Genomic DNA, 113950 nt, shown 5'->3' with positions numbered 1-113950 from the left:
GGTCTTCCCCGTCCCGCGCCTCCTCCACCTGCTCAGCCAGGTCATCCCCCTCGAGCCGGGCGACGTCGTCGCGACCGGCTCGGCCGCCAAGACCGCCGACGCCTCGGCCTCGCACGTGCCGCTGGCCGACGGTGACGCGGTGACGATCACCGCGACCGGCCTCGGCTCGCTCACCACCCGCTTCGTCGCCCCTTCACCCCTCGGAGAGAACGCATGACCCCCGACTCCTTCCGCCTCGACCCCAAGGCCGCGGACTGGGCCCGGCTCGGCGCCGAGACGATGCTCGGCCGCGAGCCAAGCATCAGCCCCGCACGGAAGTGGCGCTACGAGGATGGGCTCGTGCTCGACGGCGTCCGCGAGATCGCCGCTGTCACGGGCGAGCAGCGCTACCTCGACTACGTCAAGGAGAACATCGACGCGTTCGTCGGCCCGGACGGCGAGATTCACGGGTACGTGCGCGAAGAGTGGAACCTCGACCACGTGAACAACGGCAAGGCCGTCCTCTCCCTCTGGGAGGAGACGGGCGACGAGCGCTACCGCACGGCCGCGCTCACCCTGCTCGACCAGCTCGAGCACCAGCCGCGCCTCGACAACGGGAGCTTCTGGCACAAGCAGATCTACCCCCGGCAGATGTGGCTCGACGGCCTCTACATGGGCTCGGTGTTCTACGCGCGCGCAGCGGGTGCCTTCGATCGTCCCGAGCTCTACGCGGACGTCGTCCACCAGTTCCTCGCCGCGTACGACGCAAGCCTCGACCCCAGCTCCAGCCTGTGCGTGCACGCGTACGACGAGACCCGTTCGATGTACTGGGCCGACCCCGCCACGGGGCACTCCCCCCACGTGTGGCTGCGCGCGCTCGGCTGGTTCGCGATGGCGATGGTCGACGTGCTCGAGCACCTGCCCGCGGACGTCGCGGGCCGGGACCGGGTCGAGGCGAACCTCGTCGCGCTCCTCGAGGCCGTCCAGCGGCACGCGGACCCCGCGACGAACCTCTGGTTCCAGATCCCTGACCAGCCGGACCGCCCGCTCAACTACCTCGAGTCCTCGGGCTCGCTCATGATCCTCACCGCGATAGCCACGTCCCTACGGACGGGCCGGCTCACGGGCGACGCGTGGGAACGCGCGCTCGAGACCGGATGGGCCAGTGCGACCGAGTCCTTCCTGTCTGTCACAGCCGAGGGCTGGGTCAACGTCCACCGCATGTGCGAGGTCGCCGGGCTCGGTGGGGCAACCCGCCGCGACGGGTCCTACGCGTACTACATGAGCGAACCGATCGTCACCAACGACCACAAGGGCGTCGGGCCGTTCCTCCTACTCGCCGCCGAGATGCGTCGTCGGCAGTCCTGAACCACACGCGCCACCTGGAGCCCTTGATGACCTCACCGTCGTCCCTCGCGGACACCTCGCTCTCCCTTCACCCCGACCGCGCCCTTCCGGCCGACCCGCAGGTGCGGGCCCTCGCACGCGAGATCTACGCGACCACCACGGATCTGCCGATCGTCTCGATGCACGGGCACGTCCCGGTCGAGTGGTTCGCCGCCGACAACGCCTTCACCGACCCCGCCCACCTGCTCGTCGTGCCCGACCACTACGTCGTCCGGATGCTCGTCTCGCAAGGCGCACGGCCCGAGGACCTCGGCGTCACGCCGATCGGCTCGGCACACACTTCGTCTGCAGAATCGGAGCCGCGCACCATCTGGCGTCGCTTCTGCGCGGGGTGGAAGCACTTCCGCGGCACGCCGTCACGCTTCTGGCTCGAGCACGAGCTCGTCGAGATCTTCGGCGTGACGCAGCAGCCGAGCGAGGCGAACGCCGACGCGATCTACGACCAGATCGAGTCCGTGCTGCGCGAGCCAACCTTCCGCCCGCGCGCGCTCCTCGACCGCTTCTCGATCGAGACGATCGCGACGACCGACAACGCGTGGTCGACGCTCAGCGACCACGCTCGTCTCGCGGCCGACGGGTACGGTGCGCGCGTCCTGCCCACGTTCCGGCCCGATGCCGTCTGTCACCTCGACCGTCCGTCGTGGACGACCGACGTCGACGCGCTGGGTGCGGCCGCAGGTCTCGACGTCGGCACGTATGCCAGGTTCCTCGAGGCGCTGCGCTCCCAGCGCGCGCGCTTCGTCGCGGCCGGTGCTCTCGCGACGGACCACGGGCACCTCGGGGTCGACACGCACCCGCTCGAGGAGGCAGAGGCGTCACGTCTGTACGCCGCGGCACGCGCGGGCCAGGTGACGCCCGAGCAGGCGCGCGTGTTCGCGGGCCACATGCTCTTCCAGATGGCTGCGATGAGCGCCGAGGACGGCCTCGTCATGCAGATCCACCCGGGAGTGCTGCGCGACTACGACTCTGCTGTCGCACGCCGGATCGGGCCTGACACGGGCTACGACATCCCGCTCGCCGTCGACTATGCGCGCGGCGTGCGGCCCATGCTGGAGGCCTTCGGGCACAACCCCCGGTTCCGCACGGTCCTCTTCACGATTGACGAGACCGTGTACTCGCGCGAGCTCGCACCCCTCGCGGGAGTGTTCCCCTCGGTGAGGCTCGGTGCCCCGTGGTGGTTCCTCGACGCCCCGGACGCGATGCGTCGCTTCCGCGAGGCAGTGACGGAGACCGCGGGGTTCTCGAACATGTCGGGATTCGTCGACGACACCCGTGCGTTCTGCTCGATCCCCGCGCGTCACGACCTTGCCCGCCGCGTCGACGCAGGCTACCTCGCACGGCTCGTCGCGGAGCACCGGCTCACGCTCGACGAGGCAGCCGACACGGCGGTCGACCTTGCCTACACCCTGCCTCGTCGCGCGTACCGCTCCGGAGGTGCCCTGTGACGACCGTGTCCCTTCCCCGCCTCTCGGCGTCGGCCGTGGGCCGGACGTCGCGTCCCGTGACCGTCCTGCAGTTCGGTGGCGGCAACTTCCTGCGCGCGTTCGTCGACCAGATGATCCACGCCGCGAACGAGGCCGGCGTGATGAACGCGGGCGTCGCCGTCGTCCACGCGACCCCGGGCCCGGACCGCGCGCTCGAGCTGCTCGAGGAGCAGGACGGGCTCTACCACGTGCTGCTCGAGGGCGTCCGCGCGGGTGAACCGGTGCGGGAGTTCACGCGCATCGACGTCATCGAGCGCATCGTGCGAGCGCACGAGCAGTTTGCGGAGTACCGCGAGCTCTACCTCTCCCGCGACCTCAAGGTCATCGTCTCGAACACGACCGAGGCCGGGATCGCCTGGGTCGAGGATGATGACCTCGCCGCACAGCCACCCGCGTCGTTCCCGGCGAAGGTCGCGGCGCTGCTCCACGACCGCTACCTCACATTCGAGGGCGCCCCCGACGCAGGCGTGCGGATCGTGTGCTGCGAGCTCATCGAGGACAACGCGACGACCCTGCGCGAGTACGTGCTGCGCCACGCACGTGCAGCCGAGTGGGGCGCAGAGTTCGAGCAGTGGGTGCTCACGGCGAACTCGTTCCACGACACGCTCGTCGACCGCATCGTTCCCGGCTTCCCTCGGGACGAGATCGGCGAGATCCAGGCGGAGCTGGGCTTCGCGGACGACGTCGTCGTCAAGGGCGAGTACTTCGGCGTGTGGGCGATCGGCGGCGACCCGGTCGTCCGTGAGGTGCTGCCCCTCGACCGCGCGGGGCAGCCCGTGAAGTTCATGGACGACATCAGGCCCTTCCGCGCAAAGAAGGTCAAGATCCTCAACGGCTTGCACACCGCCATGGCAGCCGTCGGGCTCCAGCTGGGCTGCGAGACGGTGCGTGAGGCGTTCGAGCGTCCCGACGTGCGCGCCTACCTCGACGCGCTGCTCGAGGACGAGATTCTTCCCTCGATCGCGGAGCCTCGCGAGGAGCTGCGGACCTTTGCCGCGACGATCGTCGAACGCTTCGGCAACCCCTACCTGCACCATCGCCTCGCAGACATCGCGCTCAACTCGGTCTCGAAGTGGGGTGCGCGCAACCTGCCCGTGCTCCTGTCGGCGTTCAAGGACGGGCGCGACGCACCCCGCACGGGCTTCGCCGCCGCCGCGCTGCTCACGCTGTACGTGCGCGGGCCAGAAGGCTTCGAGCCGCGCGACGACGCCGACGTGATCGCAGCCGTGCGCGACGCGTTCGACCCGGCCGACGTGCCCGCATGGGTGCGGACATCGGTCGCAGCAGCGGGGTACGTCATGGACTGCGACGGCTGCCGCGACAGGCTCGTCGACGAGGTCGCCGCGCATGCTGCGCGCATCCTCGACGTCGGCGTGGGAACTTCCCTCGGGGAGCTGCCCGCGCGCTAAGGACGACCGGCGGTCTCGCTGCAGACGACGGTGCACACGAACGCGGGACGCCGCGGTCGCCGAGGGCCAGGCAGGGGTGCCCCGGCCTCGGAGTCGCAACCCCGCACGCCACCTCCACGGCGTGCGGGGTTTCGGCTGTGCCGGCCGGACGCCCGCTACGATCGTCCTCGGCCAGCCCGATCCGCGGCTAGGAAGGCCCGACGACGGGTCCGCCCGTCCACGCTCATGCCTCCGGAGCCTTCATGCGCACGACTCTCGTCGGCCTCGCCCTGCTCGGGGCCGGGGCGCTCCTCGTCGCGATCGGTGTGCTCGCGCCCGCAGACGTCGCGCACCTCGCGGCCCGGGTCGGCCCCGTCCTGGCGTTCGTCGTCGGCATGACCGTCGTCACCGATCTGGCCGCCCGCGCTGGCCTCTTCGACGCGGTCGCCGCGCGCGTCGCCCGTTGGGGTCGCGGCAGCACGTTCGCGCTGTGGGGGCTCGTCGTCCTCGCGGGAGCCGTCTCGACGGCGTTCCTCTCACTCGACACGACGGCCGTCCTCCTCACTCCCGTCGTCGTCGTGCTCGCTCGGCACATCGACGTCGCTCCCCTGCCGTTCGCGCTCACGACCGTGTGGCTCGCGAACGCCGGCTCGCTGTGGCTCCCGTCGTCGAACCTCACGAACCTGCTCGCGCTCGACGTGCTCGGGAACCAGAGCCCGCTCGAGTTTGCGCGCCTCGCATGGGCGCCCGCACTCGTCGCGACCCTCGTCCCCATGCTCGTCGTGCTCGTGCTGTTCCGGCGGGCGCTCACGGGCCGCCACCACCGCGACGGGTCGCCGCCCTCGCCGCGGGACGCCACGCTGCTGCGCATCTCGGGGCTCACCGTCGCACTGCTCGTGCCCGCGCTCGTCTCAGGCGTGCCGGTCTGGATCCCGTCCGTCACCGCAGCCGCCGTCCTCGTCGTCGCGTTCGCGGTCCGCGAGCGCGACTCGTTGCGGTGGACGCTCGTGCCGTGGCCGACGCTCGTGCTCGTGAGCGGGCTCTTCGTCGTGTTCGAGGCCGCTCACGGCGCGGGTCTCAGCGCGTGGCTCGCGCGCATCGCGGGCGACGGGGACGGCACTCTCGACCTGTTGCGCGTCGCCGCGACGGGCATGCTCGGCGCGAACCTCGTCGACAACCTGCCCGCCTACCTCGCGCTCGAGCCTGTCGCCGGGTCCCCCCTGCGGCTCATGGCGCTGCTCGTCGGCGTCAACGCGGGTCCGCTCATCACGCCGTGGGCGTCGCTTGCGACGCTCCTGTGGCACGAGCGGCTCAGTCAGTTCGGTGTGAGCGTGCGCTGGGGCGGCTACATGGCGCTCGGCCTCGTGGTGGCGCCGCTCACGGTCGCGCTCGCGACGCTCACGCTCGCCGCGACCAGCTAAGGCCTCGGGCGTCAGCGCACGACGTCGTAGATCGCCATCTGGATACCGTTGCCATACGTCTCGTGCTCGACGAGGTCGAGCTTCGTGAGGTCTTTGTCCGCGCCCGAGAACAACCGACGGCCAGCGCCGAGCAGCAGCGGGAAGACGAGCAGGTGGTAGCGGTCGACGAGCCCCGCGTCCGCGAGCGACCGGCCGAGCGTCGCCGAGCCATGGACGAGAAGCGGGCCACCGTCCGACTCGCGCAGTCGCGCGACGTCGTCGACCGACCGCAGGACGGTGGCGGGCCAGCGCTCGTCGTCGTGGTCGAGCGTCGTCGAGACGACCCAGCGCGGCAGCGTGTTGTACCGCGCGAAGTCGTCCATCTGCGGCCACACGGGCGCGAACGCCTCGTAGCTGCGACGGCCGAGCAGCAGCCCGCCGGCCTGCTCCTCCTCGCGACCCTTGAGCTCGTACGCGGCCGCGTCGAACTCGACGCCCGTGAACGTCCACCCCGAGTTGCGGTACCCCGCCTCGCCGCCGGGCGCCTCCATGACGCCATCGAGCGACATGAACGCGGTGACGATGATCTGACGCACGGCAACCTCCGTCGGTCGACGGCCACTGGCGCGGCCTACCAATGATCCTGCCACGCGATCGTCAGCACGGAGCGACCGCAGTCGATCCGGTCTGCGTGAACCGCTCGCGCAGGTACTGCGCGTACCCGTGCGGCGCCCGGCCCTCCGTCCGGCCTGACGTGAGGACGTCGACGACGTCCGACGCGACGATCCTCACCGGCAGCGCACGCAGCCGCGCGACGAGGCCGACGTCCTCGTGCGCAGCGACAGGGTCGAAGCCACCCGCGCGACCCGGGTGCCACCATCGACCCGCCCAGATGCGCACCGCCGAGGCGCGGCGCACGATGGAGAAACGGGCCAAGAAGGCCACCGGACACGACGGAAGGACGAACCCATGGGTTCGAAGATGACGTTCCTCGCGGGTGCTGCAGTCGGGTACGTGCTCGGAAGCCGGGCAGGCCGCGCCCGCTACGAGGAGATCAAGGCCAAGGCACGCTCCGTGCTCGCCGACGACCGTGTCCAGGAGGTCGTCGACTCCGCGAAGGAGCGTGCTGCCGAAGCCGCGGGCGCCGCGAGCACCGCCGTCCGCGCCAAGGTCGGCGAGGTTGCGGGCGAGGCCGGTTCGGCGCTCAAGGACAAGGTCACTCACGCGTTCCACCGCGACGACGAGGGCCACACGCCCCCACCGACGATGAGCACGCCTCCGGTGCCGCCGACCAGCGGACAGTGATGGCGTAGAAGACCCTTGAGGGGAACCCGAGAGAAGGAGGCACCATGTCACATCTCACCGGCAAGAAGATCGCGTTCGTCGCCACGAACGGCTTCGAGGACTCCGAGCTCATGAGCCCCTGGGAGGCGGTCACCGGCCACGGCGCGACCGCCCACCTCATCGCCCCCGAGACGGGCACGCTCACCGGCAAGAACGGCCACGAGCACACCGTCGACCGGACGACGGGCGAGGCCTCGGCCGACGAGTACGACGCCCTCGTCCTGCCCGGTGGTGTCGTCAACGCCGACCACCTGCGTCTCGACGGCGCGGCCGTCGAGCTCGCCCGCGCGTTCTTCGCGGCCGGCAAGCCCGTCGGCGTCATCTGCCACGGTGCCTGGCTTCTCGTCGAGGCCGACGTCGTCCGCGGCCGCACCCTGACGTCCTACCCGAGCCTGCGCACCGACCTGCGCAACGCGGGCGCGGAATGGGTCGACGAGGAGGTCGTCGTCGACCAGGGTCTCGTCTCGAGCCGCACGCCCGATGACCTGCCGGCGTTCAACGACAAGCTCGTCGAGGAGATCGGCGAGGGCGTCCACGCCGGACAGCACGCCTGACGCGCGAGCGAGTGCGGGCCCGGGACCACGTGGTCCCGGGCCCGCACTTGTCCGCGACCCGTCTCAGAACACCGGCTTGCCGCCCGTGACGCCCAGGACGGTCCCGGAGACATAGCTCGCCTCGCGCGGAGCCGCGAGGAAGACGAACGCGGGAGCGCACTCGGCGGGCTCCCCGGCTCGCCCGAGCGGAGTGTCGGACCCGAACTTCTCGATCTTCTCGGGTGGCTGCGTCGCGGGCTGCAGGGGGGTCCAGATGGGACCCGGCGCGACCGCGTTGACCCGTATGCCGCGCGGTCCGAGCTCGGCCGCAAGGTTGACCGTGAGGTTGTTGATCGCGGCTTTGGTCGACGCGTAGTCGAGGAGCGTCGTCGAGGGCTGGTAGGCCTGGATGGACGAGACGTTGATGATGCTCGACCCGCTGCTCAGGTGCGCCAGCGCCGCCTTGACGAGCCAGACGAGGGCGTAGAGGTTCGTCTTCATCACGCGGTCGAGGTCGTCGGTCGTCACATCGAGGACGGAGTCCCGACGTGCCATCTGGTAGCCCGCGTTGTTGACGAGGACATCGAGGCCGCCCAGGCCGTCGGCAGCAGCGGCGACGACGCCCTGGCACACCTCTTCGTCGCGCAGGTCGCCCGGCAGCAGAACGCACGTCCGGCCCGCCTCGCGGACCCAGCGCGCGGTCTCCTCAGCGTCGGCCTGCTCCTCGGCAAGGTAGGAGATCGCGACGTCCGCGCCTTCGCGCGCGTAGGCGATGGCCACGGCGCGCCCGATGCCGGAGTCACCGCCTGTGATGAGCGCGCGTAGTCCTCGGAGCCGGTCGTGGCCCACGTAGCTCGTCTCGCCGTGGTCGGGCTGGGGATCCATGGGTGCGGTGAGGCCGGGCGGCTCTTGCTGCTGCGGCGGGAATGGCTGGGAGTGGGACATGGTGCGCTCCTCTGCGTGAGGGGAGCCCGCGCCGGACGGCGCAGACCGTCACCAGCAACGCTAGGTCGCGTTCTCAGGGCGTGCACCTCGGCTCCGCTGGCGTGCAGGGCAGTGTGTGGCCACGATGGAAGCACGCCAGACATGGAGGTCGACATGCCCCGCACGACGACACCTCAGCTCAAGGATCCCGAGCTCTACGAGACGCTGCGGCACGACGGCGCGTCCAAGGAGAAGGCGGCCCGCATCTCGAACGCGGCCGCGGCCCAGGGCCGTTCCACGGTCGGTCGACGCGGCGGAGCTGCCGACGACTACTCGGAGCGGACGGTGCGCGAGCTACGCTCTCGCGCGAAGGAGCTGGGCCTCACGGGCTACTCGCATCTGCGCAAGGCCGAGCTCGTCCGGCTGCTGCGCTCGCACTGACATGGTCCGTCTGGTCCGCGCCCACCTGGACGCGCGCGGCTGGGGTCGACGTGGTGCAGGCACGGGCTTCACGTACGTCGACGAGCAGGGTGCGCGCATCCGCGATGAGGACGTCGTCGAGCGGCTGCGAGCCCTCGCCGTGCCACCTGCGTGGCGCGACGTGTGGTTCTCCCCGAACCCCCGCAGCCACATCCTCGCGACGGGGACCGATGGCGCGGGCAGGAGGCAGTACATCTATCACCCGGCGTGGATCGAGGCGCAGGGCGCTGCGAAGTTCGCGCGCCTGCCCGGCCTGGCCACGGCTCTCCCGCAAGCGCGGGCCCGGGTCAGACGCGACCTTCGGTCCGACCCGGGCAGCCGTGGGCGCGCTCTCGCGGCCGGCTTCCGCCTCGTCGACACGGTGGGGATCCGGGTCGGCGACGCTCGGCACACCGCCGTCACGGGACACCGTGGTCTGACGACGCTTGCCGTCAGTCACGCCACGGTCGCCGCCGAGACCGTCACCCTCGACTTCCCCGGCAAGAGCGGCCTGCACTGGCACGTCTCGACGACGGACCATGACCTTGCTGTGGCGGTCCGGTCACTGACCCGCGGGCGTTCGGCGCGCGCACGGCTGCTCGCGCACCGCGACGGGAGGCGGTGGATCCCGGTCCGGGCGGCTGAGCTCAACGCGTACGTGCGCGACGTCACCGGCACGGACGCCACGACCAAGGACTTGCGGACGTTGCTCGGCTCGGCGACCGCTGCGCGTGAGCTCGCACGGGCGGGGGCTCTCGACGACCCGCGCGAGCAGGAGCGTGCCATCCGTGCGGCCATCGTTGCCACGGCCGACGTCCTCGGGAACACGCCCGCGGTCGCCCGTGCGTCCTACGTCGACCCGCGGGTCCTCGAGCTCTTCCGCCGTGGCAGGGTCGCTGACGCAGGCCGGGAACCCGCGGCTGCGTACCTCGATCTCGTCGAGGAGGCCTGACCTCTTGGCCTAGGACCATCGTCTCTCGAACCGTCGACTCTTTAATGACACGGTGTAAGAACAGGGTCCGGCGCAGCGCGCTCCACACGGCTCGTCGGCCCCACCGATGGAACCAGGAGGGCACCATGACCACGAGGCTCGAAGGCAGAACCGCACTCGTCACCGGCGGCGGCCAGGGAATCGGCGCGGCGATCGCACGCAAGCTCGCATCCGAGGGCGCACGCGTCATCGTCGCCGATCTGAGCGGCAAGGAATCTCAGGTAGCGGCCGAGATCGGCGGCGGCGCCGTGGGCTACTCGCTCGACGTCGACGACGACGACGCGATCGACGCGCTCGAGACCTACCTGCGCGACGAGATCGGCGGCATCGATATCCTCGCGAACAACGTCGGCATCAACGGCCCGGCCGTGCGGTCGCACGAGTACCCGATCGAGGACTTCGACCGCGTCATCCGGATCAACGTGCGTCAGGCGTTCCGCGTCCAGCAGGTCGCGCTGCGGCTCATGCTCGCCAAGGGAGGCGGCTCGATCGTCAACACCGCCTCGATCGGCGGTCTCTTCGCGACGCCCACCGCGGCGGCCTACATCACGTCGAAGGGTGCGATCGTCATGATGACGAAGACCGCAGCCCTCGAGTACGCGGGCGACAACATTCGCGTCAACGCGATCGGTCCCGGCGTCACGCGTACCCCGTGGCTCGACAAGCTCGACCCCGAGCTGCTCGAGGGCCTCGCCGCACAGGTGCCTCAGGGCCGTGTCGGGGAGCCCGAGGAGATGGCGAACGTCGCCGCGTTCCTCGCGAGCGACGAGGCCTCGCACGTGACCGGCCAGGTGTGGGTCATCGACGGTGGTCGCAGCGCCGGCTGACGCGCCCGCGCGTCACAGCGGCGCGCACGATCGAGTGCCCGGGAGCCGTCCCGCCCGACGGTTCCCGGGCACGTCCGTGTCACACGACCGTCGCGTTCCCCGATAGCGTGTGCGCATGAACGCACCTCTCACTCACGTCCGCTGGGGCATCATCGGCGTCGGCGATGTCACCGAACACAAGTCGGGCCCTGGTTTCCAGAAGGCCGAGCGGTCCTCCCTCGTCGCCGTCATGCGCCGCGACGGCGCGAAGGCCGCCGACTACGCGGCCCGTCACGGCGTGCCCCGCTGGTACGACGACGCTGACGCGCTCATCAACGACCCCGAGGTCGACGCGGTGTACATCGCGACGCCTCCCGGCTCGCACGCGGACTACGCGATCCGGGTCGCTGCCGCGGGCAAGCCGGTCTACGTCGAGAAGCCGATGGCGCGCACGGGCGAGGAGTGCCGCGCGATGATCGAGGCGTGCGACGCCGCGGGCGTCCCGCTCTTCGTCGCGTACTACCGCCGCGCCATGCCTCGCTTCAGGGTCGTGGAGGACCTCGTGCGTTCGGGCGAGATCGGCGAGGTGCGCACGGTGTCGGTGCGGAACGTCGGCCCTCGCGCGCGGGTCGAGCCGGGCAGCGAGGCGCCGTGGCGCTTGCAGCCGGAGCTCTCGGGCGGCGGCCTGTTCGTCGACCTCGGTTCGCACGCGCTCGACTGGCTCGACCACCTGCTCGGCCCGGTCGAGGAGGTGCACGGCATCGCGACGAACGTCACGGGCGACTCCGCTGCCGAGGACCACGTCGTGGCGACGTTCCGGTGGGCGTCGGGCGCCGTGGGAACGGGCACGTGGGCGTACGACGCCGACGAGCACGCCGACGAGATCGCGATCCACGGGACGCGCGGCTCGGTGCGCTTCCCGTGCTTCGGCGAGGCTCCGATCCGCGTCCGCGTCGACGGCGCGGACCGCGAGATCCAGGCGTCCTACCCCGAGCACGTGCAGCAGCCGCTCATCCAGCTGATCGTCGACGAGCTCACGGGTCAGGGTGAGTCCCCGAGCACGGGCCGGTCCGCACTGCGCACGTCCGCCGTCATCGACGAGGTGCTTGCCGGGTACCGCGCGGCTCACGCGTAACCCACGCCGACGGGCCTGCACGCTGGATGCGTGCAGGCCCGTCGGTGTGCGGGGGTCCCGCACCCGTGAGCTGATCGTCCCCTCAGCCCACAAACCTCACCTCACGCGGTGGACTCGCTCCCCGCCTCGACCGCGGCGCGGGCCGCCTCGAGGCGCGCGACGGGCACACGGAACGGTGAGCACGAGACGTAGTCGAGCCCGGCCGACTGGAAGAACCGGATCGACTCCGGGTCCCCGCCGTGCTCGCCACACACGCCGATCTTGAGGTCCGGCTTCGTCGACCGACCACCCTCGACCCCGACTCTCACGAGTGCACCGACGCCGACGGCATCGATCGTCTCGAACGGGGAGATCGTGAGGACACCGTTGTCGAGGTAGTCGTGGAAGAACGCGCCCTCCACGTCGTCGCGCGAGAGCCCCCACGTCGTCTGCGTGAGGTCGTTCGTCCCGAACGAGAAGAAGTCCGCCTCCTCGGCGATGCGATGCGCGGTGAGCGCTGCCCGTGGCAGCTCGATCATGCACCCGACGGGTAGGTCGAGCAGCTGTCCCGCCGCACGCCCGACCTCCGTGAGGATCCCGAGCGCCTCGTCGCGCACGAGCTGGAGCTCCCGCACCGAGCCAACGAGCGGCACCATGATCTCGGGCCGCGGGTCGCGGCCCCGCTCGCGCAGCTCGACGGTCGCCTCAGCCACCGCTCGGATCTGCAGCGCGAACAGCCCCGGGATCTTCAGGCCGAGGCGCACGCCCCGCAGGCCGAGCATCGGGTTCTGCTCGTGCATCCGGCTCACGGCCGCAAGGAGCTTGACGTCGTGGGGGTCGGCGCCGCCGTCGCGCTCCGCGAGCGCGACCCGCACCGAGAGCTCGGTGAGGTCGGGCAAGAACTCGTGCAGCGGCGGATCGATGAGGCGGATCGTCGTGGGCAGCCCGTCCATCGCCTCGAGCAGCCCGACGAAGTCGCCGCGCTGCATGGGCAGGAGCTCGGTGAGCGCGGCTTCACGCTCGGCATCCGTCTCCGCGAGGACGACCGCTTCGACGAAGTGCCGACGTTCACCGAGGAACTGGTGCTCGGTGCGGCACAGGCCGATCCCTTCCGCGCCGCGGGCGCGGGCACGCAGCGCGTCGTCGGCCGAGTCGGCATTCGCGCGCACCCCCATGGTGCGCACGGCGTCAGCGTGATCGAGGACGCGATCGACAGCCGTCACAAGCTCGCGGGTCGCGTCGTCGGGCGCTGCCTCGAGGCCCGCCTCGAGACCGTCGGAGAGGTAGCGCATGACGGGCGAGTCCATGACGGGCACATCGCCGAGGAAGACCTCGCCCGTGGACCCGTCGATCGCGATGACGTCCCCGGGCCGCAGGATGCGGTCGTCGACCCGGACCTCCTGCCGGGCGACGTCGACGTCGAGCTTCTCGGCGCCCACGACCGCGCAGATGCCCATGCCGCGGGCGACGACGGCGGCGTGGGACGTCTTGCCGCCGCGCGCCGTGAGGATGCCTGCCGCGGCGATCATGCCCGGCAGGTCGTCGGGGTTGGTCTCGCGGCGGACGAGGATCACCGAGACGCCCTCGGCCGCACGGGCCTCGGCCTGCGCGTTGTCGAGGACGATCTCACCGACGGCGGCGCCCGGTGAGGCGGCCATGGCGTGCGTGAGGAGCGTCGTTGCCCCCGACCGGTCGAACTGCGGGAACATCAGCTGTGTCAGCTGCTCCCCCGTCGTACGGGAGATCGCCTCGTCCATCGTGATGAGGTGCTCGTCGACGAGCTGGGTCGCGACCCGGAACGCGGCGGCCGCCGTGCGCTTGCCGACACGGGTCTGCAGGAGCCAGAGCTTGCCGCGCTCGATCGTGAACTCGATGTCGCACAGGTCGCGGTAGTGCGTCTCGAGCTTGCGCATCGCGGCGAGGAGCTCGCGGTAGGACACGGGGTCGATCTCTTCCAGGCGGGCGAGAGGGTAGGTGTTGCGGATCCCCGCGACGACGTCCTCGCCTTGCGCGTTGGGAAGGTAGTCGCCGTAGACGCCGCTGTGCCCGGTGGCGGGGTCGCGCGTGAAGCACACGCCGGTCCCGGAGTCGTCGCCGAGGTTGCCGAAGACCATGGTGCAGACGTTGACGGCCGTGCCGAGGTCGTCCGGGATGCGCTCGCGACGACGGTAGAGGCGCGCACGTTCGGTGTTCCACGAGTTGAGGACCGCTTCGATCGCGAGGTCGAGCTGCTCCCTGGGGTGCTGGGGGAACTCGCGGCCCGTGCGGTCGAGGACGATCGCCTTGTACGTGGCGACGAGCCGCCTGAGGTCGTCGGCCGTGAGATCGACGTCGCTCGCCGCACCGCGCTCCTCCTTGAGCGCGTCGAGAGCGTCGGCGAAGAGGTCGCCGTCGAGGCCGAGAACGGTGCGGCCGAACATCTGGATGAGCCTGCGGTAGGAGTCCCACGCGAAGCGTTCGTCCCCCGCGAGCTGTGCGAGCCCGCGCACGGACGCGTCGTTGAGCCCGACGTTGAGCACCGTCTCCATCATTCCGGGCATCGAGAACTTCGCGCCAGATCTCACGGAGACGAGCAGCGGATCGCGGACGTCACCGAGCTGGCGTCCGAGCGCGTCCTCGATCTCTCGGATTCCCATGGTCACCTCGACCCGCAGCTCGGGTGGGACGACGCCGTCGCGCATATAGGCGCGGCACGCCTCGGTCGTGATGGTGAATCCGGGCGGGACGGGTAGGCCGATCTTCACCATCTCGGCGAGGTTCGCGCCCTTGCCGCCGAGCAGGTCTTTGTCGTCCTTGCCGCCCTCGGCGAACCGGTGTACGTACGTGGCCATGCCAACCTCCCACGTCGGGGGGCGCGCCCTTGCGCCCCGCACGGACGGCGTCGGTGTGCGATGACCGGAGTCAGGTGCGAGCGGTGCCGTCCATCTTCCTAGGGTTCATGCATATCGGCATGTCAGGCCGGGAACGTAGTCCCTTGGTCCCGTCCGGCAGCGCCGTGCAGCTCCGGGGGCCTCACCTGGTGCGTCGTCGCGTCCCGCGGCGCGACGGCACGCGGGAGGGGACGGCTCGCGGGACGCGACCTCCGGTCACCCGGCGGCCGCGAGCTGCTCGTCCGTCACTCGACCGCCCGACTGCGGTGTGCGGATCCAGGGGCCGAGGTCGAAGCCCTGCTCCTCGGCAGTCGCACGATAGGCCGCTTCGATGGCGCCATCGATGTGCGGTGCGCGTGCGAGCAGCCACAGGTACGCGTGGTCGGGGGTTCCGACGAGCGCCGTCGTGTAGGCGTCATCGATGCGCAGGACCCAGTAGTCGGCGCTCGTCCACGGGATCCAGCGCAGGCCCGTCGGCAGGAACGTCACCTCAAGCTGGCCGGGTCGAGCGTCGTCCGGGGTCGCCTGTCCGAGGGCCTGCGTGGGGTCGCCCTGTGCGTCGAGGCACCTGTTGTCGACCCGCACGTGACCGTCAGGCTCGAGCGAGTACTCCGCGGTGACGTCGCGGGACGCGTCGTCCTCATGCTTCATGGGCAACCGACCGATCTCGTACCACAGGCCGAGGTAACGCTCGAGGTCGAGAGTCGTCACGGGCGTGACATCCATGGTGTGCTCCGTTCGTCGGTGGACCTCCAACGTCGCACGGACGCATGGTGCGCGCATGTGCGAGGACGGTCCGGCCTCCCCGTCGGAGGATCCGGGCGGCTCGGCGGGGTGAGATCGCGGTCGCAGGGCGTCGAACGTCGGTGGCTGGCGCTACCGTCTGAGGCACGACGGATCAGGCCGTCGTGGCACCGCGCCAGGCAGGCCGTGGCACACGGCTGCGGCTCGTCGCCGACGTGAGAGCTCAGGGGGACACACATGAGGAACAGCGGGATGGTGGGGCGGCTTGTGTCTCCCTCGGGGGCAGAGTTCGGGCTGGTTCCCGTCCCGGATCCGCGCCGGCTGTCTGCGGGCCCTGACGGGATGCTTCTCGTCGACATCGAGGTGCTCACGTCGCACAAGCTCGTCTGCTACCTCGGCCGCAAGGTCCCCTCGCGCGCGGTGGCACGGCTCGCGGACGCGTACCTCCTCGCGTCCCAGACCTTCGAGGCTGGTTCACCCGTTCCGTCCGTCGAGATCCCCGAGGCCGGCGTGACGATCACGCTCACCGTGACGCCTGAGGGCACGGTTGTGCTCGAGTCCGCGGTCGTGACAGTTCTCGGTGACGGCGTCCCCGAGACCGATCGGCTCGTCTGCGAGGTGACGCGCCCCAGCCTCGTCTCGACGGCCGGCCAGCTGCGCGCGTTCCTGGACTCGCTCACCGTGCCCACCTCCGCGGGGGAACGCCCGGCGCGGTAGCGGTCCGCTCCCGGACGGGCCGCGTCAGGGTGACGTCGTGCGCGCAAGCAGGGCGAACGGACCGATGCGTACCGTGGTCGACATGCCGATGTCGAAGCCGGCGTCAGGCTCTCCCGGTGCCCCGTCGGGGGCGATGACGATCGCGACGGGCGTGGTCTCGGCAGCCATCTGCACGACCGCGAGGGCCAAGCGCTCCGACGCGGCTCCTGCGAGCTCGCCCGTCCACTCGAGGTTGGCGACCGCGTGCTCGCCCGGGGCGAGGCGCACGGGGTCCTGCGTCGCGTCAGGGTTCACCGGGTCGCGCTGCTCGAGCGCCCACTGGAACGTCGAGCCCCAGGCGCCGCGTCCTCCGAGTCCCGGGTACCCGACGAGCTCGCAGGGCCCGCCACCGGTGTTCTCGACGGTGAGCACGCCGAAGCGGTGCCCGAGCGCTGCGTCGACGAACCTCAGGTGGGCGTCGACCTCCGTGCATGTCGCCGCGGTCGTGGCTCCGGTCGCGGGCAGCCGCACGAGGGCGAGCAGCTGCTCGGGCGAGAGCGCATCGGCGGGCACCGGCGCGGGTCCGTCACCGGGCTCGTCCCACCCCGGCGGCAGGTCCTCCTCGGAGGGGCCCGACGTGCTGCCCGGCGCCGCGGGCGCAGACACCGTGGCCGGGGCGGTCTCGGGGGACGACGCGTCGGCGTCGATCGGCGCGCATGCCGTGACCGCGGCCGTGGCTGCGCCCGCGATCACGACGAGCATGACGAGGGTGGTCGCGGGCGTGGCGGAGATGCGCGCAGGGGTGATTCTCACGCGCCGAGCCTACGCGCAGGGGCGGGCGAGAGGAGTCGGCGTCGGCGTCGGGCGGTGGGTGCGGCTTGACGCCCACGACACCGTGGGCGAGACTGCCCACGACGCTTGGAAGCGCTCCCACACCGGCCGTGGAGGACATCGTGGTCACCACCTCGCGCGCAGCGCGCGCCGTCGCCGCAGCACTCGGGCTCACGCTCGCGCTCGCCGCGTGCAGCCCCGCCGACGACACCCCAGCCCCGACCGCCGTCGCGACGCACGAGCCGAGCCCCTCGGCGAGCACCGCGACACAGGTCGCGGAGGCCCGGACAGGCCCCGAGCTCCTCCCCCACCCATCGTTCGCCGACGGCCTCGGCCCGTGGACGCTCTACGGGACGGACGCCGCACCCACGCAGCGCGACGGCGCGACATGCATCGACCTGCCGGGCGGCGCGGCCAACCCGTGGGACGTCGGCCTGACGTTCAACGGCCTCGCGGTCGAGGCGGGCACGGCCTACCGGCTCGCACTCACCGCGAGCGCCGAGCCCGCGACGACCGTGCGCGTCGTCGTCGGCGAAGCGACGGGCGCCTACCGGACCGCGACCGAGTCCTTCGAGGCGCTCACGCCCGAGGCGACGCGCAGCGAACACGACTTCGCGGCCGCGCTCGCCCTCTCCGCCACCGACGGCGACGTCGGCCAGGTCGCGCTCCAGCTCGGCACATCCGCACCGTTCACCTTCTGCATCTCGGAGGCATCCTTGTCCACGTACGACGGCTCCACCGGCACGCCCGACGAGACGACGCGGGTTCGCGTCAACCAGGTCGGCTACCCGACGTTCGCGGACAAGGTCGCCACGCTCGTGACCGACGCGACCGAGGCCGTGCCGTGGACCCTGGACCGTGACGGTGCGGTCGTCGCCGAGGGCACGTCGGTGCCGCGCGGAACCGACGCGTCGGCGGGCCTCGCGGTCCACACGATCGACTTCTCGGGCACGACGGCGGCCGGGGCCGGCTACACGCTCACGGCGGACGGCGCGACGAGCGACCCGTTCGCGATCGGTGCCGACCTCTACGACGCGCTGCGCGTCGACTCCCTCAGCTTCTTCTACCCCCAGCGCTCGGGCACGCCGATCGACGGCGCTGTCGCCGGCGAGGCCTACGCCCGCAAGGCTGGGCACACAGGCGAGAGCCCCAACCGCGGCGACACGGACGTCGCGTGCCTGCCCGCGGGGACGCTCGAGCTCGACGGCCGCGACATGTACGACGGCTGGACGTGCGAGCGGAGGGTCGACGTGTCGGGCGGCTGGTACGACGCCGGTGACCACGGCAAGTACGTCGTCAACGGCGGCATCTCCGTCGGGCAGCTCATGAGCACGTACGAGCGCGCGTTGCACGCGCCCACGGGTGACGCGGACGCGCTCGGGGACGGGACGCTGCGCGTGCCGGAGCACGGTGACGGCGTGCCCGACGTCCTCTCGGAGGCGCGCTGGGAGCTCGAGTGGATGCTCAGGATGCAGGTGCCGGCCGGCGAGGACCTCGCGGGCATGGTCCACCACAAGCTGCACGACGACGCATGGACGGGCATCCCGCTCATGCCGGCCGACGACGACCGCATGCGCTACCTCCACCGGCCCTCGACCGCGGCAACCCTCAACCTCGCGGCCGTGGCCGCGCAGGGCGCGCGCCTCTTCAAGCCCTTCGACGCGGCGTTCGCCGCTCGCCTCCTCGACGCAGCGACGACGGCGTGGCAGGCCGCACAGCGCACCCCGGACCTCTTCGCACCCAACACAAACCTCCACCCTGCCCCGGGCGGCGGCCCCTACGACGACACCGAGCTCGACGACGAGCGCTACTGGGCCGCGGTCGAGCTCTTCCTCACGACCGGTGACGACTCCTACGCGACGGCGCTGCGCGCCAACCCCTTCCACGTGGGCGGGGGCGCCGAGGCGTTCGGGACGGCGGCCTTCGACTGGGGCCACGTCGGCGCCTATGCGCGGATCCAGCTCGCCACCGTGCCCAACGATCTGCCGGGCCTCGCCGCGGTGCGTGAGTCCGTCGTCACGGCCGCCGACGCGACCCTCGCGCGACAGGCGACGCAGCCGTTCGGCACCGCGTACGTGCCCGAGTCTGGACGCTACGACTGGGGCTCGAACGGGCTTCTGCTCAACAACCTCGCGGTGCTCGCTGCGGCCTTCGACCTCACGGGCGAGGCGCGGTTCCGCCAGGGAGTCTTCACGGGCCTCGACCACCTCCTGGGGCGCAACGCCATGGGCCTGTCCTACGTCACGGGGCACGGGACACGCACGGCGCAGAACCAGCACTCGCGCTGGTACGCGGCGCAGGCCGACCCCTCGCTCCCCCACCCGCCTGCGGGAACCGTCTCGGGCGGCCCCAACTCGGACGTCCCCGACCCCGTCTCAGCGTCGCTCGCGGGCTGCGCTCCCCAGCAGTGCTACATCGACGACATCGGCGCGTGGGGCGTCAACGAGCTGACGATCAACTGGAACTCGGCGCTCGCCTACGTCGCGTCGTTCGCGGCCGACCAGGGCGACGCGCAGGCCCGCTGAGGCAACCGCTCGGCCACCGCCCAGCGGGAACGTCGAAGGCCCGGACCGTATGGTCCGGGCCTTCGTCCGGTGGAGCTGAGGGGATTCGAACCCCTGACCCCCTGCATGCCATGCAGGTGCGCTACCAGCTGCGCCACAGCCCCGTGAAAGTCACCTTCCGCGTGACCCACCGTGGTGGGCCTCGGTAAGTCTACGCAGAGCCTTGCCGAGAAATCCAATCGGGCCCCGAGGTCCATTCGTCACGCGAGAAGGAGGCTCCGACGTCGTACCGCACGAGCCGCCACGCGGGTGTCGCGCCGGCTCCTCCGGCGCGCAGCTCCGCCCAGTGCACGTTCGTGAGGCCGACGATCCCACGCCACGCGTCGACGTCGAGGCCGAGCAGCGCGGTCGTTCCCGTCGAGATCGCGGCGCCGTGTGAGACGACGCACAGCACGTCGTCACGCGTGAGTCCTGCCGCGTGCTCGTCGACCGCCTCGACGAAACGGTCGGCGACGGCACGACGTGGCTCGGCGCCGTCGACGGGCTCGCCGCCGTGACGCCACGCCGTGTATTCGTCGGGCCATCCCTCACGCATCTCGGCGGCCGTCAGCCCCTCCCAGGGGCCGAATCCGCGCTCGCGCACGCGCGCGTCGAGCGTCACGGGCACGCCCGCCGCCTCGCCGAGCACCGCTGCGGTGTCTGCGGCCCGGACGAGGTCGGACGCGACGATGCGCGTCACGCGGTGCGTGGCGGCGAGTGCGGCCGCGCCCTGTCCGGCCTGCCACCGGCCGACGTCGTCGAGCGGGATGTCGACCTGCCCCTGCAGCCGACCTTCAGCGTTGTACGCCGTCCGGCCGTGCCGCAGCAGCAGGATCGTTCCGGCTCTCATGCCTGCGGGGCGTCCTGCTCCGCGGAGTCACCGGCGGGAGCACCGTGGAGGTCGGCGGGCAGCTCGACGACCGGGCAGTCCTTCCAGAGCCGCTCGAGCGAGTAGTACACGCGGTCCTCAGCGTGCTGCACGTGAGCGATGACCTCGCCGAAGTCGAGGAGGATCCACCGGGCTTCGGTGCGGCCCTCGCGGCGGACGAGCTTCGAGCCGGCCTTGTGCATGGCCTCCTCGATCGCGTCGCTGATCGCGGTGACCTGGCGTTCGTTGCTCGCGGAAGCGATGAGGAAGACGTCGGTGAGCACGAGCTGCTCGGAGACGTCGAGGGCGATGATCTCTTCGGCCTTGAGGTCGCCAGCCGCGCGGGCGGCGACGACGGCAAGGTCAAGGGCACGCTGGGTGGCGGGCACGGTTCTCCTCGTGAGAGTGGTCGGTTGACACACCAGTATGACGGTCAGAGCATCCCGGGTGCGCGCGAATACACCGTGACGGCGGCGACAGGACCGCTCGCCTCCGGGGTCGTCTCCTGTGCGCGAGCCTCCAGGAGGAGCCACACAAGGACACCGAGCAGCAGGCCGACCGCGACGAGAATGATGATCTGCGGCCAGGACAACCCGAAGAGGGCGTCCGGCTCGGGCGCGGAGGCGTCGTCGGTGGGGTCCTCGACCGTGCTGGGCTGAGGTGCCTCGGCGAGGACCTGACCCCACGCGGGCCTGAGCGGAGCCTCGGGTCCCCCTGCTCCCGCAGCTCCCGCTGCTCCCGCCTCGACGGGGCGCGCACCGAGGGGGCCGGCCCCGCTCGGGGGGAACGCCGGGGGCACGTCAGGGGTCGCGACCGGAATCGATCCGGCTCCCGTGACCGGGCCCCACGGAGTCGACCGTCCGTCGGGCGCGTGGTCGGGCGCCAGCGCGGGAATCTGCGCGGGTATCTGCGCAGGCGTACCGGCCGGAGCGACGGTCGGCGCCGGAGCAGCGATCCGCTGGCGCGTCGCGTCCTCGCCCGGTGCCCATGCGCTCGGCGCCGACGGCGCGCTTGCGAGCGACGTCCGCTGCGGCTGGGCCGGGGCTGCCGACTGCGGCGTCACGCCGCCCGACGGGTTGACCGGGCTCGTCACCCCTGCCGAGGCCCGTGCGGCCGCAACCCGCACACCGAGCCGCGCGGGCGCGGCGCCCTGAGCGGCACCCGGAGCAGCGCCCGCAGCTTCACGACGACGGACCTCCGGCGCGTGGGGCCTCTCAGCCCGGGCTGCCGCGGGGTGGGCCGTCGGCGGCGGGGTCGCGGGTGCGGCGGCCACCGTGCGGTCTGCCTGGACGACGCGGCCCGTCTGCTCCATCCGGCCGGCCTGCTGCCCGCGGTCCGTGTGGTCGACCGGTCGGACGGGGGTGATCCGCCCGGTGGGGTCGACGGTGCGCACAGCCCCCGTCACCGAGGGGGGAACGACCATGGGAGCCTGCCGGGCCCGCGGCGCAGGCTCGACGTCAGGGACGTGCTGGACCGAACGTCGCGTCGGCGCTGGCTCTGCGACCGGAACGCGAGGAGCGGGGGCGCGCTGCGGCAGCTGGGGCTCGGAGGTACGGGCCCACGTCGGTGTCGCAGCGGCGCCCGCCTGTCGCGCAGGCTGCTGCGCGGGCTGCTGCGCGGGCTGCTGCGTCTCGGCCTGGCGCAGCGGAGGCCGTTCGCCAGCCTGCTCGGCACGTGCCCGTGCCTCGGCCTGCAGCGCGCGTTCGCGCGCCTCACGATCGGCGATCTCACGCATCTGACGACGCGTGAGGGGCGCTCCGGCTGACATGGGCTGCTCCGGGGTAGTCATGACTGATCCACGTAGAGACGGTGCTTCTGAATGTGTTGGACGACGCCGTCGGGCACGAGGTACCAGACGGGCCGTCCTTCGCGGGCGCGCTCACGGCAGTCCGTCGACGAGATCGCGAGCGCGGGGATCTCGACCGCGCTCACACGCGAGGCGTCGAGGCCCTCGAGCTCGAGCACGTGACCCGGGCGCGTGACAGCGACGAAGTGCGCGAGCTCGAAGAGCTCGTCGACGTCCTTCCACGACGTGATCTGCGCGATCGCGTCGGCTCCCGAGATGAAGAAGAGGTCAGCATCGGGTCGCTGAGCGTGCAGGTCGCGCAGCGTGTCGATCGTGTAGGTGAGGCCGGGCCGGTCGATGTCGACGCGGCTCACCGTGAAACGCGGGTTCGAGGCAGTGGCGACGACCGTCATGAGGTACCGGTGCTCGGGCTCGGTCACGCGGACGTCCTGCTTGAACGTCGGGCGACCCGTCGGGACGAAGACGACTTCGTCGAGCTCGAAACGCGAGGCGACCTCGCTCGCGGCAACGAGGTGTCCGTTGTGCACGGGGTCAAAGGTGCCACCCATGACCCCGAGCCGAACCCGCCGTGCCGTCATCGTCTGCGCTCTCCCCGTGTCGCTTCGCTCTCAGATCAGTGGCGGGTGCCCGAGCTCTTGAAAGCGAAGGTCACGAGGAGCAGTGCGAGCAGCGCAGCCAGAGTGAGCAGCCCATAGGCGATCGGAGGGATCGGCAGCTCGGTGACGACTGTCGACTCCGAAGCGCGGAGCACGGACGCGATCATGGAAGGACCTCCTGGTCGGATGCGGTCGTCAGGCGCTCCTCGAAGGAGCCGCCACGAGTGGTAAGTCTCTCACGGGGACGGTGCCGGGTGAACCCGCCTCGGGCGTGTCGCGGGCCCTGTCCCCAGGACCTCCACGACCCCCTCAGCCTTCTCTCAGGGACGGGTCTGACCCTCGCCCTCGACGACCCATTTCGTGGTCGTCAGCTCGGCCAGTCCCATCGGTCCGCGCGCGTGAAGCTTCTGCGTCGAGATCCCTAGCTCGGCACCCAGGCCGAACTGCCCGCCGTCGGTGAACCGCGTCGAGGCGTTGACGTTGACGACCGCAGAGTCCACCTCGGCGACGAAGCGCTCCGAGTGGCGCAGGTCGTTCGTGAGAATCGCCTCGGTGTGGCCGCTCGACCACGTCTGGACGTGTGCGATCGCGGCGTCGATGTCGGGAACGACGCGCACAGCGAGCTCGGGCGCGAGGTACTCGGTCGCCCAGTCCTCGTCGGTCGCCGCGATGACCTCGACGCCCTGAGGCGCGAGCGCCTGCGTCGCATCGTCGCCGTGCAGGACGCAGCCGGCCGACGCGAGCGCGTCGAGAGCGCGCGGCAGGAACGCCTGCGCAGCACCCTCGTGGACGAGAAGCGTCTCGACCGCGTTGCACACGCCCACGCGCTGCAGCTTGGAGTTGAGGAGGATCGCGAGCGCGTCGTCGAGGTCTGCGCTCTCGTCGACGACGAGGTGACAGTTGCCGACACCCGTCTCGATGACGGGAACGACCGACTCCGCGACGACCGTGCGGATGAGGTTCGCTCCCCCGCGCGGCACGAGCACGTCCACGAGCCCGCGCGCCCGCATGAGGGCGACGCCGCCCGGGCGACCGTAGCGATCGATCGACTGCACGAGGTCGCGCGGCAGGCCCGCGGACTCGAGCGCGCGTCCCAGGACGTCAACGATGACCTCGTTCGAGGAGGCTGCCGCCGAGCCGCCGCGGAGGATGACGGCATTGCCGCTCTTGAGCGCGAGACCAGCTGCGTCAACGGTGACGTTGGGACGCGCCTCGTAGATCATGCCGACGACGCCCATGGGCACGCGCAGCTGCCGCAGGCGCAGACCGTTGGGCAGGGTCCAGCCGCGCACGAGCTCCCCTACCGGGTCGGGCAGGGCCGCGAGCTCGCGCAGCGCGTCCGCGATCGCGGCGATCCGCGCGGGGTCGAGGGCGAGTCGGTCGAGGAGCCCGGGCTCCATGCCGGCGGCCCGGCCACGCTCGAGGTCGTCCGCGTTCGCGGTGACGATCTCAGCGGCCGCGGTGACGAGGGCGTCGGCCATCGTGTGGAGCGCCGCGTCCTTGACAGCGCGCGTCGCGTTCGCGAGGACGCGCGAGGCGACCTTCGCCCGGCGCGCTGCATCCTGGACGGCGTTCGTCACGTCGTCAGCGGTCGGGGCCTGCACGTCGGTCGTCATGCGGCCTGAGGGTAGTCCTCGCACGACGCGAGGTCACCCCGGGTCCGGGGTGCGGACGGCGCAGGTCCGGCGTCGTCGACGCTGCGCGCGTCAGACCGCGCGAACGGGCCGACGGCGCACGAGCACGAGGTCGTCGCGGTGGATGACCGTGCGGTCGTAGCCCACACCGAACTTCTCTCGGAGCTCGACCGTCGTCCGGCCGAGGAGCGAGGGCAGCTCCCCCGAGTCGAAGCTCACGATGCCGCGCGCCAGCACCTTCGAGTCAGAGGCGACGACGTCGACGACGTCACCCGCCGAGAAGTCGCCCTCGACGGCCGTGATGCCCGCCGCGAGCAGAGATGCCTTGCCTCCGAGGACCGCGCGCGCCGCGCCGTCGTCGAGCACGAGCCGACCGTGCGTGCGAGCCGCGTGCGCAAGCCACAGGCTGCGCGCCGTGCCCCGTTCGCCGAACGCCGAGAACCACGTCCCCGTGTCCTGGCCCGTGAGCGCGCCCTCGGCGTGGGCCGCGCTCGTGAGCACGACGGGAACCCCCGCGCTCGTCGCCGTGCGCACCGAGTCGAGCTTGGTGAGCATCCCGCCCGTGCCCACAGAGCTGCCACGCCCCGTCACCTCGATGCCCGCGAGGTCCTCGGCCGAGTGCACCTCGGCGATCCGGCGAGCGCCCGGCCGTGAGGGCGGCGCGTCGTAGAGTCCGTCGACGTCCGTGAGCAGGACCATCGCGTCGGCCCGCACGAGGTGCGAGACGAGCGCGGCGAGACGGTCGTTGTCGCCGAACCGCAGCTCGTCGGTCGTGAGCGCGTCGTTCTCGTTGATGATGGGCACGACGCCGAGGTCGAGCAGTCGCTCGAGCGCGCGCTGGGCGTTGCGGTAGCGCGCCCGACGGATGGTGTCGTCAGCCGTGAGCAACAGCTGGCCGACGCGCAGGCCGTGGGCTGCGAACGCCTCGGTGTAGCGCGCGACGAGCAGGCCCTGGCCGACGGATGCCGCAGCCTGAGCCGTTGCCACGTCCCTCGGCCGGGCCGTGAGCCCGAGCGGGGCGAGCCCCGCGGCCACGGCACCCGAGGTGACGAGCACGATCTCGACCCCGGCCCGACGGCGACGCGCCACCACCTCGACGAGCTGCTGCAGCGCATCGACCGAGAGATGACCGTCCGCACGCGTGAGCGAGGACGAACCGATCTTCACGACGACGCGACGTGCCGTGGCAATCGCGGAGCGCCCCTCGGCGCCCTCAACAGGGTGGTTCACGTCCACATCATCCCTTGGCCTCGCACGCGAACGTCGCTGCGTCCACGGTGCGGCGTCGCGTCAGTTCTCCTCGGGCGCGCCACTCGAGTCGTCGTCAACCGTCCAGTGCCCGGCCTCACGCTCGGTCCACAGCTCTGCGCGGGCCTCGGCCTTCGCATCCATGCGGTCCTTGTACTGCTCGCGCTTCTGCGCGCGCGTCGAGCGTGCCGTCTCCTCAAGACGCAGGTCCGTCCCGCGCGGGCCGGTGAGCAGCTCGGCGCCCGCCATGAGGGTGGGCTCCCAGTCGAAGACGACCGCGCGGTCCCCCTCACCGATGACGACCTCGGCACCTGCCACGGCGCCGGCCTTGAAGAGCTTGTTCTCGACACCCAGCTTCGCGAGCCGGTCGGCGAGGAAGCCGACGGCCTCGTCGTTCGTGAAGTCCGTCTGGCGCACCCAGCGCTCGGGCTTGGAGCCTCGCACCTGGAAGTACTCGGTCGGGCCCGAGCCGTGGCGCGTCACCGTGAAGCCGTCCTCGTCGACGCCCTTGGGGCGCAGGACGGTGCGGGCGGGCGCGGCGGCGGGCTCGGCGGCCCGCGCCTCGGCGACGAGCTCTGCGAGCGCGAACGTCAGCGGACGCAGGCCCTCGTGGCTCGCGGTCGAGATCTCGAGCACCTTGAGACCGCGGGCCTCGAGGTCGGACTTGACGAAGTCCGCGAGCTCGCGGGCCTCGGGCACGTCGATCTTGTTGAGGACGACGATGCGGGGGCGCTCGTTGAGCGGGAGGCGGAAGCCGTCGATGCCGAGGTCTCCCGCGTACGCGTCGAGCTCTGCCTCGATCGTCTCGAAGTCGCTGATGGGGTCGCGCCCGGGCTCGAGGGTCGCGCAGTCGAGCACGTGCACGAGGACCGCGCAGCGCTCGACGTGCCGCAGAAACTCCAGGCCGAGGCCCTTGCCCTCGCTCGCCCCGGGGATGAGCCCAGGAACGTCAGCGACCGTGAAGCGTGCGTCGCCCGCCTGGACGACGCCGAGGTTGGGGACGAGCGTCGTGAACGGGTAGTCCGCGATCTTGGGCCGCGCGGCCGAGATGGCTGCGACGAGCGAGGACTTGCCTGCGCTCGGGAACCCGACGAGCGCGACGTCGGCGATCGACTTGAGCTCGAGCACGACCGACGTCTCGTCGCCCGGCTCCCCGAGGAGCGCGAAGCCCGGCGCCTTGCGCTTGGCCGAGGCGAGCTTGAAGTTGCCGAGGCCACCCTTGCCGCCCTCGGCGACCGTGTACTCGGCGCCTGCGCCTACGAGGTCCGCGAGGATCTCGCCGTCGGACGTCTTGACGACGGTGCCGTCCGGCACGCGCAGGACGAGGTCCTCGCCGTTGGCGCCCCACCGGTAGTCACCCATGCCCATCGTGCCCTTGTCGGCACGACGGTGCGGCGAGTGATGGTACTCGAGGAGAGTCGTCACCTGCGGGTCGACGACGAGACGCACCGAGCCGCCGTCCCCGCCGTTGCCGCCGTCGGGGCCGGCGAGCGGCTTGAACTTCTCGCGGCGGATCGACGCGCAGCCGTTGCCGCCGTCACCGCCGAAGGCATGGAGCACGACACGGTCGACGAAGCTGGCCATGGTGGGGTTCCTCTCGGGTGGGCGGTGACGGATGGGGACGCCGCGGCGCGGAGGCCGAAGGCGGGTCCGACGCCACGGCCCCAGGGCCGGTCGTCGGGAACGCCGAGAGGGGCGCACCACATGGTGCGCCCCTCTCGGTCATGAGCGTGGAGGCTCAGGCAGCCTCGACGATGTCGATGACCTTGCGGCCACGACGCGTGCCGAACTGCACCGCGCCGGCCTCGAGGGCGAAGAGGGTGTCGTCCTTGCCACGACCGACGTTGACGCCGGGGTGGAAGTGGGTGCCGCGCTGGCGCACGATGATCTCGCCGGCCTTGACGACCTGGCCACCGAAGCGCTTGACACCGAGACGCTGAGCGTTGGAGTCACGACCGTTGCGCGAGGAGCTCGCGCCCTTCTTATGTGCCATGACGGCAACCTACCTATCTGATGGAGAACGGAGTGTCTTCACACCTGACGGGCTCGCGCCCGCCGAGGCGACGTCACTTGATGCCGGTGACCTTGAGGCGCGTGAGGGCCTGGCGGTGGCCGATGCGCTTGCGGTAGCCGGTCTTGTTCTTGTACTTGAGGATGTTGATCTTCGGGCCCTTCTCGTCCCGAACGATCTCTGCCGTAACGGTCACCTTGGCCAGAGCCTCAGAGTCCGTCGTCACCGTCTCACCGTCCACAAGAAGGAGGACGGGCAGCTGAACGGTCTCGCCGGCGTTACCAGCAAGACGGTCGACGACGACGACGTCGCCCACAGAAACCTTCTCCTGGCGGCCACCGGCCTTGACGATCGCGTACACCACGTTGCTGCTCATCTCTCTTAGGTCTTCTCGGCGTGCTCGTGAACCGGAGAGATCCGGGAGCACACGGGGAACGGCGCGACTCGATACGCACCGACGTTCAAAGATACGGATTCCCAGGCTGCTGGTCAAATGCCACAGCCCCGGTGGGCGCACGTCACACCGCGCACCAGCCTCCGCGTGCGGCCCTGCTCGATGCCGCCTTTCCAGGGGCAACGTCCTAGCAGGACCACGATCATGCTGTCCGACGGCGTGGCGCGCTGTCTGCACGCCACGCCGCCGCACGGGCATCGTGTTGATCGTCACACGACGATCAGCATCACTGTCAGCTGAGATCCTCGCGACGCACCTGGGCGAGCTCGGCGAGCACATCGAGACGCGGACGCGCCTCCTGCTCCGCCGGGGCCTCGTCCGCAGGCGCGGCCGTCTCACGGTCCGCTGCGCGGCCGCTCGCCGTCGCCCGGCGCGAGCCACGGCCGCGAGCGGCACGGGGCTTCGTCGCGGGCTCAGGCAGGTCGAGAACGATCTCGTCGGCAGGCGCGGGGGCAGGGGCCACCGCGTCCGCGTCGACCGTGGAGTCGGCGACGTCGGCCTGGGCAGGCTTCGTCGACGACTTCGCGGACGACCTCGATCCCGACCTCGCCGAGCTCCGTGCAGGAGCCTTCGCCGGGGCGTCAGCGTCACTGTCGGACTCGCCTGCGACCACGGGGTCGCCGACCGTCGGGGCGTCATCCGTGGGGCTCTCGCCCTTCGAAGCCTCGCCCTTCGGAGCCTCGTCCGCGGTCGGTGCGTCGTCGCCGTGCGCGTGCGCCGCGGCTGCGGCGATCGCTGCGAGCGTCGCCGTCACCTCGGCACGCGCGGCCGGGAGGACAGGAACCGCAGGTGTTGTCGACGTTCCGTTGGCCTCAGCAGCCGCGGGGGCCGCCTCGTCCTTGGAGGCGCCGCCACGCTTGCGTCGCGAGCGCTTCGACTCGCCCTGTCCCTGCTCCGCCGACTGCTGCGAGCCCTGGCCACCGTTGTTGCCCGAGCCCTTCTCGATCGGGTCGGCGTGAACGATGAAGCCGCGGCCGTGGCAGTGCTCGCACGTCGTCGAGAACGCCTCGACGAGGCCCTGCCCGACGCGCTTGCGGGTCATCTGGACGAGCCCGAGCGACGTGACCTCGGCGACCTGGTGCTTCGTGCGGTCGCGGCCGAGGCACTCGACCAGACGACGCAGCACGAGGTCACGGTTGGACTCGAGCACCATGTCGATGAAGTCGATGACGATGATGCCGCCGATGTCCCGCAGCCGGAGCTGGCGGACGATCTCTTCGGCTGCCTCGAGGTTGTTGCGCGTCACGGTCTCTTCGAGCGTGCCGCCCGAGCCCGTGAACTTGCCCGTGTTGACGTCGACCACGGTCATGGCCTCGGTGCGGTCGATGACGAGCGACCCGCCCGAGGGCAGCCAGACCTTGCGGTCCATGCCCTTGGCGAGCTGCTCGTCGATGCGGTGGCTCGCGAAGACGTCGCGCTCCTGCGTCCAACGGGTCACGCGCTCGGCGAGGTCGGGTGCGAGGTCGCCCACGTAGGTCGAGATCGCGTCCCAGGCGCCCGATCCCTGCACGACGAGCGAGGAGAAGTCGTCGTTGAAGATGTCGCGCACGACACGGATCGCCATGTCCGGCTCACCCTGGAGCAGGACGGGGGCATTGCCGCTCTTCGACTTCTTCTCGATCTTCTCCCACTGCTCCTGCAAGCGGGCGATGTCGGCGCGGAGCTCGTCCTCGCTCGCGCCCTCCGCAGCCGTGCGGACGATGACGCCCGCAGAGTCCGGGACGAGCTCGCGCAGGAGCTTCTTGAGGCGTGCGCGCTCGGTGTCGGGAAGCTTGCGAGAGATACCCGTCATGCCGCCGCCGGGGACGTAGACGAGGTACCGGCCCGCGAGGGTGATCTGCGACGTGAGGCGCGCACCCTTGTGGCCGATCGGGTCCTTCGTCACCTGGACGAGCACCGGGTCGCCCGACTTGAGCGCCTGTTCGATACGACGCGGCTGGCCCTCGAGGCCCGCGGCGTCCCAGTTGACCTCGCCCGCGTACAGCACGGCGTTGCGGCCCTTGCCGACGTCGATGAAGGCGGCCTCCATGCTCGGCAGCACGTTCTGGACGCGGCCGAGGTAGACGTTGCCGACCATCGAGGCCTGCTCGGCCTGCGAGACGTAGTGCTCGACGAGCACGCCGTCCTCGAGGACCGCGATCTGCGTACGACCGTCCTTCTCGCGGACGATCATCGAACGCTCGACGGCCTCGCGACGCGCAAGGAACTCGGCCTCGGTGATGATCTGGCGGCGACGACCCGCATCGCGGCCCTCGCGGCGACGCTGGCGCTTGGCCTCGAGCCGCGTCGAACCCTTGAGAGCAGTGACCTCGTCGGACGAGGTCGAGGCGCGACGCTGGCGCGGCTCGCTCTCGCCGCTGTCACCCGAGCGACGACGACGGCGACGGCGACGGCTCGAGGTGCCCTCGTCCCCGGCGTCGGAGTCGTCGGCGGAGTCCTGTGCGGCCTCGTCCGACTGCTCCGAGGAGTCGTCGTCAGCCGACGCGGACTCCTCGGACTCGTCCGAGTGCTCGGAGTCGTTGCCCTGGCCCGAGCCAGAGCCCGAACGACGGCGGCCACGGCCGCCGCGGCGACGGCGACGGCGCGGGGCGCCGTTGTCGTCCGCGGAGTCGTCGTTCGAGTCCTCGTCCGACTCGTCGTCCTCCGCGACCTCGACCTCGGTCGTCTCATCGGTCTCGGCGTCGAGCTCGAGAACGTCGGCCTGCAGCTCATCGGCCTCGTCGGCGTCCTCGTCCGCGGGCGTCTCGTCGACGACGGATGCGGCGGCGGGAGCCTGCGCACGACGACGGCGCGACGTCGCCTTCGACGCGTCGGGCGCCTGGAACAGGAGAGCCGTCATCGGCAGACGCGTCGCCGGAGCAGCCGTCTCGACCTCGTCGGAGGTCTCCGTGCTGGACGCAGCGTCGTCAGTCGTCGGGGCGGGCGCAGCAGCGGTCGAACGGGTCGAGCGGCGCGAGCGCGAACGCGGCGCGGCCGGAGCCTCGTCCGCAGCCGCGGCTGCGGGCTCGGCGGCCTTCTCGGCGGTCTGGGCCTCAGCGGCCTGTGCCTCGGCGGCCTGAGCCTCCGTGGCGCGAGCCTCGGCGGCCAAGGCTGCCGCGGAGGGAGCGCCCGCGGGTCGTCCGGCGGCACGGCGGGTCCGACGCGCGGGAGCGGTCCCGGAGGGCGTCTCGGCGGCAGGAGCTGCGTCGGCGGACGGTGCCGCCTCGGCTGCGGAGTCGGGAGCGACGGTCGCGGAGGTGACCGTCTCAGCGGCAGGCGACTCGGCCACGGGAGCCGAGGCCTTCGGCGCGCGCGTGCTCTTCGAGCGGCCGCGCCCTGCAGGCTTGTCAGCAGGGGCCTCGGCGGGTGCCTCGCCCTGCGGTGCAGCAGCCTCGGCCTGCGGTGCAGCGGCCTCGGGAGCGGCTGTCGCACGGGTCGTGCGACGACGCGCCGTGCGCGCCGGAGCCTTCGTCGCCTCGGCGTCGGCCGCCGGAGCGTCGGAGGACCCGTTCGTGGCGCCGGCCTCGGCCATCGCAGCGTCAAGCGTCTGAGCGACGCCGTCAGCCGGACCGGAGGCGCGCCCGGCACGGCGGCGCGTCGTGGCGGCGGGTGTGCTTGAGGCGTCGGGCGCGCTCGAGGCGTCGGCGACCAGTGCCTCGGCGGCGGGAGCCTCGTCCGAGGCGGTCTTCTTCGTGGCGCGCGAGCGTGAGGAGGCGGCGCGGCGCGGCGCGGGAGCCTCGTCGGCGTTCGCCGCGGCGGGCGTTGCCGCCTTCGCCGGAGCGGCCTGCGGCGCTCCCGTGTCGGTCACGACCGTCACGTTCGGGTCTGCTGCGCCAGGAGCCGCAGTCGTGCGGGTCGCACGGCGGCGCGTCCGCGGCGCAGGAGCCGATGAGGATCCGGTCGTCGCGTCGTTGTCGAGAGTCATGGGTACTCCACACCCCGGGCCCCGTCCGCACCCACGGCCCCGTGGCAGTCGGCCGTCGCTCGGCGGGAAGAACCCGACCGGCGACGGAAGTCGTCGATGACGGCGCGGCGCACGCCCCGCGGCGCGCCGCCCAAGAACTGGACGGCTGCGGACCGCGCTTCCGGACCCGGTGGGCTACGCGCCGCCGGCATGGATGCCAGGGCGTCGGTTCCGCAGGACCGGAGCGGCTGCTGCGCGCTCGTCGCGACGCCCCGGTGCGCGGGACGTCACTGGCCCAAGTATCACACAGAGATAACGACAACGACGGTCGACCCGCCCGATCTCCACCCACCCGGGACGTAGGTCCCGTGACACGGATCTGGCGGCCTCTAGGTTCGTCTTGACACGACACGGCGTCATGTCGGGCGCGTCAAACCCTCCCCTGCACCTCGACCGTGGAGCCCCCGGTGGAAGCCCTTGACCTCGCACGATGGCAGTTCGGTGTCATCACCGTCTACCACTTCATCTTCGTCCCGCTGACGATCGGGCTCGCCCCCATCGTCGCGGGACTGCAGACCGCCTGGGTCCGCACGGGCAACGAGAAGTGGCTGCGTCTCACCAAGTTCTTCGGCAAGCTCCTCCTCATCAACTTCGCCCTCGGCGTCGTCACGGGGATCGTGCAGGAGTTCCAGTTCGGCATGAACTGGTCGGAGTACTCGCGCTTCGTCGGCGACGTCTTTGGCGCCCCGCTCGCGATGGAGGCCCTCGCAGCCTTCTTCGTCGAGTCGACATTCCTCGGCCTCTGGATCTTCGGCTGGGGACGGCTCTCGAAGAAGCTCCACCTCGCGTGCATCTGGGCCGTCGCGATCGCGACGAACCTGTCCGCCTACTTCATCCTCGCGGCCAACTCCTGGATGCAGCACCCCGTCGGCACGATCTACAACCCTGAGACGGGACGAGCTGAGCTCGTCGACATCTGGGCCGTGCTCACCAACTCCACCGTGCTCGCGGCATTCCCGCACACGATCACCGCCGCATTCCTCACCGCGGGCACCTTCGTCGTCGGCATCTGCGCCTGGTGGATGGTGCGGCTCGTCCGGTCAAAGAAGCCCGACAACGTCGCGCTCGCCCGCTCGACCTACCGCTCCGGCCTCCGCATCGGCGCGTGGGTCATGCTCGTGGCCGGGATCGGCGTCGCGCTCTCGGGACACACGCAGGCCCAGCTGATGTTCGAGCAGCAGCCCGCCAAGATGGCCGCCGCCGAGGGCCTGTGCGAGACCGAGGAAGGCGCCGGGTTCTCGATCCTCACGATCGGCAACCTCGAAGGCGACTGCTCGTCGGTCACGCACGTCCTCCAGCTGCCCGGCCTCACGTCGTTCCTCGCGACCAACACGTTCGACGCGACGATCAAGGGAACCGAGGACCTCCAGAAGGAGATGGCCGCACGCCACGGCGCAACACGGGGCGAGCATGCCAAGCTCAACGGCCTGCCTGTCCCGACCGACGGCACGGCCGACGAGCCGCTCAACTACATCCCCAACCTCGCGATCACCTACTGGTCCTTCCGTCTCATGATCGGCTTCGGCGCGTTCTCCGCCGCGCTGGCGATCGGGGCCCTGTGGTGGACCCGCAAGGGCGCAGTGACCGACAACGTCTGGTTCTCGCGCCTCGGGCTCGTCGCGCTGCCGGCGCCGTTCCTCGCGTCAGCCTTCGGCTGGATCTTCACCGAGATGGGCCGCCAGCCCTGGGCCGTCTACCCGAACCCCACCCCGTCGGGCGTCGACGGCGTGTGGATGATGACGTGGCGCGGTGTCTCCACCGTCGCGGGCCCCGGCACGGTTCTCACCTCGCTCGTCGCGCTCACGGTCGTCTACGGCGTGCTCGCCGTCATCTGGTTCGTGCTCATGCGCCGCTACGCGGTCGAAGGCGTCCCCCTCGTCGTGCACGACGAGTCCCCCGAAGCCCGCACGGACGACGACGCGGACGCACCGCTGTCGTTCGCCTACTGAGACTCGACCTCGCCAAGGAGAGACCGCCATGCTTCCCGAGCTCTGGTTCGCGCTCATCGCCGTCCTGTGGGCCGGCTACCTCATCCTCGAGGGCTTCGACTTCGGCGTCGGCATGCTCCTGCCCGTCCTCGGCAGGAACGACAAGGAGCGCCGCGTCATCATCAACACGATCGGCCCCGTCTGGGACGGCAACGAGGTATGGCTGCTCACCGCAGGAGGCGCAACCTTCGCCGCCTTCCCCGAGTGGTACGCGACGCTCTTCAGCGGCTTCTACCTGCCGCTGCTGCTCATCCTCCTCGCCCTCATCGTCCGCGGGGTCGCGTTCGAGTACCGCGGCAAGATCGCCGACGCACGCTGGGCCGCATGGGCCGACCGCGGCATCATCACCGGCTCGTGGGTGCCCTCGATCCTCTGGGGCGTCGCCTTCGCAAACCTCGTCGCAGGCGTCGAGCTCGACTCGCGCCACGAGCTCGTCGGCGGGCTCTTCTCCCTGCTCACGCCGTTCACGCTGCTCGGCGGTCTCGTGACGCTCAGCCTCTTCCTCCTGCACGGCGCGGTCTTCCTCGCGCTCAAGACCGACGGCGACCTGCGCGTCCGAGCCGGCGCGCTCGCCCGCCGGCTCTCGCTCGCGGCGACCGTCATCGCGGGCGGCTGGGCCGTGTGGGCGCAGCTCGCGTACTCGGTCACGTGGACGTGGGCGGCCGTCGCACTCGCGGCCGCGAGCCTCGTCGGCACGACCGTCGCAACCCGCAAAGACCGTGAGGGCTGGGCCTTCCTGCTCTCGACCCTCACGCTGCTCGCGGCCGTCGTCCTCATCTTCGGATCGATGTTCCCCGACGTCATGCCCGCACTCGACCCGGCCAACTCGCTCACGATCCACAACGCGAGCTCGACGGACTACACGCTCACCGTCATGACGTGGGTCGCGGCCTTCCTCGTGCCCGTCGTCCTGCTCTACCAAGGCTGGACGTACTGGGTCTTCAAGAAGCGCCTCACGGTCGAGCACATCCCCGAACCCATCGGGCTCACGCTCACCAAGACCGACGACATGACGCTCGGCTGACGCGAGGCCGTGAAGCCCCTCGACCCGCGACTTCTCGCTCACGCGCGCGACGCCCGCGGTCACGTCCTCGTCACGGCAGCCGCGGGCATCGCCACCGCAGGGCTCGTCGTCGCACAGGCCCTGCTCCTCGCCGCGATCCTCGCTCCCGCGATCACGCACGCGCGCCCGTTGGGCGACGCACGTCGCGAGCTCGGCTGGCTCGCCAGCGTCATCGTCGTACGCATGCTCGTCGTCGGCCTGCAGGAGCGGTATGCCCACCGTGCCGCGACCCGCGTCATCGCCGACCTCCGCGGGCAGGTTGTCGACGCGGCGCTCGCGCGCGGCCCGCGCTGGCTCGCGGGCGGCGACGGCCCCGCGGTCGCGACGCTCGCGACGCGCGGGCTCGAGGACCTCGCGCCCTACTTCGTGCGATACCTGCCCCAGCTCCTGCTCGCTGCGACGCTCACCCCCGCAACGCTCGCAGTCGTGTGGTGGCACGAGTGGGTCTCGGGGGCGATCATCCTCGCGACCATCCCGCTCGTTCCCGTCTTCATGTGGCTCGTCGGCGTCATGACCCAGACGGTCGCGTCACGCCGGCTCGCGACCATGCAACGGCTCGGATCTCAGACGCTCGACCTCCTCTCGGGTCTCGGGACCCTGCGCGCCCTCGGCCGCGAGCGCGGTCCCGCAGCGCGCGTGCGGGCCCTCGGCGACGTGCACAGGCGCGCGACGATGGGGACGTTGCGCGTCGCGTTCCTCTCGGGGATGGTCCTCGAGCTGCTCACGACGCTGTGCGTCGCCCTCGTCGCGGTGACGGTCGGCATGCGCCTCGTCCACGGGTCGCTCGACCTGCAGACCGGGCTCGCGGTGCTCATCCTCGCTCCCGAGGTCTTCGGGCCACTGCGCCAGGTGGGCCTGCACTTCCACGCGTCGACCGACGGTCTGGCCGCGGCCGAGGCTGCGTTCGCGGTCATCGAGCACCCGGGGGCGCGACCGCGACCGCGCGGCAACGTCGCTCTGCCCGCCGCGTCGGCGGGCAAGCTGGCGCAGGTCGAGGTGCGCTGCGAGGGTCTCGGTGTCATCGCTCCCGGGCGCGGCCGCGTCGCACCCTCGGGCCTGACGTTCGCGGCCCGGCCGGGCGAGGTCACCGCGCTCGTCGGGGCGAACGGCTCGGGCAAGTCGACCGCGGTCCTTGCGCTGCTGGGCCTCACGCAGCCGAGCGCGGGCCACGTGAGCATCGTCGTCGACGGCACCTCCTGCGACCTCGCGGACATCGACCTCGCGACGTGGCACGCCCTCGTGTCGTGGGTGCCGCAGCGCGCCACGCTCACCCCGGGGACCATCCTCGCGGCCGTGCGCGGCGTGCGGACGACGCACGGCTCCCCCACGCCCGACGAGCTCGATGCAGCGCACGCGACGGGGCTCGATGCCGTCGTGGCGACCCTGCCGGGCGGGTGGGACGCACCCGTCGGGCAAGGTGGCACGGGGCTGAGCCTCGGCCAACGTCAGCGCGTGCACCTCACCCGCGCGCTCGTCCTGCCGCGTCCGGTCGTCATCCTCGACGAGCCCACCGCACATCTCGACGCCGTGAGCGAGGAGCACGTGCTGGCCGCGGTCGCCGAGCTGCGCGCTCAGGGCCGCACCGTCCTCGTCGTCGCGCACCGCGCGACGCTCGTCGCGGCCGCTGACTCGGTCGTCGAGGTCACGGCCGCCGACGTCACGGCCGCCGAGGTCACGGCCGCCGACGTCACGGCCCGGGAGGAGACCTGATGACTGCCACCCACCAGGCCCACGCGCCCACGTCGCCATCCGAGCCTCGTGCGCGGCGCCGCGCGCACGACCCGCGGCGCCGTGCGCACGACCCGCGGCGCCGCGCGCACGACCCGCGGCGTCGTGCGCACGATCCACTGCGCCGGGTGCTGCCGCTCCTCGAGGTCGCACCCTGGCGCGTGCTGGCCGCGGTCGGGCTCGGCTCGCTCGCCCTCGGCTCGGCGCTCGCGCTCGCCGCCGTCTCGGCGTGGCTCATCGCGCGCGCCTCGCAGATGCCACCGGTGCTCACGCTCTCGATCGCGACCGTCGGTGTCCGGGCGTTCGGGATCGGACGCGGCGTGTTCCGCTACCTCGAACGCCTGGCGTCCCACGAGGTCGCGCTGCGCGGCGTGGCCTCGCTGCGCACGAACCTCTACCGCGTCCTCGCAGCGGGCAGGCTCGACGCCGTGGCAGGCCTGAGGCGCGGCGACGTGCTGGCGCGGACGGGGCAGGATGCGGATGCGGTCGGCGACGCGGTCGTGCGGGCGCTCATCCCGGCGGGCGTCGCCGGGACGCTGAGCGTCGGTGCGGTCGTCCTCGTCGCGGCGTTCCTGCCGTCGGCCGCGCTCGTGCTCGCTGCGTGCCTGCTCGTTGCGGGCGTCGTGAGCCCGTGGCTCACGGCGCGTGCCACGCGCACGTCAGAGAGCACGACGGTCGAGGCCCACGCGCGCGTGACGGACGCAGCCCTCACCCTGCTCGACGACTCCGCGCTCCTGCGGGTCTCGGGCGCGCTCGAGGGCGAGCGCGCCCGTCTGCGCGCCGCCGACGCCGAGCTCGCCGTCGCGCGCGACCGTTCGGCCGCGCCGCTCGCCGTGGCCGCAGCGCTCGCCGACCTGGCCGTGGGCGTCGCGCTGCTCGCCGCCCTCGTCCTCGGCATTCCCGCAGTCGGTGCGGGCTCCCTCGCCGCGGTCGAGCTCGCCGTCGTCGCGCTCGTCCCTCTGGCGGCGTTCGAGGCGACGTCGCTCCTGCCCGCCGCGGCCGTGCAGCTGCACCGTTCGCGCGCAGCCGCGACGCGCATCGCCGCGCTGCTCGACGCCTGTGACCCCGACGGCGCAGTGACGGCGCACGTCCTCGGGACATCTGCCGAGTCGGATGCGACGCACGCCTCCGCCGACGACACCGTGGCGACGGCTGTCACCACCGCCTCGCCCCGCATCGTCGCGACGGACCTCTCGTGCGCGTGGCCCGGCCGCTCCCCCGTCGTCGAGGGTCTCAGCCTCGACGTGTCACCGGGCCGGACCATCGCGCTCGTCGGGCCGAGCGGGACCGGCAAGACGACCACCCTCCTCACGCTCGGCGGACTCCTCACCCCCGCGGCGGGAACCCTCGTCCACCCGGCCAGGTCGAGCGTCGTCACGGCCGAGGACGCGCACATCTTCGCGACGAGCATCCTCGAGAACCTCCGCGTCGGCCGCGGCACGGTCACCGACGACGAGGCGACCGACGCCCTCCGCCTGCTCGGCCTCAGCGACTGGCTCGATGCTCTTCCCGACGGGCTCGCCACGAGGCTCGGACCGGCCGGCGCAACCGTCTCGGGAGGCGAACGGCGCCGGCTCCTGCTCGCCCGTGCGGTTCTCTCCCCCGCCCCGCTCCTGCTCGTCGACGAACCCGCCGAGCACGTCGACCCGGCGTCAGCCGACGCGCTGGTCACCGGTGTGCTGCCCAGGCTCGCGGCGGCAGGCCGCGGAATCGTCATCGCCACCCACCGCCTCGCGCCGCTCGCAGCAGTCGACGAGGTCGTCGTCCTCGCTCACGACGACGACGCCGGGGCGACGGACCTCACGTCTGCGGGCGTCGCGACCGCGCCCAGCACGACGGACGGCCAGCGACGCCCCGCCCGCGTCGTCGCGCGTGGCACGCACGCGTTTCTCCTCGACCACCTGCCCGCGTACCGTACGGCGTGGGCCCTCGAACGCAGGCAAGGCTCATGAGACCGATCGATGGGGAGGCGCACATGGCCGTCCACAGGCCGCACGACATCGACGACGAGGTCCTCGGAGCAGTTCTGGGACTGGCCGCCGACCTCGAGCTTCCCGTCGTCCTGCAGAACTTTGTCGAGACGTGCGCACGGCTCACCGACTCCCCGTACGCGGCGATCAACTCCTTCGCACCCACGGGCTCATCGATGCTGTTCGTCCAGGTCGGGGTCGACGAGCGCACGGCCGAGAACCTGCCCCACCCTCCCGGCAACCACGGGGTGCTCCGGAACATCCCCGATCGCGGCACGCTCGTCCTGTTCGACCTCATGAAGGACCCGGCCTTCGAGGGCTTCCCGCCCGGGCACCCGCCCATGCATCAGTTCCTCGGCACGACGATCCGTGTGCGCGACAAGGTCTTCGGCCACCTCTACCTCGCCGAGAAGCCCGGCGGCTTCAACCGGCGCGACGCCTACATCGTCGAGGCGCTCGCCGCCGCCGCCGGGGTCGCGATCCAGAACGCCCAGCTCTACGAGCTTGCGGCCCGGCGCGAACGCTGGCTACGCGCGGGGCAGGAGCTGACGACCCTCTTGCTCTCGGGAGAGAAGGACGAAGAGGAGATCCTCCAGGAGATCGTCTCGACCTCCCGCTACATCGCCGATGCCGACACGGCCGCGCTCATCCTGCCGGGCGTCGGGCGCCGGTTGTTCATCGAGTTCGCTGAAGGGTGGTCGGACGAGGACATCCTCGGCGTCGAGGTGCCGCCCGACGGCGTCGCGGGGACCGCGCTCGCCTCGGGGTGGGGCGTCCTGCTCGACCTGGCGACCGCGCCCGGCATCCGCGTTCCCGAGATGCGGCGGTTCGGCCCCGCGCTGTACGCACCGATGGGTACGCCCGACGACCCCGTCGGCGTGCTCGTCCTGCTGCGCAAGCCCGGGCGGGAGCCGTTCGACGAGACGGACCTCGCGACGGCCGAGACCTTCGCGGGCCAGGCCGCGATCGCCATGATCCTTGCCGCAGCCCGCCAGTCCCAGGCCGCCGCTGAGCTCGCGGGCGAACGCGACCGCATCGCACGCGACCTCCATGATCTGGCGATCCAGCAGCTCTTCGCGACGGGCATGCAGCTCGAGACCGTGCGTCGCAGGGCAGCCCGAGGCGTCGATGCGACCGAGCTCGTGAGCATCGTCGAGGAGGCGCTCGACAACGTCGACTCGACCGTCAAGCAGATCCGCGCGATCGTGCACGCCCTCCGCGACCCCGACGCCGCGACGGGCCTCGTCGAGCGCCTGCGTCGCGAGGCGAGCCTCGCGCGCACCGGCCTGTCCTTCGCGCCCTCCCTCGTCATCACGATCGACGGGCACGTGCTCGGCTCAGAGTCCCGCGGCGAGCAGTCGCTCGCCGACGACGAGACGGTCGTCGACGACTTCGTGGCCGACGGCCTCGCCGACGACGTCGTCGCAGTCGTGCGCGAGGGGCTTGCGAACGCAGCCCGGCACGCACATGCATCGTCGGTCCAGGTCACTGTCGCCATCAGCTCGGTCTCGGCCGATATGCTGCCGGGCATCGCGGGCGGCGGCGAGGTCCTCGTCGAGGTGCGCGACGACGGGGTCGGGCTCGACCAGGTCTCGGGACGCCGCTCCGGGACGGGGAATCTTGCGTCGCGTGCCAGGCAGCACGGAGGCGACTTCACGCTCACGCCCAACCCTGAGGGTCAGGGCACGCTCGTGCGTTGGTCGGTTCCGCTCACGTAGCCGTTCGGCCGGGGCTCAGAACGAGAACTGCTCGAGCCTCGACTTCAGGTCGGTCGCGAGGCGCGCGAGCTCGACGGTGGATGTGCCCATCCCGGTGACGGTGCTGCTCGACTCCGCTGCCGCCCCGGCGACTGCCGTGATGCTGCTCGCGATCTCGGTCACGCCCGCCGCAGCCTCGGCGACCGAGCGGCTCATCTCACTCGTCGTCGCGGTCTGCTCCTCGACGGCCGAGGCGATGGTCGCCTGGAAGTCGTTGATGCTGCCCACGATCTCGACGATCTGGGTGATGGCCGCGACCGCGTCGTCCGTGTCGGACTGGATCGCCTCGACGCGGTGAACGATGTCCTCCGTCGCACGCGCGGTCTCCTGCGCGAGCTCCTTCACCTCACCGGCGACGACCGCGAAGCCCTTGCCCGCCTCACCGGCCCGGGCGGCCTCGATCGTGGCGTTGAGCGCGAGGAGGTTGGTCTGCTCGGCGATCGAGGTGATCGAGCGCACGACCGTGCTGATCTCGCGGCTCGACGCGCCGAGCCTGGTGACGGTCTCCCGGGTCGCGCCGGCGACCTCGGTCGCCTGCGCCGCAACCGACGCAGCCTGCGCGGCGTTGCGCGCAATCTCGCGGATGGACGCGCCCATCTCGTCGGCTCCGGCAGCCGTCGTCGCGACGTTGGCCGACACCTGCTCGGCAGCAGCGGCCACGGATGCGGCCTGCGTCGACATGTCGTCGGCTCCGCGCACGACGTGGGTCCCCGCGGTGCCGAGCTCGTTCGCGGCGATCGCCACCGTGCCCGTCGTGGCGTTGACGCCGGAGAGGATGTCGATGAGGGAGGTCCGTGCGACGTTGAGGTGCGTGGAGGTCGCGCCGAGCTCGTCGTCGGAGACGACCTCGGCCGCAACCGTGAGGTCGCCCTCAGCCATGGCGTCGATCGATCGCTGGAGGGCTGCGACGGCCCGCAGGATCTTGCGGACGATGGCGCCTGTCAGGACGAGCAGGAGGAGCACGACGCCGCCGACGATGCCGGCCACAGCCCACGTCGTGGTCATCGCCAGCCTGTCGGCCTTCGCCGCCGTCTCGGCCATGCCGCCGTTGACGTCCTCCCAGACGACGTCGAGCGCGTCGAGGTAGGCGTTGAGGAGAGGCTCGAACGTCCCGGAACGGACGGTGGTGTACTCGCTTGACCCAATCTCGAGCGCGGCGGGCAGGACGACGCCGTCGCGGGCGTCGACGAATGCCGCACGGGCGTCGACGACGGCATCCCACGACCCGCCTCCTGCTGCGACGTAGGCGTCACCGAAGCGTTGGGTGACGTCAGCGACCTCGACCTCGTTCGCGACGAGCTCGGCATGCCACCGCTCCTTCTCCGTCACGGTTGAGGCAGCAGCAGTCTCAGCGAGAAACACTCTGCTCTCGTACTGCTCGTCGTAGAGCTCCTCGAGTGGCTGGCTCAGGGTGACGTTGTCGGAGTTGATCGCACTCGCCGCGGCCGCGAGCTGGGACATGAGCACGATCGCGAGACCGCCCACGATGATGGCGCCTGCGGCGCCGAGCCAGGCGATCCCGAAGAGCCGAGCCCGCACGGTCGCACGTCGTCGCGCGCGACCTCGCGCCTCGCGGGACGAAGCCGCCGGGGACGCGGACGGGGAGGAGGCCTGGGTGGGAAGGACGGTGGCTGCCATGCAGGTTCGTGCTCCTCGGGGCGAAACGGGTGTCCGGCGAACACCGGCACGTCCGTCACGATCGTCGGAGCTGGGGCGCGTATGAGAGTCGTCACACGTGACTCCCGCCACGGCGAGCGGAGCCGCTGCGCCGGACGCCCGCCCGTCGGCGTCAGGCTGTCAGACGGAGGAGGAAGAGCGCTTCGCCGAGGGCGAGCGCCTCGATCTCAGCGGGGTCGACCGACTCGTTGGGCGCATGGATGAGGCTTGCGGGCTCTTCGCAGCCCATGAGCACGATCTCTGCGCCAGGGTTGACCTGCTGGAGCACCGTGCACAACGGAATCGAACCGCCCTGCCCGCTCGTCACGGTCGCCTCGGTCCCGTAGGCGTCGGCAAGCGCCTGCGAGAGGACGGCAAAGCCGTGCCCGTCGGTGCGCGCGAGGAAAGGCGCCCCGGGCACGTCGCGGACGACGCTCAGGTGCGCCCCCCACGGCACGTGCCGCTCGAGGTGTGCGACGAGAAGATCCTGGACGGTGGCCGGGTCCATGCCCGGGGGCACCCGCAGGTTGAGGCGCGCACGCGCCGAGGCCTGGACCGCGTTGACCGCGTTCGCGACGCTGGGTACGTCGATGCCTGTGATCGTGAGCGCGGGGCGCGCCCACAGGGCATCGGCCACCGTCCCTGTTCCGGTGATCTCGACGCCGTCGAGGATCGCGGCGTCGGACCGGAAGGTTGCGGTGTCGTAGGGCGCACCGTCCCACGTGCCCGACGCGTCCAGGCCGTCGACCGTGACGACACCGTCGCCGTCGCGCAGGGTCGCGAGAAGCGCGACGAGCGCCGCGACGGGATCGGGTGCGGCCCCGCCGTAAGCGCCTGAGTGGAGGGGCCCGGCGAGCGTGCGGATCTCGACCTCGACGTCCGCCGTGCCGCGCAACGACACCGTGAGGGTCGGCTGGCCGGCGGCGACGTTGCCGGCGTCGGCGACGAGGATGACGTCGGCCGGGTGGTCGCCAGGGTGGGCTAGGAGGTAGTGCTCGAGGCCGCCCGTGCCCTGCTCCTCGGAGCCTTCGACGACGACGCGGATGCCGACGGGGAGCGGGCGACCCGTGCTCGCCGACCAGTCGCGCAGTGCGCGCAGGGCCGTGAGGTGGGCGACGATGTTGCCCTTGCAGTCGGCCGAGCCGCGACCGTACAGGCGGCCGTCGCGCTCCGTGAGCTCGAACGGCGGGGTCGTCCATGCGGCGTCGTCGAGCGGAGGCTGAACGTCGTAGTGGGCGTAGAGCAGAACCGTGGGCGCGCCCTCAGGGCCGGGAAGATGCCCGATCACCGCGTCGGTCCCGTCGGGCGTCGCAACGAGCGTGCAGGGCACGCCCGCCTCGGTGAAGAGGTCGCGCGTGAGCTCGGCAGCCTCGACGAGACGCTCGTGCGGGACGAGCGCGGAGTCAGCGACGGACGGGATGGCGACGAGCTCTGCGAGCTCGGCGAGAGCGCGGGGCATGAGCTCCGCAACGGTTGAGCGAAGCCCGGCGACGTCGATCATTAGTGCTTGTCCGTCGCCGCCCACTCGCGGTTCTTGCGACCAGCCGCCCAGGCGGCGACCTGCGTGCGACGCTGCAGGCTCATCTTCGCGAGGAGCGACGTGATGTGGTTCTTCACCGTCTTCTCGGCAACCGAGAGCCGCTCGGCGATCTCGCGGTTCGAGAGACCCTCACCGATGAGGTCGACGACGCGCAGCTCGGACGGCGTGAGGTCCGCGGTCGGGTCCTCGTGCTCGGCGCGACGGCGGGTCACGGTGCGCTCGTCGAGGAGCACGCGCCCGGCGGCCACGGCGTGGATGACGTCGGAGATCTCCGCGCCGCGCACGCTCTTGAGCAGGTAGGCGGCTGCGCCGGCCTCGAGGGCCTCAGCGAGCGCGCGGTCGTCGTCGAACGACGTGAGGATGATCGCGCGCGCCTCGGAACCGCTCGCGCGCAGCTTCGTGATGAGGTCGATGCCCGTGCCATCGGGAAGCTGCAGGTCGACGAGGATCACCTGGGGGCGCACGAGAGCCGCGCGGCGCTCGCCCTCAGCGACCGACCCGGCCTCGGCGACGACGCTCAGGCCGTCAGACCTGTCGACGACCTCGGCGATGCCGCGGCGGACGACCTCGTGGTCGTCGACGATCATGACGGTGATGGGCTCACCGGAGCCGTCAGTGGAGTTCGTCGCTCGCATAGGACCATCGTACCCAGCGACCCAGCGTGTTCACGACGTATCCCGCGCGCGCCTGGGCTGCGCGCTGCTCGGGGAACGCCTGCGCTGGCAACGAGGGCAGAAGAACGAGGACCGGTTGGTGAAGGCCTCCCGTCGTAACGGCGTGCCACACCGTGCGCACGGCTCCCCCTCCCGTCCGTACGCGGCCAGGCCGCGCGCGAAGTACCCCGACTCGCCGTTGACGTTGACGTAGAGCGCGTCGAAGCTCGTGCCACCCACCGCGAGCGCTTCGGTCATGACGTCGCGCGCCGCGGTGAACAGGTCGACGAGCCGCGCCTCGCTCACGGCGGACGCTGGCGAGGCGTAGTGGACGCGCGCACGCCACAGAGCCTCGTCGGCGTAGATGTTGCCGACGCCTGAGACGAAGGCCTGGTCGAGCAGCAGCCGCTTGATCGCCGTGCGGCGCACGCGCGCGGCCCGCGCGAGGCCGCGCACATCGACGGCTGGGTCGAGCAGGTCACGTGCGACGTGCGCGACGGGTGCGGGGACGAGCGGAGCAGGCGATCCCCGACCGCCGGGGAGGCCGTCGGGCGTCGGGACGAGCTCGGTCACGGCGAGGTAGCCGAACATCCGTTGGTCGACGAAGTCGAGCACACGCTCGGTGTCGCCCGCGCGCAGGGTGAGCCGGGCGCGCAGGTGCCGGCGCTCGGGGGGCTCGTCGGCGACGAGCAGCTGACCCGACATGCCCAGGTGGGCGAGGAGCGCCTCACCCGTCGGGCCGTGCGCGTCGGACAGCGGGAGCCACAGGAACTTGCCCCGCCTCACCGCAGCCGCAAGGCTCAGGCCCGCGAGCCGCCCGACGAGGTCGAGGCCGCCGCCGTCGTGGCGGCGCACGCTCTGGTGCGCGAACACCTCCGCGCGGGCGACCGCGAAGCCGACGACGTGACGGTCAAGACCGTCACGGACCGTCTCGACCTCGGGGAGCTCAGGCACCCGCGACGGGCTCAGGCGCGTCGTCGGGGCGCTGCGACTCGATCCAGCGGTAGGCCTCTTCGGCAGCGATCTGCTCGGCGTGCTTCTTCGCGGTGCCCCGGCCCGAACCACGCACGACGCCAGCAAGGACGACACGCGAGGTGAACACGCGTGCATGGTCGGGACCCTCGAACTCCGACTCGTAGCGGGGCGCTCCCAGGCCCGCCTCGGCCGAGGCCTCCTGAAGGCTGGTCTTCCAGTCGAGGCCCGCGCCCAGCCCGGCGGCCGCGTCGAGGAGCGGGTCGACGAGCGAATGGACGAAGCGCCTCGTGCGCTCGAGACCGTGCGTGAGGTAGACCGCGCCGATGATCGCCTCGACCGTGTCGGAGAGGATCGAGTCCTTCTCGCGGCCACCCGTGCGCCGCTCACCCTTGCCGAGCAGGATGTACCCGCCGAGGTCGAGGGCGCGCGCAACCTCAGCGAGCGCGCGCTGCGACACGGTCGCCGACCGCATCTTCGCGAGCTCGCCCTCGGGCTGCGTGCTGTGACGCCGGAAGAGCGACTCGGTGACGACGAGGCCGAGCACGGAGTCGCCGAGGAACTCGAGCCGCTCGTTCGTCGGAATGCCGCCCGCCTCGTGAGCGAAGCTGCGGTGGGTGAGCGCGAGGACGAGCAGCTCGGGATCCACGTCGACCCCGAGCCTGTCGAGAAGCTCAGCGGGCACGACGGCGATCTCCGCGGCGCTCATCGCGAGCCTCCGTCTGCGGCGGCGTCGGCATCACCGCCGGAGAGGGAGGTGAGGGCCTTCCACCGGGGGTCGAGGATCTCGTGGGCGTGCTCAGCGTTCTCGGGCTCGTTGAGGTCCGCACCGCACTCCGAGCACAGGCCCTTGCAGCCCGGCCGGCACAGGGGCGAGAAGGGCAGCGACATGACGATGGCGTCGCGCAGCGGCGGCTCAAGGTCGATGAGCTCGTCGACAACGAGGTAGACCTCGTCGGGGCTCTCCTCCTCGTCCTGCTCCTCGGCGGCCGCGGCCGCACGCTCGGGGTAGACGAAGAGCTCGGCGACGTCGACGTCGACGTCGATCTCGAGCTCGGTGAGGCACCGTGCGCACTCGCCGATCGCGTCTGCCGTGACGAGTCCGGAGACGTAGACGCCTTCCATGACCGACTCGAGGCGCAGGTCGAGGTGGACGGACGACCCCTGGGGCACCGTGACGATGTCGGTTCCGAACCCTGCCGGAGCTTCGAGCGTCGACTCGAACGTCCGCATCGAGCCCGGCGAACGACCCAGATCGTTCACGTCAAGGACAAACGGGTCGCGAGGGTCGGGAGTGCGGTGGTCCACGGTCGGTGCCTGCTGTTCTCCGTGCCACGCGCTGGATCGGCGCGGCGGTCCTCCGATGTTAGTCGCTCGTGGACGACGCACCGTCATCAAGACGGTCAGCCAGCTTCGCCCGGCCCGCCTGAACCTGCTGGACGAGCTTGCCGAGGTCGATCTCGAACTCTGCCAGACGCCGGTCGCAGTAGTCGTCAGCGTCACGTCGCAACGCGTCTGCCTGCGCGTGCGCATCCTCGACGATCCGTGCGGCCTCCGCACGCGCCTGCACGACGACCTGCTCCTCGGCGACGAGCTGCGCCGCCCGCGTCCGCGCCGTCGCGATGACGCGTTCGGACTGCTCCTCGGCCTCTGCGAGCACCCGGTCGGCGTCCGAGAGGACCTCGTCGGCCCGGTCCAGCTGCGCAGGCATGGCCGCACGCAGGTCGTCGACGAGCGCGAGCGCGTCGGCCCGGTTGACGAGAACCGATGCTGACATCGGCATGGCGCGCGCGTGCGTGACGAGCGCGTCGAGCTCGTCGACGAGGGCGGGCAGGGTCGGCGGCTCGGCGTCGATGGGGTTGTGGTGCTCGGTCATCGAGGCTCCTCGGCTGGGCGGTCAGGACGGGGTGGGGCGGCCGGCGCAGCCGCGCGTGCATGGCGTGCGAGCGCCTCACGGACGATGTCGCCGACGCCCGGCGGAACCAGGTCGTCGATCTGCCCGCCGTAGCGCGCGACGTCCTTGACGAGCGACGACGCGACGTGCGCGAGCGCCCCGTCGCCCACGACGAAGACGGTCTCGACGCCCGCGAGGTGACGGTTCATGAGCGCCATGGGGACCTCGGCGTCGTAGTCCGCTCCGCCGCGCAGCCCCTTGATGACAGCGGTCGCGCCGTGCTCACGGCAGAAGTCGACGAGCAGGCCGGGCACGGCCTCGACCCGAACGCCGTCGAGGCCGGAAACCGCCGCGCGTGCGACCTCGAGGCGTTCGTCGAGCGTGAGGAGCGTCGCCTTCGAGGAGTTGCGGGCAACGCCGACGATGACCTCGGGGACGAGGCGTCGAGCGCGGCGGACGACGTCGAGGTGTCCGAGCGTGAAGGGGTCGAACGAACCCGGGCAGACTGCGATGGTCACGTCTCCACGCTAGTCCATGCGTACGAAGATCAGGCGGGTGCGTCCTCGGCGTCAGGGCCGCCGTACCAGACGCTCGTCTCGCCGTAGTCCTTGTGCGCGATCTCGCTCCACCCCGCGGGCCACGTCGGCGGGGAGGTACGGCGCGACCGCTCGACGACGACGACGGCCCCGGCCGCGAGCGCTCCGTCGAGCGCGAGCGCCTCGAGCACCGCGTCGACGGTTGCGTCGGGCACGTCGTAGGGCGGGTCCATGAAGACGAGGTCCCACGGGTGCACGGGAAGGTTCGCGACGACGCGCTCGGCGCGGTCGACGACGACCGTGACGCGGTCGGCCAGACCAGTGGCCGCCGCGTTGGCGCGGCAGATCTCGGCGGCCTGGCGCGCGGCGTCGACGAGGACGACGGCAACCGCGCCGCGGCTCGCTGCCTCGAGCCCGAGCGCGCCCGAGCCCGCGAAGAGGTCGAGCACGCGTGCGCCGTCGACGACGCCGTAGTGCTCGAGGCGCGAGAACATCGCCTCGCGCACGCGGTCGCTCGTGGGACGGGTCCCCTTGGGCGGGACCTTGAGGCTGCGTCCACCGGCGCGTCCGGCCACGATTCTCGTCACCGCACCAGCGTAGCGACGTGGTGCGGCCCAGCCGGTCCACCGAGACTGGGCGGGCGACGGACGACGGTCGTGGGCGACGACGCCACCGCGCGTGCCGACGCGACCCCCTCGTGCTCAGCCGCGGTCGAGGAACGCCGTCTCGATGCCGCGCAGCCGCGCTTCGACGGCGGCGGCGAGCGCGGGGTAGGCCGAGAGCGTCGGGTCGGACGCGACGAGCTCCGTCGCCTCGGTGCGAGCCTCGGCGATGAGGTCGGCGTCCTTGACGACGCGCAGGAGGCGGAGCGAGCTGGCGCCGCCCGACTGCGCCGCACCGAGCACGTCACCCTCGCGGCGCACCGAGAGGTCGAGCAGGGCGAGCTCGAAGCCGTCGGTCGTTCCGGCGAGGTGCGTGAGTCGTTCGGCAGCGTCCGAACCGTCGGCTGCGTGCGTGACGAGGAAGCAGGTCCCGGGCAGGACGCCACGGCCGACGCGGCCGCGGAGCTGGTGAAGCTGGGAGATCCCGAAGACGTCGGCATCGAGGATGACGATGACGGTCGCGAGTGGGACGTCGACCCCGACCTCGATGACGGTCGTCGAGACGAGGATCTGCGTGCGGCCCTCGAGGAACGCGGCCATGGCGCGGTCGCGGTCCTCGGAGGCCATGCGACCGTGCAGCGAGCCGATCGCGGCGCCGCCGAGCTCGGGCATGGACTCGAGCTCGCGCACGACGTCCTCGACCGCGCGGCGCGCGGGCGGCGCGGTCGTCCCGGGAGCACGGGCGCCGGGGCCAGCGCCACCTGCTCCTGCCTCGGCGTCGAGCTGCGCGGCAAGGTCGTCGAAGAGGTCGGCACCGTCGGCCGACGCGTCGTCGCCCGTGATCCGGGGGCACACGACGAAGACGCGCTCACCGGCATCCACGTGTTCGCGGACGCGCTGCCACACGCGCTGCACCCACGCGGGGCGATCGGCCCAGACGACGTGCGTCGAGACACCGGCGCGCCCGACGGGCATGTCCGTGAGGGTCGAGACCTCGAGGTCGCCGAAGACGGTCATCGCGACGGTGCGCGGGATGGGGGTCGCGGTCATGACGAGCATGTGCGGGACGTCGTCGCCGCGCGTGCGCAGCGCGTCACGCTGCTCGACACCGAAGCGATGTTGCTCGTCGACGACGACGAGGCCGAGATCGGCGAACTGCACGCGGTCGGAGAGCAGGGCGTGGGTCCCGACGATGATGCCTGCGCGACCGCTCGCCGCGTCGAGCAGGGCGCCACGGGTCGCGGCGGCGCCGAGCGATCCCGTGAGGAGCGCGACGCGCGTCGCTCGCTCGTCACCGCCGAGCAGCACGGGCTCGGCGAGCGGGCCGAGCAGCGCCGTGAGGGTGCGGTGGTGCTGCTGCGCGAGCACCTCCGTCGGCGCGAGGAGCACGGCCTGCCCGCCTGCGTCGACGACCTGGAGCATGGCGCGCAGCGCGACGAGGGTCTTTCCGGACCCGACGTCGCCCTGCAGGAGCCGTTGCATCGGGTGGGCGCGGGCGAGGTCCGCCGCGATCTCTTCGCCGACCGCCGCCTGGCCCGCGGTGAGGTCGAACGGCAGTCGCGTGTCGAGGTCAGCGAGAAGCGAGGGACCCTCGGTGCGGGGCCGTGGCACAGCGGACTGCACGAGCGCCGCGTGACGGCGCCGGGCGAGCTCGGTCTGCAGGACGAGCGCTTCCTCGAAACGAAGCGTGCGGTGCGCCCGGTAGGCGTCGGCGACGGTTGCGGGCGTGTGGACCGCTCGGATCGCGTCGGGCAGCGACATGAGCCCCCTGCGTGCGCGCATCTCGAGAGGCGCGGGCTCGGGCAGATCATCGTCGAGCGCGGGCAGGACCGCGCGCACCGCACGTGAGGTCTTCCACGACGGCATCTGTGCGGTCGCCGGGTAGATCGGGGTCGGCGGCATGGTGTCGAGGCCCTCGGGGTCGTCGATCACCTCGTAGTCCGGGTGGGTGAGCTGCAGGGTGCCGCGGTACTCGCTCACGGTTCCGGAGAACTGCGCGAGCCGGCCCGGCACGAGCCGCGCCTCGTGCGTGCGCAGCGCGCCCGCGTGCCGCGCGAAGAACGACAGGTCGAGGCGGTCGGTGCCGTCGGTGACGACGACGTTGAGGATCGCGCCCGACCTCGCCCGCATGGTGCGGACCGTGGCCCGCTCCACCTGGGCGACGACCGTGACGTGCGCACCGACCTCGAGGTCGCCGATCTCTGTGCGCTCCCCTGGCTCGACGTAGCGACGCGGGTAGTGCCGCAGCAGGTCGCCGACGGTTGCGAGGCCGAGCGTCGCGAGGCCCTTGGCTGTCGGTGCGCCCAGCACTCGTTCGAGGGGCGCGTCGAGGCCTGATGCGTCGGCGGGAACTGCGAGGTCGCTCACAGGAGCCCCACTCGGAGCACGGCGTCGTCGCGTCCCGAGGGGAGCTCGACGACCTCGCAGCCGAACGCGTCGTCGAGCAGGCTCCGGCACTCGGCGAGGGCTGCAGCAGGAACGGCGCCGCCCGCGAGCACCATGGCGAGCCCGGCCCCGTCCGGGGTCCCCAGGCTCGCGAGAGCGTCGGGAACCGACTCCGTGCGGACGTCGAGGCTGCACCAGCGCAGCGCCGCGATGGCCGCGCGCATGGCCTCGAGCGCACGAGCCTCGTCACCGTTGCGCCCGAGAGACTCCTCGCGCGCCGTGAGGGCCGCGACGACGTGAAGGTCGTCGGGCACGACGATCGCCTCGACCGTGACCGACGGCATGCGGTGGAGCGTCCGGCGCAGCGTCGCGACCGAGTCCGACCGGAGGACGGTGACGACGTGGGCGCGCCCCGTGTCCTCAAGGACGCGGACGAGCTCCGACGGCGTCCACGGCCGGTCGGTGCGGGCGAGGACGACGGCACCCGTGCTCGCCGCGTCGGCGAGCAGCCCGGGGCTGCGCACACCTGCGACGACGCCGACGGGGCCGGGGGGCACGACGAGCGAGCGCACGCACACCTGACGCAGGCCTGCGCCGTCGGCCGCGGCGAGCGCCTCGGCGGGAGCGTCGGTGTGGACGTGTGCCTGCCAGACGCCCTCGCCTCCGACGACGACGACGGACTCGCCGACGGCCCGCAGCCGTGCGCGCAGGCCGTCGGCGATGTCGCCTCCGTCCGCGTCGGCCTCGACGACGTACATGACCTCGAACGCGCCGTCGGGCTCCCCCGCGGCTACGCCGTGTCCGGGGTGCGGCTCGCTGTGCCGCCGCGCCCCTCCGGACGCGGCCAGGTCGACGGGAAGGTCGACGGGGAACGCGTGGGTCGAGCACTCCGTGGCCGGGCCGGTCATGGCGGCGAGCGGCGACGGGGCGTCGGGCACGGTCAGAGCGTCGTGCAGGGCCGCGAGCACGAGCGTGAACCCGAAGGCCCCCGCGTCGAGGACGCCGTGGCGGGCGAGGATGTCGAGCTCGTCGGGAGAGCCGAGGACCGCCAGCCGCGCGCCCGCGACGGCCGCGTGCATGACCTCGACGACGTCCGCACCCGCGCGGGCCGTGCCCGCGGCGGCCTCGGCTGCGGCATCAGCGGCCGTGAGGATCGTTCCGGGAGCCGGTCGCGCCACCGCGGCACGCGCCGCGTGCGCTCCCGCCCCCAGCGCAGCCGCGAGCACCGAGCCCTCGTCGTCCCGGCGACCAGCCGCACCGGGCTGCGCCGGCCTGGACCGCCGTTCGTCGACGCCGACCGCAAGCCCGCGGAGGAACTCCGAGAGGATGATCCCGGAGTTGCCGCGCGCCGCGAGGAGCGCCCCGCGCGCGAGGTCGGCGAGGGCACCCGCCGTGTCCTCCTCGCCGTCGTCGATCGCACGACGCGCAGCGACGAGGGTGAGGAGCATGTTCGTTCCCGTGTCCGAGTCCGCCACGGGAAAGACGTTCGCGGCGTCGATCTGCTCGCGCGCGCGCTCGAGGGCACCGACCGCACGTTCAGCCCAGCCCCGGACCACCTCGGCGGTGAAGCGTGGATCCACGGGGCGTTCTCCTCGGTGCTCGGGGCGGGCGGCGTCACGTGCCACGATGCTCACGTGACCTTCGGTGCGGCGGGTGCGTCGGTCAGGTCGCGTCCACGGTACGCGGCGGCACCGACAACCGGCGAGACGCACGCCACAGGACGTGTCGGCGTTCGTGTTTGGGCCTGACGCCAGCGATCAGGTACGCTGTTCAGGTTGCCCGGGACGACCCGGGCTCGGTGGTGTGATCGACACCGGCCCACGCACCTCACGTCTGTGAGGGGGTCATGTCCTGGTCCACCTCGACTTCAGACTCGGCCGCGTTCGCGCGGCACGCACGATCGACTATTTCAGGAGAGACAGTGGCCGCCAACTGCGACGTCTGCGCCAAGGGTCCGAGCTTCGGGCACTCCATCTCGCACTCGCACGTGCGCACCAAGCGCCGCTGGAACCCGAACATCCAGCGTATCCGTGCGATCGTCAACGGCACGCCCAAGCGCGTGAACGTGTGCACCTCATGCCTCAAGGCCGGCAAGGTTCAGCGCCCCGCCTGATCCTCGGCACCTAGAGAGCCCGCATCCCTCACGGATGCGGGCTCTTGTGCGTGTGCGCACAGACGGATGACGTCGAAGTTTGACGGACAACGCACCACCGCGTGGTGAACGGGGCGTCGACTTTGCCGCCGTGCGGTAGACCCATGACTGTTCCAGTGGCAGTCTTGACACATGGTGGAGGAGACGAACGCACTGACGATCCGAACCGCGACCCTCGACGACGCGCCAGCGGTGGCGCACGTCCATGTCGCGTCGTGGCGCGGCGCCTACGCGGGCATCGTCCCGGACGAGGTCCTCGCCACCCTCGATATCGACGCTCGCGAACAAGGCTGGCAGTCGCACCTCACCAACCCCGAGGTCCACACATGGGTCGCCGAGGCCGCAGGACGTGCGATCGGCTTCGCCACGCTGGGCCCGTCCCGCGACGAGGACGCCGAGGACGGTGACCGCGAGCTCTACGCGATCTACCTCTCCCCCGAGTCCTGGGGCACGGGCGCTGCGCGCGAGCTCATGCGTACCCTCCTCGCCGAAGTCCCCGCGGGTGTCAGACTCTCGCTGTGGGTCTTCGCCGACAACGAGCGTGCACGCCACTTCTACCGCCGTCACGGCCTCGCACCCGACGGCGTCGAGCGGCTCGAGGACTTCGGTGGAACCCACCTCACCGAGGTGCGCTACGTCCGCGCTGGCAGCTGACGTCGCTGTCACCGGTGCGCGTGAACGTCCGAGGCACCGACGAGGCGTCGGCTCAGTCGCGCCCGGGTGCGAAGTGATCCCATCCGCCACCGGCTGAGACCGTGCGGCCCGCGACCGTCACCGCCGCGCTGCTGCTCGTCCGGCCGTTCTGCCGAACATCGGCGCCCGCCGAGTCGACCTCACGGGCTTCGACCCGACCGATCACCCTGAAGCCTTCCGGCAGGTCGACGTCGGGCGGGAACGTCGCAAGCATCCCGTGGTCCTCCCCTCCCGTGAGCACCCAGGTCGCGGCCTCCACGTCGAGCGCCCGCGCGATCGGCGCGAGCAGGGCGAGCTCGTCGGCAAACACGTCAACCGGGTCCTCGAGCGCGAGCCGCACTCCACTCGCTTCTGCGAGGCGCCCCGCGTCGCGCACGAGCCCGTCCGAGACGTCGAGCATGGCCGTCGCCCCCGCGATCGCAGCGGCACGCCCCGCCGCGACCGGCGGGCTGGGTGCGCGGAAGGCCGCGAGAACCGTTGCACCGACCGGCCCGGGATCCTCCGCGACGGCTCCCCCCTGCGCGCCTTGGCGCGAGAGCAGCGCAAGGCCCGCCGCGGACCGTCCGCGTACGCCCGCGTGCGCGACGACGTCCCCCGGCCGCGCCCCCGAGCGCAGCACGGGCGCACGCCCCTCAAGATCACCCAGGACAGTGACCGCGATGACGACCTGAGCCCCGCTCGCCAGGTCCCCGCCGACGACGCCCGCGCCCCACTCTCGGCACCCGTCGTCGAGCCCGCGGGCCAGGTCCTCGACCCACGCCACGGGGAGCGCCCGTGGGAGGACGAGCGAGACGACCAGGCCCGTGGGCACAGCGCCGATCGCGGCGGCGTCGGCCAGGTTCTGGGCCGCCGCACGCCTTCCGACGTCCTGCGCGCTCGACCACTCACGGCGGAAGTGGACGTCCTCGACAAGGACGTCCGTGCTCACGACGACGCGCGCGTCCGGAGCCGCAAGAACCGCGCAGTCGTCCCCCGGCCCCACGAGCATCGCGGCGGGAGCTGTGAGGAGCGGGACGAAGCGAGCGAGGAGCGCGGACTCGGAGAGGTCCCCGACAAGCTCCGGGGTGTCGGGCAGCGGCGAGGGCACCATCTGAGAAGTCACGCGCCCAACCTAACCGTGCGGGACGGGTAGCGTGGTGCCGTGCCCCTCGTCGTCCCCTTCGCGTCCCACCCCTCGGCTGCGGGCGCCTCCCGTGCGCGCCGTGCCCGCACGCTGCGCGCTGTCGTCGCCGCGGGGGCGCTCGCCCTTCCGCTCGCAGCCTGCACACCGGCGATCTCGCTCACGGCCGGCCCGCACGCGACGGATCCCGTGTGCGCGTCGATCGTGCTCGCGGTGCCCGACACGCTCGGCGCGCTCCCGAAGATCACGGCGTCCGCCCAGGCCGCCGCGGCGTGGGGCACGACCGCGTCGGCCGTGACGTTGCGGTGCGGTGTGGAGCCTCCCGGGCCGACGACCACGCAGTGCCAGGCGATCGTCGACGCGACGGGTGCGAGCGTCGACTGGATCGTCGTCGAGGAGCCCGTGACGGGCGACTGGGTCTTCACGACGTACGGCCGCGTCCCAGCGGTCGAGGTGCGCATCCCCGCGGGGACGTCGGGCGCTGCTGTCGTCGACCTCAACCGTGCGGTCTCCGCCGCACCGCAGACGCGTCACTGCTACTGAACGGGCGCCGCACGCGCGACGCACGCCCGGGCGCGAGATCGCTCAGCGCAGACCCGTGGGCCTCTCGAGCGCGAGCGTGAGCAGCTCGTCGATGAGCTCGGCGTAAGCGAGCCCCGACTCCTGCCACATGCGCGGGTACATCGAGATCGGCGTGAAGCCGGGCATCGTGTTGATCTCGTTGACGATGACACGCTCATCAGGCGTGACGAAGACGTCGACGCGCGAGAGCCCTTCCCCCGAGAGCGCCTCGAACGTCCGCACCGCGACGTCCTGAACGGCCGCGATGACCGACGCAGGGAGGTTCGCCGGGCACACGAGATCGACGTCGCCCTCACCGAGGTACTTCGACTCGAAGTCGTAGAAGGTGCGGTCGCTCTCGTTGACGACGACCTCGCCGGGGAGCGAGGCGCGCGGGCGCGCGCTCCCGCGACCGCCGAGGACCGCGCACTCGATCTCGCGGCCGACGATGCCCTGCTCGACGAGCACCTTGGGATCGTGCTCGCGTGCGACCGCGATCGCCGCGTCCAGGTCGTCAAGGTTGTCGATCCGCGAGATCCCGAGGCTCGAACCGGCACGCGCCGGCTTGACGAACAGCGGCAGGCCCAGCTCGTCGATGCGCTCGAGCAACGCCGCACGATCGCGTTCCCACGCCCCGGGGCGGACGACCACGTAGGGCGCGACCGCAAGCCCCTCGGACTCGAGGACGACCTTCATGTAGTGCTTGTCCATGCCGATCGCCGACGCGAGGACCCCCGCGCCGACGTAGCGGACGTCGGACATCTCAAGCATGCCCTGAAGGGTGCCGTCCTCGCCGAACGGGCCGTGGATGAGCGGCATGACGACGTCGACGTCACCGAGCGCCGTCGGGACCTCGCCGGGGGCGAGGACCTGGACCTCGCGGACGTGCGTCGCCATGGGCAGGACGACGTCCGCGTGCGAGGCCTCGACCTCGGGCAGGTGACCGTCCGTGATCTCCCACGCCGCGGGGTCGTCGGCCGCGACGACCCACTGGCCCGCGCGCGTGATGCCGACGGGGACGGGCTCCCAGCGGCGGCGGTCGATCGCACGCAGCACGCCCGCGGCGGTCGCGCACGAGATGGAGTGCTCACCCGAGCGGCCTCCGAAGAGCACCATGACGCGGGGGCGGTCACCGGGGACTGAGGTTGTACGCTGCGTGTCCATCGCGGACAAGCCTACCGTCGCGCACCCTGCTGGTACGGCCGCGGACCCGAGTCCCGCGCGCGGGACGACGGGCGTACCCTGCCGACATGACGACGCCTGCAACGCCCTCGTCCAGCGCCCCCTCGACACCTCGTGGCGCCGACCACGGCAGCGCCCTGTCCCCCGCGACCGTCGCGGTCGTCGCGGGCAGGCCCGCGCCCGTCCCGGGCGCCCCCGTCAACCCGCCGATCGTCCTGTCCTCGACGTACGTCTCGCAGGGCGTACCCGCGCCGGGAGCACCGCTGTACACGCGCATGGGCACCGAGACGTGGGAGCCATTCGAAGAAGCCGTCGCGGCCCTCGAGGGCGGACGGCACGGGGCGACGGTCTACGGCTCGGGCATGGCTGCGATCGCCGCCGTGCTGGCGCTCGTCCCGCTCGGCGGGACGATCGTCGTCCCCCGGCACGCCTACCAGGCGACGCTCGGGCTGCTCGACCAGCTGACGATCGACCGTGGGATCGAGGTGCGTCGCGTCGACATCGCGGAGACCGACGCGGTCGCCGCCGCGCTCCCGGGCGCCGACCTGCTGTGGATCGAGTCACCGACGAACCCCATGCTCGAGGTCGCAGACATCCCCGCGCTCGTCGAGGCCGCGCACGCGGCCCACGTGCTCGTCGCGGTTGACTCGACGTTCGCGACGCCGCTCGTGCAGCGTCCCTTCGAGCACGGTGCCGACATCGTCGTGCACTCAGCAACGAAGTACCTCGCGGGGCACTCCGACGTCGTCCTGGGCGTGGCGCTCGCAGCGAGCGAGCACCTCACCGACCACCTGCGCGCCTACCGGACGTCGCACGGCGCGATTGCGGGCCCGTTCGAGGTGTGGCTCGCGCTGCGCGGGCTGCGCACCCTTGCCCTGCGCGTCGAACGGGCCCAAGCCAACGCGGCGGTGCTCGCTGCGCGGCTCGCGGAGCACCCGGGCGTCCTCGAGGTCCGGCACCCGAGCCTCCCCCAGGACCCGGGCCACGACCGCGCAGCGCGGCTCATGGACGGCTTCGGGGCGATCCTCGGAGTCCGCCCGCGCGGCGGTGCGGACGCTGCGGATGCGGTCGTCGCGCGGGTCGCCCTGTGGACTCCCGCGACGAGCCTCGGCGGGGTCGAGTCGACGCTCGAGCGTCGCCGACGGTTCCCGACCGAGTCGCTCACCGTGCCCGAGGACCTGCTGCGCCTGAGCGTCGGCATCGAGAGCGTCGAGGACCTCTGGGCAGACCTCGACCACGCGCTTCGGTCCGTAGCACGCTGAGCGAGGGGCGCCTCAGCCTCAGCTGGTCGTCCGTCCGGTCGGCACGGTCCTACAGGCCCTCCGCCTTCTGCGGGCGCGCGAGCAAGGCCCGCGCCATGTCGTCGACCGCGAGCCCTTCGTAGAGGACGGCTGCGACGGCCTGCGTGATCGGCATGTCGACGCCGAGCGCGCGCGCGAGCTCGAGCACCGAGCGGGAGGACTTCACGCCCTCCGCCGTGCCGCCGGTCGCCGCGATCGCCTCCTCGAGCGTGAGGCCCTCGCCGATGTGCTTGCCGAGCGTGTGGTTGCGTGAGAGCGGCGAGGCGCACGTTGCCATGAGGTCGCCCATGCCCGCGAGGCCGGGGAAGGTCTCGGCGTTCGCACCGAGGGCGAGGCCCAGGCGCGTGATCTCGACGAGGCCGCGCGTGATGACGGTGGCCGTCGTGTTGAGGCCGAAGCCCCTGCCCTGGGCGATTCCGACGGCGATCGCGATGACGTTCTTCACGGCGCCGCAGAGCTCGACGCCGACGACGTCGGCGTTCGTGTAGGGCCGGAAGTAGGCGTTCGTGCACGCGCGCGCCACGAGGGCGGTCGCATCCGCGTCCGTCCCCGCGACGACGGTTGCCGTCGGCTGCTTCTCGGCGATCTCCCGTGCGAGGTTCGGGCCCGAGACGACGACGACCCGTCGTGCCGACATGCCCAGTGCCTCGGCGACGACCTCGCTCATCCGACGGTCGGTGTCGAGCTCGACGCCCTTCATGAGGGACACCGCGACCGCGTCAGCGGGCACGTGCGACCGCAAGGCCTCGAGCGTTGCGCGAGCCGACTGCGACGGGATCGCGACGACGACGAGGTCGGCGTGGTCGAGCGCCTCCGCCGCGTCGGTCGTTGCCGTGATCTGGGGCGGAAGTGACACACCCGGGAGGTTGCGCGAGTTGCGGTGGTCGGTCGTGATCTGCGTGCAGACCTCGGCCGAGCGGCCCCACATGCGGACCTCGCAGCCGGCGTCGGCCATGACGATCGCGAAGGTCGTCCCCCAGGCACCCGTCCCGAGGACCGTTGCGCGCAAGGGCCGCTGCTCGGTCGGCGTCGACATCAGGCGTCGTCCCCTGCCTCGGGAGCGGCCTCGGGAGCGGCTTCGGGAGCGGCCCCGGACGCGCCATCGGCGCTGTCCTGCGCGCGTCGTACCGACCTCATGTCGTAGCGCACCGCAGGAGGCTCCTGCCCACGGATCTCGGCGAGGAGCCCTGTGATCGCGTCCATGACGCGCTCGGTCGCCTCACGCAGCGTCGCGGAGTCGAGCGGGCGGTCGTAGAGGTCGTCGAGCGCGACGGGCGGGCCCGCGTGAACCGAGACGTGCTTGCGGGGGAACGGTCGAAAGCGCCGCGAGTAGCGCGGCAGGATGTCCTGCATCCCCCACTGCGCGACCGGGATGACGGGTACCTTGGCCTCGAGGGCCAGACGCGCGACGCCAGTCTTCGCGGTCATCGGCCACAGGTCCGGGTCCCGCGTGAGCGTGCCCTCGGGGAAGACCGCGACGCAGCGACCGTCCCGCAGCGCGTCGATGCCCGGGGCGAGCGCGTTGACCGCGAGCGTCGAGTTGCGCTGCACCGGGATCTGCTCGGTCGCGCGCAGGACCGCGCCCAGGAGCGGAACCTTGAACAGTGACGCCTTCGCCAGGACCCGCGGCGCGTAGCCGGCGTCGTAGACGTAGTGAGCGAACGTCAACGGGTCGATGTTCGTCATGTGGTTGCCCGCGATGACGAAGCCTCCCTCGGCAGGCAGATGCTCCATCCCCTGCCAGTCGCGGATGGTCATCGACCGCAAGAGGGGGCGGATGATCCGCGCGATGCTGCGGTAGGCGCGATTGGCGCTGGCTGGATGCTTCGACACGGAACGACATCTTACCGGCGCCTGACGTGATCGACCCCGGCCGGGCAGGTGCCACGACCGGGGTCGACGTCGCACGCTCGCACGGACGCGTGGCGCGTGGCGCGTGCGGCGTAGCGCGTGCGGCGTAGCGCGCTCAGGGACGGACGAAGTTCGCGCCCAGAGCCGTGAGCTTCTCGGCGAAGTTCTCGTAGCCGCGGTCGATGAGACCGATGCCGTGCACCGTCGATGTGCCCGTGGCGGTCAGCGCCGCGATGAGGTGGGAGAACCCACCGCGAAGGTCGGGAACCGTGATCTCGGCGGCCTCGAGCGGCGTCGGGCCCGAGATGACGGCCGAGTGGTGGAAGTTGCGCTGGCCGAAGCGGCACTCGAGGCCGCCCAGGCACTCCCGGTACACCTGGATAGTCGCTCCCATACCACGCAGCGCCTCGGTGAAGCCGAAGCGGTTCTCGTAGACCGTCTCGTGGACGATCGAGATGCCCGTGGCCTGCGTGAGCGCGACGACGAGCGGCTGCTGCCAGTCCGTCATGAAGCCCGGGTGCACGTCGGTCTCGAGGACGATCGACCTGAGCTCACCACCGGGGTGGTAGAAGCGGATGCCGTTGTCCTCGACCTCGAACTCGCCGCCGACCTTACGGAAGGTGTTGAGGAACGCGATCATCTCCGGCTGCGTCGCACCTTCGACGAAGATGTCGCCGCGCGTTGCGAGCGCGGCGGATGCCCACGACGCCGCCTCGATGCGGTCGCCGAGCGCGGTGTGCCGGAAGCCGCCGAGGCGCTTGACGCCCTCGATGCGGATCACGCGGTCGGTGTCGACCGAGATGATCGCGCCCATCTTCTGCAGGACGTTGATGAGGTCCATGATCTCAGGCTCGATGGCCGCGTTCGCGAGCTCGGTGACGCCCTCGGCGCGCACGGCCGTGAGCAGCAGCTGCTCAGTGGCGCCGACCGACGGGTACGGGAGCGCGATCTTCGTGCCGCGCAGGCCGTTGGGTGCCGTGAGGTGGATGCCCTGAGGCCGCTTGTCCACGACCGCGCCGAACTGGCGCAGGATGTCGAGGTGGTAGTTGATCGGGCGGTCACCGATGTGGCAGCCGCCGAGGTCGGGAATGAAGGCCTCGCCGAGGCGGTGCAGGAGCGGGCCGCACAGGAGGATCGGGATGCGGCTCGACCCTGCGTGCGCGTCGATGTCGGCGACGTGCGCCGAGTCGACGGCCGTCGAGTCCATGCGCAGCACGCCACCCTCGCGGTCGTGGTCGACGACGACACCGTGAAGCTCGAGCAGACCCTTGACGATCTCGACGTCGCGGATGAGCGGGACGTTGCGCAGCTCGCTCGGTCCGTCCCCGAGAAGCGAGGCGACCATCGCCTTGGAGACGAAGTTCTTGGCGCCCCGCACCTTGATCGTTCCGTTGAGCGGGGTTCCGCCAGTGACGTGGATGAGATCGGTCATGGGTCTATCGTCGCCTATCGCTGAGAGCCGGTGGGCCGAAAGAGTCGGGCACGGTGTGAGGACTTCGTGGGGGCACCCCACGGGCGCACGACGCCCTGGGTCGAACGACGTGCAGGGCACGCGGTATTCCCACGACGACGCCGGGGGTGCCGCTCGTGCGGCACCCCCGGCGTCGCGGGGCACTGTGACTCAGGCGCTCGGGCGCGCGGCGACGATCTCCTGCTTGGGAAGGTGCTTCGCCGGGAGCGTGCGCGGGCGCCAGCCCTCGCGACGCGCTTCGAACGCGGTGATCTCGTCCTCGTGCTGGAGGGTCAGGCCGATGTCGTCGAGGCCCTCGATGAGGCGCCAGCGCGTGTAGTCGTCGACGTGGATCTGCACGGTGACGTCCCCGGCCGACGCGGTGCGACCGACGAGGTCGACCGTCACCTCGGTGCCGGGCTCGTTCTCGAGGATCTTCCACAGCAGCTCGATGTCTTCCTGGGCGACCTGCGCGGCGAGCAGGCCCTGCTTGCCGGAGTTGCCGCGGAAGATGTCGGCGAAGCGGGAGGCGAGGACGGCCTTGAAGCCGTAGTCCTTGAGCGCCCAGACGGCGTGCTCGCGGGACGAGCCCGTGCCGAAGTCGGGCCCAGCCACGAGCACGGAGCCCGCGGTGTACGCGGGCTGGTTGAGCACGAAGGACTCGTCGCCGCGCCAGGCGGCGAAGAGCGCGTCCTCGAAGCCCGTGCGGGTGACGCGCTTGAGGTAGACGGCCGGGATGATCTGGTCGGTGTCGACGTTGCTGCGACGCAGCGGGACGCCAACCCCGGTGTGGGTGGTGAACTTCTCCATGACGAGCTCCTTGGATGTGGCTTCGGTGACCGGTGCGCGGGTGTCAGACCTGGACGAGGACGTCCGGGTCGAGCGGCGCGAGCGGTGAGCCGTCGAAGGTCGTGAGGTCGGTGCCCTCGGGGAGGTCGAGGTCGGACAGCGACGAGAGCGTGCCGCGGATCGCGGTCGCCGCCGCCACGAGCGGCGAGACGAGGTGCGTGCGCCCGCCCTTGCCCTGGCGTCCCTCGAAGTTGCGGTTCGAGGTCGATGCGGAGCGCTCCCCCGGTGCGAGCTGGTCGGGGTTCATGCCGAGGCACATCGAGCAGCCTGCGTTACGCCATTCGGCCCCGAAGTCGAGGAAGATCTGGTCGAGGCCCTCGGTCTCGGCCTGGAGGCGCACGCGTGCGGAAGCCGGGACGACGAGCACGCGGGTGTCAGCGGCTCGCTTCTTGCCCTTGAGGACCTTCGCGACCGAACGCAGGTCTTCGATGCGACCGTTCGTGCACGAGCCGATGAAGACGGTGTCGATCTTGAGCTCACGCAGCGGTGCGCCGGGGACGAGACCCATGTACTCGATCGCGCGCTCGGCGGCGATCCGGTCGTTCTCGTCAGCGATGAGCTCGGGGACCGGGACGGACGCCGAGATCGGCAGTCCCTGACCGGGGTTCGTGCCCCACGTGACGAAGGGCTCGAGGTCGGAGGCGACGAGCGTGACCTCGGTGTCGAAGACCGCGTCGTCGTCCGAGCGAAGGGTCGACCAGTACTCGACGGCTGCGTCCCAGTCAGCGCCCTCCGGGGCGTGCGGGCGACCTTCGAGGTAGTCGAACGTCGTCTGGTCCGGTGCGATCATGCCGGCACGCGCGCCCGCCTCGATCGACATGTTGCAGATCGTCATGCGCGCTTCCATCGACAGCGTGCGGATGGCCTCGCCGCGGTACTCCAGGACGTAGCCCTGGCCGCCACCCGTGCCGATCTTCGCGATGATCGCGAGGATGATGTCCTTCGAGGTGGCCCCCGGGGGCAGCTCGCCCTCGACGTTGATCGCCATCGTCTTGAAGGGTGCGAGCGGGAGCGTCTGGGTCGCCATGACGTGCTCGACCTCGGACGTGCCGATGCCGAACGCGAGCGCCCCGAAGGCGCCGTGCGTCGAGGTGTGCGAGTCGCCGCACACCACCGTGAGGCCGGGCATCGTCAGGCCGAGCTGGGGGCCCACCTGGTGCACGATGCCCTGGTCGGCGTCACCGAGCGAGTGGAGGCGGACGCCGAACTCCTTGGCGTTGTTGCGCAGCGTGTCGATCTGCGTGCGGCTCGTCAGGTCGGCGATCGGCAGGTCGATGTCGAGCGTGGGGGTGTTGTGGTCCTCGGTCGCGATCGTGAGATCGGTGCGACGGAGGGTGCGTCCCGCGAGGCGAAGTCCCTCGAAGGCCTGCGGGCTCGTCACCTCGTGCAGGAGGTGGAGGTCGATGTAGAGGAGGTCGGGAGCTCCATCGACACCCTGACGCACGAGGTGTGCGTCCCAAACCTTCTCTGCCAGCGTGCCGGCCATGGATGTTCCTCTCGTCAAAGACTGCCGCTAAGCGGCGGCAGAGACTAGAATCGCGACGACACACGGTGCGCCGCACTTGCGTCTCAGCCTCCGAGACTGCAATATCGTCCTATGGACAATTCTAGCGGAGTTGGCGTCCTCGACAAGGCCGCCGCCGTTCTTGGGGCACTTGAGGCAGGTCCTGCGACCTTGGCACAGCTCGTCGCAGCCACGCATCTTGCCCGACCGACGGCTCATCGGCTTGCCGTCGCACTCGAGCACCACCGCCTTGTCGCCCGCGACATGCAAGGGCGTTTCGTGCTCGGCCCGCGCCTCAACGAGCTCGCGACCGCCGCCGGCGAGGACCGCCTCCTCGCTGCGGCGAACCCCGTGCTCACCGCGCTTCGCGACCACACGGGCGAGAGCGCACAGCTCTACCGCCGACAGGGCGACCAGCGCATCTGCGTCGCGGCCGCCGAGCGGCCCGTCGGGCTGCGCGACTCGATCCCGGTCGGGGCAACCCTCACGATGCAGGCCGGCTCCGCCGCACAGATCCTCCTCGCCTGGGAGGAGCCCGACAGGCTCCACCGCGGCCTGCAGGGGGCCAAGTTCACCGCGACGATCCTCTCGGGAGTCCGTCGGCGCGGGTGGGCACAGTCCGTCTCTGAGCGCGAGGCAGGCGTTGCCTCCGTGTCGGCCCCGGTGCGCGGCCCGTCCGGTCGCGTCGTCGCCGCGGTCTCGATCTCGGGACCCGTCGAGCGCCTCAGCCGGCAGCCCGGCCGTCTGCACGCGGGCTCCGTCGTCGCCGCCGCCAACCGGCTCACCGAGGTGCTGCGCCGCGCCGCGAGCTAGCAAGAGTCGCGCGAGGAGGGCCGGCGGCATGCCGGGCCCTCCTCGCGCGGACGGCGCGGGACCACCCGTGGAACGCACAAGGCCCGGTCATCACCGATGACCGGGCCGAGCTGTTGTACCCCCGACGGGATTTGAACCCGTGTTACCGCCGTGAGAGGGCGGCGTCCTAGGCCGCTAGACGACGGGGGCCGGACGAGCGACGAGCTGCTCCCGAAGGTGCCTCTCGCTGCGCCGTCGAGAACTTTACACACCTCTCGCGGCCGGGCGCCAATCAGCCCGCAGTGACCCTCGTCACGCCCCCCTGCCCTACCGCATGCCCCGCCGCGGTCCGCGGCCACGCGTCAACGACGAAGGCCCGGTCATCATGGATGACCGGGCCTTCGCAGACGTACCCCCGACGGGATTTGAACCCGTGTTACCGCCGTGAGAGGGCGGCGTCCTAGGCCGCTAGACGACGGGGGCAGGACGTGCCAGACGCGAGTGAGAACACCCGCTCTGACGGAGCAAGATCCCCGGATTCCCGCCGCTGCATGAGCGACGCGATCCGAAGATCTTGAGCTGGGGTACCAGGACTCGAACCTAGAATGACGGTACCAGAAACCGTTGTGTTGCCAATTACACCATACCCCAAGGGGGTAACCCACCAGTCCGTCGCCGTCGGCCTTGAAGAAGGCCGCCGACCCGTTTTCCAGGGGTTGTCCCGAGAAAGAACACTACCCGACGAGCGCCCGCACATCAAAACCGGGACGACGTCATCGCGGTCACACTCGCGCGGCAGGCCTCTCGATCCCCAGGACCCCAAGGATCTCGTCGAGGGACGCGACCACGGTGACGCCCGCGGCGCGGGCGGCGTGAGGATCCTCGGGGTGCGCACCCCCACGACGTGCCCCGGGCCGGTCGATCCAGGCCGCCTGAAGGCCCGCGTCAATCGCTCCGCCCGCGTCGATGTCGAGCTCGTCGCCGACGTAGAGCGTCTCGGCCGGCGCCGTCCCCAGCCGACGCGCGGCCTCGAGGAAGACGCGAGGGTCCGGCTTGCCCACCCCGAAGAGGTCGACCCCGACGAGCATGGGGACGCGATCCCCCAGCCCGACGGCTGCGAGCTTACGCACCTGGTAGTCGGTCACCGCGTTCGACAACGCCCCGACGCGGACGCCCGCCCCGAGGAGCGCGTCGACCGTCGCCGACACCTCGGGGAAGACGCGCCACGCGGCAGCGAACGCGGACTCGAAGACAGCGGCCCAGTCCTCGTAGGCCTCGTCATCGAGCACCGCCCCACCAAAGCCCACCATGAGCTCGTTGGCCCGCGTCATGCGCTGCTCGCGGAAGGTCTGCTCGCCGCGCGTGTACGCGCGGTAGTGCCCGCCCGCGTCGCGACGCCACATCGCGAGGACGTCACCGTGCCGGTCGACGGGAAGGTCGGGCAGATAGACCCGCGCGATCTGAGCCATCGCGTCGGCGAAGGCTCCCCGCGTGTCGACCAAGGTGTCGTCGACGTCGAAGAGCACCCCCGCACACCGCGGACGCCCCGCATCTGACGCCGCAGGGGCGTCAGACCGGGGCGTCCGCGACGCGGAGGCGTCGGCTCTCACAACGCTGCCCGCAGCGCGCGGACGCGTGCGAGCGACGACTCTCGGCCGAGGATCTCCATCGACTCGAACAGGGGCGGGGAGACGCGACGGCCCGTGATCGCGACGCGCAACGGCGCGAACGCGAACTTCGGCTTGATGCCCATCTCCTCGATGAGCGCCGCCTTGAGCGCGTTCTGCGTCGTCTCGGGGTCGAACGACGCAACGCCCTCGAGCACCTCGTGCGCGCGGTCGAGCATCTCTCCCAGGCGCTCACGCACCTGGGCCACGGACGCCTCGGTCAGCTGCATAGCCGTCCCCGGGGCCGCGCCCTCGGGCAGGACGAGCTCGGCCTGGACGCCCGGCAGGACGCCCTTGAACGTGTTCTTGTCGACGAGCGCAGCCATCGAGTCGGCGTCGAGCACGACCGCGTCGTCCGCGACGAAGAGGAAGCCGAGCATGCCCGCAACCTCGCCGAGGAGCGTCATGCGCTCCTGGACGAGCGGAGCGCCGGCATCGACGAGGCCCTGCTGCGCGCTCGGCAGCTCGTCGTACGTCGCGGCGTCCACGAAGCCCGCGTCGTGCAGGTAGGGCACGAGGCGCCCACGGAAGTCCGTCGGCTCGAGCAGCCGCAGGTGCGCGGCGTTGATCGCCTCAGCCTTCTTGATGTCGAAGCGTGCGGGGTTGGGATTGACGTCGGCGATGTCGAACGCCTCGACGAGCTCGTCCATCGAGAAGATGTCGCGGTCGGCCGCGATCGACCAGCCGAGGAGCGCGAGGTAGTTGACGAGCCCTTCGCGGGTGAAGCCACGGTCGCGGTGGAGGAAGAGGTTCGACTCCGGGTCACGCTTCGAGAGCTTCTTGTTGCCCTCGCCCATGACGTAGGGAAGGTGTCCGAACGCGGGCATGACCTTCGCGATGCCGAGCTCGAGAAGCGCCTGGTAGAGCACAACCTGACGCGGTGTCGAGGACAGGAGGTCCTCGCCGCGCAGGACGTGCGTGATCTCCATGAGGGCGTCGTCCACGGGGTTGACGAGCGTGTAGAGAGCGTCACCATTCGCACGCACGATGACGTAGTCGGGGACGGTGCCCGCCTTGAACGTGATCTCGCCCCGCACGAGGTCCGTGAACGTCACGTCGGCGTCGGGCATGCGCAGACGCAGGACGGGCTCGCGGCCCTCGGCGCGGTAGGCCGCCTTCTGCTCGTCCGTGAGGTCGCGATCGAACCCGTCGTAGCCCATCGCCGCGGGGCGGCCTGCGGCGGTGTTGCGCGCCTCGATCTCTTCGGGCGTCGAGAACGACTCGTACGCGTAGCCACCCTCGAGGAGCCGGCGTGCGACATCGACGTAGAGGTCCTTGCGCTGCGACTGACGGTACGGGCCATGGGGTCCGCCGACGTCGATCCCCTCGTCCCAGTCGAGACCGAGCCACCGAAGCGCCTCGAGGATCTGCGCGTAGCTCTCCTCGGAGTCGCGTGCGGCATCAGTGTCCTCGATGCGGAAGACGAACGTGCCGCCGACGTGCCGCGCGTACGCCCAGTTGAACAGCGCCGTGCGGACCAGTCCGACGTGCGGGGTTCCCGTGGGCGAGGGGCAGAAGCGGACGCGGACGTCCTTGCCGGAGGGGAGAGCAGAAGACACGGTCAACACCTTGTTCCATTCGTGGGCCGACCTCGTGCGGGGCCGGTTCAGACGTGGCGACGCGGGACGCACCGCCCTGATGACGCAGGTTCAGGCGCGCCGGATCACAGGGTTGCGCAGAACCCCGATGCGCTCGACCTCGCACTCGACGACGTCGCCGTGGTCGACGAGCCCGACGCCGGCCGGCGTGCCCGTGAGGATGAGGTCACCCGGGAGCAGCGTGAAGCACTGCGAGACGTAAGAGATGAGGTAGGCGACGTCGAAGATCATGTCTGACGTCCGCCCGTCCTGGCGGTCCTCGCCGTTGACGCGCGAGCGGACAGCGAGGTCCTCGACGTCGAGGTCGGTGACGATCCACGGGCCGATCGGGCACGAGGAGTCAAAGCCCTTGGCACGCGCCCACTGGTCGTCGGACCGTTGCGCGTCACGCGCGGTCACGTCGTTGGCGACCGTGAAGCCAAAGACCTTCGACAAGGCGTCCTCGGGAGCGACGTCTTTCGTCACCTTGCCGATGACGACCGCGAGCTCCGACTCGTACGAGACCTCGCGCGTCCACGACGGCAGGACGATGGGGTCGTCCGGGCCGATGACCGAGGTGTTCGGCTTGAAGAACAGCAGCGGGCTCACGGGGAGCTCGTTGCCCATCTCTTTGACGTGGTCCGCATAGTTACGGCCCACGCCGACGATCTTCGAACGCGGGATCACGGGCGCGAGCAGGCGCACGTCGTCCGTCAACGGGACGACCTCGCCCGTCGGCTGGACCGGCATGTAGAGCGGGTCGCCCGTGATGACGTGGAGCGACTCCGCGCCAACCTCGCCGTCGACGAGGGCGAAACGGGGATCTGAGCCTTGAGTGAACCTAGCGATACGCACGGGGCAAGCCTACGCGGCACCACCGACACCCGGCGGTGCCGACCAGCACGCGAGTACGTCACGCCACGCGCGGCATCACGCCCGCGCAAGAACCTCGCCGTGCGTGATCGAGAACCAGCCGTCCGGGTCGCGTGCCCACTCGCGCCACCCACGCGCGATCTCCTCGAGCGCCACATCGTCAGCGAGGCCAGCGTCACGGGCCTGCAGCCCGAACTGGGACGAGAGGCAACGCTCGGCCCACAGGTCGCCCCACCACGCGCGGTCAGCCTCTGAGGCGTAGCACCACACGCCTGCCGACGCCGTGATGGCCTCGTCGGCGAAGCCGGCTGCGCGCACCCAGGAGACGAGTCGACGGCCGGCGTCGGGCTGAGCCCCGTTGGCGCCGGCGACCTCGTGGTAGAGCTCGTTCCACTCACGCAGCTCGTCGAGCTGGGGGTACCACGCCATCGCCGCATAGTCCGCGTCACGCACGGCGACGAGCCCGCCCGGGCGCGTCACGCGGCGGATCTCACGCAGCGCCGCGACAGGGTCAGAGAGATGCTGAAGCACCTGGTGCGCATGGACGATGTCGAACGAGCCATCCTCAAACGGCAGGTCGTAGACGTCGGCCTCGACGAACTCGACGTTGCGCACACCTTGGTCGGCGGCAGTCACGCGCGCCTGCTCGAGAACCTTCGTCGAGGTGTCGATGCCCGTGACGACGCCCGGGCCGACGGTCCGCGCCAGATCCACGGTGATCGTTCCCGGCCCGCAGCCGACGTCGAGCACCGAGAGGCCCTCGCGCAGGTGCGGAAGCAGGTAGGCCGCGGAGTTCTCAGCGGTCCGCCAGCGGTGCGAACGCAGCACGGAGTCATGGTGCCCGTGCGTGTAGGCATCCTTCGGGTGCGGCTTCGAGCCGTCGGTCGCGGCTTTGGCCCCAGTGGTCGTCGACATGAGCTCACGCTAACCACGGCCATCGCAGGCCGGGACGTCCTGACCACATGGTGGTCCCGGCACCGCGTACGCTCGAGCGATGCGCGACATGCCAGCTCCCGACCCGTCCGACCCCCGCAGCGAGCACGACCGCATGGTCGCCGGCGACTGGTACCGCTACCGGCTCGACCCGGCCCTCGCCGAGATGACGACGGGAACCCAGGCCACGTGCCGACAGATCACGGCGCTCTACGACACCGACCGCCCAGCAGCCGAGGCCCTGTTTCGTGACCTCCTCGGTTCGGTCGGCGAGGGCGTGGACTTCCGTCCACCGCTCTACCTCGACTACGGCTCACGCCTGCACGTGGGCGACGGCACATTCCTCAACGCCGACCTCCTCGTCCTGGGCGGAGGGCTCGTGACGATCGGTCGCCATGTGCTCATCGGCCCCTCGGCCCGCATCTACACGCCCCAGCATGCGCTCGACGTCGTCGAGCGACGCGACGGGTGGGAGCGCGTCGAGCCCGTGACGATCGAGGACGACGTCTGGCTCGGCGGGAACGTCGTCATCCTGCCCGGAGTGACGATCGGCGCCCGGTCGGTCGTCGGGGCGGGTTCCGTCGTCGTCCGTGATGTGCCGAGCGACGTCGTCGTCGTGGGCAACCCCGCGCGCATCGTGCGTTCCCTCGTCTGACGGGCCACGCTGTCGGGGGCACGCGGTAGCGTGACGCTGTGACCGCTTCGTACTCCCCCTCCGCCCGCCCGGACGCGCCACCGAGCCGCCGCGTCGGAACCTCCGGCCTTGCCGTCTCGGTCGTCGGCCTCGGCTGCAACAACCTCGGCCGCACAGGCACCGACAGCGTCACGCCCGAGGGCGCGCACGCCGTCGTCCACGCGGCCCTCGACGCCGGCATCACCTTCTTCGACACGGCAGACAACTACGGCGCGGAAGGCGGCCTCTCGGAGCGCCTGCTCGGCGCCGCCCTCGGCTCGGAGCGTGACAACGTCGTCATCGGGACGAAGTTCGGGATGGCCAACGGACGCCTCTACGGCCCCGATCACGCGGCTCGGGGGTCGCGCCGCTACATCCGCCGCGCAGTCGAAGGCTCGCTCACGCGCCTCGGCACCGATCGCCTCGACCTGCTGCAGTTCCACACCCCTGACCCGCTCACCCCGATCGACGAGACGCTCGCAGCGCTCGACGACCTGGTGCGTGAGGGCAAGGTCCTCTACGTCGGCCACTCCAACCGTGCCGGCTGGCAGATCGCCGACGCTGAGCACGTGGCGCGAGCCACGGGCAGCACACGGTTCATCTCGTCGCAGAGCCACTACAACCTGCTCGACCGCCGCGCCGAGCTCGAGGTCGTCCCGGCTGCTCAGGCATACGGGCTCGGGATCTTCCCCTACTTCCCGCTTGCGAACGGGCTGCTCAGCGGCAAGTACTCGCGCAACACCGTTCCGACCGAGGGACGCCTCTCCCACACCCGCCAGCACATGCTCGACGAGGCGCCGTGGGACGCGATCGAGCAGCTCACCGAGCTCGGCCGCGAGCGCGGCCTCGGACTCCTCGAGCTCGCGTTCTCCTGGCTCGCTGCCCAGCCGCAGGTCGCGAGCGTCATCGCGGGTGCGACGCGGCCCGAGCAGGTGCGGCAGAATGCCGCAGCCGTTCACGAGCTCACGGCCGACGAGCTCGCACAGATGGACGCGCTCTTCCCACCCCCGGCGAAGGTTGCACTGTTCTGACCTGATCGACGACGGCGTCGGGCGAACACGCTACGTCGTGGGAGGCGTCGACACCTCGGGCGCGGTCGCGGTCGACGCCTCCGTCGCCTCGGCGGACGTCGGCCGCGCGGCGCGCCCAGCGCTCCGCAGCCGCACGAACGCCTCGGTCCCATGCTCGCCGTCCGACTCGAGCCAGATGCGGCCACCATTGCGTTCCACGAGGTTGCGCACAAGGGCCAGGCCGAGACCCACACCCGGCACCTGGCGTTCATCGGTCGACATGCTGCGGTAGAACCGGTCAAACACCCGCTCGATCTCGTCCGACGAGATCCCCGGGCCCGTGTCAGCGACCCGAAGAATGACGTCCTGACCCTGCGCACGCACGTCGGTCGTCACCGTGCCGTCTGCCGGTGTGAACTTCACCGCGTTCGAGATGAGGTTCGTGAGGATCCGCTCGAGGTCGACCTTGACGACGTGTGCGCCGAGCCCCGTGCGCTCACCGACGATGAGGCGCACGCCACGCGCACTCGCCTGCGGGATGTGCTCCTCGATCGTGTGTCGCACGGTCTCATCGAGCGCGGTGACGACCGGAGCCTCGTCATCGAGGCGTTGCGCCTGCGCGGCGCCCAGCTCGAGGAGGTCCTCGACGAGGACGCCCAGGCGTCGCGCGTTTCGCTCGATGATCTCGAGGTAGCGCTCCTGCTCCTCGTCGAGCGGGGTGTCATCGACAAGGAGCTCGGTATATCCCACGATGCTCGTGATCGGGGTGCGCAGCTCGTGACTCACGGCCGAGAGAAAGCCGTCCTTCTGCTTGCTGAGGTCGCGCAGCCGCGCGGCTGCCGCGCGCTCGTCCGCGAGCGCTCGTTGAAGCGCCGCATCCGCGAGATGGCGCTGCGTGACATCGATGATCTGTGCCGTGACCGTCGCGCCACCCGTCGTCCGCTCGACGCGCGTGAGGAAGACTTCCCCGCGTCGGAATCCCGCGATGTCAATCTCGTCGAACCACTCTCCGACGGGCGAGTCGAGCGTCGCGAGCACAGCGCGGACGAACGGCGATCCCTCGTCGAGGAGAAGCTGCCGGCGGCGGCTCTCGTCCCTCACGTCCTGCGCATCATCCCTCGTCACGACGACCTCCCCCGCGAGCATCTCGGCGGCCCGCACGTTGGCCTCGACAACGCGCAGGTCCCGCGGCCCCACCTGTTCGAGCACGACGAACCCGACCTGCGCGTCGATGAGTCCTCCGCGCAGCACCTGGTCCCGCTTCGCGAGCCGCATCGTCATGGCGACACGCTCGTCGCGCGCTACCGCGAACGAGAGCACCGTGACGGCGTACACGACGAGGAACAGCTGCGCGGAGACCACCGGGTTGGGGCCGTGCAGCGCCTGGGCGAACGGTCCTTCCCCACGCGAGGTCAGGGTCGAGACGACGACGGCGATGAGTGCAAACTCGGCGGCAACGATGCGCGTCGAGAAGAGCAACACCGCCCAGACGAGCATGGGCATCGGTAAGAACGTCAGCGGCAGGTCCTCACCGGGACCGAACACGACCGCAATGACGCTCATGAACGCGAGGACGTGGACGACCTTGTGCCATCGGGTCGACGTCCCGCCCCCTCGGCGACTGGTGATTCCCAGTGGCACGATGACGAGGACCGCGGCCATGTGGCTCGCGATGACAGGGAAGACGATCTCGACGAACTGGCTCCCGGCGATCGCAGCGGTCGTTCCCACGATGAGGGATGCCACGAGCGCACCGGCCGACGCCGCGAAGAGGAGTCGACCGACGTCCCGGAGCGTCGCAAGGCGCGCACGTGCGCGACCCGCCACGAGGATCTGTGCAATGACGAAGGCTTCGGCGGCGTTGGCGAGCCCATAGCCGACTGCGACGAGCGGAACTCTCCCGAGGAGCAGGTTCGCGCCCACGGCCCCGATGCCCGCGGAGAGAGCCGCGAGCCAGAACCAACGGCGGGGGACGACGAGGACGGCGAGGACGCACACGGCCACGGCGGGCCACCACACCGAGATGACATCAGACCCCGGAGCGACTGAGCCCACGCCGCTTCCGAGGGCGAGTGCGACGGCGACGAGAGCGACATGCGTGACGATGATGCGCACGCGCGGGCTTCGAACCTGTCGTGTTTCTCCGGGCACGTTCCACCTCTGTCAACTCGACCGGTGTCGGTCCCTCATGATGAGGTAGTTCGACGATGAACAGCAACGCTGCGCGGGACGACGGTGACGCCGCCCCTGCTCCCCACAGCCTGACGGCTCGGAGGGCAGCAGCCCAGCACTGCCCATGATGCGGCAGGAGGAGGCACCACAATGGCGCGGATCTTGGTGGTCGAGGATGACGTCGACATTGCTGCTCTCGTCGTCCACAAGCTACGTGGCGCTGGCCACACGGTTCTCGAGGCGGCTGACGGCGAGTCAGCGCTCACCCTGATCCGGGCCGAGCGGCCCGATCTCGTCGTGCTCGACTGGATGCTGCCGCGTGCGAGCGGGCTCGATGTCTGCGAGGCCGTCCGTGCCGACGAGGACCTCGCGAGCACCCGCATCCTCATGCTCACTGCAAAGGCCCAGGAGGCTGACCTCGAGCGGGCCTTCGCCGCGGGTGCAGACGAGTATCTTCCCAAGCCGTTCAGCACCCGCGAGCTCGTCGTCCGGGCGCAAGCCTTGCTTGCCCGTCGATGAGCTACGACCTCGCTGGGTGGCTGCTCGTCGCGTCGGCGGGCGCGACCGTCCTGCTCATGGTGACGATTGCTCTCGTGCGTGCCATCACGACGGTCGCCGCGAGCCGGCGTGCTCGGGCACATGCGGGAGCCCTTCCCCTGCTCCTCGACATCACCGACGGTGTCGACGTACCGCTTCCGCCCAAGAAGAAGGACGCGCACGCCCTGGGGACAGGCGCGGCGACCCTCGCCCACAAGGTGCGGGGTGCCGACCGCGCAGATCTCGCGAGCTGGCTGCGTCGCAACGGATTCCGTGAGGACGCGCTGCGGGGCATGCGCGCGTGGCGCCCCTCTCGCCGCGCTGCCGCCGTCGAGCTCTATCTGGCGCTTGACGACGACCCCACACCCATTCGTCCGCTCGTCTCAGATCGGCATCCGCGTGTGCGCACGGTCGCCGTGCGCGCACTCGGTGAAGCCGGTGTCGTCGACGCCATCCCCGTCATCGTTGAGGCCGCCGTTGCACCGCGCGGCGTCTCGACGAGCACCGCGGCCATGGCGATCGTTCAAGCGGGTCCGAGCAGCGCCCACTCGTTCGGTCCCATCTGGCAGTCGCACGACCCCCGTGCACGGCGCCTCGCCGTTGACGTCTGCGGCCACCTCGGGCTCGCTGACGCGCGGGCGCACCTCGAACGCGCGCTCTCAGCGACCGATGGCGCCCTCCGCACCCGTGCCGCGCTCGCGCTCGGCCGTGTCGGGTCGCCGCACTCCGTCCCCGCACTCGAGGCCGCTCTCGTTCCCGTCGTCCGTGGGTCCGCTGAGGAGCGCGCACTCCTCGACGCCCTCAGCGCCCTCGGCTCACCCAGGGAGATCCCGTGAGCATCGTCGAGTCCTTCGTGTGGTGGACGACAGCAGTCCTCGTCGTCTACTACCTCGCGTACAACGTTCTCTACATCGTGCTCGTCGCACGCGCGGGCCGGGCGATCGCGACGGAGCTCGCGTGGCCCGCCGCACTCACACGCGACCTCACGTTCGCCAACCCTCTGTCCCCCGGCGTCTCGGTGCTCGTCCCCGCGCACAACGAAGAGGTCGGGATCCTCTCGGCGGTCACGGCGCTCCTCGACCTGCGCTACCCCACGGTCGAGATCATCGTGGCCGACGACGGCTCGACCGATCGCACCGCCGCAAAGCTCATCGACGCATTCGACATGGTCGAGGCCGAGCTCCCGACGGACGACCGTGTCGACCAGGAGGGCCTGACGTTCGCAACGCTGCGCTCGCGCAGCCATCCAGGTCTCGTCCTTGTGCGCAAGGCCTCCGTCGGGCGCCGCTCGGACGCGGTCAACGCGGCACTGCGCGTCGCGACCCAAGAGCTGGTGTGCATGATCGACGCCGACTCGTTGCTCGAGTCCGACGCGCTGCTTCACGTCGTGCAGCCGTTCATCGATGACGACCGCGTCGTTGCTGCTGGCGGCGTTGTTCTGCCGTCCAACGGGTCACGCGTCCACCGCGGTCGCATCGTCACGACTCGCATCCCGCGTAGCCTCGTCGTGCGGACTCAGGTGCTCGAGTACCTGAGGGCGTTCCTCGTCGGCCGCTCCGGATGGTCGAGCCTCAATGGGCTCCTCATCATCTCTGGCGCGTTCGGGCTGTTTCGGCGCGAGATCGTCGTTGAGCTCGGCGGTCTTGACCCGACCTCGCTCGCAGAGGATGCGGATCTCGTCGTCGGAATCCACCGGATGATGCGAGCGCGCGGCGAGGACTTCCGAGTGGTGTTCCTCCCCGAGCCCGTCTGCTGGACCGAGGTGCCCTCCTCCCTCGAGGTGCTCGCCAAGCAGCGCAAGCGATGGTCGCAAGGGCTCGGCGAGCTTCTCTGGAAGTACCGGCGCATGATTGCGCGGCCCAGTTACGGGATGCTCGGCATGGTGACGATGCCGTACTTCGTCTTCTTCGAACTCATCGGTCCGTTCATCGAGGTAGCGGGCCTCGTCATCGTTGTCGCTGGCTTCGCCACGGGGGCACTTCCCTGGCAGATGCTCGCGGTCTATGCGGGCGCCTCCGTGCTGCTGGCAGCCCTCAGCTCGCTTGCCGCCGTGCTCGTCGAAGAGGTCTCGTTCGCGCGGTACCCGCGGCGTCGCGACGTGCTCGCGCTCGTGACGACGGCCCTGGCCGAGCCCTTCTGGTTCCACTTCCTGCACTCGTGGTGGCGGGCGGTCGGCGTCGTGCGTGCGCTGCGACGCGCGGACTCGGGATGGGGCGTCATGACCCGCGAAGGGCATCTCGACGAGGACGCAGCGCCGTAGGCGTGCCCGTGCCGCGCTCCCCCGCGGTGCGCGGAGGTCCGGCTCCGGGGTGACCCCGGAGCCGGACCAGGCGTACGACCGGCTCAGAACGTGAAGGTGTCGATCTGCTCCTTGAGGTCGACCGACATCTGCGCGAGCTCACGCGTCGACTGCTCCATCTGAGTGACGACCTGGCTCGTGGTCGCAGCCGCTTGCGCGACGCCCGTGATGTTGCCGGCGATCTCGCCCGACCCCGTCGCGGCCTCGGTCACGCCGCGCGCGATCTCGCTCGTCGTCGCCGTCTGCTCCTCGACGGCCGAGGCGATCGTCATCTGGAAGTTGTTGATGTTCGCGATGATGTCGGCGATCTGCCCGATCGCCACCGCAGCCTCGCTGCTGTCGTCCTGGATGACCTCGACCTTGCGCACGATGTCCTCGGTCGCGCGCGCGGTCTCCTGCGCGAACTCCTTGACCTCGGACGCGACGACTGCGAAGCCCTTGCCGGCCTCGCCGGCGCGCGCCGCCTCGATCGTGGCGTTGAGCGCAAGCAGGTTCGTCTGCTCCGCGATCGACGTGATGAGCTTGACGACGTTGCCGATCTCTTGGCTTGACCGGCTCAGGCGGCTCACCGTGTCGTTCGTGGCCGAGGCGACCGACGTCGCCTGTTCGGCGACACGTGCAGCCTCGTGCGCGTTCTGGGCGATCTCACGAATCGAGGCACCCATCTGCTCGGCACCGGCCGACACGGCCTCGACGTTGCGCGAGACCTGCTCGGCGGCCGCAGCGACGACGGACGCCTGTGCGGACGTCTCCTCGGCGCCGGTCGCGACCTGGGAACTGGCCGACGACATGTGCTCGGTCGTCGTAGCGATCGTTCCCGACGCGGCTCCGACCTTGGCGAGCATCGCGCGGAGCGAGTCCTGAGCCGCGCCGAGAGCCGCCGCCATGACACCGATCTCGTCGTCCGAGTCGACGCTCGGGCGCCGGGTGAGGTCGCCCTGCATCATCGCGCGGGCCGTGGCCTCGACATCGCGCACTGCGCGGACGATGCCGCGCACGACCGACAACGCGAGCAGGAGCGATGCGGCGAGGCCCGCGACAAGGGCGATCATGAGGATCAGCTGTCGGGTCGCCGCCATCTTCTCGGCCTCGACGTGGAGCGCGTTCGCGGCGAGGGTGTGCTCGTCGGTCTCGTCGGAGAAGGCGTCGAGAGCCGCGTCGGCCGCCGGGTAGACGTCTGCGTGGTAGATGCTCGCAACATTGGAGGAGCTTGCGTCGTCGGACGAGGCGTTCTCGACGGCCGGCACGAACTCGGACTCGAACTTCTCGCGGAAGGTGCCGACCGATGCGACGCCGGCGGCCACGCGTTCGGGGTCGATCGCGTCCTCGACGTACGTGGCGACGAGCTCGTCGAGGCTCGCGAAGCGGTCGGCGATCTCTGACTTCAGAGCCGTTCGCTCGCTGGGCGCCTCGAACGCGAAGAGGTTGGCGCGCACGCGGTTGCCCTGGAGCATGCGCTGGATCTGGTCGAGCTCCTGAAGAGGGACGACGTGCTTGGAGAACAGCTGCTCCTGACCCTCGTTGAGCGCCTGGGTCGTCGTGATCGCGAGGACACCCATTCCGGTTGCGACGATTCCGAGCGCGCCGACGGCGGCTCCGATCCGTACTCCGATGGACAGGTCGCGGAGCCGACGGCGGCGCCCCGTCCCTGCGTCATCCTGCACCGGTGCTGTTCCTGCCGACGCCACGTTGTTCGTCACCACCCACTTCTCTCGTCTCGCTGGCGGCCGCATCTCCGTGGCCACCGACCGTCGTCCTCATCGGCTCGATCGGACGACATGTCAGTGCTTTCGCTGGTGAAGCCGGGTGGGAAGAGTCTCATGGCGTTCTGGCTGTCTCGCTTTCTTCTCGTGGTAAACGCACGTGACGCGCCAGCGGTGCTGCGCCGCCCGTCGTGAGGTGCAACGCCGTGTGTGCGGGGACGTCGGGCGCGTCGATGACGACACCGCCCCGTAGGCTCGTCGTGTGCCGAGATCCGCCCCGCCCGAGCCCCACGTGTCCGACGTGCTGTCCGATTCGCGCCCCACCGTTGCCGTCTTGCCTGCCGCCACGTGGCGTGAGATCGCGGCGGCGCACGCGGAGCGCGCAGACGCGCTCATGGCTGGGCATCGCGCACGCAAGCTCACCGGCGAGGCGCACGCGATCGAGGACTTCCTCTACACGTACTACGCGACGCGCCCCGGCCAGCTGCGGCGGTGGCACCCGGGCTCGGCCGTCGACCTCGTGGGCACGGGCGATGACGTCGACGAGCGCCGCGGCTGGCGGTGGTATGCCGCCGACGGCGACGTCACACGCGTCGACGTCACGACGTTCCTTGCCGAGCGTGGCACCACCGTGAGCTTCGTTCGCGACCTGGTCGCCCGGACCACGTCGCGCCCCGCGAACGTCGGCTGCTTCGGCCTGCACGAATGGGCGATGGTCTACGGCCAGGCTGCCGACACGCGCCATCCGCTCCCCCTGCGCCTCGGGGCAGCAGGCACGGACGACGTCGTCGAGCGCCATCAGATCCGCTGCTCCCATATCGACGCGTTCCGCTTCTTCACGCCCGCGGCTGTTCCTCTCAACCGGCTCACACCGACGCGCGCCAACCAGGTCGAGCTCGAGCAGCCGGGGTGCCTTCATGCGTCGATGGATCTTTACAAGTGGGCGATGAAGCTCGGCCCCGTCGTCGAGTCGTCGCTCGTCCTCGACTGCTTCGAGCTCGCGCTCGACGTCCGGTACCTCGACATGCAGGCGAGCCCGTACGACGTCTCGTCCTACGGCCTCGAGGCCGTCGCAATCGAGACGGCGGACGGCAAGGCCGAGTACTCGGCCCGCCAGCGCGAGTTCGCCGAACGTGCTGCCCCGCTGCGGACGCGGCTCGTCGCGGCGTGCGACCTCGCGCTCGCCCTCGCTGTCGCCTGACGCATCCTCGCGCTCGCCCTCGCTTCCGCCTGACGCTCCCCCCTCGCGCTCGCCCTCGCTGCCGCCTGGCGTTCCCTCGCGGCGTGCCCGCGCGGGCGGCTCACGGCGCCGCGCGGATCGGCGATGATGGTGCCGGCCCTCGCACCCCACGGAGTTTTCATGCAGCCCGCACCCCCGCAGAATCGCCACCCCGAGCGCCCCGCGCTTGAGGGCCGGTCCACCTTCGTCCTCACGTTCCTTGCGGACGAGACAGGACGCACGACCGTCGACGAGCTAGCGACGTACCTGCGGCAGCGCGACGTCGTCGCTGTCGTCGCGGACGGCGACGACCTCGGGACCCCGGGCGCGGCGGTCGCGATCATCGCGGTCGACGAGGGGGGTCGTGTCGTCATCGACGCCGAGGGGCGTACCGTCTCGGGCCAGCAGATCGAGCACCTCGTGCCCGGGCTTGCCCACCTCACGGGGCGCAACGTCGTCGTCAACGACGAGGTCGTCATCGCGCCCGACGGCTCCGAGTCTGACCCCGAGGCTGCGACCCTCGCCGCCGGCACGTCCGCGTGCGTCGTCATGTGGCGGGCATCGGCTGCGTCGGCGGGAATGATCCGTGGGCTCGCGCACGGGCTCGGCGCCCCGCTCGAGCACGCGGCCGTCGACGGCTGGACGATCGCCGCACTGCCCTTCGGCTCGACGGTCGACGGCGAGGCACTCGTCAACGAGGTTGCGGGCGCCGCCGAGCGCCCTGTCGTCACCCTGACCCGCGCGGGCGAGTCGCGAGCTGTCTCGTGGCACCACCGCGAGCGCCGGACCACCGTGACGATCGAGCTCGCGGCGACCCCCGCGACGGCTCCTGTCCTGCGCAACCTGCCGCCCGAGAGCCCGTCAGCGCGGCTCGCTGCTGAGCTCGGTGAGGCGTCGTTGCGCATCGTTCCCGACACGACACGGCTCTCTGGATCTGCGCTCGAACGCTTGCGGACGTTGTCGCTCGCGCGTGAGTCGTTGCTTGCCGACGCGGCCGACGCTCTCGGGCTTCCCACCGGGATCGCGGCAGTCGTCGAGCGAGGCGGTGCGATGGCGCGGGAGCTGGCCGGCCACGGTGGCAGCGGAGCAGCCGAGGCGGTTGCCGGCGGTGCGGGACGCCTCGCGGAGACGGGGGACGCGGGCGCGGCTCCGGTGCGGTGGCTCGACGTGCCCGGCGCGGTCGTCGTGCAACCGGACCCGACGATGCGCGCAGCCGTCCTGCGCGGGCTCGCCGAGACTGCGATCGAAGAGCCGCAGGGCGATGGCGCCTATACGCGCTTCCGTCGGTGGCTGTGGCACCGCCCCCGGGTCCTCGTCGCGCTCTCGACCCTTGAGGTCGCCCTAGGGGTCGCAGTCGCGGTGTGGGCCGCGAACGGCGGCACGGTGTTCGGCCAGAGCTGGGTCGCGTGGCTCGTCGCAGCGATGTGGGTGGTCGATGGAGTTCCCGACGCGGTCGCGGGCGTCGTCATCCTCAGGCGTCGCGGGCGCGGCTAGCCGGAGGGCCGCGGTTGCCGACGCGGCCGTATCGCACGCGAGCACGACGACGAGGCCGCGCAGTCCGACCGGAGTGGTCGAAGGTCAGTCCGACGTGCCGTCCCAGATGACGTCGGGCGTGCCGTCGTCACGAGGGTCGGCGGGATCAATGAGTCGCGCGCCCTGCGAGGGCACGTGCGCGTCGAGCCGTCCGTCGTGCATGAGGTGCCACACCGGAATACCGCGGGCGAGCACGGCAACGTCGGCGATGACACGTCGGTGGCACCGCCACCACACGGACTCGCTGCACATGATGACGGTGTTGCCCTGCGTCGCGGGCCCGTCGGCTGCGGGCGACCGGGAGCCGCCGTTCGACCCTCCTCCTGGGGTTGTGGCGCGGATCGGGTCGAGCAGGTCGTCGAGCGCGTCCCGGAAGGTCGCGGTGCGGGTCCACGACGCGTACGCGCGGAACGCCTCGACGCGCCACCATGTGTCGGGCGACGTCCCGCCCGTCACGTGTGCGCTGGGTGACATCGCGGCCGTCACGGCCGTGCTGGGTGGCGTCACACCCGTCACGTGTGCGCCAGGCGACGTCGCGCCCGTCACGTCTGCGCCGGGCGACGTCGCGCCCGTCACGTCTGCGCCGGGCGACGCCGCGCCCGGCTGGGAGGCGGGCGCCCGCGCACCGGCGGGGAGTCGTCGTCGGCCACCGAGGCGCTCCTCCCACTCATAGGCGATGCCCTCCTCGGGCAGCCATCGGGGCAGGGCGTCCCGGCTGACGTCGAGGTTGCGCCGTGATCCGGGGAACCGTCGTACGTCGACGACGGTCTGGACGCCCGCGTTCGTGAGCAGGGTGGTGAGCCCTGCGCGGTCTAGGGTTCCGTGGCCGACGGTGAGCAGCGAGGACATGCCTCGTTGGTAGCACTGCGGGACATGTCGCGCGACCGCTGCGCCGAGCGCGGCCCCGTATGTCGGCGACACCTGAGACGATGAACCCATCATGAGCACCGCCACCGCCTCCCTCGCCGCAGCACTTCCCCTCTCGACCGACCCGGACGTCCTCTACGAGGCCTTCGACACCTGGGCGACGGGCCGTGGCCTTGAGCTCTACCCGGCTCAGGCCGAGGCCCTCATGGAGCTCGTCTCCGGGCAGCACGTCATCCTCGCGACGCCCACGGGCTCGGGCAAGAGCCTCGTGGCGATCGGCGCGCACTTTGCTGCGCTCGCGGCGTTCCGTGCAGGAACAGGCGGCCGGACGTACTACACGGCGCCGCTCAAGGCACTCGTCTCGGAGAAGTTCTTCGCGCTCGTCGAGGCGTTCGGGTCGGAGAACGTCGGCATGATGACGGGTGACTCGTCGGTCAACCCCAGTGCACCGATCATCTGCTGCACGGCCGAGATCCTCGCCAACATCACGCTGCGCGACGGTGGCACACGCACGGGGACGGACGCGATCAGCCAGGTCGTCATGGACGAGTTCCACTTCTACGCGGATCCGCAGCGCGGCTGGGCGTGGCAGGTCCCGCTCCTCGAGCTGCCCTCGACGCAGTTCTTGCTCATGTCGGCGACGCTCGGCGACACGTCGTTCTTCACCGAGGAGCTCGAGCACCGCACGGGACGCGATGTTGCCCTCGTGACGAGCGCGCAGCGGCCCGTCCCGCTCAACTTCGAGTACGTCGTCGAGCCGTTGGGAGAGGTCGTCGAGGACCTCGTCCACACGCACCGCGCGCCCGTGTACATCGTGCACTTCACGCAGAAGGACGCTGTCGACCGCGCGCAGTCGCTGCTCAGCATGAACGTCGCGACGCGTGCAGAGAAGGACGCGATCGCCGACGAGCTCGGCGATTTCCGCTTTTCATCCGGGTTCGGCCGCGTGCTGTCGAAGTTCCTCAGGCACGGCGTCGGTGTGCACCACGCGGGCATGCTGCCGAAGTACCGCCGCGTCGTCGAGCGGCTCACGCAGCGTGGCCTGCTCAAGGTCGTGTGCGGCACGGACACCCTGGGCGTGGGCATCAACGTGCCGATCCGCACCGTGCTGTTCACCTCGCTCGTCAAGTACGACGGGGAGCGCATGCGCCACCTCACGGCGCGGGAGTTCCACCAGATTGCGGGGCGCGCGGGTCGCGCGGGGTTCGACACGGTCGGCGACGTGCTCGTCATGGCACCCGAGCACGTCATCGAGAACCGCAAGCTGCTGCAGAAGGCCGGCGACGACCCGAAGAAGCTCAAGAAGATCGTCCGCAAGAAGGCGCCCGAGGGGTCTGTCAACTGGACCGACAAGACGTTTGAACGCCTGCGCGACTCAGAGCCGGAGGCGCTCACGAGCCACTTCACGGTCAACCACGCGATGGTGCTCAACGTCCTGGCGCGCGGCGAGCACGGCGAGGACCCGGTCGCGGTCATGCGGCACCTGCTCACGGCGAACCATGACAACGACACGTCGAAGACCAAGCACGTCCGCCAGGTCTTCCGGATCTACCGGTCGCTCCGGCAGGCGGGGATCGTCGAGAAGGTCCGGGTGCGCGGCGACGACGGTGTCATGCGACCCGGGGTGCGACTCGTCGTCGACCTGCCACGCGACTTCGCGCTCAACCAGCCCCTGTCGCCGTTCGCGCTGGCGGCGCAGGAGCTGCTCGACGTCGAGAGCCCGACGCACGCCCTCGACGTCGTCTCGGTTCTCGAGGCGACGCTCGACGACCCGCGTCAGGTGCTCTACGCGCAGGAACGTGCGGCTCGTGGCGAGGCGATCGGCGCGCTCAAGGCTGAGGGCTACGAGTACGACGAGCGCATGGCGATGCTCGAGGACGTCACGTGGCCGCGGCCGCTCGAGGACGTCCTCGAGCCCGCGTTCGAGTCGTACAAGCGCGGCAACCCGTGGGTCTCGGACCAGGAGCTGCGGCCCAAGGCCGTCGTCCGCGACATGGTCGAGCGTGCGTCGACCTTCGGGGAGTACGTCTCGCGGTACCAGCTCGACCGGACCGAGGGTGTTCTGCTGCGCTACCTGGCCGACGCCTACCGCGCGATGCGGCAGACGGTGGCGACCGAGCACCGCACCGAGGAGGTCGAAGAGCTCACGGAATGGCTCGGCGAGCTCGTCAAGGGCACGGACTCGAGCCTTCTCGACGAGTGGGAGCGGCTCGCGAACCCGGTCGATGACGACGCTGACACGCTCGTGGGTGACGGGCCGTTGTCGGGGACGGGCGAGAGCCAACCTGTCCGTCCCGTCACGGGCTCGTTGCGCGCCTTCCGGGTGCTCGTACGCAACGCGATGTTCCGCCGCGTCGAACTCGCTTCGCGCGAGGCGTACACGGCGCTCGGCGCGCTCGATGCCGCCGACGGCTGGGACGCCGACGCGTGGGCTGACGCGCTTGACCCGATGTTCGAGGAGTACGGCGACGACGCGATCGGGATCACGGCGGCTGCTCGCTCGCCCCGGCTCGTCGAGGTGGCCGAGCAGGTCGACGGCAACGCCCGGCAGTGGGCTGTGAGGCAGGTCCTCGACGACCCGGACGGTGATCGTGCCTGGCACATCCGGGCCATTGTCGATCTCGACGCGAGCGACGAAGCTGGCGAGGTCGTGCTGCACATCACGGAGGTCGGCAGCCTGTAGGACCCGCGCACTCGACCTCACCATCGTGTCTCGGATGTCACCCATCTGGGTAGGGCTCCCTGTCGTCGATCTCGGGGAACCCTGGGTCCCACGGTCTGTCGTAGCCGCCCGGGTCGGAGAAGACCCAGCCGCCTCGCCACGCCATGGCGATGCGTTCGCGATCGACGTGACGGTGATGGAACCAGCAGAGCAGCGCGGCGTTGTCGGTCGACGTACCGCCTCCGTCCGCCCAGTGACGGCGGGCGTGGTGGATCTCGGAGATCTGGACGGGCGCCGAGCAGCGTGGCCAGACGCACCCCTTGTCGCGTGCGACGACCGCCCGACGGCGCGCCGACGTGAACGTCCGCTGCGACCTGCCGACGTCGAGCACTTCCGAGTCAGGCCCGAAGACGACGCGGGTGACCGCGCAGTCTGCCGCGATCGTCTCGAGCACCTGACGCGGGACGGGACCTGAGCCGTCGAGCCACGTCGGTCCGGGGCTGAGCAGGTCCGCGACGACGTCCTCAGCACTGCGCTCGTCAACACCGCGTTTCGTGGCACCGTGCCCGGCGAGACCGACGAAGTCGCGCCACGGGACGAGCACCGTCAGGTGCGGCCGGACACCTGCTCCGGCTCCCCCGGTTTCCCCTCGTTCGAGGTATGACCGCGCGACCCCTGCGAGCGCGATCGCGCGTCGTTGAGTCGGCCGCAGACCGTCATCTTTCGACGGCACACCGATCGCAGCCTCGAGCGCGGTCGTGAGTATCTGCCCATGCTCCTCGGTGAGGAATCCCGAGAGGTGGTAGCCACCGAGCGTCCGGGAGAGGTCGAGATGCTCACGGTGCTGTGCGTGCCGGTAGCCTCGATCGTCGGCTTCGGGGTCTGCGACCTGCGCGAAGCGCCGAGCGGCCTTGCCAAGGTCACGTAGGTCGAAGCGGGCGGCGACCCCGAGCATCGCCTGCTCACCCGTGATCTCCACCCGCTCGCACGTGCACCGTCCGCGGTCGGCCGTGCACGACGGGTCGTGCGACGGGTCCGCCCAGGGCGCGCGGCCGTCGGCTCCGACGCCCGGCACCGTGCCGTTCTCAGCCCGGGCCTCGCGGTATGAGGGCTGGGATTCGTGGGCGGCCCCGTCCGCTGGGGGCTCGGCTGGCAGAGGCTGTTGCGGATACGCCTGTGCGAGCGCGGCGCACCGCTCATCCGACGTCGGCAGCGTGCGGCTGAGCACCTCGACCTGCGGCGCCGTGAGATGACCGGCCCGTGCGGACCTCAGTGTTGCGGGAAGATGGTCGCGCAACCGGGCCGCTGCCAACGCCTCTCGACGGGCGATCGCGAGCGATCGATGGTCGTGCCACGCGATCCAGTACGGAAAGCTGCGCACCGTGTCGGCCCGCCACAAACCGTCAGCCTCGATACGCCCAAGCCATGCGAGACGCTGCGCACCGAGCTGATCGAGCACGGCGACCGTTCGCCGCGAGGACTCTGCCGCAAGCGTGGCGGGACCGTCGTCGGGGGCGTGCGACGCGATGAGCGCCGCCAGCCTCTCGAGAAGCGTGATCTGACCGAGGAGATCCGTCGGCAGCATGCTGCTCGACGCGTCCGCACAGGAGCCCTCCACCCGAGAGTTCTCCGCGCGCGCCTCCTCGACCTGACAGCTCTCCGCGCGCGCGTCCTCGACCTGACAGCTCTCCGCGCGCGCCTCCTCGACCTGACAGCTCTCCGCGCGCGCCTCCTCGACCCACGTACTCCGCCCTTGGGGAGACTCGTTGGCGTCTGCGGCCGGTCGTCCCATCGCGGCGTCAGCTGACTGCGTGCCCCCTGGTTTCACCGAGGCCGCACCATGTGCATGAGTGGTGCGAGACACAGCACCAGGACGCGACGCGCCCCGACGATGGATACGCGGTCGCGCGGAGGGAGCGGCGCCGGGCGCGCTGCGGTCGATGAAGTCCATCGCCGTCACCTCCGTCAGCGCCGCATCTTGCGCCTCGTCGTCTCGTCGCGTGTCAGATCACGCCGTGTCGCTCACCTGGGGCGACATCTCCACAGTATCGAACGCCTGTTCGACCTTCTCGGCAGGATCGACATCTCACCCCTAGCTCACCCCGTGCGCGGAGGAAGACCACCCGGCGGCGAGTCCGTGCCAGGGATCCGCATGATCCCCGTCCGCGGAGGGCCGCCAACGCACGCAGGGATCCCCGCCCCACGCACGCGGCGCGTCGAAGTTGCAACCGCCCTCCCCCTCGCGGTACACCTGCGCGGTGGCCAAGAAGTCGACCCCGTCCGGCACGCCTGCCCTCGTCGCCCTCGAACGCGCACGCGTCGCCCACACCGTCCATGCGTACGAGCACGATCCCTCAACCGACGTCGGCTACGGCCTCGAGGCGGCCGCAGCGATCGGTGTCCCACCCGCGCAGGTCTTCAAGACGCTTCTCGCGCTCGCCGACGGCCGCCTCGCTGTCGGTGTCGTCCCCGTCGACGGCCGTCTCGACCTCAAGGCGCTCGCACGCGCCGTCGGCGCGAAGAAGGCCGAGATGGCCGACCCCGCGGCTGCCGAGCGCGCAACCGGCTATGTCGTGGGCGGGATCAGCCCGCTCGGCCAGAAGCAGCGCCTGCGGACGGTCGTCGACGAGTCCGCGCTCGACCACGCGACCGTCTACGTCTCCGCGGGTCGCCGAGGCCTCGATGTCGGCCTCGCGCCTGCCGACCTCGTCGCGCTCACGGACGCGACGACGGCTGCCCTCAGTCGCGACTGACCTTCCCAGCGACGAGCTCCCGCACGAGCGCCGCCTCCAGCTCCGCTGGCAACCCTGACCGCCGCTCGCGGTCGAGGCCGCGCTGCACCTCGTCGTCGAGCACCCGCTCGACGGTCTCACGCATCGTCGTCCGCGGACCGTCGAGCTCGCGGAACCGCACTCCCGCGCGGCGCGCGAACCCCACAGCCTCGCCGGGCAGCCAGAGGGGCAGCGACCGCGGTCCCGCCCACCAGCGCACGTCGTGCGCCAGCAGCCAGGCGTCGTCGGCCACCACCACTTCCCTCGCTGCGGCTCCGCCCGGCTGCGCCGTCGCACGCGCGTCGGCGACCTCACCCACGAGGCCGAGCACGTCGTCGAACGACCACGGTTCCCCGACCGCATCGACGACCCCGACGACCCCGCGTGCGGCCGCACGCGCGACGAACGCCGCGAGGTCACGGACGTCGACGACCTGCACCGCTCGCTCCGCCGTCTCCGGCACGAGCACGGTCCCTCCGCGTGCGAACCGTGCCGGCCAGTAGCCGAATCGGTCGCTGCCGTCGCCGGGCCCGACGATGAGCCCCGGGCGCACAATGAGGAGCCGATCGCTCAGCCTCTCGCGCGTCGCACCCTCCGCGAGGACCTTGGCGTGGGCATAGTCGGTCGGGTCCGTCGGGTCGACGAGCGGGGCCGACTCGTCGTCACCGGCGACATCGTCACGGGCATAGACCGAGACGCTCGACACGAGCGTCCAGTGCTGGGCACTGTCCGCGAGCGCGTCGAGCGCGGGACCTACGAGCTCGGGCGCGTACGCGAGCTCGACGACCTCGTCCCACTCCTCCGACGCCACGGCGTCGTAGGTGCCGGCCTCGGTCCGGTCCGCGCGCACGAGCGTCGCACCCTCGGGCACGTCGCCGGAGGACCCACGCGCGAGGCACACGACGTCGGATCCTCCCACGAGCAGCTCCGTGACGATGGCGCGACCGAGCCATGCCGTGCCACCGAGAACGAGCACGCGGCGCGGCCTCTGCACGGCGTCTGTCACGCGAAGGCTCGGTCTGTGGGCACGATCTCCGCGCCGAGCGGCAGCAACGACACGGGCACGAGCTTGAAGTTCGCGATGCCCATCGGGATGCCGATGATCGTCACGCACAGCGCGATGCCCGTCGTGACGTGCCCGATCGCGAGCCAGATCCCGGCGACGAGCAACCACACGATGTTGCCGAGCGTCGACATCACCTGCGTGCCTGGCTTGCGCACGACCGTCCGCCCGAAGGGCCACAGCGCGTACGAGGCGATGCGGAATGACGCGATGCCCCACGGGATCGTCACGACGAGCACGCAGCAGATGACGCCCGCGACGGCGTAGCCGATGGCGAGCCAGAAGCCGGCGAAGACGAGCCAGATGACGTTGAGGAGCGTGCGCATGCGTCCATCCTAGGAACAGCCACCGACATCAGCTCCACGCCCGCCGCCACACCGACGCCGTCCGCCCGCCGCCTCAGCCGATGCGTCGCGCGACCTGGTATCCACCTTCGTCGAACGACACCTCATAGACGCCGCCGAACCGCGAGGCCGCGTAACGGGCGACGTCGTCGGGCGGGTTCCCGCCCCACCCGCTCATCGTCCGGATCGCCACGTACTGCGGGGCGACGGACGACTCCGTACCGATCCAGTAGACGGTGTGCGCGCGAGTGAGGTGGACGATGAGCCCGAGATCGCTCGCGACGCTCGCTCCCGCAGGGATCGAGGCAAGCGCGCGTTCGCCCGAGGCGACGGAGGCGGGGCGCTCATACGTCGCGGGGTCGGCGAGGTCGCCGAACGGAAAGTGGGGCACGAGGACGGCTGCGACGACAACAGTGAGCGCGGGGACGGCTCGCGCGAACCCGCGTGCCGCGGCGTGCGGCGACGTCCGCAGGAGGCGCACGCCGTCGATCGTCGCCGCGAAGACGATCGGCATGAGAATGAGCGAGTAGTGCCAGGTGGAGCCCCAGTAGTGCTCGGTCGAGCCCGCGAACCGCCACAGCATCGTCGGGACGATCATGATGAGGAGAGGCGAGCGGAGCGCTGCGAAGGCGGTGACGATGACGAGGAGCGCGAGGGTCTCGAGCTTGACGTCGGGAACGAAGAGATGCGTGAGGATGCGCCACACACCGCCGATGAGGCCTGCGATCCCGCCGGGCTCCACGGCGGCGCCGTCCTCGCCGAGCTTGCCCCAGTAGTCGTATCGGTTCCACGGGTTGAAGATCGGGATGAGGACAAACAGGGTGAGGGCCATGCCTCCGAGCCCTGCCGCGACCATCTGCCATGCGCGGCGGCGCTCGCCCCAGAACCACAGGACGACGCCGAAGCCCGCAACCGTCAGTCCCATGTCTTCCTTGACGCCGAGCAGCAGCAGGAGCCACGCGCATGCCGGGCGCCACCGGCCGTCGAGCGCGGCGGCGAGGCCGAAGGCGAGGATCGGCGCGGCGAGCGCGTACTCGTGGAATTGCACGTCCATCGCGGACTGCACGCCCCAGCTGGCCGCGTATGCGACGCCGACGCCGAGACCCGCGAGGTTGCCGAGCCAGCGGCGCGCCACGTGCGTGAGCGGGACGACGGAGATCGCGACGAGCACCGCTTGCGCGACGAGAAGAGTGACGGGCCCTGGGAAGAGGCGGTAGAACGGGGCGATGACGACGAGCAGCGGCGACCAGTGGTCGCCGAGCTGGATATAGCCTTCGCCCTTGATGTCGACGACCGGCCATCCGAATCCCGCCCACCCGCGGATCGCCTGCTCGAAGATTCCGTTGTCCCAGCTGGGTGCTTCCCACCGGTTCCAGCGGGCGAGACTGAGCACGAGGTAGGCCCCGAGGGCGAGCAGCGCGACGACGAGCGCGGGCCAGAGCGAGGGGCGTTCGACGCGCGGTGCGAGTGTGCGGTCGGCGTGCCGGTCGGGCGCCGTGACGTCCTCGGTCGCCTCTGCGCCTCCGGCCGGGGCGCCCGCCGTGCTCATCGTCGCGTCGGCGGTCATGGTCGGCAGGTCGCGCGGCGCGGTCATGGCCCCCATCATGACGCACACGCGCGCGCGGGGACGACCCCGGCACGTGCCTGTGCACGGCCCCCACAGGTGCGTCGGCGGCGTCCGGGGTTCGTCCGCGCCCGTGTCGGGCCCGGGGCGCTCGACGCGCCGCCCTGCGGGCGTCGTGCCACGCTGTCCGGAGCTGCGTCGCACCCGGCGGCGCGCGGGACGGAGGTAGCCCGTGTCTGACGACCCGGTGGGCGACGGCGGCGCCGGTCGCCACGGCCCAGGCCGTGATGCTGCGCCCGACGGGCGTGACGAGTCGCGCGCCGAGCGCGCTGATCGCAACTGGAGCGATCTCCTTCAGGAGCTCCGGATCTCCCAGACCGGCGTCCAGATCCTCACGGGCTTTCTCCTCACGCTCCCCTTCCAGCAGCGTTTCACCGAGCTCGACGACTACCAGCGCGTCCTCTATCTCGTCCTGGTCCTCACTGCGGTCGCGACGACTGGTCTGCTCGTGACGCCCGCAGTCGTGCACCGGGCCGTGTTCCGTCACAGGGTGAAACACGAGCTCGTCGAGACGAGCAACCGCATAGCTCGCGTGTGCTTCGCGCTCGTCGCGATGCTCATGGTGGGTGCGGCGATGCTCGTGGTGGACGTCGTCGTCGGGCGGGCTGCAGGGCTCGCCGTTGCGGTGACGGTCGCGCTCGGGTTCGCGGCGCTGTGGTCGTTCGTCCCACGTCGGGTCACGCGCGGGTCCGACGCCTGACGGCAAGGGCGTGCACGTGGCCGGTGGCGCGCGTCCCGTGGCCGTCATCGGCCTCCCCGACACGCTGCGACTACGATGACGCCTCGTGAGCACCTGGGACATCGCGGCTGCCCTCGCCCGCACGACGGACCGCGTCGCTGCCGCCGCGAGCGCGGTCGGCCGACGCCCCGACGACGTCACGCTCGTCGTCGCGACGAAGACGGTCGACGTCGACCGCACGCTCGAGGCGGTCACAGCCGGGGCACGTGTGCTCGGCGAGTCGCGGGTCCAGGAGATCGTCGCGAAGGCGACGGCGCTTGAAGCGCTCGACGCACCGCCTGCGGTGCATCTCATCGGCCCGCTGCAGTCGAACAAGATCAATGCGGCCCTGCGCCATGTTGCATGCGTCGAGACGGTGCACTCGGCCGCGCTCGCAGCCGCGCTCGGGGCCCGGTGCGTGCGCGACGGTCGCACACTCGACGTTCTCGTCCAGGTCAACGTCTCAGGTGAGGCACAGAAGTCAGGGATCGCGCCCGACGCCGCCCTCGATCTTGCGCTCGAGGTCGCCGAGACCGAGGGGCTACGTCTGCGCGGCCTCATGACGATCGGGCTCCGCTCCCCGGTCGAGGCCGAGGTTCGCGCTGGCTATGGCCGATTGCGCATGCTGCGCGACGAGATCGTCACGGCTGGCGCGCCCAGCGCGACGGAGCTCTCGATGGGCATGAGCGGCGACCTCGAGTGGGCCGTTGCGGAGGGCGCGACGATCGTGCGCGTCGGCACGGCGATCGTCGGTCCCCGGCCCTGAGCGGCCGCGAGGTCAAGCACGCTTGACATCCCGAGGAGTGTCAAGCACACTTGATATATCAAGCAGCCTTGACACCGGAGGTCACATGATCGCGCTCACCATCGGGACCCCCTGATGCGCAACGACGTCCGCTCCCTCAGAGAAGCGACGGGCCTCTCCCAGGCCGCGCTCGGCGTCGCCCTCGGCGTCTCCCGGCAGACCATCAACTCGATCGAGAACGGGAAGTACGACCCCTCCCTCCCCCTCGCGTTCGCGATCGCCCACCATTTCCAGCTGACGATCGAGGAGATCTTCCATGTCGACGACTAACCGCACGACCCTCGTTCAGGGTGCCGTCGGCCTCACGTCCGGGCTCGCCGCAGCCGTCACGCTCTTCGTCATCCTCAGCGCCAACGGGCGGGAGTCGATGGCCAAGGGAGTCGCCATCGGTGGCGGCGCTGTCCTCGTGCTCTTCCTCGTGGCCGTCGTCCGCGCGCTGCGCAGTCCCGCTCACCTGACCCACGCGGAGCGCACGGTGACCGGGCACGGCGACGAGCGCGACACCCGGCTGGTCGAGAAGGCCTTCGCGTTCACCGGTCTCGTCTCGATCCCGGCAGCAAGCATCGCCACCGTCGCGATCGCTCTCGACGCTCCCGTCATCCCGACGATGGCGGTGCTCCTGTGGCTGCTCCTCGGCACGCTCGTCGTGGCGAGCATCGTCGTCACGCGTCGCGGCTGACCTCACGACCACGGCGACGGCCCGGGCCCCTCGAGGAGCCCGGGCCGTCGCCGTCTATGTCACGGAACGCGCGCGGTCCATTCCTCGGTCGCGAACTTCTCTTCCGCAAGCTGCTCGGCTCGAGCGCGCTCGGCAGCCGTCACCGAACCCGGAACCGTCTCGTACCGCTCCGCGAAGTAGCTCTTGAAGGCCTCGATGACGTCAGGGCGCGCCATGCCCGACTGCGACCGCAGCGGGTCGACACGCTTGTTGGCGCTCTTGGTGCCCTTGTCGCTCATCTTCTCGCGGCCGATCCGCAGGACCTCGAGCATCTTGTCGGCGTCGATGTCGTACGCCATCGTCACGTGGTGGAGCACAGCCCCACCCACGAGCCGCTTCTGCGCGGCGCCCGCGATCTTGCCGGCGGGCGAGGCGATGTCGTTGAGCGGCTTGTAGGTGGCCTCGATGCCGAGTGACCCGAGCGCCCCGAGAACCCAGTCGTCGAGGAACGCGTAGGACTGCTCAAAGCTCAGACCCTCGACGAGCGAGCTCGGCACGGTGAGCGAGTACGTGATCGTGTTGCCGGGCTCGATGAACATGGCGCCACCGCCCGAGATCCGTCGCACGACGGTGATGCCGTGCTTGCTCGCGCCGGCCGGGTCGACCTCGTTGCGCAGGGACTGGAAGGACCCGATGACGACGGCGGGCGCGCCCCACTCCCAGATGCGCAGCGTCGGCCGACGTTCGCCGCGGTCGACGCTCTCGGAGATCGCCTGGTCGAGCGCCATGTGCATCGCAGGCGACTGCGGGCCCTCGTGGATGATCTCGAACGTGTGGTCGTGCCAGCCCGTCGCGTGACCGAGCGCGCGACGCACCGCGATCGCGACTGCCTCGGCCGAGAAGCCGACCATCGTCACGGAGTCGTCGAGAACTCCCTCGACGGCGCGCGCGAGCTGCGCCACGGACGCCCCCGCGGGCATCGCGACGAGCGCTGCGTCGATGTCCTCGAGCGCCGAGTCGGGCTCGAGGAAGAAGTCTCCCGAGACCGCGACGCGCGCAAGTCTCTCGCCTGCCTCGTCGGTCTCAACATCAACCGCAACGAGCTTGCCACCTGGAACTTTGTACTCGCCTCTCACAAGAAGCCACCCTACGCGCGCTTGCGAGGTTCGGCGCCGTGGCGTCGGTCACGCGCAGCGCCCTGCGCGCCGTGGCGCGGGTGTCGTGGCGCGGGTGTCGTGCGGCACGCGCGCGGAGGTCGGGTCAGCGGGGTTCGACGCCCGCCTTGAGCAGCCCGTAGACGGCCGAGTCGGTGAGAGCCTCCCAGGAGGCCTCGATGAGGTTGGGTCCGATGCCGACGGTCGACCACGACGACGCTCCGTCGGTCGTCTCGATGAGCACCCGCGTCACGGCGTCGGTCCCCAGGGAGTTGTCGAGGATCCGCGCCTTGAAGTCGATGAGCTCGAATGCGGCGAGCTCGGGGTAGACACGGAGGAGTGCCTGCCGTAGCGCGTGGTCGAGCGCGTTGACAGGGCCGTTGCCCTCGCCCGTCGAGACGATGCGCTCGCCGCCCGCGACGAGCTTGACGGTCGCCTCCGAGGAGGTCTCAGCACCACGTGAGCCATGGCGTTCGACGATCGAGCGCCACGATTCGACGGTGAAGTAGCTGACGCGCGAGCCCGTGACCTCTTCGCGCAGCAGGAGCTCGAAGGACGCGTCGGCCGCGTCGAACGTGTAGCCCTGCGCCTCGGCGTCCTTGACCCGGTGCGTCACACGTCCGAGCAGCTCGCCCTGGCCGGCCAGGTCGAAGCCGAGCTCGCGTCCCTTGAGCTCGATCGACGCGCGCCCGGCCATGTCTGAGACGAGCATGCGCATGTCGTTGCCGACGAGCCGCGGGTCGATGTGCTGGTAGAGGTCGGCGTCGACCTTGATGGCGCTCGCGTGCAAGCCGGCCTTGTGGGCGAACGCACTCACGCCGACGTACGGCTGGCGGCCGTACGGCGAGATGTTCGTGTGTTCCGAGATCACGTGGGCGATGCGGCTCGCCTCGGAGAGGCCTGCGCCCGAGAGCACGGGGCGACCGAGCTTGAGCTCGAGGTTGGCGACGACGGTGAGGAGGTCGGCGTTGCCGGTCCGCTCGCCGTAGCCGTTGACCGTGCCCTGGATGTGCTCGGCGCCAGCGTTGACCGCGGCGATCGTGTTCGCGACGGCGCAGCCCGAGTCGTTGTGCGCGTGCATGCCGAGGCGGACGTCAGGCCCGAGGGCCGTGCGGACAGCGCCGACGATCGCGGTCACCTGGTCGGGGAGCATCCCTCCATTGGTGTCGCACAGGACGACGGCTTCGGCACCCGCCTCCGCGGCGGCGCGGGCGGCATCGAGCGCAAACTCGGGGTTGTCGAGGTAGCCGTCGAAGAAGTGTTCGGCGTCGACGAAGACGCGTCGGCCCTCGCCGACGAGGTAGGCGACGGTGTCCGCGATCATCGCGAGGCCTTCCTCGCGCGTCGTGCGCAGTGCGCGCTCGACGTGCCGGAGGTCGGACTTGGCGACGAGCGTGACGACGGGGGCCTCGGAGTCGAGCAGCGCCCGGACCTGCGGGTCCTGCGCGGCTGTCACGCCGGCCTTTCTCGTCGCGCCGAAGGCCGCGAGCACGGCGTTCGTCAGTTCGAGCTCCTTGGCTGCACGCGCGAAGAACTCCGTGTCCTTCGGAACCGCGCCCGGCCAGCCGCCTTCGATGTACCCGACTCCGAGCTCGTCGAGCAGCGGGGCGATCGCGAGCTTGTCGGCGACGGACAAGTTCATGCCCTCCTGCTGCGCACCATCGCGCAACGTCGTGTCGTAGACGTCGAAGCCCATCGGACTCTCCTCGTGTCGATAATCGGGTGACCAGACGGTCGTGACCAACAAAAAGACCCCCCGGGAAGGTACGGGAGGTCTGCGCGCCGGGCTCGTGCCGGGCGCGCTACGCAATGATGAAGGTGAAGCAAGTCACAGGGCGATCATGCCACAGCGCCTCCCCCGTGACACCCATGACCACCTGATGGACTCGTCGCACCGCGCGCTCGTGGGCGGGCGCGCGTGAGAGCGTTTCCACCTAGACATTCACGACAGTGTCTCGCCTCCCAAGACGGGCAGGTTGATCAGCGCGCACAAACCTCGGGACTCCCCTAGATTGGCGCTGCACTCTACGCTTGGCGCCCGTTGCGGCGTCACTCACACCAGGGGAGATATGACCACCTTCGTTCGGCGCGCCGCGACAACAGTCGCCACGCTCGCACTTGCTGCCTCGGGCGCCCTCGTTGCGACCGCCCCCGCGTACGCGGCCACCACACCCACCTTCACCGGCATCTCTGTCTCCGGCCTGAAGTCGTCGTACACGCTCTCGTCGAAGGCGAAGGAGTACGCGTTCACGGTCAGCGTCAGCGGAACGGCTGCCGACAAGAGCGTCATCACCGACGACAACGGCGACGGCCTCATGGTGCTCTACAAGCCGTACGACTCCCAGTTCTACGGGCCGAAGGTCAAGACCGTCTCGTCGAAGATCAAGGACGCGAGCGCCCCGAGGATCAGCTCCTACCCGAACAACGTCGTCACGGGCGCGAACCGGTACAAGCTCCGGATCTCCGCGCTGACGAGCCCCGGCGTGTACGAGATCGCGATCCCCGTCACGCAGCAGAACTGGACGACATTCCCGTCGACCAAGGTCACGAAGATCGTCAAGAAGCGCGTGACGGTCAAGGCCCACCCCAAGCTGAGCCTCGCCGCCACGCGGTACTACGCCCCGAGCTGGCGCGTGGGCTCGACCGCGAAGATCAGTTTCACGGCTCCCGCTTACCAGCGAGGCGGCAAGGTGACCCTCTACTACAAGAAGAAGGGCGCCAAGAAGTACACGAAGGTCGTCTCGAAGACGCTCGTCCTCAAGAAGGGTGCGTATAGCTCGAGCGCGGTCCTCAAGACGAAGAAGCTCACGAAGAGCGGGCGCGTCTACTTCAAGGTCTCGTCGGTCAAGTACGCGAAGGGCTACAAGACCAAGACGACGTCCATCACGGTGCGACGACGCTGATCCAGCGCTCTATGACACGAAGGCCCCGGCTCCCCACGTGGGAGGAGCCGGGGCCTTCGTCGTACGAGCAGAACGTCAGACAAGCAGAACGTCAGACGAGGCGGTGCATCCAGCCGTGGCGGTCGGGCCGGCGACCGTTCTGGATGTCCGTGAGCTCTTCTCGGAGCGACATCGTCAGCTCCCCCGCTCCGCCGTCGGCGACCGTGAGGTCGAATTCAGCGCCTGCGAGGCGGCCGATCGGGGTGAGGACGGCAGCGGTTCCGCACGCGAAGATCTCGGCGATCGACCCGTCACGCAGGCCCGAGAGCACCTCATCGAGCGTGATCGTTCGCTCGCGCACCTCGATGCCACGGTCGCTCACGAGCTGGAGGATCGAACGTCGCGTCACGCCCTCGAGGATCGACCCGGTCAGGGTCGGCGTTGACACCGCGCCGTCGGCTCCGACGATGAAGATGTTCATCCCGCCGAGCTCTTCGAGCGTCGTGTTCGTCGCGGCGTCGAGAAACGCGACCTGGTCGCATCCCTGCGCGTACGCCTCCTGCTGCGGCAAGAGGCTGGCGGCATAGTTGCCGCCGCACTTGGCTGCACCGGTGCCGCCCGCTCCGACGCGGTGGTAGTCCTGCGAGACCCAGATCGACACGGGGCTCACGCCCTGCGCGAAGTAGGGGCCGACGGGCGAGGCGATGACGAGGTACTCGGCCTCGAGGGTCGACCGGACGCCGATGAACTTCTCCGACGCGTACATGAAGGGCCGCAGGTAGAGGCTCGCTTCCTCACCCGTCGGGACCCACGCCCGATCGACACGCACGAGCGCCTCGATCGAGGCGATGAAGTCCTCGACCGACAACTCAGGCAGCGCGAGACGTCGCGCGGATGCCGCGAACCGTTCGGCGTTGGCCTCGGGACGGAAGGTCCACACGGACCCGTCGGCGTGCTGGTACGCCTTGAGGCCTTCGAAGATCTCTTGCGCGTAGTGGAGGACGGCCGTGGCGGGGTCGAGCTGCAACGGGCCGTACTTCTCGACGCGGCGTTCCGCCCAGCCGCCCTCGGCCGTCCAGCGCGCGCGGGCCATGTGGTCCGAGAAGACGGTGCCGAAGCGCGGCGCGGCGAGCGCGGCGGCGCGCTCGGCCTCGGGAGTCGGCGTGTCCGTGAGGCTCACGCTGTAGGCCGCGGCGCTGTCGGAGATCGAGGTTGTCATGCTGTCGCTCATGGGGTTGGCCTTTCACCGGGCGGACGCGCGGAGTACACGTCCGCCGACTACGGAGATTACCGGGTGAGGACGGCCGAGGGCACGGGACCCGTGAGGGTCACTCGGCCACGCGCTGGGCGAGGTCGGTGCCGATCTCGGCCGTCGACCGTACTCGCGCGCCCCGCTCGACGAGGTCGGCGGCCACCGCGGCCGTGACCTTCGCGGACTCGGTGGCGTAGCCAAGGTGGTCGAGGAGCATCGCCACGGACAGGACAGTCGCGGTGGGGTCAGCCTTGCCCTGCCCTGCGATGTCGGGCGCCGAGCCGTGAACAGGCTCGAACATCGACGGCGCGGTGCGGTCAGGGTTGATGTTGGCTGAGGCCGCAAGTCCGATGCCACCGGTGATCGCGGCGGCCTGGTCCGTGAGGATGTCACCGAAGAGGTTGTCAGTGACGATGACGTCGAACCGCGAGGGGTTCGTCGTGAGGAAGATCGTCGCCGCGTCGACGTGGAGGTAGTCGGTCGTCACGTCGGGGAACTCAGCGTTGACGGCCTCGACCGTGCGACGCCACAAGTGGCCCGCGTGGACGAGGACGTTGTGCTTGTGGACGAGCGTGAGGTGCTTGCGGGGGCGCGCCGCGGCGCGAGCGAACGCGTCGCGCACGACGCGCTCGACGCCGAAGGCGGTGTTGACGGAGACCTCGTTGGCGACCTCGTGCGGCGTGCCGGTGCGGATCGAGCCGCCGTTGCCGACGTACGGGCCCTCGGTTCCCTCGCGGACGACGACGAAGTCGATCTCGCCGGGCTCGGCGAGCGGCGAGCGCACGCCCGGGAAGAGCTTGGCGGGACGCAGGTTGACGTAGTGGTCGAGCGCGAAGCGGAGCTTGAGGAGGAGACCGCGCTCGAGGACACCCGACGGCACCGTCGGGTCGCCGATCGCACCGAGGAGGATCGCGTCGTGCTGACGGATCGCGTCGAGGTCGATGTCGGTGAGGGTCTCGCCGGTCGCGTGCCAGCGCTTCGCACCGAGGTTGAAGGCCGTCTGCGAGACGGTTGCGTCGGTGCCCTTGAGGGCCGCCTCGAGGACCGCGAGGCCCTGCTCGACGACCTCGATGCCGATGCCGTCGCCCGCGACGACCGCCAGGTTGATGTTGCTCGTCATGCAGGGGATCGTAGGGTGCGCCGTCCGCACTCCGACGGACCGTCTCACCACATGGTGAGACGGCGAAGACCGTTCCTCGAGATTTCGGGTCCTCCTCGAGATGCATGTGGGCTCGTGCAAGCGCCGGGCCTGCGGGGACACAGGGATATCGACACCACCACTCGAGAGGAACCCCCGTGAGCACCACCACCTCCCGCACGAGGCATCGCGCGCGCATCACCGCCGTAGCGCTCCTCCCCGCAGCCCTCCTGCTCGCCGCGTGCGCGGACCCAAGCGTCCCGTCCGCACAGGTGACGACGATCGTCGATCACGCTCCGACGCCCCTCGTGGACCCGCGCGAGGCCGTCGGCACCTGGACCGTCGGCGGCACGGCCGGCGACGCGGACAAGGGCGCAGTCCTCCAGGTCGGCCAGGGCATGAGCCTGTGGCGCGACTGCGGGCTCGTCGACGTCACCTACCTCATCGGGACGGACGGTGCGCTCCTCACCGACGCCTGGTCCGGCTCGGGTGCGTGCCAGCTCCCGGGGGTCCCGGCGTGGCTCGGCGACGCGACGAGCATCGCGACCGCGGGCGGGGACCTCGTTCTCCTCGCCGCAGACGGCACCCCGACGGCGACACTCACGGCCGGGGGCACGCCGAAGGTTCCCGCGGACGTCTCCGCCGAGCTCGCGGAGGACCCTGTGCTCGACGACGTGCTCCGCGAAGCGCTCGACCCCGCCTCCCCCGCGCTCCCCGAGGGTGTCACGGCCGCGACGACGGCTGAGTTCGTCGGGCATTGGCTCCCCGCGAAGCCGGTCGGCGCCCCGGAGGCGTCCTACCTGGCTCTCGCGGCCGACGGGACGTGGCGCGGCTCCGACGGCTGCAACGGCGCCCAGGGTCTGTGGCTCGCGGACAAGGGCTCGTGGCGCGCTACAGCGGGCCCGCAGACCCTCATGTTCTGCGAGGGCGTCCAGATGCCGTTCTTCGCGGCGACCGCCCGTGCGGCAGGCCTCGACGCCGACGGCTCGCTCGTGCTCGTCGACGGCGAGGGCACCGAGCTCGTCCGCCTCGTCAAGAAGGCCTGACGCCGCTGCTGGAGACCGACGAGTCGGACGACAGCCGCCCGCTCGACTCTCAGTCCTCGCTCGGCATCATCTCGTCGAGCCCCTCACACGGCCCTGGGCCGGTTGTCCCGAAAGCAACATCGGTCGGCCCGAGCCACGTCCCGGTGCCACGCTTGCCTGCGATCTTGGACTCGTGGGCCGACGTCTCGTTCGTCAGCCATCGCGTACCGTAGGCGCGCACCTCCCCCGGCTTCCGCCCGAAGCAGTGCGAGCTCGGAGATAGCTGCGTGAAGGGCGAACCGTCACCGCTGACATCCGCACATGCCGCCCGCACGTGGCCAGACGTCTCACCTACGCGAACGGCCTGCCCGCACCAACTGGTGCGGGCAGGCCGTTCGTCGTCGTGCAGGGTCAGCGCGCGGCCGAGCCCTCCGTGTAGTCAGCGTCCTGCTGCTTCCACGCGAAGAGCGAGCGCAGCTCGCGGCCCACGGTCTCGATGGGGTGCTGGGCACCCTTCTCGCGCAGGGCGTGGAACTCGGGTGCGCCCGCGTCCTGGTCGCCGATGAAGCGCTCCGCGAAGGCACCCGACTGGATGTCCGCGAGAACGGCCTTCATGTTCTCCTTGACCTCAGGCGTGATGACGCGCGGGCCCGAGACGTAGTCGCCGTACTCGGCCGTGTCGGAGACCGACCAGCGCTGCTTGGCGATGCCGCCCTCCCACATGAGGTCGACGATGAGCTTGAGCTCGTGGAGAACCTCGAAGTAGGCGATCTGCGGCTGGTAGCCGGCCTCGGTGAGGACCTCGAAGCCGTACTGGACGAGCTGCGACGTGCCGCCGCAGAGCACGGCCTGCTCGCCGAAGAGGTCCGTCTCGGTTTCCTCGGTGAACGTCGTCTTGATGACGCCGGCGCGCGTGCCGCCGATCGCCTTCGCGTACGAGAGCGCCGTGGCCCACGCCGTACCCGTCGCGTCCTTCTCGACCGCGATGATGTCCGGGATGCCACGGCCCGCGACGAACTCGCGGCGCACCGTGTGGCCCGGCGCCTTGGGGGCGACGAGGATGACGTCGACGCCCTCGGGGACCGCGATGTAGCCGAAGCGCACGTTGAAGCCGTGCGCGAACGCGAGGGTCTTGCCCTCGGTGAGGTGCGGCGCGATCGAGTCCGCGTAGATCGAGCGCTGGTGCTGGTCCGGCGCGAGGATCATGATGAGGTCCGCCCAGGCCGCGGCCTCGGCGACCGTCTTGACCTCGAAGCCCTCGTCGGTCGCCTTGGCGATCGACTTCGAGCCCTCCTTGAGCGCGATGACGACCTCGACGCCCGAGTCACGCAGGTTCTGCGCGTGGGCGTGACCCTGCGAGCCGTAACCGACGATCGCCACCTTCTTGCCCTGGATGATCGACAGGTCGGCGTCGTCGTCGTAGAAAAGCTCTGCCACGGTGGTTCTCCTCGTTCTGTGTGCGATGTGAAGCGTGGGTCGGCGACCGACCGTCCGGGGCAAGTCAACCCCACGACGACCGTCCGCCGCAGGATCAGGCGCTGCGTGAGACGCGATCGAGCGCGCGGTCGGTGATCGAGCGGGAGCCCCGACCGATGCCGATCGCGCCCGACTTGACGATCTCTCGGACGCCGTAGGGTTCGAGCGCCGCGAGCAGTGCCCGCAGCTTGCCCGGGTTGCCGGTCGCCTCGATCGTCACAGCGTCCGTGGCCACGTCGACGACGTGAGCGCGGAAGAGCTCGACGACCTCGAGCACGGCCGAGCGAGTTCCGGCTTCGGCGCGCACCTTGACGAGCATGAGCTCGCGCTCGACCGATGTGTCGCCATCGAGCTCGACGATCTTGATGACGTTGATGAGCTTGTTGAGCTGCTTGGTCACCTGCTCGAGCGGAAGCTCGTCGACGTCGACGACGATCGTCATGCGCGAGATCCCGTCGTGCTCGGTGGGTCCGACCGCGAGGGAGTGGATGTTGAACGAGCGGCGTGCGAAGAGCGCTGCGACGCGCGTGAGCGCACCGGGCTTGTTCTCGAGCAGCACGGCGAGGGTGTGACGTGTCATGGTGCCGATTCCTCTCAGTCCTCGCGGTCCCACGCTGGGGAGATTCCCTGCGCGTACTGGATGTCGTCGTTGCTCACACCCGCGGTGACCATGGGCCAGACCATCGCGTCACGAGAGACGTTGAAGTCGATGACCACGGGTTGGTCGTTGATCTCGCGAGCCCTCTTGATCGCTGCCTCGACCTCGTTCGCGTGCTCGACGCGGATGCCCACGCAGCCGTAGGCGTCGGCGAGTTTGACGAAGTCGGGGACGCGGCGCGTGCCGTGACCGGTGTGGAGGTCGGTGTTGGAGTAACGCTCGTCGTAGAAGAGCGTCTGCCACTGGCGCACCATGCCGAGCGAGGAGTTGTTGATGAGCGCGACCTTGATCGGGATGTCGTTGATCGTGCAGGTCGCGAGCTCTTGGTTCGTCATCTGGAAGCAGCCGTCGCCGTCGATCGCCCAGACCTCGCGGTCGGGGTCGCCCACCTTGGCGCCCATGGCCGCGGGGATCGAGTAGCCCATCGTTCCGAGGCCACCGGAGTTCAGCCAGGCGTTCGGGCGCTCGTAACGGATGAACTGTGACGCCCACATCTGGTGCTGCCCGACGCCTGCGACGTACACGGCCTCGGGGCCGGCCATCTGACCGAGGGTCTGGATCACCTGCTGCGGGGCGAGAAGGCCATCACCGGTCTCGGTGTAACCGAGGGGGTAAGTCTCGCGCCAGTCGTCGATCGTCGCCCACCAGCCGGCGAGGTCCGGCAGGCCGTTCTTCGCGTGCTCGTCCGCGAGCGCGGGGACGAGCTCAGAGATCGTCTCGCGCAGGTCGCCGACGATCGGCACGTCGACGGCGCGGTTCTTGCCGATCTCAGCCGGGTCGATGTCGGCGTGAATGATCGCGGCGCCCGGGGCGAAGGAGGAGAGCTTGCCCGTGACTCGGTCGTCGAACCGCGCCCCGAGCGAGACGACGAGGTCGGCGCGCTGGAGCGCGGCGACGGCGGGGACCGTGCCGTGCATGCCGGGCATGCCGAGGTTCTGCGGGTGGGAGTCGGGGACCGCACCGCGTGCCATGAGGGTCGTGACGACGGGTGCGCCGGAGAGGTCGACGAGCTTGCGGAGCACGTCCGCGGCCCCCGAGCGGATGGCTCCCCCACCCACGTAGAGCACGGGCCGCCGCGCGGTCGCGAGCAGCTTGGCCGCCTCACGGATCTGCTTCGCGTGGGGCTTGGTCACGGGGTGGTAGCCCGGGAGGCTGAGGCCGCTCGGCCACTCGAACTCGGTCCGCGCCTGCAGCGCGGACTTGGCGATGTCGACGAGGACGGGGCCGGGGCGGCCCGTCCGGGCGATGTGGAAGGCCTCGGCGACGACGCGCGGGATGTCTGCGGGGTCGGTCACGAGGAAGTTGTGCTTGGAGATCGGCATCGTGATGCCGACGATGTCGGCCTCCTGGAACGCGTCAGTCCCGATGAACGAGGCGCCGACCTGGCCGGTGATCGCGACGAGCGGGATCGAGTCCATGTTCGCGTCGGCGATCGGGGTGACGAGGTTCGTCGCGCCGGGACCGGACGTCGCCATGCAGACCCCGACCTTGCCCGACGTCTGCGCGTACCCCTGGGCGGCGTGACCCGCGCCCTGCTCGTGGCGCACGAGGATGTGCCGGAGCTGCGTGGAGTCCATGAGGGGGTCGTAGGCCGGGAGGATCGCTCCTCCCGGGATCCCGAAGACGGTGTCGACGCCTGCGGACTCGAGCGAGCGGACGAGCGACTGCGCACCCGTCATCTCTTCGCGGTGCGGCGTGGACGTACGGACTCGCTCAGCTGCGGCTGCGGCCGCGTGGGCGGGGTTGGGCGCCGGCCTGGACGCGGTGGGCGCCTGGTCGGCTGCGGGGTGACCCTGGGCCATGGTCTTCTCCCTGGCTGCGATGCTAGGACTGCTCGGACTGCTGTCGGCGCCTTTGCCGGATGCGGCTGCGGCGACCGGTCTCACGGTGGTGAGAGTCGATCCTCTGTGGCGCCGTTGAGGGTTCAGCGGCAAGAAAAAACCCCTCGAGCCCGGGTGGGGGCCATGCGAGGGGAGAGCGCGCGAGAACGACCGGGATGTGGCCGGTCAGGCCGCGCGCCCGGGAAGTACTACGAGGATCGTCTGCACGAGCGCCACCCTACGCCCGTGACCGCCGCGTGTCACATACGGGGAGCCTTGGTCTCACTCACCGGGACCGAGTGGTCCGCGTCACGTTGTGCGCGACGGCGGACCACCCAGCCCGGGTGGCCCTTAACTGAGGACCGCGCCCTGCGACGCGGAGCCGACGAGCTTCTGGTAGCGGCCGAGAACGCCCTTGGTGAAGCGGGGCGGGAGCGGCTCCCACCCGGCTCGGCGCTGGTCGAGCTCGGCGGGATCGACGAGCAGGTCGAGGGTCCCCTCAGCGACATCCAGCCTGATGCGATCACCGTCGCGCACGAAGGCGATCGGTCCCGCATCCACGGCCTCGGGGGCGACGTGCCCGACGCAGAGCCCCGTCGTGCCGCCCGAGAATCGTCCGTCGGTGAGGAGCAGGACGTCCTTGCCGAGGCCCGCACCCTTGATCGCTCCGGTGATCGCGAGCATCTCGCGCATCCCGGGGCCCCCCTTGGGCCCCTCGTAGCGGATGACGACGACGTCACCGGCTGCGATCGTGCCGTCTTCGAGCGCGTCCATCGCGGCCCGCTCACGCTCGAAGACACGGGCGGTGCCCACAAAGACGTCGGAGTCGAACCCCGCAGACTTGACGACCGCGCCGTCGGGCGCGAGCGATCCGCGAAGGATCGTGATGCCGCCCGTGCGGTGGATCGGTTGGTCGAGAGCTCGCAGGATCTTGCCGTCAGGGTCGGGCGGGGCGATCTCGGCGAGGTTCTCCGCGACGGTGCGGCCCGTCACTGTGAGGCAGTCACCGTGGAGCAGTCCCGCGTCGAGTAGCGCCTTCATGACGACGGGCACTCCCCCGACACGGTCGACGTCGGCCATGACGTACCGACCGAAGGGCTTGAGGTCCCCGAGGTGCGGCACTCGGGCCGCGACCCGACGGAAGTCGTCGAGCGTGAGGTCGACCTCTGCCTCGGACGCGATGGCGAGCAGGTGGAGGACCGCGTTCGTCGAACCCCCAAAGGCCATGACGACCGAGATCGCGTTCTCGAACGCCTCCTTCGTCATGATGTCGCGCGCCGTGATACCGCGGCGCAGGAGCCCGACGACGGCCTCCCCCGACCTGTGCGCGAACTGGTCGCGTCGCCGGTCGACCGACGGCGGCGCCGCGGAGCCAGGGAGCGACATGCCCATCGCCTCGGCGACCGAGGCCATCGTGTTGGCGGTGTACATCCCGCCGCACGCGCCCTCGCCCGGGCAGATCGCACGCTCGATGCGATCGACGTCCTCGGTGCTCATGAGCCCGCGGGCGCATGCACCGACTGCTTCGAACGCGTCGATGAGCGTGACGTCCTTCTCGGTTCCGTCAGAGAGCTTGACCCAGCCCGGCATGATCGAGCCCGCGTAGAGGAAGACCGCTGCGAGGTCGAGGCGGGCCGCCGCCATGAGCATCCCGGGGAGCGACTTGTCGCAGCCCGCGAGCAGGACCGACCCGTCGAGCCGCTCGGCCATCATGACGGTCTCGACGGAGTCGGCGATGACGTCGCGCGAGACGAGCGAGTAGTGCATGCCCTCGTGGCCCATCGAGATGCCGTCAGAGACAGAGATCGTGCCGAACTCGAGCGGGTAGCCCCCTGCCGCGTGGACGCCGTTCTTCACGGCGCCGCCGAGCCGCTGGAGCGAGAGGTTGCACGGCGTGATCTCGTTCCACGAGCTTGCGACGCCGATCTGGGGCTTGCTCCAGTCGCCGTCGTCCATGCCGACTGCGCGGAGCATGCCGCGCGAGGCGGTCGCTTCGAGGCCGTCGGTCACCGTGCGGGAACGGGGCTTGATGTCGATCTCAGGCGCATCCATGCCCCGAGTATCCACCAGGGGACGTGACCGCGGCCACAGCGGACGGGGGACGACGACGGGCCCCCTCCTGCCGTCGCGGCACGAGCGGGCCCGTCGGGGTGTCGCGCGGTGGGCGACCCGGGTGTCAGCGACGCGTGATGAGCGAGATGTCGCGCACGGCGCCACGGTCGGCGGACGTCGCCATCGCGGCGTACGCGCGCAGCGCGGGTGAGACGTAACGGTCACGGTCGACGGGCTGCCACGGCTTCTCCCGCGCCTCCATCGCGGCACGACGCTCCGCAAGGACGTCGTCGGGGACGTCGAGGTGGATCGTGCGGGTGTCGACGTCGATCTCGATGCGGTCACCGTCCTCGACGAGACCGATGAGGCCGCCTGCGGCCGCCTCAGGCGAGACGTGCCCGATCGAGATGCCCGAGGAGCCTCCTGAGAAGCGCCCGTCGGTGATGAGCGCGCACACCTTGCCGAGGCCGCGGCCCTTGATGAACGACGTCGGGTAAAGCATCTCCTGCATGCCGGGGCCCCCGGAGGGGCCCTCGTAGCGCACGACGACGACGTGACCCGGCTGCACCTGCTTCGTGAGGATCTTCTCGACCGCTTCTTCCTGCGACTCACAGACGAGAGCAGTCCCGACGAAGTGGAAGACGTCGGGGTCGACACCTGCTGTCTTGAAGACAGCGCCGTCCTCGGCGAGGTTGCCGCGGAGGACGGCGAGGCCACCCTCAACCGTGTAGGCGTGCTCGAGGTCGCGGATGCAGCCGTTCGCGGCATCCGTGTCGAGGGACTCCCACACGTTGGACGTCGAGAACGCCTGGGTTGTGCGGACGCCGCCGGGCGCCGCGAGGAAGAGCTCCTTGGCCGTGTCGGTCGCCTTGCCGCTGCGGATGTCCCAGTCGTCGAGCCAGGAGCGCAGCGTCGGCGTATGGACGCTCGTCACGTCGTGGTCGAGCAGGCCCGCGCGGTCGAGCTCGCCGAGGAGGGCGGGGATGCCGCCCGCACGGTGGACGTCTTCCATGTGGAAGGTGGGGTGGTTGGGCGCGACCTTCGACAGGCACGGGACGCGACGCGAGATGGTCTCGATGTCGGCGAGCGTGAAGTCGACCTCGGCCTCCTGGGCTGCCGCGAGGATGTGGAGGACCGTGTTGGTCGACCCGCCCATCGCGACGTCGAGCGTCATCGCGTTCGTGAAGGCCGCCTTGGTGACGATGCCGCGCGGGGAGGCCGAGTCGTCTTCGTCCTGGTAGTAGCGGCGTGCGAGCTCGACGATCGTGCGGCCGGCCTCGAGGAAGAGTTCCTTGCGCGCGGTGTGCGTCGCGAGCGTCGAGCCGTTGCCGGGGAGCGAGAGGCCGAGCGCTTCGGTGAGGCAGTTCATCGAGTTCGCGGTGAACATGCCTGAGCACGAGCCGCACGTCGGGCAGGCCGACTCCTCGACCTGGGCGAGCGCTTCGTCCGAGACGGCGTCGTCGGCGGAGTAGTTGATCGCGTTGACGAGGTTGAGCGGGGTGCGCGCGACGCCGTCGGCGATGACGGCCTTGCCGGCCTCCATGGGGCCGCCCGACACGAAGATCACGGGGATGTCGAGCCGCAGGGCCGCGTTGAGCATCCCCGGGGTGATCTTGTCGCAGTTCGAGATGCAGACGATCGCGTCGGCACAGTGCGCGTTGACCATGTACTCGACCGAGTCGGCGATGAGGTCGCGGCTCGGGAGGGAGTAGAGCATGCCGCCGTGGCCCATCGCGATGCCGTCGTCGACGGCGATCGTGTTGAACTCCTTGGAGACACCACCGGCTTCGCGGATCGCTGAGGCGACGAGGTCGCCCATGTCCTTGAGGTGAACGTGGCCCGGCACGAACTGGGTGTAGGAGTTCGCGATCGCAATGATCGGCTTGCCAAAGTCCTCCGACGTCATGCCGGTCGCACGCCACAGGGCGCGGGCCCCGGACATGTTGCGGCCGTGGGTGGAGGTGCGGGAGCGCAGCGGGCGGCTCATCGGTCATGCTCCTTCGACGCAGTCGTGCGGCGAGGGGCGCCGCCGGACCACACTACGTCGCGTCTGAGCAGGGCTGGAGGGCGCGTCCGGAGCGTGGTCCTGCGCGGAGGTCGCTCCGGGCGCTAGTTCCGCTCTGCGACGTCGATGCCGTGGTCGCGAGCGAGTTCGGCGATCTCGACGGCGAGGTCGACGTCGGCGCTCGTGAGCGCGCCGACGTCGTGGGTCGTGAGCGTGAGCTCGACCCACGGGTAGGTGAGGGTGACGTCGGGGTGGTGGTCGGCGGCCTCGGCCGCGCTTGCGATGCGTTCGATGAGGCGGACGCCCGCGACAAAGGTTCCGGTGGCATAGCGCACCACGAGGGCGCCCTCCTCGACCTGCCATCCGGTTCCGGCAACCGCGGCTTCGGCACGTGCTTCTTCGACGGGTTCCATGTCTCCCAGCCAAGCACTGTGCACGAGCGCGCACCACTGGTCGACCACCCGAGCACCCACGACGCAGGGCGCCGTCACCCGCGAGGGGCCGCGCGCGGGTGCGTGTCCGGAGCGCGCCGCGTTCTCCCCGCGACGCGTCCGCCCACGCTGGCCGGGGCGCGCCTCGCTCGGGACAGCGCGACGGCGCCGCACCTGGTGGTGCGGCGCCGTTGCGTTCGCTGTACTGGCGGTCCTGTGCGTGTGGTGACTCAGACGCGGTCGGGTTCGGGGTCCCACTCGTGCTCGAGGATGCTCATGATGATCGCGTCCGCCCAGCGATCACCGTCGCGGTAGACCTCGCGGAGCCGACCCTCGACCGTGAAGCCGATCGATTCGTAGAGCATGCGTGCGCGCGGGTTGAAGTCGAGCACGTCGAGGGACACTCGGTGCAGGCCGAGCCCGTCGGGCGCGAATGCGTGGGCGAGGACGAGCCCGATCGTCTCTCGGCCGTACCCGCGCCCCCGGTAGTTGGGCAGGAGGTTGAGCCGGAGGTTTGCCGAGCGAGCGTCGTCGTCGATGTCGTTGAGGACGATCTCGCCGAGCATGTCGTCGCTCACCAGTTCTCCGTCGCGACGCACGGCGCTCGTGATCGCCCAGTCGTAGCGGCCGGGACGGTCTTGGACGTCGTGCACCCAGGCGTCGATCTGCTCGCGCGTGAACGATGCTGTGGTCCCCGTGAGCCGGATCCCTTCAGGGTCCTGCACGAGCTCCCAGGCGCGCTCGGCGTCTGCGTCCCGGAAGGGACGCAGACGGACGAGCTCGCCTGAGAGCTCTGGTCCGCGGACCATGTCAGCCGATCCTCTCCATGACGAGCTCGCGCACGCGACTGGCGTCCGCCTGTCCGCGCGTCGCCTTCATCACGCCGCCGATGATGGCGCCGATCGGGCCCATGTTGCCGCCCTTGATCTTCTCGACGATGTCGGGCTGAGCTGCGAGCACCTCGTCGATCGCGGCAAGGAGCGGGCCGTCGTCGGAGACGACTTCGAGACCCTTGGCCGTGACGATCTCTTCTGCGGTGCCTTCACCAGCGAGCATCGCGTCGAGGACCTGGCGGGCGATCTTGTCGTTGATGCGGCCGGAGTCGACGAGCGTCTGGAGACCGACGATGCCTGCGGGCGTGATGGGCAGCGCCTCGAGCTCGATCTCGTCGGTCTTGGCCCGTCGGGCGAGCTCTCCCATCCACCACTTGCGGGCGGCGGCTGCGCTCGTGCCGGCGGCGACGGTGGCTTCGATGAGGTCGAGCGCTCCGGCGTTGACGACGTCGCGCATCTCGGCGTCCGCGTAGCCCCACTCCCCCTGGAGCCGACGACGGCGTGCCGTCGGCATCTCGGGGAGGGCGGCCCGGATCTCTTCGACCCAGTCGCGCGAGGGCGCGACGGGCACGAGGTCCGGCTCGGGGAAGTAGCGGTAGTCCTCGGCGTCGGACTTCACGCGACCCGACGTCGTGATGGAGGTGTCCTCGTGCCAGTGGCGCGTCTCCTGAATGACGATGTCGCCCGCGTCGAGAACCGCCGCCTGCCGGGACACCTCGTAGCGAACGGCTCGCTCGATCGACCGGAACGAGTTGACGTTCTTCGTCTCGGTCCGCGTTCCGAGAGGGCTCTCGGGTGTCGGGCGCAGCGAGAGGTTGACGTCGGCGCGGACGTTGCCGCGCTCCATGCGCGCTTCGGACACGTCGAGCGCACGGAAGATGTCGCGCAGTGCCTGGACGTAGGCGCGGGCGATCTCGGGCGCGCGTTCGCCTGCACCCTCGATCGGGCGTGTGACGATCTCGACGAGCGGGATGCCCGCACGGTTGTAGTCGACGAGCGAGTGGTCGGCGCCGTGGATGCGGCCGGTGGAACCGCCGACGTGGGTGTTCTTGCCCGCGTCTTCTTCCATATGGGCGCGCTCGATCTCGACGCGGAAGACCGTGCCGTCCTCGAGCTCGATGTCGAGGTAGCCGTCGAACGCGATCGGCTCGTCGTACTGCGACGTCTGGAAGTTTTTGGGGACGTCGGGGTAGAAGTAGTTCTTCCGCGCGAAGCGGCAGGACTCGGCGATCGAGCAGTTGAGCGCGAGCCCGATGCGGATCGCGTACTCGACGGCCGTCGCGTTGACGACGGGCAGTGCGCCCGGAAGCCCGAGCGAAACCGGGGTGGTCTGCGAGTTCGGCTCGCCGCCGAACTCGACCTCGGCTGCGCAGAACATCTTGGTGCGGGTGCCGAGCTCGACGTGGACCTCGATGCCGATCACCGGGTCGTAGCGGCGAACTGCTTCGTCGTAGTCGACGAGGTCGACGAAGGTGGCGCTCATCGGGCGATCTCCAGTTCCGGGGCCTGCGCGAGCAAGGGCGCTCCCCACACGTTCTCAAGGGCGGCCTCCAGTGCGGCGCCGACGCGATAGAGGCGGTCGTCGGCCTTCGCGGGGGCGAGAATCTGGAAGCCCACGGGAAGGCCGTCGTCCGACAGTCCGTTCGGCACCGAGATGCCGGGCACGCCGGCAAGGTTGGCCGGGATCGTCGCGATGTCGTTGAGGTACATCGCGAGCGGGTCGTCGAGCTTCTCGCCGAGCTTGAATGCTGTTGTCGGCGCGGTGGGCGAGACGAGCACGTCCACCTTCGTGAAGGCGGCGTCGAAGTCACGCTGGATGAGCGTGCGGACCTTCTGCGCGCTGCCGTAGTAGGCGTCGTAGTAGCCGGCAGACAGTGCGTACGTCCCGAGGATGATGCGTCGCTTGACCTCGTCGCCGAAGCCCGCGCCACGCGTTGCGCCCATGACACGCTCTGCGGTCACGGGCCCCTCGGACGGCTCAACGCGCAGGCCGAAGCGCATGCCGTCGAACTTGGCGAGGTTCGAGGACGCCTCGGACGGCATGATGAGGTAGTACGCGCCGAGTGCGTAGCGGAAGTTGGGGCATGAGACCTCGACGATCGTCGCGCCTGCCTTCTCGAGAAGCTCGAGGGACTCGGCAAAACGTGCTGAGACGCCGGTCTGGTAGCCATCGCCCGAGAGCTCGGTGACGACGCCGACGCGGACGCCAGTGAGGTCGCCCAGCGCGCCCTGGCGGGCGGCGTCGACGAGCGCAGGCAGCGGCTCGTCGATCGACGTCGAGTCGCGCGCGTCGTGCCCGCCGATGAGTTCGTGGAGAAGCGCGGAGTCGAGCACCGTGCGTGTCACGGGGCCAGCCTGGTCGAGCGAGGATGCCATGGCGATGAGGCCATAGCGGGAGACCGAACCGTACGTCGGCTTGACGCCGACCGTTCCGGTCACGGCGCCGGGCTGGCGGATCGATCCGCCGGTGTCGGTGCCGATCGCGAGCGGCGCTTCGAAGGCGGCGACCGCGGCGGCAGAGCCGCCGCCCGAACCACCGGGGATGCGCTCGAGGTCCCACGGGTTGTGGGTGTTGCCGTACGCGGAGTGCTCCGTCGAGGAGCCCATCGCAAACTCGTCCATGTTGGTCTTGCCGAGGATCGGCAGGCCTGCAGCCTTGATGCGTTCGATGAGGGTCGCGTCGTACGGAGGGACCCACCCTTCGAGAATCTTCGAGCCGGCCGTCGTCGGGAGGCCCTCGGTGACGACGACGTCCTTGATCGCAATCGGCACGCCCGCGAGGGGGTGCAGCGTCTGGCCGGAGGCGCGGCGCGCGTCGACGTCCGCGGCGACGGCGAGGGCCGCGTCGTCCGAGACGTGGAGGAATGCGTGCACGGCACCGTCAACGGCGTCGATACGGTCGAGGTGGGCCTGGGTGACCTCGACGGAGGACACCTCCCCGGCCGTGAGCTTGGTCGAGAGCTCTGCAGCGCTCAGTCGTGTGAGGTCCATGGTCACTCCTCCCCGAGGATCTGCGGGACGAGAAATCGGCCGTCCTCTTGGGCCGGGGCGCCCGAGAGCGCCTGCTCCTGTGTGAGCGGCGCGACGGGGGTGTCCGCGCGCATGACGTTGGTCAGCGGAAGCGGGTGGCTCGTCGCGGGGACGTCGGCAGTTGCGACCTCGCTCACCTGCGCGATCGCGTCGACGATAACGTCGAGGTCGGCGGCGAACCGGTCCACTTGGTCGGGAGTGAGGTCGATGCGCGCCAGGGCGGCAACGCGCGACACCTCGTCACGTGAGATGGAGGACATGGGTCCAGTCTAGGTGCTGCGACAGACATCCCACGGTCGCAGGCCGCTCCTCTCAGGAGTGCCCTTCTCATAGGACGAGCGAGCGATCGGGGGCGCCGGCTCGGGACGAGCCTCTGCGTCCGCGGCGGAGCGACACTCCACCCGGTCCCGTTGTCCACAGTTCGACATCTGCACGGGCGCCCACGACATATGCGCCCTATCTTCAACAGCATGCCTACTCTCGACACAAGCCCCACCGGCTCGTTGGCATCAGCACGCTCCACCATGGCCCTTCGAGCGGTGTTGGCATGCACCCTGCCGATCGGGCTCGCCGCGTGCACACCTGGCGGGCCGGCGACCACGCAGGCCACCGCGCGCTCCGCGAGCCCCCCGGCAACCGCAACGACGCCTGCCGTCACCGCAACGCCCACGCCGACGCCGACGCCGCCGGCTGATCCCGGTCTCGCGCCGCTGCCCGCGGACGAGCTCGAGGCCACCTTCGTCACCGTCGAGAACTTCTTCAAGGCATACGAATATGGGCTCAGGACGGGCGATGATGGCCCGTACAAGAACCTCTACACCGATGAGTGTGGGCGATGCGAAGCGCTCGTTGCGAATATCGGGATCGTGGCGGAGTCGGGCAAACCCGCGAAGGGCGGCTCCTTTACCTACACCACGGCGCGATTCGTCCAGAGCACTGAGGCCCAGCGGGTGGTGTGGGAGTTTGATCTCCACGAAGAGCCCACGCAATTCACCTTGAAGGATGGAACCACCACGGAGACGAACGAGTTCAGAGCGAAGTCACTGCTCGAGGTCTCGACCGAAGGCGCATTGAAGATCTCTGGGATCGACTGATGGACGCTCGCGCGCACACCAACGACCCGTCACGGCGACAGCGGCGCCGTCGCGCCAATCATCACAAGAGTGCCCGTTCGATCATGACGTTCGCTGTAGCATCAGCGTTCTCCCTCATCGCCACCGGTGGAGCCGCCACGTCCTCCTCCGCCGATGATTCGCCAGCAGTCGACTACGACCCTCGCAGTTCTGACAAGGTGCGGGCCTTGAGGACGGAGTCGGAGGGCCCTGCAACTCTGCCGGGCGAAGTGCCCCCTGAGCGCGTCTCCTCGGTCTTCCCGTGGCAGATCGAGGATTGTCAGATCGTCACAATACCCATTGCAGAAACGCATCTGCGCGCCTGGTGCGCCGCCCCCGCGCAGTTCGTCTGCCCAGCGGGCACAACCCCCGCCAATCCGCAGAAGTACCGCACTCGTCCGGCAGACTCCCGCACCAGCTGGTCAGGCTGGCAGCTCCTCAACGGACCCTGTCTCACCTCCTCCGACCCCGAAGCCGACGACCTCTCCGACGCCGTCGCCCGCGAGCTCAAGACCCTGAAGATCCCCGCCAAGCGGGCTCAGATTGCACCGGTCACCGACTGGTTCCCCGTCCAGTTCCCCATGACCTACTACACCGACGCTGAGCCTGAGAGGCTCACGACCACGGTCCTGGAAACCGACGTCGAGCTCGAACTCACCCCCACCACCTTCACGTGGAACCCAGGCGACGGAACGGACCCGTTCACGTCCGCCAAGCCGGGCGCCCCCTTCCCCGACGACACTGTCACGCACGTCTACACGAGGGTCGGCGAATACCGGATCACGCTCACCACCAGTAGGGAGGGTCGGTTCCGCGTCGCGGGCTCGGACACGTGCCGTCCCATCACAGGGACCGGTTCAACGACCCACACCACGGCCTCGTTCGAGACCCGCGAGATCCGCTCGGTCCTCAGCTAGCGCGTCGAGCGCCGACCTTCCGCTCCCTGTGCCCAGAGTGCGGCGCCCCTCAGCCATCCGGGTACGACGAAGGCCCACCCCGGTACGGGGTGGGCCTTCGCGAATGAATGTCCGGCAGCGTCCTACTCTCCCACCCCGTCACCAGGGCAGTACCATCGGCGCTGTGAGGCTTAGCTTCCGGGTT

The 113950-nt window shown here is 70.7% G+C and carries 101 protein-coding genes, 4 tRNA genes and 1 rRNA gene (1 of these 106 cut by a window edge); 40 read left to right on the top strand and 66 right to left on the bottom strand.

Annotation, left to right across the window (positions count from 1 at the left end; genetic code table 11):
• The 5 genes from ACTVCO_RS10690 to ACTVCO_RS10670 all read left to right on the top strand — a co-directional run.
• Positions 1–217 carry the 3' portion of a fumarylacetoacetate hydrolase family protein gene (locus ACTVCO_RS10690; RefSeq protein WP_443728412.1) on the top strand. Its footprint begins 662 nt before the window's first position, so only the last 217 of its 879 coding nucleotides appear in the window; the start codon falls outside the window, past its left edge; the stop codon is at positions 215–217.
• On the top strand, positions 214–1347 hold the full coding sequence (locus ACTVCO_RS10685; RefSeq protein WP_443728411.1) for a glycoside hydrolase family 88/105 protein: 1134 nt from the start codon (positions 214–216) through the stop codon (positions 1345–1347). Before ACTVCO_RS10690 ends, ACTVCO_RS10685 begins: the two co-directional genes overlap by 4 nt.
• A 26-nt stretch (positions 1348–1373) precedes the next feature.
• Positions 1374–2831 (top strand): glucuronate isomerase, encoded by a 1458-nt coding sequence (gene uxaC / locus ACTVCO_RS10680; RefSeq protein WP_443728410.1) that lies wholly within the window; start codon positions 1374–1376, stop codon positions 2829–2831.
• On the top strand, positions 2828–4279 hold the full coding sequence (locus ACTVCO_RS10675; RefSeq protein ID WP_443728409.1) for a tagaturonate reductase: 1452 nt from the start codon (positions 2828–2830) through the stop codon (positions 4277–4279). The genes uxaC and ACTVCO_RS10675 overlap by 4 nt, the downstream gene beginning before the upstream one ends.
• Positions 4280–4521: 242 nt before the next feature.
• Positions 4522–5679, top strand: a complete 1158-nt coding sequence (locus tag ACTVCO_RS10670) for an SLC13 family permease (RefSeq protein ID WP_443728408.1) — start codon at positions 4522–4524, stop codon at positions 5677–5679.
• 11 nt (positions 5680–5690) lie between these two features.
• On the opposite strand, the gene ACTVCO_RS10665 is transcribed toward ACTVCO_RS10670, so the two are convergent.
• Together ACTVCO_RS10665 and ACTVCO_RS10660 are read right to left on the bottom strand one after the other, a co-directional pair.
• Positions 5691–6254, bottom strand: coding sequence for a dihydrofolate reductase family protein (locus ACTVCO_RS10665; protein WP_443728407.1), 564 nt, complete (start codon positions 6252–6254; stop codon positions 5691–5693).
• 61 nt (positions 6255–6315) lie between these two features.
• Positions 6316–6594 carry a hypothetical protein gene (locus tag ACTVCO_RS10660; protein WP_443728406.1) on the bottom strand — a complete coding sequence of 93 codons (279 nt, stop codon included), beginning with the start codon at positions 6592–6594 and terminating at the stop codon, positions 6316–6318.
• 33 nt (positions 6595–6627) lie between these two features.
• Here ACTVCO_RS10660 and ACTVCO_RS10655 point away from each other — a divergent pair, with 33 nt between their 5' ends.
• On the top strand, positions 6628–6963 hold the full coding sequence (locus ACTVCO_RS10655; protein WP_443728405.1) for a YtxH domain-containing protein: 336 nt from the start codon (positions 6628–6630) through the stop codon (positions 6961–6963).
• Between the two features lie 44 nt (positions 6964–7007).
• Positions 7008–7556: a type 1 glutamine amidotransferase domain-containing protein gene (locus ACTVCO_RS10650; RefSeq protein ID WP_443728404.1), complete on the top strand. Its 549-nt coding sequence runs from the start codon at positions 7008–7010 to the stop codon at positions 7554–7556.
• A gap of 63 nt (positions 7557–7619) precedes the next feature.
• Here ACTVCO_RS10650 and ACTVCO_RS10645 read toward each other — a convergent pair whose 3' ends face one another.
• A complete protein-coding gene (locus ACTVCO_RS10645; RefSeq protein WP_443728403.1) occupies positions 7620–8480 on the bottom strand; it encodes an SDR family oxidoreductase in 861 nt (286 codons plus the stop codon).
• A gap of 153 nt (positions 8481–8633) precedes the next feature.
• Here ACTVCO_RS10645 and ACTVCO_RS10640 point away from each other — a divergent pair, with 153 nt between their 5' ends.
• The 4 genes from ACTVCO_RS10640 to ACTVCO_RS10625 all read left to right on the top strand — a co-directional run bounded on the left by ACTVCO_RS10640 (position 8634) and on the right by ACTVCO_RS10625 (position 11850).
• Entirely contained in the window at positions 8634–8900 is a 267-nt protein-coding gene (locus ACTVCO_RS10640; protein ID WP_443728402.1) for a DUF7218 family protein, read from the top strand.
• Position 8901: 1 nt separating this feature from the next.
• Positions 8902–9870, top strand: coding sequence for a DNA topoisomerase IB (locus tag ACTVCO_RS10635; protein WP_443728401.1), 969 nt, complete (start codon positions 8902–8904; stop codon positions 9868–9870).
• Positions 9871–9995: 125 nt separating this feature from the next.
• Positions 9996–10736, top strand: coding sequence for an SDR family NAD(P)-dependent oxidoreductase (locus ACTVCO_RS10630; protein WP_443728400.1), 741 nt, complete (start codon positions 9996–9998; stop codon positions 10734–10736).
• 115 nt (positions 10737–10851) lie between these two features.
• Positions 10852–11850, top strand: coding sequence for a Gfo/Idh/MocA family protein (locus ACTVCO_RS10625; protein ID WP_443728399.1), 999 nt, complete (start codon positions 10852–10854; stop codon positions 11848–11850).
• 101 nt (positions 11851–11951) lie between these two features.
• Here ACTVCO_RS10625 and ppdK read toward each other — a convergent pair whose 3' ends face one another.
• Both ppdK and ACTVCO_RS10615 read right to left on the bottom strand, forming a co-directional pair.
• On the bottom strand, positions 11952–14660 hold the full coding sequence (gene ppdK, locus ACTVCO_RS10620; protein ID WP_443728398.1) for a pyruvate, phosphate dikinase: 2709 nt from the start codon (positions 14658–14660) through the stop codon (positions 11952–11954).
• 255 nt (positions 14661–14915) lie between these two features.
• Positions 14916–15425 (bottom strand): lipocalin family protein, encoded by a 510-nt coding sequence (locus tag ACTVCO_RS10615; RefSeq protein ID WP_443728397.1) that lies wholly within the window; start codon positions 15423–15425, stop codon positions 14916–14918.
• Positions 15426–15680: 255 nt separating this feature from the next.
• Here ACTVCO_RS10615 and ACTVCO_RS10610 point away from each other — a divergent pair, with 255 nt between their 5' ends.
• Positions 15681–16160 carry a hypothetical protein gene (locus ACTVCO_RS10610; RefSeq protein WP_443728396.1) on the top strand — a complete coding sequence of 160 codons (480 nt, stop codon included), beginning with the start codon at positions 15681–15683 and terminating at the stop codon, positions 16158–16160.
• A 24-nt stretch (positions 16161–16184) separates the two neighbouring features.
• On the opposite strand, the gene ACTVCO_RS10605 is transcribed toward ACTVCO_RS10610, so the two are convergent.
• Positions 16185–16952, bottom strand: coding sequence for a DUF4232 domain-containing protein (locus ACTVCO_RS10605; RefSeq protein ID WP_443728395.1), 768 nt, complete (start codon positions 16950–16952; stop codon positions 16185–16187).
• 140 nt (positions 16953–17092) lie between these two features.
• On the opposite strand from ACTVCO_RS10605, the gene ACTVCO_RS10600 reads away from it, so the two are divergent.
• Positions 17093–19495, top strand: a complete 2403-nt coding sequence (locus tag ACTVCO_RS10600; protein ID WP_443728394.1) for a glycoside hydrolase family 9 protein — start codon at positions 17093–17095, stop codon at positions 19493–19495.
• A 70-nt stretch (positions 19496–19565) separates the two neighbouring features.
• Here the strand turns inward: ACTVCO_RS10600 and ACTVCO_RS10595 are convergent.
• The 12 genes from ACTVCO_RS10595 to ACTVCO_RS10540 all read right to left on the bottom strand — a co-directional run bounded on the left by ACTVCO_RS10595 (position 19566) and on the right by ACTVCO_RS10540 (position 32035).
• A tRNA-Ala gene (locus ACTVCO_RS10595) sits at positions 19566–19638 on the bottom strand.
• Between the two features lie 47 nt (positions 19639–19685).
• Positions 19686–20363 (bottom strand): histidine phosphatase family protein, encoded by a 678-nt coding sequence (locus tag ACTVCO_RS10590; protein WP_443728393.1) that lies wholly within the window; start codon positions 20361–20363, stop codon positions 19686–19688.
• A complete protein-coding gene (gene rsfS / locus ACTVCO_RS10585; RefSeq protein WP_443728392.1) occupies positions 20360–20770 on the bottom strand; it encodes a ribosome silencing factor in 411 nt (136 codons plus the stop codon). Before rsfS ends, ACTVCO_RS10590 begins: the two co-directional genes overlap by 4 nt.
• Before the next feature lie 44 nt (positions 20771–20814).
• A complete protein-coding gene (locus ACTVCO_RS10580; protein ID WP_443728391.1) occupies positions 20815–22170 on the bottom strand; it encodes a hypothetical protein in 1356 nt (451 codons plus the stop codon).
• Positions 22167–22766, bottom strand: coding sequence for a nicotinate-nucleotide adenylyltransferase (nadD, locus tag ACTVCO_RS10575; RefSeq protein WP_443728390.1), 600 nt, complete (start codon positions 22764–22766; stop codon positions 22167–22169). The genes ACTVCO_RS10580 and nadD overlap by 4 nt, the downstream gene beginning before the upstream one ends.
• Before the next feature lie 35 nt (positions 22767–22801).
• The gene (locus tag ACTVCO_RS10570) at positions 22802–22951 is read right to left on the bottom strand and encodes a hypothetical protein (RefSeq protein ID WP_443728389.1); all 150 of its coding nucleotides are present in this window, start codon (positions 22949–22951) and stop codon (positions 22802–22804) included.
• A gap of 153 nt (positions 22952–23104) precedes the next feature.
• The gene (locus ACTVCO_RS10565) at positions 23105–24400 is read right to left on the bottom strand and encodes a glutamate-5-semialdehyde dehydrogenase (protein WP_443728388.1); all 1296 of its coding nucleotides are present in this window, start codon (positions 24398–24400) and stop codon (positions 23105–23107) included.
• A 90-nt stretch (positions 24401–24490) separates the two neighbouring features.
• Positions 24491–25648 (bottom strand): glutamate 5-kinase, encoded by a 1158-nt coding sequence (proB, locus tag ACTVCO_RS10560; protein WP_443728387.1) that lies wholly within the window; start codon positions 25646–25648, stop codon positions 24491–24493.
• Positions 25649–25708: 60 nt separating this feature from the next.
• Positions 25709–27250 (bottom strand): GTPase ObgE, encoded by a 1542-nt coding sequence (gene obgE, locus ACTVCO_RS10555; RefSeq protein WP_443728386.1) that lies wholly within the window; start codon positions 27248–27250, stop codon positions 25709–25711.
• Positions 27251–27404: 154 nt separating this feature from the next.
• Positions 27405–27659: a 50S ribosomal protein L27 gene (rpmA, locus tag ACTVCO_RS10550; protein WP_102507885.1), complete on the bottom strand. Its 255-nt coding sequence runs from the start codon at positions 27657–27659 to the stop codon at positions 27405–27407.
• Positions 27660–27732: 73 nt separating this feature from the next.
• Positions 27733–28041, bottom strand: coding sequence for a 50S ribosomal protein L21 (gene rplU / locus ACTVCO_RS10545; RefSeq protein ID WP_443728476.1), 309 nt, complete (start codon positions 28039–28041; stop codon positions 27733–27735).
• A 322-nt stretch (positions 28042–28363) separates the two neighbouring features.
• Entirely contained in the window at positions 28364–32035 is a 3672-nt protein-coding gene (locus ACTVCO_RS10540) for an Rne/Rng family ribonuclease (protein WP_443728385.1), read from the bottom strand.
• 446 nt (positions 32036–32481) lie between these two features.
• Here ACTVCO_RS10540 and ACTVCO_RS10535 point away from each other — a divergent pair, with 446 nt between their 5' ends.
• From ACTVCO_RS10535 to ACTVCO_RS10515, 5 genes are read left to right on the top strand one after another with little or no spacing between them, the layout of a single operon-like run.
• A complete protein-coding gene (locus ACTVCO_RS10535) occupies positions 32482–34023 on the top strand; it encodes a cytochrome ubiquinol oxidase subunit I (RefSeq protein ID WP_443728384.1) in 1542 nt (513 codons plus the stop codon).
• A gap of 28 nt (positions 34024–34051) precedes the next feature.
• Positions 34052–35086 carry a cytochrome d ubiquinol oxidase subunit II gene (cydB, locus tag ACTVCO_RS10530; RefSeq protein WP_443728383.1) on the top strand — a complete coding sequence of 345 codons (1035 nt, stop codon included), beginning with the start codon at positions 34052–34054 and terminating at the stop codon, positions 35084–35086.
• Between the two features lie 9 nt (positions 35087–35095).
• Positions 35096–36835, top strand: coding sequence for a thiol reductant ABC exporter subunit CydD (gene cydD / locus ACTVCO_RS10525; protein ID WP_443728382.1), 1740 nt, complete (start codon positions 35096–35098; stop codon positions 36833–36835).
• A complete protein-coding gene (cydC, locus tag ACTVCO_RS10520) occupies positions 36835–38805 on the top strand; it encodes a thiol reductant ABC exporter subunit CydC (protein WP_443728381.1) in 1971 nt (656 codons plus the stop codon). The genes cydD and cydC overlap by 1 nt, the downstream gene beginning before the upstream one ends.
• Positions 38802–40541, top strand: coding sequence for a GAF domain-containing sensor histidine kinase (locus ACTVCO_RS10515; protein ID WP_443728380.1), 1740 nt, complete (start codon positions 38802–38804; stop codon positions 40539–40541). The genes cydC and ACTVCO_RS10515 overlap by 4 nt, the downstream gene beginning before the upstream one ends.
• A 15-nt stretch (positions 40542–40556) precedes the next feature.
• On the opposite strand, the gene ACTVCO_RS10510 is transcribed toward ACTVCO_RS10515, so the two are convergent.
• The 11 genes from ACTVCO_RS10510 to ACTVCO_RS10460 all read right to left on the bottom strand — a co-directional run bounded on the left by ACTVCO_RS10510 (position 40557) and on the right by ACTVCO_RS10460 (position 52398).
• Positions 40557–42218 carry a methyl-accepting chemotaxis protein gene (locus tag ACTVCO_RS10510; protein ID WP_443728379.1) on the bottom strand — a complete coding sequence of 554 codons (1662 nt, stop codon included), beginning with the start codon at positions 42216–42218 and terminating at the stop codon, positions 40557–40559.
• A gap of 151 nt (positions 42219–42369) precedes the next feature.
• Positions 42370–43737 (bottom strand): dipeptidase, encoded by a 1368-nt coding sequence (locus ACTVCO_RS10505; protein ID WP_443728378.1) that lies wholly within the window; start codon positions 43735–43737, stop codon positions 42370–42372.
• Positions 43737–44411: a response regulator gene (locus tag ACTVCO_RS10500; RefSeq protein WP_443728377.1), complete on the bottom strand. Its 675-nt coding sequence runs from the start codon at positions 44409–44411 to the stop codon at positions 43737–43739. The genes ACTVCO_RS10505 and ACTVCO_RS10500 overlap by 1 nt, the downstream gene beginning before the upstream one ends.
• A 30-nt stretch (positions 44412–44441) precedes the next feature.
• Positions 44442–45383 (bottom strand): bifunctional DNA-formamidopyrimidine glycosylase/DNA-(apurinic or apyrimidinic site) lyase, encoded by a 942-nt coding sequence (gene mutM, locus ACTVCO_RS10495; RefSeq protein ID WP_443728376.1) that lies wholly within the window; start codon positions 45381–45383, stop codon positions 44442–44444.
• Entirely contained in the window at positions 45376–46110 is a 735-nt protein-coding gene (gene rnc, locus ACTVCO_RS10490) for a ribonuclease III (protein ID WP_443728375.1), read from the bottom strand. The genes mutM and rnc overlap by 8 nt, the downstream gene beginning before the upstream one ends.
• A complete protein-coding gene (locus ACTVCO_RS10485) occupies positions 46107–46709 on the bottom strand; it encodes a YceD family protein (protein WP_443728374.1) in 603 nt (200 codons plus the stop codon). The genes rnc and ACTVCO_RS10485 overlap by 4 nt, the downstream gene beginning before the upstream one ends.
• Positions 46710–46767: 58 nt before the next feature.
• On the bottom strand, positions 46768–47277 hold the full coding sequence (locus ACTVCO_RS10480; RefSeq protein WP_443728373.1) for an ATP synthase F0 subunit B: 510 nt from the start codon (positions 47275–47277) through the stop codon (positions 46768–46770).
• Positions 47274–47813 carry a pantetheine-phosphate adenylyltransferase gene (coaD, locus tag ACTVCO_RS10475; protein WP_443728372.1) on the bottom strand — a complete coding sequence of 180 codons (540 nt, stop codon included), beginning with the start codon at positions 47811–47813 and terminating at the stop codon, positions 47274–47276. The genes ACTVCO_RS10480 and coaD overlap by 4 nt, the downstream gene beginning before the upstream one ends.
• Before the next feature lie 29 nt (positions 47814–47842).
• On the bottom strand, positions 47843–48418 hold the full coding sequence (gene rsmD / locus ACTVCO_RS10470; protein ID WP_443728371.1) for a 16S rRNA (guanine(966)-N(2))-methyltransferase RsmD: 576 nt from the start codon (positions 48416–48418) through the stop codon (positions 47843–47845).
• A gap of 114 nt (positions 48419–48532) precedes the next feature.
• Complete coding sequence (locus ACTVCO_RS10465; protein WP_443728370.1) at positions 48533–50800, bottom strand: ATP-dependent DNA helicase RecG; 2268 nt, start codon at positions 50798–50800, stop codon at positions 48533–48535.
• Positions 50797–52398 (bottom strand): DAK2 domain-containing protein, encoded by a 1602-nt coding sequence (locus tag ACTVCO_RS10460; RefSeq protein ID WP_443728369.1) that lies wholly within the window; start codon positions 52396–52398, stop codon positions 50797–50799. The genes ACTVCO_RS10465 and ACTVCO_RS10460 overlap by 4 nt, the downstream gene beginning before the upstream one ends.
• A 341-nt stretch (positions 52399–52739) precedes the next feature.
• Here ACTVCO_RS10460 and rpmB point away from each other — a divergent pair, with 341 nt between their 5' ends.
• A complete protein-coding gene (gene rpmB / locus ACTVCO_RS10455) occupies positions 52740–52931 on the top strand; it encodes a 50S ribosomal protein L28 (protein WP_102507850.1) in 192 nt (63 codons plus the stop codon).
• A gap of 171 nt (positions 52932–53102) precedes the next feature.
• Positions 53103–53624: a GNAT family N-acetyltransferase gene (locus ACTVCO_RS10450; RefSeq protein ID WP_443728368.1), complete on the top strand. Its 522-nt coding sequence runs from the start codon at positions 53103–53105 to the stop codon at positions 53622–53624.
• A 52-nt stretch (positions 53625–53676) separates the two neighbouring features.
• Here the strand turns inward: ACTVCO_RS10450 and ACTVCO_RS10445 are convergent, their stop codons facing one another.
• Positions 53677–54753 carry a thiamine-phosphate kinase gene (locus ACTVCO_RS10445; protein ID WP_443728475.1) on the bottom strand — a complete coding sequence of 359 codons (1077 nt, stop codon included), beginning with the start codon at positions 54751–54753 and terminating at the stop codon, positions 53677–53679.
• Positions 54754–54804: 51 nt separating this feature from the next.
• On the opposite strand from ACTVCO_RS10445, the gene ACTVCO_RS10440 reads away from it, so the two are divergent.
• On the top strand, positions 54805–55326 hold the full coding sequence (locus ACTVCO_RS10440; protein ID WP_443728367.1) for a DUF3515 family protein: 522 nt from the start codon (positions 54805–54807) through the stop codon (positions 55324–55326).
• A 42-nt stretch (positions 55327–55368) separates the two neighbouring features.
• On the opposite strand, the gene ACTVCO_RS10435 is transcribed toward ACTVCO_RS10440, so the two are convergent.
• The gene (locus tag ACTVCO_RS10435; protein ID WP_443728366.1) at positions 55369–56508 is read right to left on the bottom strand and encodes a D-alanine--D-alanine ligase family protein; all 1140 of its coding nucleotides are present in this window, start codon (positions 56506–56508) and stop codon (positions 55369–55371) included.
• A gap of 86 nt (positions 56509–56594) precedes the next feature.
• Here ACTVCO_RS10435 and ACTVCO_RS10430 point away from each other — a divergent pair, with 86 nt between their 5' ends.
• The gene (locus tag ACTVCO_RS10430) at positions 56595–57788 is read left to right on the top strand and encodes a trans-sulfuration enzyme family protein (RefSeq protein WP_443728365.1); all 1194 of its coding nucleotides are present in this window, start codon (positions 56595–56597) and stop codon (positions 57786–57788) included.
• A 49-nt stretch (positions 57789–57837) separates the two neighbouring features.
• Here the strand turns inward: ACTVCO_RS10430 and ACTVCO_RS10425 are convergent, their stop codons facing one another.
• From ACTVCO_RS10425 to leuC, 5 genes are all read right to left on the bottom strand, one after another.
• Complete coding sequence (locus ACTVCO_RS10425; RefSeq protein ID WP_443728364.1) at positions 57838–58863, bottom strand: NAD(P)H-dependent glycerol-3-phosphate dehydrogenase; 1026 nt, start codon at positions 58861–58863, stop codon at positions 57838–57840.
• The gene (locus ACTVCO_RS10420) at positions 58863–59660 is read right to left on the bottom strand and encodes a lysophospholipid acyltransferase family protein (RefSeq protein ID WP_443728363.1); all 798 of its coding nucleotides are present in this window, start codon (positions 59658–59660) and stop codon (positions 58863–58865) included. Before ACTVCO_RS10420 ends, ACTVCO_RS10425 begins: the two co-directional genes overlap by 1 nt.
• A 133-nt stretch (positions 59661–59793) precedes the next feature.
• Entirely contained in the window at positions 59794–61110 is a 1317-nt protein-coding gene (gene murA, locus ACTVCO_RS10415) for a UDP-N-acetylglucosamine 1-carboxyvinyltransferase (protein WP_443728362.1), read from the bottom strand.
• A 189-nt stretch (positions 61111–61299) separates the two neighbouring features.
• On the bottom strand, positions 61300–61938 hold the full coding sequence (gene leuD / locus ACTVCO_RS10410) for a 3-isopropylmalate dehydratase small subunit (RefSeq protein WP_443728361.1): 639 nt from the start codon (positions 61936–61938) through the stop codon (positions 61300–61302).
• 43 nt (positions 61939–61981) lie between these two features.
• Positions 61982–63463 (bottom strand): 3-isopropylmalate dehydratase large subunit, encoded by a 1482-nt coding sequence (leuC, locus tag ACTVCO_RS10405; protein WP_443728360.1) that lies wholly within the window; start codon positions 63461–63463, stop codon positions 61982–61984.
• A 111-nt stretch (positions 63464–63574) separates the two neighbouring features.
• Between leuC and ACTVCO_RS10400 the strand changes: the two genes are divergently transcribed.
• Positions 63575–64294: an IclR family transcriptional regulator gene (locus ACTVCO_RS10400; protein WP_443728359.1), complete on the top strand. Its 720-nt coding sequence runs from the start codon at positions 63575–63577 to the stop codon at positions 64292–64294.
• A 116-nt stretch (positions 64295–64410) separates the two neighbouring features.
• Here the strand turns inward: ACTVCO_RS10400 and ACTVCO_RS10395 are convergent.
• From ACTVCO_RS10395 to ACTVCO_RS10365, 7 genes are all read right to left on the bottom strand, one after another.
• Positions 64411–64483, bottom strand: a tRNA-Glu gene (locus ACTVCO_RS10395).
• Positions 64484–64683: 200 nt separating this feature from the next.
• Positions 64684–64756 (bottom strand) — tRNA-Glu (locus ACTVCO_RS10390).
• 96 nt (positions 64757–64852) lie between these two features.
• Positions 64853–64924, bottom strand: a tRNA-Gln gene (locus ACTVCO_RS10385).
• Between the two features lie 131 nt (positions 64925–65055).
• Positions 65056–65799, bottom strand: a complete 744-nt coding sequence (locus ACTVCO_RS10380; RefSeq protein WP_443728358.1) for an HAD family hydrolase — start codon at positions 65797–65799, stop codon at positions 65056–65058.
• An 80-nt stretch (positions 65800–65879) separates the two neighbouring features.
• Positions 65880–67499 (bottom strand): glutamate--tRNA ligase, encoded by a 1620-nt coding sequence (gene gltX, locus ACTVCO_RS10375; protein ID WP_443728357.1) that lies wholly within the window; start codon positions 67497–67499, stop codon positions 65880–65882.
• 90 nt (positions 67500–67589) lie between these two features.
• Positions 67590–68372 carry a fumarylacetoacetate hydrolase family protein gene (locus ACTVCO_RS10370; RefSeq protein ID WP_443728356.1) on the bottom strand — a complete coding sequence of 261 codons (783 nt, stop codon included), beginning with the start codon at positions 68370–68372 and terminating at the stop codon, positions 67590–67592.
• Between the two features lie 75 nt (positions 68373–68447).
• On the bottom strand, positions 68448–69305 hold the full coding sequence (locus ACTVCO_RS10365) for a class I SAM-dependent methyltransferase (protein WP_443728355.1): 858 nt from the start codon (positions 69303–69305) through the stop codon (positions 68448–68450).
• A gap of 79 nt (positions 69306–69384) precedes the next feature.
• On the opposite strand from ACTVCO_RS10365, the gene ACTVCO_RS10360 reads away from it, so the two are divergent.
• Together ACTVCO_RS10360 and ACTVCO_RS10355 are read left to right on the top strand one after the other, a co-directional pair.
• Entirely contained in the window at positions 69385–69978 is a 594-nt protein-coding gene (locus ACTVCO_RS10360; RefSeq protein WP_443728354.1) for a sugar O-acetyltransferase, read from the top strand.
• Between the two features lie 38 nt (positions 69979–70016).
• Positions 70017–71027: an aldo/keto reductase gene (locus tag ACTVCO_RS10355; protein ID WP_443728353.1), complete on the top strand. Its 1011-nt coding sequence runs from the start codon at positions 70017–70019 to the stop codon at positions 71025–71027.
• A 30-nt stretch (positions 71028–71057) separates the two neighbouring features.
• Here ACTVCO_RS10355 and ACTVCO_RS10350 read toward each other — a convergent pair whose 3' ends face one another.
• Positions 71058–73121: an ATP-binding protein gene (locus ACTVCO_RS10350; RefSeq protein WP_443728352.1), complete on the bottom strand. Its 2064-nt coding sequence runs from the start codon at positions 73119–73121 to the stop codon at positions 71058–71060.
• A gap of 207 nt (positions 73122–73328) precedes the next feature.
• On the opposite strand from ACTVCO_RS10350, the gene ACTVCO_RS10345 reads away from it, so the two are divergent.
• Genes ACTVCO_RS10345 through ACTVCO_RS10335 form a run of 3 tightly spaced genes read left to right on the top strand, consistent with a single transcriptional unit; the run spans position 73329 to position 75975 of the window.
• Positions 73329–73697 carry a response regulator transcription factor gene (locus ACTVCO_RS10345; RefSeq protein ID WP_443728351.1) on the top strand — a complete coding sequence of 123 codons (369 nt, stop codon included), beginning with the start codon at positions 73329–73331 and terminating at the stop codon, positions 73695–73697.
• Positions 73694–74551: a HEAT repeat domain-containing protein gene (locus tag ACTVCO_RS10340; protein ID WP_443728350.1), complete on the top strand. Its 858-nt coding sequence runs from the start codon at positions 73694–73696 to the stop codon at positions 74549–74551. Before ACTVCO_RS10345 ends, ACTVCO_RS10340 begins: the two co-directional genes overlap by 4 nt.
• Complete coding sequence (locus ACTVCO_RS10335; RefSeq protein WP_443728349.1) at positions 74548–75975, top strand: glycosyltransferase family 2 protein; 1428 nt, start codon at positions 74548–74550, stop codon at positions 75973–75975. The genes ACTVCO_RS10340 and ACTVCO_RS10335 overlap by 4 nt, the downstream gene beginning before the upstream one ends.
• 83 nt (positions 75976–76058) lie before the next feature.
• Here the strand turns inward: ACTVCO_RS10335 and ACTVCO_RS10330 are convergent, their stop codons facing one another.
• Complete coding sequence (locus ACTVCO_RS10330; protein WP_443728348.1) at positions 76059–77714, bottom strand: methyl-accepting chemotaxis protein; 1656 nt, start codon at positions 77712–77714, stop codon at positions 76059–76061.
• A gap of 265 nt (positions 77715–77979) precedes the next feature.
• Between ACTVCO_RS10330 and ACTVCO_RS10325 the strand changes: the two genes are divergently transcribed.
• Together ACTVCO_RS10325 and ACTVCO_RS10320 are read left to right on the top strand one after the other, a co-directional pair.
• Positions 77980–78918, top strand: coding sequence for a 3-methyladenine DNA glycosylase (locus ACTVCO_RS10325; RefSeq protein ID WP_443728347.1), 939 nt, complete (start codon positions 77980–77982; stop codon positions 78916–78918).
• Between the two features lie 159 nt (positions 78919–79077).
• Positions 79078–80430: a hypothetical protein gene (locus ACTVCO_RS10320; RefSeq protein ID WP_443728346.1), complete on the top strand. Its 1353-nt coding sequence runs from the start codon at positions 79078–79080 to the stop codon at positions 80428–80430.
• A gap of 84 nt (positions 80431–80514) precedes the next feature.
• Here the strand turns inward: ACTVCO_RS10320 and ACTVCO_RS10315 are convergent, their stop codons facing one another.
• Entirely contained in the window at positions 80515–81318 is an 804-nt protein-coding gene (locus tag ACTVCO_RS10315; RefSeq protein ID WP_443728345.1) for a DUF488 family protein, read from the bottom strand.
• 91 nt (positions 81319–81409) lie between these two features.
• Here ACTVCO_RS10315 and ACTVCO_RS10310 point away from each other — a divergent pair, with 91 nt between their 5' ends.
• Positions 81410–84019 carry a DEAD/DEAH box helicase gene (locus ACTVCO_RS10310; RefSeq protein ID WP_443728344.1) on the top strand — a complete coding sequence of 870 codons (2610 nt, stop codon included), beginning with the start codon at positions 81410–81412 and terminating at the stop codon, positions 84017–84019.
• A 37-nt stretch (positions 84020–84056) separates the two neighbouring features.
• On the opposite strand, the gene ACTVCO_RS10305 is transcribed toward ACTVCO_RS10310, so the two are convergent.
• Positions 84057–85583, bottom strand: a complete 1527-nt coding sequence (locus ACTVCO_RS10305) for a DUF222 domain-containing protein (protein WP_443728343.1) — start codon at positions 85581–85583, stop codon at positions 84057–84059.
• Between the two features lie 673 nt (positions 85584–86256).
• On the opposite strand from ACTVCO_RS10305, the gene ybaK reads away from it, so the two are divergent.
• Positions 86257–86751, top strand: coding sequence for a Cys-tRNA(Pro) deacylase (gene ybaK, locus ACTVCO_RS10300; RefSeq protein WP_443728342.1), 495 nt, complete (start codon positions 86257–86259; stop codon positions 86749–86751).
• On the opposite strand, the gene ACTVCO_RS10295 is transcribed toward ybaK, so the two are convergent.
• The 3 genes from ACTVCO_RS10295 to ACTVCO_RS10285 form a co-directional block, all read right to left on the bottom strand.
• On the bottom strand, positions 86738–87775 hold the full coding sequence (locus ACTVCO_RS10295; RefSeq protein WP_443728341.1) for an NAD-dependent epimerase/dehydratase family protein: 1038 nt from the start codon (positions 87773–87775) through the stop codon (positions 86738–86740). The two genes, ybaK and ACTVCO_RS10295, sit on opposite strands and share 14 nt — an antisense overlap.
• Complete coding sequence (locus ACTVCO_RS10290) at positions 87772–88158, bottom strand: YccF domain-containing protein (RefSeq protein WP_443728340.1); 387 nt, start codon at positions 88156–88158, stop codon at positions 87772–87774. Before ACTVCO_RS10290 ends, ACTVCO_RS10295 begins: the two co-directional genes overlap by 4 nt.
• A gap of 73 nt (positions 88159–88231) precedes the next feature.
• Positions 88232–89770 (bottom strand): DUF2079 domain-containing protein, encoded by a 1539-nt coding sequence (locus tag ACTVCO_RS10285; protein WP_443728339.1) that lies wholly within the window; start codon positions 89768–89770, stop codon positions 88232–88234.
• 202 nt (positions 89771–89972) lie between these two features.
• On the opposite strand from ACTVCO_RS10285, the gene ACTVCO_RS10280 reads away from it, so the two are divergent.
• From ACTVCO_RS10280 to ACTVCO_RS10265, 4 genes are all read left to right on the top strand, one after another.
• Complete coding sequence (locus ACTVCO_RS10280; RefSeq protein ID WP_443728338.1) at positions 89973–90500, top strand: DUF6328 family protein; 528 nt, start codon at positions 89973–89975, stop codon at positions 90498–90500.
• Between the two features lie 85 nt (positions 90501–90585).
• Positions 90586–91284 (top strand): YggS family pyridoxal phosphate-dependent enzyme, encoded by a 699-nt coding sequence (locus tag ACTVCO_RS10275; RefSeq protein ID WP_443728337.1) that lies wholly within the window; start codon positions 90586–90588, stop codon positions 91282–91284.
• A gap of 114 nt (positions 91285–91398) precedes the next feature.
• Positions 91399–91593, top strand: coding sequence for a helix-turn-helix transcriptional regulator (locus tag ACTVCO_RS10270; RefSeq protein WP_443728336.1), 195 nt, complete (start codon positions 91399–91401; stop codon positions 91591–91593).
• Positions 91580–92002 (top strand): hypothetical protein, encoded by a 423-nt coding sequence (locus ACTVCO_RS10265; protein WP_443728335.1) that lies wholly within the window; start codon positions 91580–91582, stop codon positions 92000–92002. The genes ACTVCO_RS10270 and ACTVCO_RS10265 overlap by 14 nt, the downstream gene beginning before the upstream one ends.
• 59 nt (positions 92003–92061) lie before the next feature.
• On the opposite strand, the gene ACTVCO_RS10260 is transcribed toward ACTVCO_RS10265, so the two are convergent.
• Positions 92062–93117 carry a lipoate--protein ligase family protein gene (locus ACTVCO_RS10260; RefSeq protein WP_443728334.1) on the bottom strand — a complete coding sequence of 352 codons (1056 nt, stop codon included), beginning with the start codon at positions 93115–93117 and terminating at the stop codon, positions 92062–92064.
• A gap of 124 nt (positions 93118–93241) precedes the next feature.
• A complete protein-coding gene (cimA, locus tag ACTVCO_RS10255) occupies positions 93242–94831 on the bottom strand; it encodes a citramalate synthase (RefSeq protein WP_443728333.1) in 1590 nt (529 codons plus the stop codon).
• 373 nt (positions 94832–95204) lie between these two features.
• On the opposite strand from cimA, the gene ACTVCO_RS10250 reads away from it, so the two are divergent.
• Positions 95205–96038 (top strand): hypothetical protein, encoded by an 834-nt coding sequence (locus ACTVCO_RS10250; protein WP_443728332.1) that lies wholly within the window; start codon positions 95205–95207, stop codon positions 96036–96038.
• Between the two features lie 91 nt (positions 96039–96129).
• On the opposite strand, the gene ACTVCO_RS10245 is transcribed toward ACTVCO_RS10250, so the two are convergent.
• Positions 96130–97248 (bottom strand): branched-chain amino acid aminotransferase, encoded by a 1119-nt coding sequence (locus ACTVCO_RS10245; protein ID WP_443728331.1) that lies wholly within the window; start codon positions 97246–97248, stop codon positions 96130–96132.
• A 97-nt stretch (positions 97249–97345) separates the two neighbouring features.
• Entirely contained in the window at positions 97346–98389 is a 1044-nt protein-coding gene (locus ACTVCO_RS10240; RefSeq protein WP_443728330.1) for a 3-isopropylmalate dehydrogenase, read from the bottom strand.
• A gap of 176 nt (positions 98390–98565) precedes the next feature.
• Between ACTVCO_RS10240 and ACTVCO_RS10235 the strand changes: the two genes are divergently transcribed.
• Complete coding sequence (locus ACTVCO_RS10235) at positions 98566–99453, top strand: META domain-containing protein (protein WP_443728329.1); 888 nt, start codon at positions 98566–98568, stop codon at positions 99451–99453.
• Between the two features lie 49 nt (positions 99454–99502).
• On the opposite strand, the gene ACTVCO_RS10230 is transcribed toward ACTVCO_RS10235, so the two are convergent.
• The 11 genes from ACTVCO_RS10230 to gatC form a co-directional block, all read right to left on the bottom strand.
• Positions 99503–99673, bottom strand: coding sequence for a hypothetical protein (locus ACTVCO_RS10230; RefSeq protein WP_443728328.1), 171 nt, complete (start codon positions 99671–99673; stop codon positions 99503–99505).
• A gap of 170 nt (positions 99674–99843) precedes the next feature.
• On the bottom strand, positions 99844–100869 hold the full coding sequence (ilvC, locus tag ACTVCO_RS10225) for a ketol-acid reductoisomerase (RefSeq protein ID WP_102507762.1): 1026 nt from the start codon (positions 100867–100869) through the stop codon (positions 99844–99846).
• 94 nt (positions 100870–100963) lie between these two features.
• A complete protein-coding gene (gene ilvN / locus ACTVCO_RS10220) occupies positions 100964–101488 on the bottom strand; it encodes an acetolactate synthase small subunit (protein WP_443728327.1) in 525 nt (174 codons plus the stop codon).
• A gap of 14 nt (positions 101489–101502) precedes the next feature.
• The gene (locus tag ACTVCO_RS10215; protein WP_443728326.1) at positions 101503–103368 is read right to left on the bottom strand and encodes an acetolactate synthase large subunit; all 1866 of its coding nucleotides are present in this window, start codon (positions 103366–103368) and stop codon (positions 101503–101505) included.
• Between the two features lie 369 nt (positions 103369–103737).
• On the bottom strand, positions 103738–105438 hold the full coding sequence (gene ilvD, locus ACTVCO_RS10210) for a dihydroxy-acid dehydratase (protein WP_443728325.1): 1701 nt from the start codon (positions 105436–105438) through the stop codon (positions 103738–103740).
• Positions 105439–105562: 124 nt separating this feature from the next.
• Positions 105563–107425, bottom strand: a complete 1863-nt coding sequence (gene ilvD / locus ACTVCO_RS10205; protein ID WP_443728324.1) for a dihydroxy-acid dehydratase — start codon at positions 107423–107425, stop codon at positions 105563–105565.
• Positions 107426–107547: 122 nt separating this feature from the next.
• Complete coding sequence (locus ACTVCO_RS10200) at positions 107548–107856, bottom strand: 4a-hydroxytetrahydrobiopterin dehydratase (protein ID WP_443728323.1); 309 nt, start codon at positions 107854–107856, stop codon at positions 107548–107550.
• Positions 107857–108104: 248 nt separating this feature from the next.
• Positions 108105–108683: a GNAT family N-acetyltransferase gene (locus tag ACTVCO_RS10195; RefSeq protein WP_443728322.1), complete on the bottom strand. Its 579-nt coding sequence runs from the start codon at positions 108681–108683 to the stop codon at positions 108105–108107.
• Position 108684: 1 nt separating this feature from the next.
• Complete coding sequence (gene gatB, locus ACTVCO_RS10190) at positions 108685–110190, bottom strand: Asp-tRNA(Asn)/Glu-tRNA(Gln) amidotransferase subunit GatB (RefSeq protein ID WP_443728321.1); 1506 nt, start codon at positions 110188–110190, stop codon at positions 108685–108687.
• A complete protein-coding gene (gatA, locus tag ACTVCO_RS10185; RefSeq protein ID WP_443728320.1) occupies positions 110187–111698 on the bottom strand; it encodes an Asp-tRNA(Asn)/Glu-tRNA(Gln) amidotransferase subunit GatA in 1512 nt (503 codons plus the stop codon). The genes gatB and gatA overlap by 4 nt, the downstream gene beginning before the upstream one ends.
• 2 nt (positions 111699–111700) lie before the next feature.
• Complete coding sequence (gene gatC / locus ACTVCO_RS10180) at positions 111701–111997, bottom strand: Asp-tRNA(Asn)/Glu-tRNA(Gln) amidotransferase subunit GatC (protein WP_443728319.1); 297 nt, start codon at positions 111995–111997, stop codon at positions 111701–111703.
• A 210-nt stretch (positions 111998–112207) separates the two neighbouring features.
• On the opposite strand from gatC, the gene ACTVCO_RS10175 reads away from it, so the two are divergent.
• Together ACTVCO_RS10175 and ACTVCO_RS10170 are read left to right on the top strand one after the other, a co-directional pair.
• Positions 112208–112831: a DUF6318 family protein gene (locus ACTVCO_RS10175; RefSeq protein ID WP_443728318.1), complete on the top strand. Its 624-nt coding sequence runs from the start codon at positions 112208–112210 to the stop codon at positions 112829–112831.
• Positions 112832–113037: 206 nt separating this feature from the next.
• Positions 113038–113766, top strand: a complete 729-nt coding sequence (locus tag ACTVCO_RS10170; RefSeq protein WP_443728317.1) for a PKD domain-containing protein — start codon at positions 113038–113040, stop codon at positions 113764–113766.
• 109 nt (positions 113767–113875) lie between these two features.
• On the opposite strand, the gene rrf is transcribed toward ACTVCO_RS10170, so the two are convergent.
• A 5S ribosomal RNA gene (gene rrf / locus ACTVCO_RS10165) occupies positions 113876–113950 on the bottom strand; the annotation flags it as partial.

The organism is Sanguibacter sp. A247 (assembly GCF_052324925.1).
In the GTDB taxonomy this organism is placed as follows: domain Bacteria; phylum Actinomycetota; class Actinomycetes; order Actinomycetales; family Cellulomonadaceae; genus Flavimobilis.
This window is presented reverse-complemented; position numbering and strand designations above follow the sequence as displayed.

What these genes read in the sequence shown, in the direction of transcription:
- ACTVCO_RS10685 (WP_443728411.1), top strand. Translation starts at nt 214, where the DNA reads ATGACCCCCGACTCCTTCCGCCTCGACCCCAAGGCCGCGGACTGGGCC.
- uxaC (WP_443728410.1), top strand. Translation starts at nt 1,374, where the DNA reads ATGACCTCACCGTCGTCCCTCGCGGACACCTCGCTCTCCCTTCACCCC.
- ACTVCO_RS10670 (WP_443728408.1), top strand. Translation starts at nt 4,522, where the DNA reads ATGCGCACGACTCTCGTCGGCCTCGCCCTGCTCGGGGCCGGGGCGCTC.
- ACTVCO_RS10655 (WP_443728405.1), top strand. Translation starts at nt 6,628, where the DNA reads ATGGGTTCGAAGATGACGTTCCTCGCGGGTGCTGCAGTCGGGTACGTG.
- ACTVCO_RS10650 (WP_443728404.1), top strand. Translation starts at nt 7,008, where the DNA reads ATGTCACATCTCACCGGCAAGAAGATCGCGTTCGTCGCCACGAACGGC.
- ACTVCO_RS10645 (WP_443728403.1), bottom strand. Translation starts at nt 8,480, where the DNA reads ATGTCCCACTCCCAGCCATTCCCGCCGCAGCAGCAAGAGCCGCCCGGC.
- ACTVCO_RS10640 (WP_443728402.1), top strand. Translation starts at nt 8,634, where the DNA reads ATGCCCCGCACGACGACACCTCAGCTCAAGGATCCCGAGCTCTACGAG.
- ACTVCO_RS10635 (WP_443728401.1), top strand. Translation starts at nt 8,902, where the DNA reads ATGGTCCGTCTGGTCCGCGCCCACCTGGACGCGCGCGGCTGGGGTCGA.
- ACTVCO_RS10630 (WP_443728400.1), top strand. Translation starts at nt 9,996, where the DNA reads ATGACCACGAGGCTCGAAGGCAGAACCGCACTCGTCACCGGCGGCGGC.
- ACTVCO_RS10625 (WP_443728399.1), top strand. Translation starts at nt 10,852, where the DNA reads ATGAACGCACCTCTCACTCACGTCCGCTGGGGCATCATCGGCGTCGGC.
- ppdK (WP_443728398.1), bottom strand. Translation starts at nt 14,660, where the DNA reads ATGGCCACGTACGTACACCGGTTCGCCGAGGGCGGCAAGGACGACAAA.
- ACTVCO_RS10615 (WP_443728397.1), bottom strand. Translation starts at nt 15,425, where the DNA reads ATGGATGTCACGCCCGTGACGACTCTCGACCTCGAGCGTTACCTCGGC.
- ACTVCO_RS10610 (WP_443728396.1), top strand. Translation starts at nt 15,681, where the DNA reads ATGAGGAACAGCGGGATGGTGGGGCGGCTTGTGTCTCCCTCGGGGGCA.
- ACTVCO_RS10590 (WP_443728393.1), bottom strand. Translation starts at nt 20,363, where the DNA reads ATGAGAGCCGGAACGATCCTGCTGCTGCGGCACGGCCGGACGGCGTAC.
- ACTVCO_RS10580 (WP_443728391.1), bottom strand. Translation starts at nt 22,170, where the DNA reads ATGACTACCCCGGAGCAGCCCATGTCAGCCGGAGCGCCCCTCACGCGT.
- nadD (WP_443728390.1), bottom strand. Translation starts at nt 22,766, where the DNA reads ATGACGGCACGGCGGGTTCGGCTCGGGGTCATGGGTGGCACCTTTGAC.
- ACTVCO_RS10570 (WP_443728389.1), bottom strand. Translation starts at nt 22,951, where the DNA reads ATGATCGCGTCCGTGCTCCGCGCTTCGGAGTCGACAGTCGTCACCGAG.
- ACTVCO_RS10565 (WP_443728388.1), bottom strand. Translation starts at nt 24,400, where the DNA reads ATGACGACCGACGTGCAGGCCCCGACCGCTGACGACGTGACGAACGCC.
- obgE (WP_443728386.1), bottom strand. Translation starts at nt 27,250, where the DNA reads ATGGCCAGCTTCGTCGACCGTGTCGTGCTCCATGCCTTCGGCGGTGAC.
- rpmA (WP_102507885.1), bottom strand. Translation starts at nt 27,659, where the DNA reads ATGGCACATAAGAAGGGCGCGAGCTCCTCGCGCAACGGTCGTGACTCC.
- ACTVCO_RS10540 (WP_443728385.1), bottom strand. Translation starts at nt 32,035, where the DNA reads ATGACTCTCGACAACGACGCGACGACCGGATCCTCATCGGCTCCTGCG.
- cydB (WP_443728383.1), top strand. Translation starts at nt 34,052, where the DNA reads ATGCTTCCCGAGCTCTGGTTCGCGCTCATCGCCGTCCTGTGGGCCGGC.
- cydC (WP_443728381.1), top strand. Translation starts at nt 36,835, where the DNA reads ATGACTGCCACCCACCAGGCCCACGCGCCCACGTCGCCATCCGAGCCT.
- ACTVCO_RS10515 (WP_443728380.1), top strand. Translation starts at nt 38,802, where the DNA reads ATGAGACCGATCGATGGGGAGGCGCACATGGCCGTCCACAGGCCGCAC.
- ACTVCO_RS10510 (WP_443728379.1), bottom strand. Translation starts at nt 42,218, where the DNA reads ATGGCAGCCACCGTCCTTCCCACCCAGGCCTCCTCCCCGTCCGCGTCC.
- ACTVCO_RS10505 (WP_443728378.1), bottom strand. Translation starts at nt 43,737, where the DNA reads ATGATCGACGTCGCCGGGCTTCGCTCAACCGTTGCGGAGCTCATGCCC.
- ACTVCO_RS10500 (WP_443728377.1), bottom strand. Translation starts at nt 44,411, where the DNA reads ATGCGAGCGACGAACTCCACTGACGGCTCCGGTGAGCCCATCACCGTC.
- rnc (WP_443728375.1), bottom strand. Translation starts at nt 46,110, where the DNA reads ATGAGCGCCGCGGAGATCGCCGTCGTGCCCGCTGAGCTTCTCGACAGG.
- ACTVCO_RS10480 (WP_443728373.1), bottom strand. Translation starts at nt 47,277, where the DNA reads ATGACCGAGCACCACAACCCCATCGACGCCGAGCCGCCGACCCTGCCC.
- ACTVCO_RS10450 (WP_443728368.1), top strand. Translation starts at nt 53,103, where the DNA reads ATGGTGGAGGAGACGAACGCACTGACGATCCGAACCGCGACCCTCGAC.
- ACTVCO_RS10445 (WP_443728475.1), bottom strand. Translation starts at nt 54,753, where the DNA reads ATGGTGCCCTCGCCGCTGCCCGACACCCCGGAGCTTGTCGGGGACCTC.
- ACTVCO_RS10435 (WP_443728366.1), bottom strand. Translation starts at nt 56,508, where the DNA reads ATGGACACGCAGCGTACAACCTCAGTCCCCGGTGACCGCCCCCGCGTC.
- ACTVCO_RS10430 (WP_443728365.1), top strand. Translation starts at nt 56,595, where the DNA reads ATGACGACGCCTGCAACGCCCTCGTCCAGCGCCCCCTCGACACCTCGT.
- ACTVCO_RS10425 (WP_443728364.1), bottom strand. Translation starts at nt 58,863, where the DNA reads ATGTCGACGCCGACCGAGCAGCGGCCCTTGCGCGCAACGGTCCTCGGG.
- murA (WP_443728362.1), bottom strand. Translation starts at nt 61,110, where the DNA reads ATGACCGATCTCATCCACGTCACTGGCGGAACCCCGCTCAACGGAACG.
- leuD (WP_443728361.1), bottom strand. Translation starts at nt 61,938, where the DNA reads ATGGAGAAGTTCACCACCCACACCGGGGTTGGCGTCCCGCTGCGTCGC.
- leuC (WP_443728360.1), bottom strand. Translation starts at nt 63,463, where the DNA reads ATGGCCGGCACGCTGGCAGAGAAGGTTTGGGACGCACACCTCGTGCGT.
- ACTVCO_RS10400 (WP_443728359.1), top strand. Translation starts at nt 63,575, where the DNA reads ATGGACAATTCTAGCGGAGTTGGCGTCCTCGACAAGGCCGCCGCCGTT.
- ACTVCO_RS10365 (WP_443728355.1), bottom strand. Translation starts at nt 69,305, where the DNA reads ATGTCGACGACCACTGGGGCCAAAGCCGCGACCGACGGCTCGAAGCCG.
- ACTVCO_RS10360 (WP_443728354.1), top strand. Translation starts at nt 69,385, where the DNA reads ATGCGCGACATGCCAGCTCCCGACCCGTCCGACCCCCGCAGCGAGCAC.
- ACTVCO_RS10345 (WP_443728351.1), top strand. Translation starts at nt 73,329, where the DNA reads ATGGCGCGGATCTTGGTGGTCGAGGATGACGTCGACATTGCTGCTCTC.
- ACTVCO_RS10340 (WP_443728350.1), top strand. Translation starts at nt 73,694, where the DNA reads ATGAGCTACGACCTCGCTGGGTGGCTGCTCGTCGCGTCGGCGGGCGCG.
- ACTVCO_RS10320 (WP_443728346.1), top strand. Translation starts at nt 79,078, where the DNA reads ATGCAGCCCGCACCCCCGCAGAATCGCCACCCCGAGCGCCCCGCGCTT.
- ACTVCO_RS10315 (WP_443728345.1), bottom strand. Translation starts at nt 81,318, where the DNA reads ATGTCCTCGCTGCTCACCGTCGGCCACGGAACCCTAGACCGCGCAGGG.
- ACTVCO_RS10310 (WP_443728344.1), top strand. Translation starts at nt 81,410, where the DNA reads ATGAGCACCGCCACCGCCTCCCTCGCCGCAGCACTTCCCCTCTCGACC.
- ACTVCO_RS10305 (WP_443728343.1), bottom strand. Translation starts at nt 85,583, where the DNA reads ATGCTGCCGACGGATCTCCTCGGTCAGATCACGCTTCTCGAGAGGCTG.
- ACTVCO_RS10290 (WP_443728340.1), bottom strand. Translation starts at nt 88,158, where the DNA reads ATGCGCACGCTCCTCAACGTCATCTGGCTCGTCTTCGCCGGCTTCTGG.
- ACTVCO_RS10285 (WP_443728339.1), bottom strand. Translation starts at nt 89,770, where the DNA reads ATGACCGCGCCGCGCGACCTGCCGACCATGACCGCCGACGCGACGATG.
- ACTVCO_RS10270 (WP_443728336.1), top strand. Translation starts at nt 91,399, where the DNA reads ATGCGCAACGACGTCCGCTCCCTCAGAGAAGCGACGGGCCTCTCCCAG.
- ACTVCO_RS10265 (WP_443728335.1), top strand. Translation starts at nt 91,580, where the DNA reads ATGTCGACGACTAACCGCACGACCCTCGTTCAGGGTGCCGTCGGCCTC.
- cimA (WP_443728333.1), bottom strand. Translation starts at nt 94,831, where the DNA reads ATGGGCTTCGACGTCTACGACACGACGTTGCGCGATGGTGCGCAGCAG.
- ACTVCO_RS10250 (WP_443728332.1), top strand. Translation starts at nt 95,205, where the DNA reads ATGACCACCTTCGTTCGGCGCGCCGCGACAACAGTCGCCACGCTCGCA.
- ACTVCO_RS10245 (WP_443728331.1), bottom strand. Translation starts at nt 97,248, where the DNA reads ATGAGCGACAGCATGACAACCTCGATCTCCGACAGCGCCGCGGCCTAC.
- ACTVCO_RS10240 (WP_443728330.1), bottom strand. Translation starts at nt 98,389, where the DNA reads ATGACGAGCAACATCAACCTGGCGGTCGTCGCGGGCGACGGCATCGGC.
- ilvN (WP_443728327.1), bottom strand. Translation starts at nt 101,488, where the DNA reads ATGACACGTCACACCCTCGCCGTGCTGCTCGAGAACAAGCCCGGTGCG.
- ACTVCO_RS10215 (WP_443728326.1), bottom strand. Translation starts at nt 103,368, where the DNA reads ATGGCCCAGGGTCACCCCGCAGCCGACCAGGCGCCCACCGCGTCCAGG.
- ilvD (WP_443728325.1), bottom strand. Translation starts at nt 105,438, where the DNA reads ATGGATGCGCCTGAGATCGACATCAAGCCCCGTTCCCGCACGGTGACC.
- ilvD (WP_443728324.1), bottom strand. Translation starts at nt 107,425, where the DNA reads ATGAGCCGCCCGCTGCGCTCCCGCACCTCCACCCACGGCCGCAACATG.
- ACTVCO_RS10200 (WP_443728323.1), bottom strand. Translation starts at nt 107,856, where the DNA reads ATGGAACCCGTCGAAGAAGCACGTGCCGAAGCCGCGGTTGCCGGAACC.
- ACTVCO_RS10195 (WP_443728322.1), bottom strand. Translation starts at nt 108,683, where the DNA reads ATGGTCCGCGGACCAGAGCTCTCAGGCGAGCTCGTCCGTCTGCGTCCC.
- gatB (WP_443728321.1), bottom strand. Translation starts at nt 110,190, where the DNA reads ATGAGCGCCACCTTCGTCGACCTCGTCGACTACGACGAAGCAGTTCGC.
- gatA (WP_443728320.1), bottom strand. Translation starts at nt 111,698, where the DNA reads ATGGACCTCACACGACTGAGCGCTGCAGAGCTCTCGACCAAGCTCACG.
- gatC (WP_443728319.1), bottom strand. Translation starts at nt 111,997, where the DNA reads ATGTCCTCCATCTCACGTGACGAGGTGTCGCGCGTTGCCGCCCTGGCG.
- ACTVCO_RS10175 (WP_443728318.1), top strand. Translation starts at nt 112,208, where the DNA reads ATGCCTACTCTCGACACAAGCCCCACCGGCTCGTTGGCATCAGCACGC.